This is a genomic window from Gluconobacter vitians (assembly GCF_015244565.1).
GTDB lineage: Bacteria > Pseudomonadota > Alphaproteobacteria > Acetobacterales > Acetobacteraceae > Gluconobacter > Gluconobacter vitians.
Genome location: NZ_JABCQG010000014.1, coordinates 1 through 88,469, shown reverse-complemented (window position 1 = coordinate 88,469; position 88,469 = coordinate 1). Strand labels below are relative to the sequence as shown.

65 protein-coding genes, 1 tRNA gene and 2 pseudogenes are annotated in these 88,469 nt (G+C 60.5%); 38 read left to right on the top strand and 30 right to left on the bottom strand.

Going from position 1 to position 88,469, the window contains the following annotated elements:
* The coding region (locus HKD24_RS11255) for an IS3 family transposase (RefSeq protein ID WP_194260358.1) at positions 1 to 217 on the top strand (217 nt) is incomplete at its 5' end.
* Between the two features lie 565 nt (positions 218 to 782).
* Here HKD24_RS11255 and HKD24_RS11250 read toward each other — a convergent pair.
* Positions 783 to 1,721, bottom strand: coding sequence for a DMT family transporter (locus HKD24_RS11250; RefSeq protein ID WP_194260364.1), 939 nt, complete (start codon positions 1,719 to 1,721; stop codon positions 783 to 785).
* Between the two features lie 672 nt (positions 1,722 to 2,393).
* Here HKD24_RS11250 and HKD24_RS11245 point away from each other — a divergent pair.
* The 6 genes from HKD24_RS11245 to HKD24_RS11220 all read left to right on the top strand — a co-directional run bounded on the left by HKD24_RS11245 (position 2,394) and on the right by HKD24_RS11220 (position 12,168).
* The gene (locus HKD24_RS11245) at positions 2,394 to 3,284 is read left to right on the top strand and encodes a LysR family transcriptional regulator (RefSeq protein ID WP_194260357.1); all 891 of its coding nucleotides are present in this window, start codon (positions 2,394 to 2,396) and stop codon (positions 3,282 to 3,284) included.
* Positions 3,285 to 3,422: 138 nt separating this feature from the next.
* The gene (locus HKD24_RS11240) at positions 3,423 to 5,030 is read left to right on the top strand and encodes a serine hydrolase (protein WP_194260356.1); all 1,608 of its coding nucleotides are present in this window, start codon (positions 3,423 to 3,425) and stop codon (positions 5,028 to 5,030) included.
* A gap of 163 nt (positions 5,031 to 5,193) precedes the next feature.
* Positions 5,194 to 6,414 carry an FAD-dependent oxidoreductase gene (locus HKD24_RS11235; RefSeq protein ID WP_194260355.1) on the top strand — a complete coding sequence of 407 codons (1,221 nt, stop codon included), beginning with the start codon at positions 5,194 to 5,196 and terminating at the stop codon, positions 6,412 to 6,414.
* A 17-nt stretch (positions 6,415 to 6,431) separates the two neighbouring features.
* A complete protein-coding gene (locus HKD24_RS11230; protein WP_194260354.1) occupies positions 6,432 to 8,819 on the top strand; it encodes a penicillin acylase family protein in 2,388 nt (795 codons plus the stop codon).
* A complete protein-coding gene (locus tag HKD24_RS11225) occupies positions 8,816 to 10,099 on the top strand; it encodes a serine hydrolase domain-containing protein (RefSeq protein WP_194260353.1) in 1,284 nt (427 codons plus the stop codon). The genes HKD24_RS11230 and HKD24_RS11225 overlap by 4 nt, the downstream gene beginning before the upstream one ends.
* Positions 10,096 to 12,168, top strand: a complete 2,073-nt coding sequence (locus tag HKD24_RS11220) for a S9 family peptidase (protein ID WP_194260352.1) — start codon at positions 10,096 to 10,098, stop codon at positions 12,166 to 12,168. Before HKD24_RS11225 ends, HKD24_RS11220 begins: the two co-directional genes overlap by 4 nt.
* A 135-nt stretch (positions 12,169 to 12,303) precedes the next feature.
* Here HKD24_RS11220 and HKD24_RS11215 read toward each other — a convergent pair whose 3' ends face one another.
* The 7 genes from HKD24_RS11215 to HKD24_RS11185 all read right to left on the bottom strand — a co-directional run bounded on the left by HKD24_RS11215 (position 12,304) and on the right by HKD24_RS11185 (position 20,622).
* Positions 12,304 to 13,524, bottom strand: a complete 1,221-nt coding sequence (locus HKD24_RS11215; RefSeq protein ID WP_194260351.1) for a hypothetical protein — start codon at positions 13,522 to 13,524, stop codon at positions 12,304 to 12,306.
* A 447-nt stretch (positions 13,525 to 13,971) separates the two neighbouring features.
* Positions 13,972 to 15,240, bottom strand: coding sequence for an aldehyde dehydrogenase family protein (locus HKD24_RS11210; RefSeq protein ID WP_194260350.1), 1,269 nt, complete (start codon positions 15,238 to 15,240; stop codon positions 13,972 to 13,974).
* An 11-nt stretch (positions 15,241 to 15,251) separates the two neighbouring features.
* Positions 15,252 to 15,668 (bottom strand): DUF2141 domain-containing protein, encoded by a 417-nt coding sequence (locus HKD24_RS11205; protein WP_228124344.1) that lies wholly within the window; start codon positions 15,666 to 15,668, stop codon positions 15,252 to 15,254.
* Positions 15,665 to 16,756 (bottom strand): glycosyltransferase, encoded by a 1,092-nt coding sequence (locus HKD24_RS11200; RefSeq protein ID WP_194260349.1) that lies wholly within the window; start codon positions 16,754 to 16,756, stop codon positions 15,665 to 15,667. The genes HKD24_RS11205 and HKD24_RS11200 overlap by 4 nt, the downstream gene beginning before the upstream one ends.
* Entirely contained in the window at positions 16,753 to 17,514 is a 762-nt protein-coding gene (locus HKD24_RS11195) for a lysophospholipid acyltransferase family protein (RefSeq protein WP_228124343.1), read from the bottom strand. Before HKD24_RS11195 ends, HKD24_RS11200 begins: the two co-directional genes overlap by 4 nt.
* A complete protein-coding gene (locus HKD24_RS11190) occupies positions 17,511 to 19,043 on the bottom strand; it encodes a phytoene desaturase family protein (RefSeq protein ID WP_194260348.1) in 1,533 nt (510 codons plus the stop codon). The genes HKD24_RS11195 and HKD24_RS11190 overlap by 4 nt, the downstream gene beginning before the upstream one ends.
* Positions 19,030 to 20,622 carry a phytoene desaturase family protein gene (locus HKD24_RS11185; RefSeq protein WP_194260347.1) on the bottom strand — a complete coding sequence of 531 codons (1,593 nt, stop codon included), beginning with the start codon at positions 20,620 to 20,622 and terminating at the stop codon, positions 19,030 to 19,032. Before HKD24_RS11185 ends, HKD24_RS11190 begins: the two co-directional genes overlap by 14 nt.
* A gap of 773 nt (positions 20,623 to 21,395) precedes the next feature.
* Between HKD24_RS11185 and HKD24_RS11180 the strand changes: the two genes are divergently transcribed.
* Positions 21,396 to 22,685 carry an MFS transporter gene (locus tag HKD24_RS11180; protein WP_194260346.1) on the top strand — a complete coding sequence of 430 codons (1,290 nt, stop codon included), beginning with the start codon at positions 21,396 to 21,398 and terminating at the stop codon, positions 22,683 to 22,685.
* Entirely contained in the window at positions 22,682 to 25,075 is a 2,394-nt protein-coding gene (locus HKD24_RS11175; protein WP_194260345.1) for a TonB-dependent receptor, read from the top strand. Before HKD24_RS11180 ends, HKD24_RS11175 begins: the two co-directional genes overlap by 4 nt.
* A gap of 128 nt (positions 25,076 to 25,203) precedes the next feature.
* Here the strand turns inward: HKD24_RS11175 and HKD24_RS11170 are convergent, their stop codons facing one another.
* Positions 25,204 to 26,433, bottom strand: a complete 1,230-nt coding sequence (locus tag HKD24_RS11170) for an acyl-CoA dehydrogenase family protein (RefSeq protein WP_265589069.1) — start codon at positions 26,431 to 26,433, stop codon at positions 25,204 to 25,206.
* Between the two features lie 326 nt (positions 26,434 to 26,759).
* Here HKD24_RS11170 and HKD24_RS11165 point away from each other — a divergent pair, with 326 nt between their 5' ends.
* The 9 genes and pseudogenes from HKD24_RS11165 (at position 26,760) to HKD24_RS11125 (ending at position 40,050) form a co-directional block, all read left to right on the top strand.
* Positions 26,760 to 27,989: an acyl-CoA dehydrogenase family protein gene (locus tag HKD24_RS11165; RefSeq protein ID WP_194260343.1), complete on the top strand. Its 1,230-nt coding sequence runs from the start codon at positions 26,760 to 26,762 to the stop codon at positions 27,987 to 27,989.
* Positions 27,989 to 29,356, top strand: coding sequence for an LLM class flavin-dependent oxidoreductase (locus tag HKD24_RS11160; protein ID WP_194260342.1), 1,368 nt, complete (start codon positions 27,989 to 27,991; stop codon positions 29,354 to 29,356). Before HKD24_RS11165 ends, HKD24_RS11160 begins: the two co-directional genes overlap by 1 nt.
* A 365-nt stretch (positions 29,357 to 29,721) precedes the next feature.
* The gene (locus HKD24_RS11155; RefSeq protein ID WP_194260341.1) at positions 29,722 to 31,848 is read left to right on the top strand and encodes a TonB-dependent receptor; all 2,127 of its coding nucleotides are present in this window, start codon (positions 29,722 to 29,724) and stop codon (positions 31,846 to 31,848) included.
* A gap of 1 nt (position 31,849) precedes the next feature.
* Positions 31,850 to 33,145, top strand: a complete 1,296-nt coding sequence (locus tag HKD24_RS11150) for an MFS transporter (protein WP_194260340.1) — start codon at positions 31,850 to 31,852, stop codon at positions 33,143 to 33,145.
* Positions 33,142 to 34,035: a TauD/TfdA dioxygenase family protein gene (locus tag HKD24_RS11145; protein ID WP_194260339.1), complete on the top strand. Its 894-nt coding sequence runs from the start codon at positions 33,142 to 33,144 to the stop codon at positions 34,033 to 34,035. Before HKD24_RS11150 ends, HKD24_RS11145 begins: the two co-directional genes overlap by 4 nt.
* Before the next feature lie 21 nt (positions 34,036 to 34,056).
* Complete coding sequence (locus HKD24_RS11140) at positions 34,057 to 34,587, top strand: flavin reductase (protein ID WP_194260338.1); 531 nt, start codon at positions 34,057 to 34,059, stop codon at positions 34,585 to 34,587.
* A 255-nt stretch (positions 34,588 to 34,842) separates the two neighbouring features.
* Positions 34,843 to 36,489 (top strand): phosphoglucomutase (alpha-D-glucose-1,6-bisphosphate-dependent), encoded by a 1,647-nt coding sequence (gene pgm / locus HKD24_RS11135; protein WP_194260337.1) that lies wholly within the window; start codon positions 34,843 to 34,845, stop codon positions 36,487 to 36,489.
* A 635-nt stretch (positions 36,490 to 37,124) separates the two neighbouring features.
* Positions 37,125 to 38,516 carry an NAD-dependent succinate-semialdehyde dehydrogenase gene (locus HKD24_RS11130; RefSeq protein ID WP_194260336.1) on the top strand — a complete coding sequence of 464 codons (1,392 nt, stop codon included), beginning with the start codon at positions 37,125 to 37,127 and terminating at the stop codon, positions 38,514 to 38,516.
* Between the two features lie 240 nt (positions 38,517 to 38,756).
* A pseudogene (locus HKD24_RS11125) lies at positions 38,757 to 40,050 on the top strand (NAD(P)/FAD-dependent oxidoreductase).
* A gap of 70 nt (positions 40,051 to 40,120) precedes the next feature.
* Here the strand turns inward: HKD24_RS11125 and HKD24_RS11120 are convergent.
* The 3 genes from HKD24_RS11120 to HKD24_RS11110 all read right to left on the bottom strand — a co-directional run bounded on the left by HKD24_RS11120 (position 40,121) and on the right by HKD24_RS11110 (position 44,699).
* Positions 40,121 to 42,538, bottom strand: a complete 2,418-nt coding sequence (locus HKD24_RS11120; RefSeq protein WP_194260335.1) for a TonB-dependent receptor — start codon at positions 42,536 to 42,538, stop codon at positions 40,121 to 40,123.
* Positions 42,539 to 42,757: 219 nt separating this feature from the next.
* Entirely contained in the window at positions 42,758 to 43,834 is a 1,077-nt protein-coding gene (locus HKD24_RS11115; protein WP_194260334.1) for a zinc-binding metallopeptidase family protein, read from the bottom strand.
* Positions 43,821 to 44,699 (bottom strand): transglutaminase family protein, encoded by an 879-nt coding sequence (locus HKD24_RS11110; protein WP_194260333.1) that lies wholly within the window; start codon positions 44,697 to 44,699, stop codon positions 43,821 to 43,823. The genes HKD24_RS11115 and HKD24_RS11110 overlap by 14 nt, the downstream gene beginning before the upstream one ends.
* Before the next feature lie 375 nt (positions 44,700 to 45,074).
* Between HKD24_RS11110 and HKD24_RS11105 the strand changes: the two genes are divergently transcribed.
* Positions 45,075 to 46,505, top strand: coding sequence for a circularly permuted type 2 ATP-grasp protein (locus tag HKD24_RS11105; protein WP_228124342.1), 1,431 nt, complete (start codon positions 45,075 to 45,077; stop codon positions 46,503 to 46,505).
* On the top strand, positions 46,487 to 47,536 hold the full coding sequence (locus tag HKD24_RS11100; protein ID WP_194260331.1) for an alpha-E domain-containing protein: 1,050 nt from the start codon (positions 46,487 to 46,489) through the stop codon (positions 47,534 to 47,536). The genes HKD24_RS11105 and HKD24_RS11100 overlap by 19 nt, the downstream gene beginning before the upstream one ends.
* On the opposite strand, the gene HKD24_RS11095 is transcribed toward HKD24_RS11100, so the two are convergent.
* Positions 47,505 to 48,347 carry a DeoR/GlpR family DNA-binding transcription regulator gene (locus HKD24_RS11095; RefSeq protein ID WP_194260330.1) on the bottom strand — a complete coding sequence of 281 codons (843 nt, stop codon included), beginning with the start codon at positions 48,345 to 48,347 and terminating at the stop codon, positions 47,505 to 47,507. The two genes, HKD24_RS11100 and HKD24_RS11095, sit on opposite strands and share 32 nt — an antisense overlap.
* Positions 48,347 to 49,138 carry a triose-phosphate isomerase gene (locus HKD24_RS11090; protein ID WP_194260361.1) on the bottom strand — a complete coding sequence of 264 codons (792 nt, stop codon included), beginning with the start codon at positions 49,136 to 49,138 and terminating at the stop codon, positions 48,347 to 48,349. Before HKD24_RS11090 ends, HKD24_RS11095 begins: the two co-directional genes overlap by 1 nt.
* A 36-nt stretch (positions 49,139 to 49,174) precedes the next feature.
* Between HKD24_RS11090 and HKD24_RS11085 the strand changes: the two genes are divergently transcribed.
* The 4 genes from HKD24_RS11085 to HKD24_RS11070 all read left to right on the top strand — a co-directional run bounded on the left by HKD24_RS11085 (position 49,175) and on the right by HKD24_RS11070 (position 52,336).
* Positions 49,175 to 49,444 (top strand): hypothetical protein, encoded by a 270-nt coding sequence (locus HKD24_RS11085; protein ID WP_194260329.1) that lies wholly within the window; start codon positions 49,175 to 49,177, stop codon positions 49,442 to 49,444.
* Positions 49,441 to 49,920 carry a Cys-tRNA(Pro) deacylase gene (gene ybaK / locus HKD24_RS11080; protein WP_062500700.1) on the top strand — a complete coding sequence of 160 codons (480 nt, stop codon included), beginning with the start codon at positions 49,441 to 49,443 and terminating at the stop codon, positions 49,918 to 49,920. Before HKD24_RS11085 ends, ybaK begins: the two co-directional genes overlap by 4 nt.
* 20 nt (positions 49,921 to 49,940) lie before the next feature.
* Complete coding sequence (locus tag HKD24_RS11075; protein ID WP_194260360.1) at positions 49,941 to 51,137, top strand: DUF2075 domain-containing protein; 1,197 nt, start codon at positions 49,941 to 49,943, stop codon at positions 51,135 to 51,137.
* A 74-nt stretch (positions 51,138 to 51,211) separates the two neighbouring features.
* A complete protein-coding gene (locus HKD24_RS11070) occupies positions 51,212 to 52,336 on the top strand; it encodes an SMP-30/gluconolactonase/LRE family protein (protein ID WP_228124340.1) in 1,125 nt (374 codons plus the stop codon).
* A 21-nt stretch (positions 52,337 to 52,357) separates the two neighbouring features.
* Here the strand turns inward: HKD24_RS11070 and HKD24_RS11065 are convergent, their stop codons facing one another.
* Positions 52,358 to 52,645: a hypothetical protein gene (locus HKD24_RS11065; RefSeq protein ID WP_062507873.1), complete on the bottom strand. Its 288-nt coding sequence runs from the start codon at positions 52,643 to 52,645 to the stop codon at positions 52,358 to 52,360.
* Between the two features lie 330 nt (positions 52,646 to 52,975).
* Here HKD24_RS11065 and HKD24_RS11060 point away from each other — a divergent pair, with 330 nt between their 5' ends.
* The gene (locus tag HKD24_RS11060) at positions 52,976 to 58,186 is read left to right on the top strand and encodes a Hint domain-containing protein (RefSeq protein WP_194260327.1); all 5,211 of its coding nucleotides are present in this window, start codon (positions 52,976 to 52,978) and stop codon (positions 58,184 to 58,186) included.
* Between the two features lie 148 nt (positions 58,187 to 58,334).
* Here the strand turns inward: HKD24_RS11060 and HKD24_RS11055 are convergent.
* Positions 58,335 to 58,420: transfer RNA gene (locus HKD24_RS11055), tRNA-Tyr, on the bottom strand.
* Between the two features lie 69 nt (positions 58,421 to 58,489).
* On the opposite strand from HKD24_RS11055, the gene rlmB reads away from it, so the two are divergent.
* Positions 58,490 to 59,338 carry a 23S rRNA (guanosine(2251)-2'-O)-methyltransferase RlmB gene (gene rlmB, locus HKD24_RS11050; RefSeq protein WP_194260326.1) on the top strand — a complete coding sequence of 283 codons (849 nt, stop codon included), beginning with the start codon at positions 58,490 to 58,492 and terminating at the stop codon, positions 59,336 to 59,338.
* A 45-nt stretch (positions 59,339 to 59,383) separates the two neighbouring features.
* Here the strand turns inward: rlmB and HKD24_RS11045 are convergent, their stop codons facing one another.
* Positions 59,384 to 60,469, bottom strand: coding sequence for an alkene reductase (locus HKD24_RS11045; protein WP_194260325.1), 1,086 nt, complete (start codon positions 60,467 to 60,469; stop codon positions 59,384 to 59,386).
* 94 nt (positions 60,470 to 60,563) lie between these two features.
* On the opposite strand from HKD24_RS11045, the gene HKD24_RS11040 reads away from it, so the two are divergent.
* Positions 60,564 to 60,863: an ArsR/SmtB family transcription factor gene (locus tag HKD24_RS11040; protein WP_194260324.1), complete on the top strand. Its 300-nt coding sequence runs from the start codon at positions 60,564 to 60,566 to the stop codon at positions 60,861 to 60,863.
* 8 nt (positions 60,864 to 60,871) lie between these two features.
* Here HKD24_RS11040 and HKD24_RS11035 read toward each other — a convergent pair whose 3' ends face one another.
* Both HKD24_RS11035 and HKD24_RS11030 read right to left on the bottom strand, forming a co-directional pair.
* Complete coding sequence (locus HKD24_RS11035) at positions 60,872 to 61,348, bottom strand: TspO/MBR family protein (protein WP_062507862.1); 477 nt, start codon at positions 61,346 to 61,348, stop codon at positions 60,872 to 60,874.
* 55 nt (positions 61,349 to 61,403) lie between these two features.
* The gene (locus tag HKD24_RS11030; protein ID WP_062507860.1) at positions 61,404 to 61,787 is read right to left on the bottom strand and encodes a hypothetical protein; all 384 of its coding nucleotides are present in this window, start codon (positions 61,785 to 61,787) and stop codon (positions 61,404 to 61,406) included.
* Between HKD24_RS11030 and HKD24_RS11025 the strand changes: the two genes are divergently transcribed.
* Positions 61,786 to 62,754 carry an RluA family pseudouridine synthase gene (locus HKD24_RS11025; protein WP_194260323.1) on the top strand — a complete coding sequence of 323 codons (969 nt, stop codon included), beginning with the start codon at positions 61,786 to 61,788 and terminating at the stop codon, positions 62,752 to 62,754. The two genes, HKD24_RS11030 and HKD24_RS11025, sit on opposite strands and share 2 nt — an antisense overlap.
* Positions 62,755 to 62,998: 244 nt before the next feature.
* The gene (gene rpoH / locus HKD24_RS11020; protein ID WP_194260322.1) at positions 62,999 to 63,892 is read left to right on the top strand and encodes an RNA polymerase sigma factor RpoH; all 894 of its coding nucleotides are present in this window, start codon (positions 62,999 to 63,001) and stop codon (positions 63,890 to 63,892) included.
* 56 nt (positions 63,893 to 63,948) lie between these two features.
* On the opposite strand, the gene HKD24_RS11015 is transcribed toward rpoH, so the two are convergent.
* The gene (locus tag HKD24_RS11015) at positions 63,949 to 64,710 is read right to left on the bottom strand and encodes a meso-2,3-butanediol dehydrogenase (protein ID WP_322783310.1); all 762 of its coding nucleotides are present in this window, start codon (positions 64,708 to 64,710) and stop codon (positions 63,949 to 63,951) included.
* Positions 64,711 to 64,884: 174 nt separating this feature from the next.
* Here HKD24_RS11015 and HKD24_RS11010 point away from each other — a divergent pair, with 174 nt between their 5' ends.
* The 3 genes from HKD24_RS11010 (at position 64,885) to HKD24_RS11000 (ending at position 67,367) form a co-directional block, all read left to right on the top strand.
* Complete coding sequence (locus tag HKD24_RS11010; RefSeq protein WP_194260320.1) at positions 64,885 to 65,625, top strand: IclR family transcriptional regulator; 741 nt, start codon at positions 64,885 to 64,887, stop codon at positions 65,623 to 65,625.
* 79 nt (positions 65,626 to 65,704) lie between these two features.
* Positions 65,705 to 66,103 (top strand): GlcG/HbpS family heme-binding protein, encoded by a 399-nt coding sequence (locus HKD24_RS11005; RefSeq protein ID WP_194260319.1) that lies wholly within the window; start codon positions 65,705 to 65,707, stop codon positions 66,101 to 66,103.
* A gap of 28 nt (positions 66,104 to 66,131) precedes the next feature.
* The gene (locus HKD24_RS11000) at positions 66,132 to 67,367 is read left to right on the top strand and encodes an MFS transporter (protein ID WP_194260318.1); all 1,236 of its coding nucleotides are present in this window, start codon (positions 66,132 to 66,134) and stop codon (positions 67,365 to 67,367) included.
* A gap of 254 nt (positions 67,368 to 67,621) precedes the next feature.
* Here HKD24_RS11000 and HKD24_RS10995 read toward each other — a convergent pair whose 3' ends face one another.
* Together HKD24_RS10995 and gap are read right to left on the bottom strand one after the other, a co-directional pair.
* Complete coding sequence (locus tag HKD24_RS10995) at positions 67,622 to 68,836, bottom strand: phosphoglycerate kinase (RefSeq protein ID WP_194260317.1); 1,215 nt, start codon at positions 68,834 to 68,836, stop codon at positions 67,622 to 67,624.
* A 3-nt stretch (positions 68,837 to 68,839) separates the two neighbouring features.
* Entirely contained in the window at positions 68,840 to 69,862 is a 1,023-nt protein-coding gene (gene gap / locus HKD24_RS10990) for a type I glyceraldehyde-3-phosphate dehydrogenase (RefSeq protein ID WP_194260316.1), read from the bottom strand.
* A 187-nt stretch (positions 69,863 to 70,049) separates the two neighbouring features.
* On the opposite strand from gap, the gene HKD24_RS10985 reads away from it, so the two are divergent.
* The gene (locus tag HKD24_RS10985; RefSeq protein ID WP_322783309.1) at positions 70,050 to 70,502 is read left to right on the top strand and encodes a hypothetical protein; all 453 of its coding nucleotides are present in this window, start codon (positions 70,050 to 70,052) and stop codon (positions 70,500 to 70,502) included.
* A 3-nt stretch (positions 70,503 to 70,505) separates the two neighbouring features.
* Here HKD24_RS10985 and HKD24_RS10980 read toward each other — a convergent pair whose 3' ends face one another.
* Complete coding sequence (locus HKD24_RS10980; RefSeq protein ID WP_194260315.1) at positions 70,506 to 71,540, bottom strand: exodeoxyribonuclease VII large subunit; 1,035 nt, start codon at positions 71,538 to 71,540, stop codon at positions 70,506 to 70,508.
* Between the two features lie 93 nt (positions 71,541 to 71,633).
* Here HKD24_RS10980 and HKD24_RS10975 point away from each other — a divergent pair, with 93 nt between their 5' ends.
* Positions 71,634 to 72,032, top strand: a complete 399-nt coding sequence (locus tag HKD24_RS10975) for a DUF4186 domain-containing protein (protein WP_194260314.1) — start codon at positions 71,634 to 71,636, stop codon at positions 72,030 to 72,032.
* A gap of 4 nt (positions 72,033 to 72,036) precedes the next feature.
* Here the strand turns inward: HKD24_RS10975 and HKD24_RS10970 are convergent, their stop codons facing one another.
* Positions 72,037 to 73,335: an amino acid permease gene (locus HKD24_RS10970; RefSeq protein ID WP_024716563.1), complete on the bottom strand. Its 1,299-nt coding sequence runs from the start codon at positions 73,333 to 73,335 to the stop codon at positions 72,037 to 72,039.
* 53 nt (positions 73,336 to 73,388) lie between these two features.
* Positions 73,389 to 73,850 carry an Lrp/AsnC family transcriptional regulator gene (locus HKD24_RS10965; protein WP_194260313.1) on the bottom strand — a complete coding sequence of 154 codons (462 nt, stop codon included), beginning with the start codon at positions 73,848 to 73,850 and terminating at the stop codon, positions 73,389 to 73,391.
* 135 nt (positions 73,851 to 73,985) lie between these two features.
* Between HKD24_RS10965 and HKD24_RS10960 the strand changes: the two genes are divergently transcribed.
* Positions 73,986 to 75,461: an aminotransferase class V-fold PLP-dependent enzyme gene (locus tag HKD24_RS10960; protein WP_194260312.1), complete on the top strand. Its 1,476-nt coding sequence runs from the start codon at positions 73,986 to 73,988 to the stop codon at positions 75,459 to 75,461.
* A gap of 20 nt (positions 75,462 to 75,481) precedes the next feature.
* Here HKD24_RS10960 and HKD24_RS10955 read toward each other — a convergent pair whose 3' ends face one another.
* Together HKD24_RS10955 and HKD24_RS10950 are read right to left on the bottom strand one after the other, a co-directional pair.
* Entirely contained in the window at positions 75,482 to 76,372 is an 891-nt protein-coding gene (locus HKD24_RS10955) for a transporter (RefSeq protein WP_194260311.1), read from the bottom strand.
* Positions 76,373 to 76,449: 77 nt separating this feature from the next.
* Positions 76,450 to 78,921, bottom strand: a pseudogene (locus tag HKD24_RS10950) (membrane-bound PQQ-dependent dehydrogenase, glucose/quinate/shikimate family).
* A 597-nt stretch (positions 78,922 to 79,518) separates the two neighbouring features.
* Between HKD24_RS10950 and HKD24_RS10945 the strand changes: the two are divergent.
* Positions 79,519 to 80,256, top strand: a complete 738-nt coding sequence (locus HKD24_RS10945; RefSeq protein WP_228124339.1) for a helix-turn-helix domain-containing protein — start codon at positions 79,519 to 79,521, stop codon at positions 80,254 to 80,256.
* On the opposite strand, the gene HKD24_RS10940 is transcribed toward HKD24_RS10945, so the two are convergent.
* Complete coding sequence (locus HKD24_RS10940; RefSeq protein ID WP_194260310.1) at positions 80,231 to 80,611, bottom strand: ArsC family reductase; 381 nt, start codon at positions 80,609 to 80,611, stop codon at positions 80,231 to 80,233. The genes HKD24_RS10945 and HKD24_RS10940 overlap by 26 nt on opposite strands.
* A gap of 210 nt (positions 80,612 to 80,821) precedes the next feature.
* On the opposite strand from HKD24_RS10940, the gene HKD24_RS10935 reads away from it, so the two are divergent.
* The gene (locus tag HKD24_RS10935; RefSeq protein ID WP_194260309.1) at positions 80,822 to 84,133 is read left to right on the top strand and encodes a Hint domain-containing protein; all 3,312 of its coding nucleotides are present in this window, start codon (positions 80,822 to 80,824) and stop codon (positions 84,131 to 84,133) included.
* A 108-nt stretch (positions 84,134 to 84,241) separates the two neighbouring features.
* On the opposite strand, the gene HKD24_RS10930 is transcribed toward HKD24_RS10935, so the two are convergent.
* The gene (locus HKD24_RS10930; RefSeq protein WP_194260308.1) at positions 84,242 to 85,552 is read right to left on the bottom strand and encodes a lipase family protein; all 1,311 of its coding nucleotides are present in this window, start codon (positions 85,550 to 85,552) and stop codon (positions 84,242 to 84,244) included.
* A 45-nt stretch (positions 85,553 to 85,597) separates the two neighbouring features.
* On the bottom strand, positions 85,598 to 87,301 hold the full coding sequence (gene ggt, locus HKD24_RS10925) for a gamma-glutamyltransferase (RefSeq protein ID WP_194260307.1): 1,704 nt from the start codon (positions 87,299 to 87,301) through the stop codon (positions 85,598 to 85,600).
* A 224-nt stretch (positions 87,302 to 87,525) separates the two neighbouring features.
* Between ggt and HKD24_RS10920 the strand changes: the two genes are divergently transcribed.
* Positions 87,526 to 88,329, top strand: a complete 804-nt coding sequence (locus tag HKD24_RS10920) for a LysR family transcriptional regulator (RefSeq protein ID WP_265589068.1) — start codon at positions 87,526 to 87,528, stop codon at positions 88,327 to 88,329.
* Positions 88,330 to 88,469 lie beyond the last annotated feature (140 nt).

Genomic DNA, 88,469 nt, shown 5'->3' with positions numbered 1-88,469 from the left:
GACGATCAAGGAAGCAACTGTCAAACGCTTCCATTACGACAGTCATGAGCAGTTGAGGACACACCTCAACGACTTCATGGCAGCCTATAATTTCGGGCGAAGACTCAAGACTCTGAACGGCCTTACCCCTTACGAATACGTCTGCAAAATCTGGACTTCAGAGCCAGAAAGATTCATCATTAATCCAACCCATCAAACCCCGGGACTAAACACCTAGGCTCAGGACTCATAGCCAGAAGATGACGGTTGCGGCGAGGCAGATGGCTGAGAAGAAGAGCCTAATAAATACTTGTTTATTCAACTGCCGACAAAGAACGGAAGGGATATGCCAATATAAGAAGACAATCTCCGCCATCACCTTTCGTTTTGGACCAATCCCATTTTCACCGCATGACACAATCCGACACAGGAAGACACAACAAATTATTGGAATAAATGAATTTTATAAAAAACCCTCTGACACAAATAGAGTTAATTCGCCCTCTCACGGCGGCCATAGGGGTTCGAATCCCCTATGGCATGCCAGTAATCAGCTAAAATATAAGCACTGGCGATGTGTTGGCTATGGTGTGGTTTTGTTCGCACAATTTAACACTTGCCTTTGCAGCCAGGCTCACTCGTCAGCTTGGAACAGCTGGACCTTGTTTACATTGGGTGGACGAAACAACTGAATAAATGACTTGGGCACGGCCTCAAGCGTATTCGGCTGTAAGGTGTAGCCATAGCGCTTGTATAGCTTTGATTCCATTTCGGGCACAAAGCTACACAAGCGTGAGATATCTTTACCGCATGGACAAAGCACTTTTCTTTGCCGCTTTCAGAGTATGCTGTACGGTTTTCCGTGCCTTGCGGCGTTCTAGACGCTCTTTCATGGCCATTTTCTCGTAGCGGACCCGTTGACGGATCCAGTTCAGCATGCCGGAAGCCATCAGAACAGCGATCCCGACGAAGGTCCATTGATCGATCGGCTGTCGAAAAACGACGTAACTCAACGCCACGCCCCACACCATCTGGCTATATTGAGGTAAGGCTACCCGGTTGGCCGGAGCCCGCGCGGTTGCGAGCATCATGCACAGCTGCCCAAGGGCGGTGAGGAAGCCGTATCCGAACAGATAAAACCAGATATCTGTATTGGCCGGCCATGTGGCGTGGGCGACCATCAGAAGACCATTTCCAACCAGTGCGCCCATCAGACTGGATCCGAAAAGCGATAGCCGTACGGTTTCCTTGCCTGCGAGACGATAGGCAATCACGCTGCCTGCATTTGCACAGGCTGCCAGGAACGCACAGAGATGGCCCAGATTGAGAGGACGCATCCCTGGCCTCAGGACAATAAGGACGCCCGCAAAACCGAGAGCGACAGCCAGCCAGGCCCAGAACGTCACTTTCTCCTTGAGCAGCACGACCGAGAGGATCGTGACGAACAGCGGCATCAGGAACGTGATTGATAGTGCCTCTGGCATTGAAAGCAGCATGAAAGCTTTGACGCTGGCGGCGGTCGCGACGAAGACACAGACTGCTCGCAGCAACCACATTCCACGGAATTTCGGGCGAACGATGTCCAGATAGGATTCATGCGGTTTGCGAATAAAGGGAAGGATAAGGCAACCGAAGACCCCGCCGAAAAACGCGACTTCAAAAGGGGCAAGACTCCCGTCGAGCAACTTGGAAAAGGCGTCACTGATGGCGAACGCTGCATAAGCTCCGAAGGCCAAGGCCATTCCGGAGAAGAGGGTTTTGGTGTCCATGAGACGCTGAACTCTGATGGGAGAGAAGGAAAATTGTACTGAGAAAATTACCGGGAGAACCTGTGAATAAAAGCCGGAGTACACAGTCCTGAACAGGGATCCAGTAATTTCGGTGAGGCTTCTTAGAGGAGGTATTATAGAAATTCAAACCCGTTTTTGGGGCGTAGAGCGTTTTATTCTGTAATTGTCTAAAATATTATATAATAACGTGACATTCTATACATATCACAACGTTGGAGTTAGAAACGCGAAGGGACAAGGTACGCTTCTACCTTCCAACGACGGTTACACTACCCGAGTGGACCGGGTCTCAATGCGGCCAGCATGCGTCAGATGCTCCTGAAACAGCCAGATCGTCCTGTCGTCTGAAATGAGATCAGATCGTCTCAGAGAAAGAAAAGGCCTACAGAACAGGTGGCTGTCGCAGGTCAAAAGGACTCAGTACCCGCAATTGGAAGGCATATTTTCCAGAGTGAACGACTTTTCGCTTGGTCGGCTCATTCATATTGTGGATTGAAAGTCTGGGATCTGTATCCCCCCTGCGATGCCATTTGCATCTTCTTTTGCAAATGGACGGAAAAGGGGTTTAAGCCCCTTAATTCCACTGCGCTTCCGAACGCCCGTCTCTCAAAGCAAGGAACCCCGATGCGCCTGCGCCAGATCGAAGTTTTTTATGCGATCATGACGACGGGTTCGCTCCGACGTGCTGCCGAACTGCTTCACGTCTCTCAACCTGCCGCCAGCAAGGTTCTGCGCTACGCCGAACAGTCTTTGGGATTTGCGCTGTTTGAACGGACAGGAGGACGGCTGGTCTCGACGCGGGAAGCCCGCATCATGCTGCCTCACGTCAACGCCATTTTCGAAAAACTGTCCGACCTCAAGCGTCTGACCGACAATCTGCGTTATGCGCGTGACGGACATTCGATCAGTATCGGATGCGTCCCAAGTCTGGGCCTGAGTCTGGTGCCGCGCGTAGTGCAGCGTTACCGCAAGGACCATCCGGGCATGGAACTGACGATCGATGCCATGCATGGGACCGAAATCGTCTCACGCATCATGAACCATGATCTCGATCTCGGAATTGTTTTCGGGGACTACACGTCTGACGGACTGACGGCCCTGTACCTTGCGGATATTCCGCTGATGCTGATCGATAGCAAAGAGGGCGAAGGCCCCGTCAGTGTCACGGATATCGACCCCGAGCGCTATATCGGCCTCAGCGAGAACGACCCCACAGCCCGCATGCTCGACATGCTGCTGGAAGAAGCCGGCATTCCCGCCAAAACCCATGTTCGGGTCCGAACCCATTTCATGGCCGCCGAACTCGTGCGCCTCGGCGGAGGATGCGCCATCGTGGACGCCGTAACGGCTCTGCACCATCCGGGCCTGTCACGTCCACGCCCCCTCTCCCCGCCCCTGAGCGTGACCTGCACCGTCCTGTTCCGGGCCGATCATGCTCTATCGCATATCTCGCAGGATATCCTTGCCTTGTTGCGAAGTGAGCTGGACGTCGATCTTCTCGCGCTGAAAGAATGACAACCGACCCTTAACCCGAAGTTAAGAGCGCACTTCATCTTAAGGCACGACAGGCGGAACGTTTCGTGCTCTGAATTACGCTTCTTTCTGCATGCCCCCGCCCGAGCCGGGGCCTGAAAATCGTATTCAGAGCCATTCATGATCCAGCCCGCCCGACAGTCCTTCATACTCGCCATTTCGGCAGCGCTTCTCCTTTCCACGACATGCGCCACCCGCGCCGCAACAATGCCGGCGGGCCTGACCGAACAGAACATCACCACAACGGTGGAACGCGCACGCGCGGCTTTTGACGTGCCGGGCATTGCGGTGGCTGTGGTGCAGGACGGCGAAGTCGTATTCAGCCGCGGTTACGGACGACGCGCGCAGGACAGTGCGAGCACACCGGTAGATACTCGCACAATGTTTGCCATCGGCTCCAACACCAAGGAATTCACCGCAACGGCGCTGGCGCAACTGGTCGATCAGGGCAGGCTGAAATGGAATGACCGCATCATCGACCACATGCCGGAATTCCGCGTGGCCGATCCGTCCATCACACGGGACTTCCGCGTCTCGGACCTGCTGACGCATCACAGCGGCATGGGACAGGGTGCCGGAGACCTGATGCTGTTTTCACACAGCACGTTCACCCGTCCGGAAGTCCTGGCCGGTCTGCCATTCATGCCGTTCACCGCGCCCTTCCGCAGCGAATATGCCTATAACAATCTTCTGTATGTCGTCGCAGGCGCGCTGGTTGAACACATGACGGGCCAGAGCTGGGAAGAAGTCGTCCAGAAGCACCTGATCAATGCTGCGGGTCTCCCCGCCTGCCAGAGCACACCGCCGTTCAAAGGCCAGACGAACGTCGCCACCGGTGAAGGCGAAAGCAGTGTCCTGCCTGACCGAAGCGCCTTCCGCCTGCCAGCGGTTGCTCCTGCAGGCGGCATCTGGTGCAGCGCCGATGGCGTGGCGCGCTGGGCCCAGACCTATCTCAATGGCGGCCGCGCCCCGAACGGCCAGCAGATCTTCAGCCAGACCAGCCGCGACGCGCTCTGGGCGCCGCACGGGCTGTTACCCCTGCCCGACACGGCGGACGCCACAAAGACTCATTTCCGCGCCTATGGCTATGGCTGGTTCATGGAGGATTTTTTCGGGCTCAAGCGCGTCTGGCACACCGGCACAATCAGCGGCATGGTCAGCTATGTGACGTTCCTGCCCGAACGCCGCTCAGGTATCGTCGTGCTCACCAACCATGACGATCCCGGAGCGACATACGCTATCGCAACAACGCTCAGCGCCTATGTCGCAACCGGCAAGAGCGCGGACTGGGTCACGCATTTCCGAAACGAAAAAACCGCCAAACAGGCCGCAAATGCGAAAAAGGCTGCCGAAACCGGTCCCGGCTCGCCCGGACGCCCCTTCATCACGCTCTCACATGATGCGCAGCAAAACTATGTCGGCACCTATCGCGATAACTGGCGCGGCCCGATCACGATCAGCCGGCGTGGGGCAGATTTGCGGATGTCTTTCAGCCATGCCGATGGCCTGACCGGAACGCTCTCCGCCCTGCCGCATGATCTGTTCGTTGTCCGCTGGGATGACCGCGGACAGGACGCCGACGATGATTCCTACGTGCAGTTCGAACGCGACGTCTCAGGTCAGGTAAGCGGCATGAAAATGCAGGTCATCGGCTCGGATTTCAGCTTCGATGCGCAGGATCTTCACCCGAAGAAGGTCAGTTCTTCGCCAAAAAGCCAAAATCCCTGATCCACCGTTTTCATTGCAAAACAACGCCTTAACCACAGGTTATGGGAGGATGGCCTCTTTGCATTGGCCCGACCGGTTTAGGAAATGTAGATTCTGGTCATGATCACGGCGCAGGAGACCAGTGCGTCTCCCCGCGCCCAGCCTCTGGACGCTCAGGATTCTTATGGCCGGCAAACGGACCATCACTATCATCGGCGGGGGCGTTATCGGCCTGACATCCGCCTGTGCCCTTGTTCGGGACGGACATGACGTCACCCTGATCGAACGCCGCAGCGACGTCGGACGGGAAGCCAGCTTCGCGAATGGCGGCCAGCTCAGCTACCGCTATGTCAGCCCGCTGGCCGACGCTGGTATCGCGCAGGACGCCCTGGGCTGGCTGTTCCATCCGAACTCCCCGATCTCGCTGCGCCTGAAAGCCGATCCGCATCAGTGGCGCTGGCTGCTGGCCTTCCTGTGCGCCTGCAACCGGCAGACAAACCGCCGCAATGCCGCAGTCCTGCTCGCTCTCGCCCTCAGCGGACAGGCGGAACTGCAGAAATATCGCGAGGAGGGCCTAGGCGACTTCCTGTGGCGCCGACCGGGAAAGCTCGTCCTGTACCGCAACGCCGCCACCTTCCGCAAAGCCGCGAAATCGGTCAGTGACCCGGAACGTCAGCGCGCACTTTCCCCTTCCGAATGCACGGATGTCGAACCGGCCTTCGCAGGTCTGCGCGAACAGATCGCAGGCGGCATCTTCTCGCCTGAGGACGAGGTCGGGGACTGCTTCCTGTTCTGCAAGGCCCTGCGCGAAACCCTCGCCGCTTCACCGAATTTCCGTCTCATACAGGGCGACGCCACGCTCACGACAGGCCCGAAAAACCGCTGCGAAGTCCAGCTGGATGGCAAGCCGTTCGAAACCGACCTCGTTGTCCTCGCAGCCGGGATCGGCTCCCGGAAACTGGCACGCCCGCTCGGGCTCAACCTGCCGCTCTATGGCCTGAAAGGCTACAGTCTGACCACGCGTCCCCGCCCGGGTCTCGTGCCCTCGGTCAGCGTGACGGATTACGATAACCGCGTGGTCTATGCCGGTCTGGGCGACCGCCTGCGGGTCGCCGCAATGGTCGATATCGGTTCGGAAAACACCCATCTGAACCCCAAACGCCTCGGAGAACTGCGCGCCCTCGTGTCGGAGACACTTCCCGGCGCGCTGGGTCAGGGCGACGATACGCCATGGGCCGGACTGCGGCCCGCCACCCCGACCGGCGTTCCGATCATCGCCCGCACCCGGTATGACAATCTTCTGCTCAATGTGGGGCATGGTGTCCTTGGCTTCACACTCTCGGTCGGCTCAGGCCTGAGGCTGAAAGAGATCGTGGCCGGGTTCGACACCCGCGCCGTCAGCTGAGAAAGGAACAGGTTCTTATGCAGGCCACCCGCCGCATGGTTCTTCTTGGCGGCGTCGCCGCCACCCTGTCCACGCCCGGACGCAGTGCATACGCTGCCTCTCCCCTTCAGAGCCTGCCGGGCCTGAGCCAGCCGGTTGAAGTTCTCGAAGACCGCTGGGGCGTCCCCCATGTCCGCGCGCAGACCATCCCCGACGCCTTCTTTGCCGACGGCTATCTGGTCGCGCGGGACAGGCTGTGGGAACTGGATTTCGGCCATCGACAGTCTCTGGGCCGATTGGCGGAAGTCTTTGGCCCGGCCTTCGTCCCGTCCGACACGGCCAACCGGCTGGTTCTGTTCCGCGGTGACGCCGAACGCGAACTCGCAGCCTTCCCCTCGCTGACGCAGGACTGCGCACGCGCCTATGTCACCGGGATCAATGCGCGCATCGCGGAAGTCACCGCAACACCCTCGCTCCTGCCGCCGGAATTCGGCATTTTCGCCACCACACCGCTGCACTGGGACGTGCTGGACCTGATCCGCGTCCGCGCCGAAGTCACCGGCAATACCCAGACCGAAATCCGTCGCGCCCGACTGGCCGCACGCGGGGCGCTCGCCTATGACGCGCTCATCACGCCGCTGGAACCCGTCCATGACCTGCGCGTCCCGGAAGGGCTGGACACCGCCGCCATCAGCGAAGACGACCTCGGACTGTTCGGCGTGCTTCAGGCCCCCCTGCCCCGACACGATCTGCATGCGGCCGCCGATGACGAGACGCGGCGACGGAACGAGGGCAGCAATTCATGGGTCATCGCCCCCTCCCGCACCGCCAGCGGCCGTCCCATTCTCGCCAACGATCCGCATCTGTCCTTCGGCGTCCCGGGGCCGCGTCACGTCATCCATCTGACGGCCCCGGGGCTGGATGTGATCGGCGGCGGTGGCGCGGGTATGCCCGGCGTCATGCAGGGCCATAACGCAACGATCGCCTTCGGCCGGACCAACTTCCATATCGATCAGGAAGACCTGTTCATCCTGCGCACCGACCCCGCCGATCCGCTGCGCTATGCCCATCAGGGCGGCTGGAAACGCATGGAACAGGTGGAGACACGGATCGCAGTGCGCGGTGAGGCTGAGCGGGTGGTGAGCCTGTTCTACTCGGTCCACGGCCCGGTCGTCTCACGCGATCCGGCCCGCAACCGCGCCACGGCAGTCTCGGCCACCTGGCTCGCCCCCGGCGCCAATGGACTGCTGGCCAATATCGGCATCAATCTGGCGCATGACTGGGCAAGTTTCCGCGAAGCCCTGCGCGTCCATACCAGTCCGACCAACTTCACCTATGCCGATACCAGCGGCAATATCGGCTGGCAGGCCGCCGGGGGCCTGCCGCGTCGCGCTCCGGGACATGACGGGCTCATGCCCGCACCGGGAGACGGACGATATGACTGGCAGGGGCTTCATCCACTCGAAGCCCTGCCCAGCAACTTCAATCCCGCACGCGGCTGGTTCGGAACATCCAACGAAATGAACCTGCCCCCTGGCTATCCGGTCGAGGAACGGCGCGTCAGTTTCGAATGGCGTGACGGCTTCCGCCACGAACGCGTGGCCCAGATGCTGGATGCAACACCGCGTGCAACCCTTGCCGACAGCGTGGCCCTGCAACACGACACATTCTCCGTGCTGGCCCTGCAGATGGTCCGGCTCCTGCCAGATGTCCCGCCCGATCTCGCCGCAGAGGCTGCCCTGCTGAAGGCATGGAATGGCCGCGTCGAGGCCTCCAGTGCAGCGGCCGCGCTGTATGAAGTCTGGTGGACCCGCCTCGAACGCGCCCTGCACGCCCTCATCATCCCGTCCTCCCTGCACGACCTGCTTCCGGGACCGGTGAACGCCACGGTTCAGCTCGCCCTGTTCCAGTCTCCCGATAGCCGCTTTGGCGCAGATCCCGTGGGCGCACGGAACAGGATGCTCGTCGAACAGTTCCGGGAGGCTGTTCAGGAACTGCGGGGACGGCTCGGCCCTCTCCCCGCCGCATGGCGATGGGGCGCGCTCCACACCATCACGCTGCGTCACCCGCTCGCAGTCGTCCCGGCTATCGCGGCGGCTTTCCCCACGATCGGCGGTCCCTCAGCCCAGGGCGGCGGCGACCCCTATACCGTCATGGCCCGCTGGTACAGCCCCCAGAAAGGCGGTGCGAATGCCTATGCCACCACGGGAGGAGCCAGCTATCTGATGGTGTGCGACGTCGGCAACTGGGACCGCTCGCTCTATCTCAACTTCCCCGGTCAGTCAGCTGATCCGAAATCGCCGCATTACGCCGATTTCCTGCCCGTCTGGCTACGCGGCGCCATGCAGCCGCTGTCATTCAGCACCCGCAGTGTCGATGCAGCCGCCGTCCGACGCATGACGCTCCGCCCGGTGGCTCAACCATGACCATTCGGGGTCTCACACTGGCCGCACTTACCGTCCTGTCTTCAGTCGCACACGCCCAGACGCCCACCGAGACCACCCACGCGCTGGATCGCGTCCTGACGCAAGGCGAAGTCCGCCCACTGGCCGCCATCGCCGCAATCCGTCTGCGACACGGCCATGTTGCCTACAGCTATTACGGCGGATTTGCCCGGCAGAGCCCGGATGGAGCAGTTCCCGTCGGTCCGCAGACGCTTTTCCGCATCGCCTCGATCTCGAAAGTCGTCACAACCATCGGGCTGATGGAACTGGTTGAACAGGGCAAAATCAACCTCGATCACGACGCCTCCGACTATCTGGGCTTCCGGCTCCGGAATCCGGATTTCCCGCAGACCCCCATCACCGTGCGGATGCTGCTCAACCACACATCCAGCATTCGCGACGCCGACGGCTACACGCTCCCGCCGGACCACAGGATCAGCGAGTTCTTCGACGCCACCCACAAACCCGGTGACCCCGGCTATCACTTCGCGCATGGCGACGGACACGCGCCGGGCACATGGTTCGAGTACTGCAATCTCTGCTACGGCCTCGTGGGCACGATCATGGAACGTGCCAGCGGCGAACGCTTCGACCACTACCAGAAGACGCATGTGCTGCATCCGCTCGGGATCGACGGCGGCTATAACCGTATGGCCCTCGCCCATCCCGACCGTCTGGCCACGCTCTACAGCCACCAGCCCAAAGGATGGGAAGCCGAAACGGACACCCAGTCCCTGACGCCGAGCTGGAATGCCGCATCCCTCTCCAGCTACACACCGGGCACCAACGGCACGCTGTTCTCCCCGCAAGGGGGCCTGCGCATTTCCATGGAAGGGCTGACCCGTCTCGCCCGATTCATGCTCGGTCATGGCACACTGGATGGCAGAACACTGCTTTCGCAACACAGCATCGACCTGATGCAGACCCCCACCTGGCAGTATGACGGCAGGAACGGCGACTGCCCCTACCCGATCGCCAGCTACGGCCTGAGCATGGCGCGCCTGACCGGAGCACAGGATTCTTCGGGCCGCGAAACCCGGCCCTATAAGGGCTATTCCGGCGATCTGGCTGGCCATCTCGGGGATGCCTATTCGCTGCATTCAGGCTTCTGGTACGACCCCGCAACCGGCGACGGCTTCCTGTTTGCCGCAGATGGCTTCCCCGATTCCGGGCAGGAACGGCCGGGAGCCTATTCCTCATTCACCCGCGTCGAGGAAGAAATCTTCACCGCCCTCGCCGAAGCCGGGACATCAGCCCCATGACCATTCAACTCTCCCTTTTCGCCGCCTCAGCACTGCTCGCGATCACCTGTTCAGGCGCAAACGCGGCTCCCGCGCAGGACACAACCCAATTGGGTGCCCTGCTGGGCATGCCCTATGCCAACGGGCTGACAGGCGCTGCAAAAACGGCGCGTCTGGCCTGGGTGGAACAAAGGGATGGCATTCGCAATATCCTGATTTCTGACGGAGGCGCGGCCCCCCGCAAAGTCACCGCCTATACGCAGGATGATGGAACCGATCTGTGGGGCCTCGCCCTCAGCCCGGACGGACGGACACTGGCCTTCGTCGAAGGCGGCGATGCGGAATATCCCAACGACCACGCCCCGAACGCCGGCAACGCAGCCGTCCCGGGCAGGGAAACCGTACGCGTCATACTGCCCGATGGCCGGACCGTCACCGCCGGGGAAGGACACAGCCCGGTCTTTTCCCCGGACGGACGCCTGCTGGCCTTCATGCGGGGCGGTGCACTTCTGGTCGGACAGCCGGGCCAGACGCCGCATATGGTCATGACCACGCCGGGCGAAATCACCACGCTCCACTGGTCGCCAGACAGCAGCCGCCTCGCGCTCGAAATTGACCGCGGCTCTCACAGTCTGATTGCGCTCTGGAGCGCCCGAAACAGCAGCGCCGCTCCCGTGTTCCTGCCCGCCGCACTGGGACACGATCAGGAAGCAACCTTTTCGCCGGACGGCCGCTCCATCGCCTTCGTCCGTGCCTATCAACCGTTGCTGACGGCCGAACGCGGCAAGGGGCATTTCTGGTCCCTCCAAGTCTACGACACCGCAGCCGGCGCGGAATACACGCTCTGGACCGCACCGGAAGGTGCCGGAAACCAGTTCTGGGCCCCGGAAGGCATGGGTCTGACATGGACCCGCAACGGACAGCTCCTTTTCCCATGGGAAGGCAGTGGCTGGCTCCGGCTCTGCGCTTTGCCCGTCACTACCCCGGCGGCAACGCCACGCTGCCTGACACCAGATGGTGCCGAAATCGCGTCCTACCGTCTGTCAGCGGACGAAACCCATCTGCTCTACACGGCCAATATCGGCGATCCGGATCACTGGCGTGCCTGGTCCCAGCCCCTCGATAACAGCCAACCCGTTGCCCTCAGCGACCCGAACGAACAGGTCATGGACCTCACAATGGCGGGCCCGGCCCTCGCCATGATGGCCACAGGCAAGGACCAGCCTGCCCACCTGGTCGTCCTCCAAAACAATACCCGGCACCTGCCTGTGACGCCCACCATCCCGGCCGGCTTCACATTCACAACGCCTCAAATCGTGCATCTCCGCAGCGACGACGGCCGCGACATCCACGGACAACTGTTTCTGCCTCCCGCCGGAACACCCGGCCCGCATCCGGCGCTGGTCTTCGTGCATGGTGGGCCGCAGCGGCAGATGCTCCCGGCCTTCAATCCAATGGGTTATTATTCCAATGCCTATGCCATGAACCAGTTTCTGGCATCGCGCGGATATGTGGTGCTGGCCGTCAACTACCGCAGCGGCACCGGCTATGGCCTCGCCTTCCGGGACGCACCCGGCATCGGTCGAGCGGGCGCGAGCGAATACAAAGACGTTCATGCGGCCGGACTGTTCCTGCGCAACCGTTCCGACGTGGCCCCCGGCAAGATCGGCATCTGGGGCGGAAGCTGGGGAGGCTATCTGACGGCCCTGGCTCTCGCCCGCAACAGCGACCTGTTCGTGGCCGGAGCCGACTTCCACGGCGTCCACGACATGACGGAGCCAGATCATTCCGGCCTGTCTCCCGAAGAAAGGCAGCGGGCAAAGGAAAGCGAGTGGCGCTCCTCCCCGATCGCAGACATTGCACACTGGCGCTCACCAGTCCTGCTGATCCACGGAGATGACGATTTCAACGTCGAATTCGAACAATCCGTCCTGCTGGCCCGCATGCTGGTGGCACGGAACATTCCTTTCGAAGATCACGTCTTTCCCGGCGAACGTCACGCTTTCCTGCGCACACAGGACTGGCTGAGCGCGTATCTGTGGACACTGCATTTCTTCGATACAAAACTGCTGATCAAACCGCCTCGATAATCTCCAATTGGACCTTGCCTTACGAGACAAAAGTCACGAAAGGCAGGTGCGCAGACAGAAACAGAAGTCGTAAGGCGGTCACCTGTTTCAGGTGAGGAATATACGAGTGCAAAGATAGTGGTGAACTGGACAGACCTACGCTTGAATGAGAAGAAATTTCTCCCATTGATTCACATTATTCCTGTCACCCGCAATATACCCATCTGGCTGAGCAGATAAATAATGGTTATTATATTTTATGGCGCAGAAACTGCCTTCAATTTCTAAAGCTACATTACCTTCTATTTTAGATTTTCCGAACAAATCCCAGTAAAGCAATCTATTATATTTTCTGTCAAATACAACCGGATAAACACCTGAACCATTGGAATAACTGCAAAACGATTTGTTTTCCGGGCAAAAATATAACAGATCTCCAAAATAGGAAAAAATATAAACCTCAGATACGTTCTCTTCTTTCCCAAAATAAATACTAGATGTTCTAATATAGAAATTATTTATGATATCTTTTATTTTGTAAATTTCCCCATCATTTATAAATTTTGCAAAAATATTTCTCCGAAAATCCCTATTGTTTATTAATCTAGAAGATGTCCCTGTCGCGATGCAATTGGATGAAAAAAGACAATTATAGACCAGGCCTGCATGTCTTTCTGACGCTTTTAAAAGAAGGCTCGTCAGGTTGTTAATATTTTTTCTTCTTATGCTATGTAAGGTTTTTCTGAGTTTTTTATTATCGCTTATATCATTTAAAATTTGTCTGAAATTGTCAGTGCCTTTCAAGCTTTCCATCACTACGTGCCCGGCGTAGAATATTTTTATACCTTCTACTTCCGGGATTTCGCTCTTGATGCGATGAAAGTTTATTTCGTCTTCGTGAGCTTTATTCGGATCGTATATTATATATATAGTTCCTACCGCATCTTTTTTCTTCAGGCCCATTCCTTCCATGTAGTTCTTATAAAACTGATCATAAAAAGACTCTGAATCTCTTTCAGATTTATCCAAGGAAAATTGTGGCGCCAGAGCCAGTACATAATCTGCAGACAAGAGTTTCGAATATTTTATTGCCGCAAATCCGCCCATTGAAGAACCAAAGAGCAATATTTTCTGGTCTTTCGGTAAAATTTCTCTCAGAATTTCTAAAACTTCAGAAAATTCTTCTCTCACAAACCAGCAATCAGTCTTTGCAACTATGCCAAATGTATTTATTTTCAGTTTTATTGATGGTTCATACAGAAAAAATCTATTGTTATGTCTTTCCGGCGCGTCAAAAGCAGAAAACGTAACGACGCAGAAATCCGATTTATTCTGATTATGGTATAGCTTATAAAATTCGTTTTCAAAAATAAGCAACTTTTCCCTCCTGCCAATCATAACTATTCTTCAATTTAATGGAAATTATATGTGAATATTTTTGAAAATCAGAAGTGGTTACATTCCTTTGATAGAATTTCAGTCTCTTGGCGTCTTATCTGTTAAGTCTTGAACTTGATAAGTTGGATTAAGTGTGAACCGTTATAGCTTTGAAGTCCAGATTTTGCAGGCATATTCGTAAGGCATAAGACCAGTTCAGATCTTTAGATTTCGTCCGAATTATAGAAGCCATAACATTGTTAACGGTGAATTCTGGTTGTCATCATGAAAAGAACTCCGCCGTTTTCGGGATAATGCCGAAGTCCTGCTCCGGCCTCGGGTGCGAAATATGTGTTCGCTGCCTCACTGTTCAAACAAAGTCCGTGCTCACAGCTCAGTCGTGACGGCTTTGCTCACAATACTTTCTTTCACTTATATAAAACGGGCCTAAAAACCGGAAAACGCTGGCCTGCGCGTAGATATCGTAACAGGCCGCGTCAGGGCCAGAAGACCCTCTGGTCCGCGGGTTGCGCCATAACCACTCCCGCCAGTCCCTCCAAAGGGAAGCCTTGGATCCGCCGTCGGGACGATCAGGTCATTGATACAGATCGAACCCGAGCGGAGCCGCCGCGCCAGCCCTGTTGCCATAGTCGCCGGCCCGAAAATACTTGCTCCCAGTGCGTACGACATCCCCTTCTCCAATGTCAGGGCTTCTTCCATGTCGGACACGCCCGTCAGCGCCAGCCAGGGCATGAAGATGTCAGTATCGAGCAGGGCATGCAGCCCTTCCACCTGCGTGAATATGGTCACATCCCCGACCGTCTCCACACGGCCACCCGCAGCCTTGATCTGTCCCACGAGTGCTGCAAGCCGCGCCCGGCCGGCACTGTCACATGACAGAGCTGGTTTTTGTACCAGCATGGATCGCAGCACTGTCAGGAGCGCCGCTTTGTCTTCATGGCAGATGAAAACCCGGTGCGGCGCAATGCACGTCGCCCCGTTATTCAAACGGGCGCCATAGACAAGCCGTCGAGCCACGTGATCCAGATCCGCACCCGGCAACACAAAAACCGAGTCCACACCCGAGAGCTCCATGATCGTAGGCGTCAGCGTCTTCGCCGCCTCCTGAAGAACACTTCGCCCCGTCTGCGCCGATCCGGTAAGCACGATCAGATCAAAGCCCGCAGTGACTGCTTCCACTCCTGAATCCGTTGGCAAAATCATGCACATTGCTGGTGGGAAACCAGCCTGTACCAAAAGACCCACCAGCAGACGGGCCGCTGCCTCACCACCCGGAGCCGGCTTCAGGGTCACCGCATTTCCAGCCACCAGAGCCTGCAGAAGCTGGATCCCGGGCAGCATCAGCGGATAATTCCCCGGCGCCAGGATCAGAACCGCTCCGAAAGGCCGTCGCTCCACACGCGATGTCACCCCCGGCAGCCACAGAGGCCGTCCCCCCACGCCGGCTTTACGCCCACGCAGAACTTTTTCAGCATTCTGCTCAAGGAACCTGCATGCCGCAAGCAGAGGCAACAGTTCAGCCGTCAACGTCTCCACAGCAGGACGCTTCGGAAAAAGACCCGGCAGCATTCGCCATCTGCGCCGCAGAAGACGCCTGAAACGCCCGACCAGACGCAGCCGCACAGCCATCGGAACCGCATCCCAACACTCTGCCGCCCGTCTCAGCCGTTCAACCGCATCATCGGGCAGCGCCATGCGTCCGGCCTCTATTTCGTTTTCAGCGCGACAGAAACAGCGCTGTTCTGCGTTCCAAGAGAAAACGCCGCATCGGCAAATCGGGGCGGCCCGAAATGCATGGGCGGATTGCGCGAAAAGCCCAGCGGCTCTTTCGGCATCCCCAGAAAATTCGTGTCCAGCTTCTGATTGGAATTGCGATCCTGAAAGACCTGAACCGCATAAACTCCGGGCCGGACGTCCCCGAACGTCACGCTGACCTGCCCCGCCCGGGACGGCGCAATAGCATGATACCCGCAATCCGGCTGCAGGAACTCCGCCTTCGTACACACAGCCACGCGAATGCTCCCTGTAGCATCGGGAATGTTCATCACCGTCACATCAAGAGCGGCGGCCCGCGCAACGCAGGGCAGCAGCAGCAAAAACATCGTCAAAGGCAGTTTCATCATACAGACCTCTGTGGATAGGACCGCCCCCGCCAGCGCGGCGCATGCCCCAGATACCCGCCAATCAGCGCCTGCCACTGAAGCAGAAGCAGCATCGCCGTCCCAAGGGGTGCCAGCACAACCGTGCCCCAACCCTGCCGGAAGCGGTACGAGATCAGCCCGCGGGTCAGAAGCGACAGCCCGGCCGCCAGCCGGGATACTCGCGTTGCGGGCAGCACGAACGGCAGGATCTGCGCCGCGCCCAACAGCCCGGTCCAGACTGGCAGTCCGCGTGGCGTCGCCATGCCCTCCGTCGCGTTTTTCAGAAGCCCGTTCCAGACATCTGCCGCCCGGTGATACATCCGGCACGCCGCGATGTCCGTTGCATCAAACAGCATTGTCCGGAAACCAGCGCTCCGAAACTGTCGTGCAAGCGCAAGCCCGTCATGCAGCCTGTTGCGGATGGCAGCATGCCCCCCACTGACCCGATAGGCACTGCGCCTCACCAGAACGAGCTGCCCACAGGCTGCGGCAAACTCCGGCTTCTGCCCGGTGTCAAACACCATTGGCAGATACCCCAGCAACAGAACATGAATGAACGGCAGCAGCAGCCATTCCAGAAATGTCTGCGTCACCTGCCGGGGCACGCCACTGAGAAACGCAATCTCGGGCCGCTCTGACATCAGCGCGGAAAGCCGCGCCAGCGCATCGGGCCGCAGCCGCACATCCGCATCCACAAACAGCATCAACTCATTCCGAGCAGCGTCCCCCAGCAGCGCACAGGCATGGGTTTTGCCACACCACCCTTCCGGAAGATCAGGCGCCTGCAAAATCCGCAGCCGAGGGTCAGTGCAGGCACGCAGAATATCCAGCGTCCTGTCGCTCGAATGATCGTCAAGCACGACCAGTTCCAGCTCTACTCCCTGACTGGCCAGAACCGTGTCGATTACTCCCTGGATGGTCTCTTCCTCATCCCGCGCCGGAATCAGAACAGAGACCGGCCCATGCCCGGATCTGTCCGGAAGTCTGCGCAACCGCCCCAGATTCAGCAGCGTCATAACAAATGGCAGAAGAGCCGCGCCGAATGCCAGTTTCTCAAGCTTCCGGGTCATGGATCATGCCGGGGCTGAAAATTCTCCCGACGCACCCACTGCCGGACCCTGCGTCCAAAATCATAAATGCCGCCAATCCCCGCCTGTTTCTGCACAAACGTCGTAAAACGCGACGCATCGCGCGTGCACGTATCCTGGGCCAGCGCATCCATCGTCTCCGTCAGGACTTCCTCCATGCGCGCCGTCACACTGCGCACCCCTTCCCCCTCGTCCACAGACACCGGTGCGCCAAACCTAAGCAGCAACTCTGGTCGGTTCTCATTCCAGAACGGATATTCGATCGCCAGCGGCACAAGCCGGACTGAAGGCATATGCCGCACCAGATGCGCAAATCCCGGCTGAAGCTGGACGGGCCGGACACGACTGTCAGTGAACTGCCCCTGAGGCGTGATCCACAGGACATTCCCCTGCCGCAGCACATCCCGCGCCACACGGACAAATCGCCGGAGCGACTGCGGATTATCCGGATCAACCGGTATCAGGCCCGCCTTTTCCAGCAGCGGATAACGACGCAATGCCGCTGCCTCCATCGGCCCATAGCCATGACAGTGCCCGAAAAAATGGTGCTGCAACCACGCAAAAACTGCCGGATCCCACCACCCCGGATGGTTCGCGCACACCACAAGCGGCCCGCGATGACGCAATGCTTCTGTATCCCCTGACAGCCGGACCGCATTGAAACGCCGCTCAATCCCCCGGCGCATCCCCCGCGAAACAAGCGCAGCCACCAGCGGATGACGGCCCCCGGGCGCTGTCATGATGCGCGCGCTTCCACCATGTCATGATCGGCACAGTCCGCCGCAATCCAGCCCGACATCAGCGCCATCGGCATCCCTGCCCCGGGATGCGCGGAGCCGCCTGCAAGATACAGCCCCGGCACCTCCGCTGAGCGGTTCGCAGGCTTAAACGCTCCGTTAAGACGCCCATGGCTCGCCAGACCGTAAATCGCTCCGCGCAGCGTCGAATAACGCTCCTGGATATCGAGCGGCGTCAGATGGTGCTCCACCCTGATCCGCTCTTCCAGATCAGGCATTCTTCCGCAGCGTTTCAGCTTGTCCAGAATGACCTGTCGATATCCCGGAAACATCTCCTGCCAGTTCTGGCCACGGTGGATGTAAGGCGTATGCACCAGAACATACAGCGCCTCGCCCCCTTCCGGCGCGACGTCCGGATCGGTCCGTGACGGTGCCGCGAGATAGCAGGTCGGGTCCGGCGCAGGCACGCCCCGGCGATAGATGGCGTCGAACTCTTCTTCCGGATCGGCGGAAAAAACAAAGTCATGATGCGCCAGATGATCGTAGGTACGATCCAGCCCCAGATAGAGCACCACACCCGAACAGGCCGGTCTGCGACGCTTCCACTTCCGCTCGAACCCTGCGGAGGGAACATGCGCCAGCAACTCCCGCATCGTGCGCACGCTGTCCATGTTGGAGATGATCACATCCGCTTCCAGCACCTCGCCCTGCCCGGTCAGGACCCCGCAGGCCCGCCCGTTCCGCGTCAGGATCCGCCGCACCCAAACCCCGGTCCTGAATTCGGCTCCGAGTTCTTCGCCCAGCCGGACCAGCGCTTCCGGAACGGCACGAGTGCCCCCCATCGGATACCAGACCCCGTCATGGCTCTGCATGTCGGCAATTCCCAGCAGCACGGCCGACGCCTGAAACGGGTTGGAGCCCACATACTGCGTCAGATGATCCAGCATCTGGGCCGCCTGAGGATTATGGATGCGCTTGCGGATTTCCCGCGCGAACGTGGAATCCATCCGCAGCCGCAGCACATCGCGCAGGGTCGCAAGCGTGAACGTGCTGCGCAGATCCATCGTATCCGCAATCCCGCCCACGCTTTTCCAGAAGAAAAACCGTTCGGACGTCTCATGCAACTGACGGCTGGTTTCCATCAGGTCGCGATACCCGTCGCCATCCTCTGCACACAGGCTTTCCAGAACCTGCGCCATCCGCTCCGCATTTTCCTCCAGATCAAGCGTCTGCCCGTCCTCGAAAAAACAGCGCCACTGCGGATCAAGCCGCCGCAGATCCAGCCGCTCATGCATATCAACGCCTGCTTCGGAGAAAACACGCTCCAGCACACGCGGAACGGTCAGGATCGTCGGCCCCATATCGAAGCGGTAGCCGCCCTCCCGCCATTCCGCAGCCTTGCCTCCCAGCCAGTCATTGGCCTCAAGCACGGTCACCTTATGACCACGCGCCGCCATCGTGCAGGCTGCCGCAAGCCCGCCCAGCCCGGCGCCAATGACAATGACGGACGACTTCTGTTCAGGACGTGACATGGGTGGCCCCTTTCCGGGAACGCCGGTTGAAAAACGCAAAGCGCCTCCGGGGCGCGAGATCCCGGATCACCAGATCGCTGCTGATCCGTGCACCCTCAAAAATCACCGGAAGCCCGCTGCCCGGATGGGTGCCCCCACCTGCGAGATACACGCCCCGGATATCCTCGAAACGGTTATGCGGCCGCCGGTGCAGCATCTGCCCCAGATTATGGGCCAGGTTGAAAACCGCTCCCTTGTGAACGTCATAACGCTCCTCCCAGTCGGCCGGCGTTATGATCTTTTCAAAGCGGATCCGCTCTTCAATATCCGTAAACCCGGCCTTCTCCAGACGGGCCATGACAAGGCTGCGGGCCTGCGCCCGTGTCTCGTCCGTCCAGTCCACACCGCCATCACGCAGATGCCCGACCGGCAACAGGACATAAAGCGTGGAATGGCCCGCAGGCGCCTGATCCGGATCGGTCACACAGACATTCTGGATATAGAGGGATGCCTCTTCGGACAGCATCTCCCCGGCTTCGATTTCAGCGAAGTTCCGGTCATAGGATTCCGAGAGGAAAATCGTGTGATGCCCCTTGTCAGGCACACTTCCTTCGATTCCAAGATACATCATGAATGTTGAGCAGGAGTATTTCTTCCGCTCGATGGACTTATTCTTCCACCGGCGCCGCTTGCGGTCCGGAACCAGCTTCGTCATCGCCCGCCCGAAATCGGCATTGATAATGACGGCATCCGCCTGCTCAGGCCCCTGATCCGTCAGCACCCCCGTCGCGCGCCCCTTACGGGTCAGGATCTCACGCACGGGCGTATTCAGACGGATCTTAACCCCAAGCTGTTGCGCCGCCTGCCCCATGGCCTCCATGACAGCCATCGTTCCGCCAACGGGATGATAGATGCCGTATTCATGCTCCATGAAACTCAGGATCGTGAACAGGCTCGGGCACCTGTAGGGCGACATGCCGAGATATTTGCTCTGAAACGAAAAGGCGAGCCGCGTCCTCGGGTCGCGGAAATACCGGCTCAGATCCCGATCCACCGAAGACAGCGGCCGCAGCTTTGGAAAAGCCCGCAGCATGTCCGGCCGCAACAGATCCAGCACACTGTTGAAAGGCCTCTGCAGAACAGGAATGAAGTTACGGAACTTGGCGCGGTTATCGACCATGAAATCCCGAACCCGCCCGGCATCCTGCACATCGATCCGCGCGATCTCACGCTCCAGCACGTCAATATCGGACGTGACCTTCAGGGACGGACCATTTTCAAAAACCAGATCATAGTTTTCATCGAGCTTCTTGAGGGTGATCGTATCTTCCATCCGCAGCCCGCAGCGCGTGAAGATGTCCCGAAGGATCTGGGGATAGAGAAAGAATGTCGGACCGGTATCGAACCGGAACGCCCCGGCCTCCGTCTCGCCTTCGATCGCGGAAGACCGTCCCCCGAGCTGGCCGTGTCGCTCATAGAGTGTGACATCCGCGCCCTCATGGGCCAGCAGCATCGCCGAAGCCAGTCCGCCCGGCCCTCCCCCAACAATCGCAATCCGTCGGCCAAGAAGGGAACCGGACTTCACTGCAGGCCCTGGCATCAAACCGTCATTCCCATTCTGGCCTTTTCTACCTGACGATCGCATCCATTTCCTGGACGTGATGCGCGGTGAAACTTTGCAACGCGATCACACCTCAACTCATGAAAAGATATTTCGTTGCATGCCATTCAGTATTCTACTCCTGAAAAATAACAGAAGTAGAAATCAAGAAATCGACTTCCCTTTCAAAAAAAAACGCACCCTGTAATTTGTTGAACTCAGGGCACAGTGACAAAAGGGCAGTCAGGCTGGCAGATCACGCGGCGATCCGGTCTCAGAAGACCTCCCACATGCTACGAAGACACTGTTATTTCCCGATTTCGACTTCCCGCAAAAGTGACGGCTTTCTGCACATCCGGCTGGTGCATGGTGCCACCCAAGCGAAGAACCATCGATCTCACGGATAAAACGAATACTTATGGCTTTATATGCTCCTGCTTTTGCGAAATCTGCCGCTTAGGGAACTTCCAGCGCCAACATATTTTGTAGCTCTGATTGATACCGCTTTTCTGACGCAGGCTGCAGCAGCTCTGGGGCAGTTTTTCCATAATCAATCATGCTGTCCTGACACTCGAACGATTCATGGAATTTCTTCTGATCCTGCGCACAGCCAAGCGGCAACATCCTGAACCGGTTTTAACGGCATATGGCCAGAGTCTGTCTCACTCAGCCACGGCGCTGCAACGCCTAACCACGCGCGCCCTCCGGGAGAAGAGCTATTCCTATCCTGCCAGCATCGGGCGTCTGGCCGCCTGCGTGCGGGAGTCCGCAGCATGACCGTCATTCCGGGCTGGCGACGACGTCTGAGTGTCTCCCTGCTCGTGATGGCAGGATGCATCAGTTACATTGACCGTGCTGCCCTCTCCATCGGCAACACCGCCATCATGTCCAGCATGCACATGTCCTACACCGGCATGGGATGGCTGCTGTCCGTCTTCGCCTGGGCCTATCTCGTCAGCCAGATTCCCGCCGGACTTTTGGCGGATCGTCTGGGGGGACGGATGCTGCTCGGGGCCGGTCTGTGCGTGTGGTCCTGCGCCCAGATCGGCTTCGGACTGATGCCAAGCGTAGCGGGGCTGTTCGTATGCCGGATTATGCTCGGCATAGGGGAGTCCCCGCTTTTTCTGGCGGGGACACGCGTGCTCGTACGCTGGTTCCCGCCTGCGGAAAGAGGAACGGTCATCGGACTTTTCAACGGTTCGGCGGCCCTCGGACCTGCGCTTGCTCCTCCCCTGCTTCTGGCGATCATGGCCTTTCAGGGATGGCGCGGCATGTCCGTCAGTATCGGCGTCCTCAGCCTGCTGCTCGGGCTGGTCTGGGTGCTCTATTACCGCGATCCGACGCGCACGGCGTCCGCCCCTTCCCGGCCACCCTCCATCCTGCGCGATGATCTGGGATATCTTCTGCACCAGCGCTCCAGCTGGATCGTGACTGCCGGCTTTGCAGGCATCATCTACCTGACCTGGCTGTATGCGACCTGGCTGCCGGCATGGCTCCAGTCCGCCTATCATCTCACCGCCACACAGGCCGGGCTGCTCTCGGCCCTGCCCCAGATCTGCGGTTTCGCCGGCAACCTGACGGGTGGCCTGCTTTCAGATCGTCTGATGGCGCGGGGCCTGGGACGACTGGAAGCCTGCCGCCGCCCGCTCGTTCTCTCGATGATTGTGGCAGCCATCATGACCGGGCTGACCGCGCTTGATACCGGATTGACCATCTCAATGGTCTTCATGGCCGCCGCCCTGTTCGCAGGCGGGGTCGCCATGAGCACCGGATGGACCCTCGGAACCGTTATTGCCGCAGAGCATCGCGTTGCGACGCTTGAGGCCATCCAGAACACGGGCGGCTCGCTTGGTGGCGCGCTGGCTCCTGTCGTCACCGGCATCATGGTGGATCACTTCAGATCCTTCGCGCCTTCGATGCTTGTTGCCTGCGGTGTAGGGCTGACCTGCGCTGCCATCTACCAGTTCGGACTTCGTGAAACGGATGCATCGGACAGCAATGCTGCGTTCCCCATGCCCCCTTTCTCCCTGCCGACCCCGGCAAACCAAGGAACGATCAAATGATCACGCGACAGGCTCTCACGCTTTCGACCGTCCTCAGTGGCGTGGCAATGATCCCCGCTTTCTTTCCGGGACTTCTCTCCAGCCCGGCCCGCGCCGCCGACACATCCGGCAGGACGACAGAGGCGTCGTCCCGGGCGCCCCATGCTGCCGCTGCTCCGAAAACTGCCCGGAAAGCCCCGGCGAAAAAGGAAGTCCGCATTTCCGGACATGACGAAGCGATTACCGTCTTCGGCCATGGCTCCACCCGCCAGATGACCAGCATCACACACAGCATGATGCTGCAAAGCGCACCGGGAACCTCGCCGCTCAAGGTCCTGAGCCAGTTGCCTGGCGTCGTCTACCAGTCCGCCGATCCGTTCGGTACCTATGAATATTCCAGCCAGATCTTCATGCGCGGTTTCAGCCAGTCCCAGCTCGGCTTTACGCTTGACGACATTCCGCTCGGAGACCAGCAGTTCAACAACTACAACGGCCTGAGCGTGACGCGCTCGATCATATCCGATGATGTCGGCGGCGTGGATGTCTCACAGGGTGCCGGTGCGATCGATGTGGCCTCCACCAGCAATCTGGGCGGCGCGATCCAGATCCATTCCCTCGACCCCGCCCACAAGCGTGGCGGGACGGTCAGCCAGACCTTCGGCAGCAATTCCGCGATGCGTACCTATGTGCGGCTGGACAGCGGCGACCTCAACAAGACCGGAACGCGCTTCTACGTGGCCTATGCCCGCACGAACATGAACCTGTGGAAAGGCGGCGGCTATGATTATTCAGATCAGGTGAATGCAAAGATCGCCCAGCCGCTGGCGCGGGGATCATCCATCAAGGCCTTCTTCGACTGGAGTTCGACGCAGCAGTTCGACTACCAGGACATGACCATGAACTACCTGCATACGGTCGGCCCAAACCTTGCGAACTACTATCCGGACTACACGGCGGCCTATCAGGCAGCGCAGGGCATCTACCGCCCGGCGCTTCAGAAAACCAATGATCCGTATGACGCAGCCTATTATGCCGGCACGGCCAACCGCGTCGATTATCTGGGCGGCCTGACGCTGGACGAGAATTTCACGGACCGGCTGAACTTGAAGACCACACTCTATGGTCATGCCGATACCGGCTACAGCACCTGGACCACGCCTTACATGCCATCCCCGAATGGCGCACCACTGTCACAGCGTATTCAGACGCCGGAAATCGCACGTGGCGGGTTCCAGACCGCGCTGACCTACAAGATCGCGCGCCATACGATCAATGCCGGTGTCTGGTACGAATACGGCAATTTCAACGAAAGCCGCTATTTCACCGAGGCCCCGGTTCTGGGACAGGGCACGCTTGGCAATCCGACGACGGGCTTTCCCACCAGCAAGGTTTTTGCCCAACCCTGGCAGGAAGCGTTCTCAACCAATACGTTCGTGTTCCACCTTCAGGACACCTACCGCATCACGAAGACCCTGACGATCAATGCGGGCTTTAAGTCCATGATCGTGAATGCCGGGAATAGCGTTCCGACACAGAGCCTCGCCATCAATGGCACGCAGATCGCGCAGGGGCGGCTTGAGGCTTCCAATGCGTTCCTGCCGCAGGTTTCGGCCAACTGGCGCTTCCTGCCGCATCATGAACTGTTCTTCGATGTCTCACACAACATGCGCTCCTTCCCCGAGGACGGATACGGCACCAACGTCTCCGCAACCCCGTGGACGTCCTCGCAGAGCGCTTTCCAGAGCACGAAGAACACGCTGCGTCCCGAAACCGACTGGGTCTATGAAGGGGGATACCGCTATACAACGCCGTTCCTGAGCGCCCTGGCCTCACTGTACCGGATCAACTTCTCCAACCGGCTTCAGCTGATCAACAGCCAGTCAGGCATCAACCCGATCACGGCGGTCGAAAACGTAGGCGGCGTGACCACGAACGGTGCGGAAGCCAGCGTCACGATCCGGCCGGTTGACGGGCTGTCGATCTACAACTCGTTCTCCTATGCCCATTCCACTTACGATCAGGATGTCACGACCGCATCCGGCGTGCAGGCAACGCGCGGCAATCTCGTGCCGAACTATCCGCAGTTCATGTACAAGGGAAACATCACCTACCGCATCGGCGGTTTCGAGGTGCATGTCGACGGGACTTACCTGTCGAGCCGGCAGCTGACCTACACGAACGATCTGCATGTCCCGGGCTATTTCCTCGCCAATTTCGAGGCCCGCTACAATTTCGGGAATATCAGCGTCCTCAAGGGACTGACGGCAAGCCTGAACATCTACAATCTTGCCAACAAGACCTATGTTTCGACGACCAACGAACTTGGCAACAATTTCGTCAATACCGGATACAATTACTTCCTGATGGGTGCGCCACGTCAGTTCTTCGGAACCGTCAGCGCCCATTTCTGAGAACAGCACGGCCTGTGTCCTGTTCGCGAACTCGATCGCCGCTCGCCTGTTTCAGAGATCATCGGCCGGCGGCGAGATCGGCAGGACCAAAGGCCACAAGCACGCGAGAGGACCAAACCTCTCTGTAACTACTGATAAAGCCCGGGCTGAGGGTCCCATCCCGTCAGAAGATTCCGTCCAATTTCCTCGTGCTTCCATTCCACCGGATCATGTAGCGACAGGGTTCTCGCATCCCGCCAGTACCGGTCCAATCCGTACGCCGCATCCGTCACCCGCGCACCCAGCGCCGCCATGAGATCCGAACTCGCCCGAAGTGCGGCCCGTGATGCCGCAGACCGCGCTGCATAGACCGGAATGGCCACATCCGTCCGCGTACACTCTCCGCGTTCGAACGCATCCAGCAATCCGGCCGCAACCCGCACACTCGCACACGCCGCCGCCAGTTCAGCACCGATTTCTCCGAACAGTCGCCGCACCAGCAGATCATCCGCTGCCGCTTCCACACCCGCCGATGCCCAGGGACGGCTGTGCTCACGCGCAAATTTGATGCCAGCCTGCAGGGCCGCCAGCCCGATCCCTGCCAGGATCATCGAAAACCCGTTCTGATAACGCAAAGGCGCATGGATCTGCGGCTTGGACTGCGCCGTCAGCACCGACCATTCCGGCCGCGTCAGAACATGTTCCAGAACCACACTTCCGGAATACGTTGCCCGCTGTCCCAGCCGGTTCCAGTCTTCTCCGAACCGGAGCCCTTTCGTCCCGGATGGCAGTAAATCCAGCCGCACCACCTCCGCCATCACGTCATAGGACGACACCAGCAGAAGATCCGCCCCCACGGCTCCGGTCGCATAAATCTTGCGCCCGTCAATGAGATGCCCTGCCCCCTCCGGCCGCGACACCACATGTCCAAAATCGACCGCGCGCTTTCCGTTCTCCGAAATCGCCATTCCAATAATGGCGTTTTCCGAACAGATCCGATCTGCAAGGCGCCGGGAAAACTCCGGAGACGCGACGGACAGCAGTTCTCGGACCGCATCGTCATGCACCTTGTAAATCTGCGCCACGGATGGGTCCGCCATCCCAAGCTCCAGAAAGAGTTCCTGCGATAAGGCCTGTGAAAATCCGAGGCCCCCAAGCGCAACCGGCAGAGGCGCCCGCATCAGTCCGCAAACCTTCAATGCCTGAATGCTGGCCCGTGGATAGCGTCCGATGCGGTCATTTTCCGCAGCCCAAGGCGCAATTTCACGCTGGATGACCTCTCTCAGCATTCTGAAAAATTCCTCAAGCCCAGCCGGTGCCGAACAGCACGGAACAAGACTGTGCACGGCTCCAAACACCTTCCCGAAAGACTGATCCATTCGTCCTGCCCGCCTTCTGCCCGGTTGCTGTTCCTGATGATCCCATCCCGGCATCACCTGCACACAGATCATGACCGTACAGCGTCCTGCCCGAACATGCATCCGGCAGCGCCACGCCCATTATAACCTTTTGTTTAGTGTATTTTATAAATAACTATCCTGTTGACGGAACAAAAGAATCACTACACTAATTCTTATATCTTCAATAAATACGAAAGGATTTAGTTTTATGCCTGCAATGCTGTCCTGTTCCTGTCCTCCGATGATGCCGGGCTTCTCCCCGCTCTCACCCCCCTTGTTCGGACCGCACGCCACAGGCAGGTCCCATGACCTATATCTCCGCTCCGCTTCCTGATCTTTCCCTTCTCTGGGGACAGGATGCCCGTGAAACCACAGCGATTCACGACCGCTTCGCTCCCGTTTTCGAGCAGATCCGCAGGCAGGCGCTATACGCCGAACTGAACCGCGAACTGCCTTTCGACCAGATCAGCCTCCTCAAAGACAGCGGCTTTACAGCCCTTCGCGTTCCCGTCGCCCATGGCGGCCTGGGGGCCAGTCTTGAAGACCTGTTCTCCCTCATCACCGCACTGGCCACGGCCGATTCAAACGTTGCACAGGTCCTCCGGGCCAATTTCGGCTTCGTCGAGCATCTCCTGTCAGAACCCGCCGGCCCTTACCGCCCAAAATGGCTCGACCGCCTCGGCGCCGGGCAGACCGCCGGTGCCGCCGCCGCGGAAGGCCCGGCCTCCAAGCGTGATCTGTTCAGCACGACCCTCTCCCGGACCGATGGCCAATGGGTCATCAATGGCTCCAAGTTTTTCACGACCGGCTCGCTTTACGCCGACTGGCTGACCGTGACCGGCACGACGGAAGACGGCCAGACCGTCAAGACACTGGCCGCCCGCAACGATCCCGGCCTTGAAATCGTCGATGACTGGGACGGCATTGGCCAGCGCCTGACCGCCAGCGGCACCGCGCATTTCCGCAACGTCCACACGGAAGAAGACGATCTGCGTTACGGCAACACGGCCTTCCCGCATTCGCAGGCTTTCTTCCAGCTCTATCATCTGGCCACGGTCGCCGGTATCGCCCGCGCTGCTGCAACCGACGTTGCAGACGCCGTCCGCCGCCGCAAACGCACCTTCAGTCACGGCAATGCAGACCTTCCCGCCGAGGATCCGCAGATCCTGGAAGTCGTGGGCCATGTTTTCAGCGGCGCCTACATCGCCGGGGCCGCCGTCGAACGCGCCGCCCGCGCCATTCAGGCCGTCGCGGACAGCCCGGCTCCGGAACTGGATCTTACGGTCGCGCGTGCTGAACTTGAAGTCTGGCAGGTGCAGGACCGTATCCTGCCGCTGGTTCTGGAGGCCACGACTGCCCTGTTCGATGCACTGAGTGGCGGGGCCACTTTGCGCGTCGCCGGACTGGACCGGCACTGGCGCAACGTCCGCACGCTGGGCAATCACAACCCCCGCGTCTATCGCACGCGCGTCGTCGGAGATTACGCGGTCAACGGCACTCTTCCGCCACTCCAGTGGCGCGTGGGAGTGGCGTAATGGGACAGCACATCATCCTCAACGGCTTCACCATGGTCACGGTCGCGCACCTCAATTACGGGTTATGGCGCCACCCCGCTGATCAGACACACCGCTACAAGGACATCAACTACTGGACCGAACTGGCCCGCACACTCGATGATGCCGGGTTTGATGCCCTGTTCATCGCAGATGCGCTCGGCCAGATCGACGTTTACGGCAACAGCCCGGACGCGGCCCTGAAACATGGCATCCAGTCCCCGCTGATCGACCCGCTCCTGCTGGTCTCCGCCATGGCCGCTGCCACAACGTCACTCGGCTTCGGCATCACGCTGTCCACGACCTACGAATATCCCTATCTGCTCGCCCGCAAGCTCACGACCCTCGATCATCTGACGAAGGGGCGTCTGGGCTGGAACATTGTGACCTCGCAGCAGGAAAGCGCGGCCCGTAATCTCGGGCTGGATCATCAGATCCCGCACGACGAACGCTATGATCGCGCCGACGAGTTCATGGATGTCGTCTACAAGCTCTGGCTGAAATCCTGGGAAGAAGACGCTGTCATCCGCGGCCAGACAGCTTCGGGCGAGTGGATCTATACCGATTCGGAAAAAGTCCATCCCATCCGCCATGACGGCCAGTACTACCGCGTTCCGGATGGCCACACCGCTGAACCCAGCCCGCAGCGCGTTCCCGTCCTTCTTCAGGCCGGCGCTTCTGCCCGGGGTGGGGCCTTCGCGGCCAAACATGCGGAAGTCATTTTCGTCGTTGGCGCCGGAGCGGAAGGCACGCGAAAGAACGTCCGGCGCATCCGCGAGGACGCCGCGCGGGAAGGCCGCGACCCCAACAGTCTGCGCTTCATCTGCGCCGCCGCCGTCGTAGTGGGCGAGACGGAAGAAGAGGCCATCCGCAAATTCGCGGAATACAAAGCCTTTTACGACGCGACCGGTTCGCTCATTCATTATTCCTCCATGACGGGCGTGGACTTCTCCAAGAACCAGGCGGACGAAGTGCTGACCTATCGCCCGACGGAAGCCAGCCAGTCTGTTCTCGAACAGTTCGATCCTGCCATCAGCGGCCGGTCCTGGACCATTGCCGAAGCCACAAGCCCGGCGGAAGGTTTTGGCCGCGCCAGGACTTTCGTCGGCAGTCCCGAAACCGTCGCGGACCAGATCGAACGCTGGCTCGAAGAGTCAGAAACCGACGGGCTGAACCTGATCCAGCTCGTTAATCCGGACAGCTACAACGACTTCATCCGCCTCGTCCTACCGGAACTGAAGCGGCGCGGTCGCATCAAACCCAAACTCGGCAAGACCCTGCGCGAAAGCCTCTTCCCGCAGAACCCATCCGCACACCCGGCCGCCGATCATCCGGCCTGGCGCTGTTGATCCTCCCAAGACCTGAAAATCCCCGTTTCCTGTATCTTGTGAGTGTCTCTCCATGCCCGCTTTTCCGTTTTCGAGCCGCATTCCCAGCGGCTCCGTTTCCCTGATTGCCCTGCTGACCCTCTCGGTCAGCACCCATGCCTTCGCCGAGACAACAACCACAAAACCCGGTGAGAAGCCCCGTCACGCCACGCCAGCTCACAAGTCATCCGCCAAAACACATGCCCTGACTTCACACACCGCCGAGAACATCGGGGTGGAAGGGCACCGGCAGGCCAACTGGGTGTCCAATCCCGTGACCGCCGTCACGATCCGCGAATATGCGGCCGGAACCAACCCGCTCAAGGCCCTGACTAGGCTGCCGGGGCGTGCTGTTCAATTCGGGCGATCCGCAGGGTGTGAACACCTGGCAAAACTCGTTCCTGATGCACGGTTTCGACCAGAGCCAGATTGGCATGACGCTGGATGGCATCCCGCTCGGGGATCAGCAGTTCAGCAACGTCAATGGCCTGAGCCCGACATCGGCCATTTCGTCCGAAAACATCGAACGCATGGACGTCTCGGCCTCCACCGGTTCGGAAAGCGTGGCCAGCACGTCCAATCTGGGCGGGACGGTGCAGTTCATCTCCCGCGACCCCTCCCACAAGCGCGGCGCCAGCGTGAACCAGACCTTTGGCAGCAATGCGACGTATCGCACCTTCCTGCGCCTCGAAAGTGGCGACCTGAACCCGCAGGGGACACGCTTTTATGTCTCCTATGCCCGCAATGACACCACCAAATGGCGCGGCGGACAGGACCAGTTCATGCAGCAGGTCAACGCCAAGGTTCTCCACCCGATCGGGCAGGACAGCCGCATCACGGCCTTTTTCGATTACTCGGACCTGCAGATGCAGAACTACCAGGACTACAGCCTGGATATGTTCAACAACGGTGGCTACGCGATCGACAACTTCATCGGTCAGTCCGGCGGCTACGAAAAAGCCTACCGCCTGGCGCTGGCCCAGCGTGGCCTTCCCGGCGGACAGGTTCCGGCAGCCTATGCCAATCTCAAGAGCCCCTATACCGCGTCCTATTATGAGGGCGCGCAGATGCAGCATTCCTATGTCGGCGGCGTCTCGGAGGATCTTGCCCTGACCGACCGCCTGCGCTGGCAGAGCACCGTGTATGGACACCGCTCCTATCAGCGCGGTTCGGTGGCAAGCCCGCTGATCGCATCGCCCAATGGCGCGCCGCTGATCGATCAGGTCACGCAGCCCGATACGGACCGCTTCGGCTTTACGACGTCCCTGTCCTACCGCATCGCGCATAACGTGCTGAATGCCGGCATCTGGTACGAAAACACCCATTTCGACATCAGCAAGCCGCTCTATCAGGAGCCCCTGCTGGAAGACGTACTCAATGGCACGGCAACGCCGGTCAATGGTCTCGATAATCTCAAAAACCCGTTCCAGAACGGCTATCGGCAGGTCTTCAACACCAACACGTTCGTCGCCTATTTTCAGGACACTTATCACGTCACCAACACCATCGCGCTGCATGCCGGGTTCCGTTCCGTCCTGAACACGACCCGCGCCGGTGCGCTCGCCAACTGGGAAACCTACACCCGCACCACCGCCATCGCTGGCGGCGATTCCCTCACCTCCAGTAAACCCTTCCTGCCGCATTTCAGCGGGGAATGGCGCTTTGCTCCCGGCCATCAGCTCTATTTTGACGTCGCGGAAAACGTGAAGGTCTATCCTGTCTCGGGCTATAACAGCGGCTCGTCACCGTTCTCGACCTTGCAGGCCGCCTATCTGGCGTCCAGAAACACCCTGCGTCCTGAAACCGACTGGAACTTCGCAGGCGGCTACCGCTACACCGGCCGTCTCGTCAGCGGGTCGCTCTACGGTTACCACACGATCTTTTCCAACCGCCTGCAACGCATCTCAACCGGCCCGACAACCCAGCCTTACACCACCATCCAGAATGTCGGCGGTGTAACGATGAGTGGCGTGGACGGGGCCGTGACCCTTACCCCCGTCAAGGGACTGAGCCTGACCAACAGCATCAGTTACAACCACGCCGTCTACGACAACAACATCACCCAGACCGTCAACGGATCGCGGGTGACCTACAACATCCGCGGCCAGCAGGTCGTGGCCTATCCGCGCCTGATGTACCACGCCGACCTGTCCTACACCTGGCATGACCTTCAGGCCCATATCGAGGCGCAGTATGTTGGCAAGCGGAACCTCAGCTACACGGGTGACACGAAAGTCCCGTCCTACTGGCTGACCAATTTCGGCGCCCGCTACGACCTGAGCAAACAGCTCCACCGCCTGTCCCATACGGGCTTCCTCCAGCACCTCTCGCTGGACTTCAACGTCTATAATCTGACGAACGTGAAATACATCTCCACCATGGGCCAGAACGGCTATCCCATGGCCAGCGATTACCAGTCCGTCGTCCTCGGTGCGCCACGCCAGTATTTCGGCGCCGTTCATGCGGATTTCTGACATGCAGACGACGTTCCCCGCAGCCCCCCTCCTGCCTGCCAGCCGCCTGCCCCGGAGCTTCGCCCTCCAGTATGCCGGGCTTCTGGTCTTCATGATCGGAGACGGTGTTGAGGTCGGCTATCTGTCGCCGTTTCTGGTCCAGACGGGCCAGAGCGAGCATTTCGTCGCGCTTCTTTTCACGGCCTACGGACTGGTCGCAGCCCTGGCCGCGTGGTTCTCGGGACTGCTGTGCGACATTTTCGGTAGCCGGACCGTCATGACGGCGGGCCTGCTGTTCTGGATCCTGCCGCAGCTCCTGTTCCTCGGAGTGGCCATCCCGGCCCACTCCCCGGCGCTCCTGCTGCTGACCTACGGATTACGGGGCGCGGGCTATCCGCTGTTTTTCTACGGGTTGCTGACCCTGCTCGTCACCACGATCCGGCAGGACCGTCTGGGGCGTGCCGTCGGACTCTTCTGGTTCTGCTTCACCTGCGGCCTGCCCACGGTCGGGTCCATCGTGGCCCAGCTCCTGCTGCCGGTTTACGGCCAGTACGTCACGCTCTGGATCGCGCTTCTCGGCGTCGGAGCAGGAGGCGTGCTTGCCGTCCTGCCGCTGCCCGCAACCCCGCGGGCACAAACCGGCAGTCTGAAGGACATTGGCCCCACCCTGCGCGAAACAGTCCGTCAGATCCGCCTCAACCCCGGCGTCGGACTGGCGTGCATCGTGCGCGCGGTCAATTCCAGCGCCACACATGGCCTGATCGTCTTCATGCCGTTCTTCTTTACAGGCCGCCTTGGGCTGTCGCAGGACGTGTGGATCCGGTTTCTGGAAATCATTTTCGCCAGCAATATCGTCTTCAACCTGCTGATCGGCTTTGCCAGCGACTACATCTCCTGGCGCCAGACCGTCATCTGGTTTGGCGGCATCGGCAGCGCGCTGAGTTGCGTCGGGCTATACTGGATCCCGCTGCTCTACGCCCAGAGCAGCCTGTTTGCGGTCTACGCCTCCGCCGCCATCTTCGGCATGACGCTCGCCGGATACGTGCCCCTCTCGGCCCTGACCCCATCCCTTCTGCCGGATCACAAGGGCATCGCCATGTCCCTGCTGAATCTTGGCGCGGGCAGCAGCGTCTGGATCGGCCCTTTCATCGTCTATGCGTTTGAAGGCGTCGTCGGCACGCAGGGGATTATCCTCATTTACGCCGCGCTCTTTCTGGCCGGCGCCGTCCTCACTTTCTTCATCACGCCCCCGCCTCTTACGCGACCTGACCGCGCCAGCAGTCACACATTCCCGCAGTCCGAAGGAGTCCCCTCATGACGCAGCTTACGACCGAAAAGGTGACGTCCCGCATCGGCGCCACCGTCCACGGCATCAACGCCCGCAAGCCTTTGCCCGAAGAACACAAAACGTTCCTCCATGAGGCCCTGCTGCGCCACAAGGTGATCTTCCTGCGCGATCAGTTTCTCGATGACGCCCAGCACGAAACCCTCAGCCGCGTTTTCGGAGACCCGATCCTCCACCCGACCATCCCCGCCGCCGAGGGCACGCCCTATACGTTCGAGCTGAACTCCCGCAACGGCCGCTCCACGGATTCCTGGCACACGGATGTCACCTTCGTTCCCGCCTATCCCAAGGCCTCGATCCTGCGCGCGACTACGATCCCGCCCTATGGCGGCAGTACGCTCTGGGCCAATACCGCCACCGCCTATGACGACCTGCCTGCCCCACTGCAACAGCTCGCCGATACGCTCTGGGCTGTTCACAGCAACGATTACGACACCAATTTCTACAAATACGACACGCGCCATGAGGAAATTGCTGATTTCCGCGCCCGCTTCATTTCACGCCTCTACGAGACGGAACATCCAGTCGTCCGCGTCCATCCCGAAACCGGCGAGCGCACGCTGATCCTGGGACATTTCTTCAAGGAAATCCGTGGCATCCCGACCCAGCATGCCAACCGGCTGCTGGAAATCTTCCAGTCCTACATCACGCAGATCGACAATACCGTCCGCTGGAACTGGAAGCCCGGTGACGTCGCCATCTGGGACAACCGCGCCACCCAGCACTACGCCACGGCCGATTTCGATACGCATCCCCGTCTCCTGCGTCGGATCACGGTGCGCGGAGACCTCCCCGTCAGCATCACGGGGGAACAGAGCCGCCTGCTCAAAGGCCCCGATGACGGCCAGAACCTCGATCACTGATCCAACTGGAAAAACCTCTCCATGCTGAACAATCCCACGCCCGACACTCCCGCCGCACCGGCCGTCACTACCACGGCTTTCCGGGACGCCATGGCGCATCTTGCCGCCGCAGTGACGATCATCACGACGGACGGCCCGCACGGGCGCTTCGGCATGACTGCCTCCGCCGTTACCAGCGTCACGGATACACCGCCGACCCTTCTGGTCTGCATCAACCGCTCGACCCGTTCCCATGACGCGTTTCACGCGCATGGCCGTGTCGTCATCAACATTCTCAGCGGCGAACAACAGGACATCGCGGGCTACTTCGCCAGCCGTCACAAGAGCATGGAAGAGCGCTTCGCTTCCGCCCCCTGGGAGCCAGATGCCCACGGACAGCCCGTGCTCCATGACAGCCTCGTCAGCCTGTCCTGTCAGATCGACCAGAGCCAGGATGTCGGCACACACTCCGTCCTCTTCTGCCGCGTCGAGGCCGTCACACAGGCTCCTGCGCCCACATCCGGCCTCCTCTGGTTTAACCGGAATTTCGCGACCCTGCCCGTGACATCGTGATCATCCCTTCCTGCGGCACATGCACAGCACACGATAGACGGGACATTGGTGACAGCCCGGCCTCTGGTCAGAAAGTCACCAGAGGCGTCGCCTGAACGTACTTCTCACAAACTTCACAGAACTGACGTGTCTCTCTGGACATCAATCCGGATACACGTTTTCCTGCCCGAACGACGCGCCCGGACCGGGCGTTCATGCGTTACGGCCGTTAACCGACGGCAATGCCCAATGGCGAATGCAAGGATATGTGAAGCAATGGCCCATCTCAGCCCCCTGGCCGGAAAAAAACTTCCCTCCGACCAGCTGACCGATATTCCCGCCCTGATCGCGGCTTATTATGACCGCAAGCCCGACCCTTCGATTGCCACGCAGCGCGTTTCGTTCGGCACTTCCGGCCACCGGGGCTCTTCGTTCCATACCAGCTTCAATGAAAACCATATCCTCGCCATCTGCGAAGCCATCTGCCGTCATCGCAAGGCCGAAGGCATTGACGGTCCGCTCTTCATCGGCATGGACAGCCATGCCCTGTCCGGCCCGGCGCAGAAATCCGCCATCGAAGTCTTTGCAGCCCATGGGATCGACGCCCGGATTGACGAAAACGGCGGCTACACGCCGACGCCCGTCATTTCCCACGCCATCCTGACCTATAACAAGGGCCGCACCACGGGTCTGGCTGATGGCGTGGTCATCACGCCGTCGCATAATCCGCCGTCCGATGGCGGGTTCAAATATAACCCGACCAATGGTGGCCCGGCTGATACGGCCATCACCAAGGCCATTCAGGACATGGCCAATGAGTTCCTTGCCAACGGTCTGAAGGATGTCAAACGCCTGCCTTACGAACAGGCACGTCAGGAAGCCTGCATCAAGGGCTATGATTTCATCACGCCCTATGTGAACGATCTGGACTCGGTCATCGACATGAAGGCGATCCGCGATGCCGGCGTGAAGATCGGCATTGATCCGCTGGGTGGCGCAGCCGTGGCTTACTGGAAGCCCATCATTGATCGCTACGGCCTGAACGCCACCGTCGTCAGTGACGTGGTGGATCCGACCTTTTCCTTCATGACCGCCGACTGGGACGGGCAGATCCGCATGGACTGCTCTTCGCCTTATGCCATGGCGCGTCTGATCGAGATGGGCGATCGTTTCGACGTTGCTTTTGCCAATGACACCGACGCCGACCGTCACGGCATCGTTGCCATGCCTGACGGGCTGATGAACCCGAACCACTATCTTGCAGTGGCGATTTCCTACCTGTTCCGGAACCGCCCGGACTGGAGCCCGGAACTGGGTGTGGGCAAGACGCTCGTCAGCAGCGGGCTGATTGACCGCGTGGCAAAGGACATGGGCCGCAAGCTCGTTGAAGTACCGGTCGGGCTGAAATGGTTCGTCCCGGGTCTGATGGACGGTTCGCTGGGCTTTGGCGGTGAGGAAAGCGCGGGGGCGACCTTCCTGCGTCGGGACGGCACCGTCTGGACCACGGATAAGGACGGTCTCATCCTGGGTCTGCTAGCGGCGGAAATCACCGCCAAGACCGGCAAGAACCCGAGCGTGCATTATCACGAGATCATCGCCCGTCTCGGCACGCCCTATTACGAGCGTATCGACGCCGCTGCCAATCCGGAACAGAAGGCCAAGCTCAGCAAGCTCACGCCCGAACAGTTCCCGCTGGAGACGCTGGCGGGAGACAAGATCATCAGCAAGCTGACCCGTGCGCCGGGCAATAATGCGCCGATTGGCGGACTGAAGGTCGTGACCGAGAACGGCTGGTTCGCCGCTCGCCCGTCCGGCACGGAAGATGTTTACAAGATCTACGCCGAAAGCTTCGTCAGCGAGGAGCATCTGCGCGCGATCCAGCAGGAAGCGCAGGACGCCATCTCCAAAGTTTTTGCTTCCTGAACCACGCCTCTCCCCGGGACATGACGCATGTCCCGGGTCACTCAGCCGCGCCCGGACGACACTGTTCCTGAGGCCCGGCGACTCCCTTTTCGACTCTGAAAAACTCTTCTGCGCCGCCTGAAAGCGCCATCGGACTCCGTCCTCCGAAGAGAAAATCCTGACATCCTGAATGGTCAGGTTTTCTCCATAATTTCAGCAGCTTTACGCATCCCGGAACCTGCGCGTGCCATGGGCACGCGATGGCGCTTCACACCCATGTGATGCCCGCGCTCTGGTAATCAGTCGGGATATGGATAATACCCGTTTCTGACACTGAGTGTCATATTTAGACGATAACCTGCCACTCGACAGTCTATCTGTTTTCAGTCCGGATAAAGGATAAAATGGATGTTGAAGACAAACCACAAATCCGCGATGTCCTTTGAGGACAAAGTGGCCAGTGCTTCCTCTTCATTCCGTTTTCTCCAGACAGATACTTCTTCTGTTCTTTCAGAAACGCACCCTGTCCAGCCCGGACATTCTGCGCCCGGTCCCGAACTGGAAACCTGTTTGCTACCCCAGATGATGACGGGAAAAGCCATCCGACCGGCCCTGTCGCGGCCGCACGCCTTTTCCCAACCGGCAACGAGGTAAACATGGCCTACGCAACGACAAATCCCTACACCGGCGAAGTCCTCAAGACCTTCCCGAACGCGACGGATGAAGAAGTCCAGGCTGCGCTGACAGACGCTTACAAGGCCTTTGAAAGCTGGCGCGATACCTCCTTTGCCGAACGCGCAAAGATCATGAAGACCGCCGCCGAAATCCTGCGCCGCGACATCGACAAATATGCGCGTCTCGGCACGCTCGAAATGGGCAAGCTGTTCAAAGAATCAAAGATGGAGATCATCCTCTCCGCCGAAATCTTTGAATATTATGCCGAGCACGCCGAAGAACTGCTGAAGCCCGAGACGCTTCCGGTCGCCAATCCGGCCGAAGGCAAGGCGACGCTGGTTCACGAACCTCTCGGGATCGTGCTGGCCATCGAGCCCTGGAACTTTCCGTTCTATCAGGTCGTCCGCATCATCGCGCCGCAGCTTTCGGCCGGTAATGCGGTCCTGCTCAAGCACGCATCCAACCTGCCGCAGTGCGCCGCCATCTGCGAAGACCTGATGAATGAGGCCGGACTGCCCAAGGGCCTGTTCCGCAACCTCTATCTCGCCCGTACCCACACGGAAATGATCCTGAATGACCCCCGCGTCTGCGGCGTGGCGCTGACGGGTTCCGAGGGTGCAGGTGTCATCATCGCGGGAACGGCCGGCAAGGCGCTCAAGAAAGCCACGATGGAACTCGGCGGCGCCGATGCCTTCATCGTGCTCGACGATGCGGACGTCGAAAAGGCCGCGAAATGGGCCGTTCTCGGTCGTCACTGGAACGCCGGACAGGTCTGCGTCTCCGCCAAGCGCATCATCGTGGCCGACGCAATTTATGACCGCTTCCTGGACCTCTACAAAAAGGGCGTTGCCGAACTCAAGGCCGGTGATCCGATGGATCCGTCCATCACCCTCGCTCCGCTCTGCTCGCAGGGTGCTGCGGATGATCTGCGCAAGCAGGTTGAAGAGGCCAAGAAGCATGGCGCCAAGGTCGAGCCCCTCGGTGCTCCGGTCCCCACCAAAGGTTCCTTCTTCCAGCCCCTGCTGATGACGGGACTGGACCAGAACAATGAAGCCCGCCACTGGGAGTTCTTCGGCCCGGTCACGCAGCTTTATCGCGCAAAGGACGAAGCCGATGCCATCCGCATCGCCAACGACTCTCCCTATGGTCTGGGTGGTGCGGTCTTCACGAAGGACGAGAGCCGTGGTGCCCGCGTGGCTTCGAAGATCCGTACGGGCATGGTTTACGTCAACCACCCGCTGATCCCCAAGGCCGACCTCCCCTTCGGCGGCATCGCCCGCTCCGGCTATGGCCGCGAACTGGTGGGCCTGGGCATCAAGGAGTTCGTGAACCACAAGCTCATCAACATCGTGGATATCGACGCCCCGATCTGAGGACGTCGATCAGGGCGGGAAACAGGATTTTCCCGCCCATCACGGCGTGTTGAAAATCAGCTTGTCAGTACTTGATATGTGATGAGTGTGTATTTCAGTCACCTGAATATGATTTTCATCACAACCTGAACGCCCTTAATACACCCCAAGTATTCATATCAGCCACCAGAGAGCCTGGCAGATATTCCTCCCCTCGTAACTTTTCTGTTGCCCACTCCCCACACGGAGGCCTGAAAACCGATGGCGTCTCGATCTGAAATTCTGATTGTCGGTGGCGGTGTTGCCGGTCTTGCTCTCGCAACCCGCCTCGGCAAGTCGATGGGAAAACCCGGAAAGGCGCGCATCACGCTGATCGACAAGAGCTTTTCCCATGTCTGGAAGCCAATGCTGCACTGCTTTGCTTCCGGCACGCTCAGCAATGAAAACGACAAGGTAAACTTCATCTCCCAGGCCAGCGGCCACCATTTCGAGTTCTGGCCCGGCGAAGTGGCTTCCATCGACCGCGAGAACCGTGAAGTCGTCCTCAGCCCGCTTCTGGAAGCCGACGGCACCGTCATTCTCGAAAGCCGGCGCATGAAATACGACACGATCGTCATTGCGATCGGCAGCTGCGCCAATGATTTCGGCACGCCCGGCGTCAAGGAACACTGCATGTCCATCGACAATCTCGTGGAGGCCAACGCCTTCAACGAGAAGTTCCGGATGGAACTGCTCCGCGCCTTCGCCAATAATTCCGAACTGGACATCGCCATCGTCGGCGGTGGTGCAACCGGTGTCCAGCTCGCCGCCGAGCTGCACAAGGCGCTGGAAATCGTCGGCCCCTACAACCTGCATGCCTTCGGCAAGGCCCCACCCAAACTGCATGTCACGCTCCTGCAGTCAGGTGCTCGCATCCTTCCTGCATTCCCGGAATCCGTCTCCGCCGCAGCCCAGCAGGAGCTAGAACATATCGGGGTCACCGTCCGCACCAATGCGCGCGTCGCTGGCGCCGACGACCACGGCTTCACACTGAAAGACGGCTCCTATGTTCCCGCCAAACTCCGTGTCTGGGCGGCGGGTGTCAAAGCTCCCGAAGTCACCACGGCCTATGGTGGTCTGACGATCAACCGGACCGGCCAGATCCTCGTCAACCAGAACCTGTCCTCGATTGATGATGAAAACATCTTCGCGCTCGGAGACTGTTCCTTCATTCAGGACGATCCCCTTCCCGCCACGGCACAGGTCGCTCGGCAGCAGGCCAAGCACCTTGCCCGCTATCTGCCCGCGTGGATCGAGCACGGCCAGCAGGTTCCGGGCTGTATTTTCCACAACAAGGGCGCGATCGTGGCTCTGGGGAAATACAATGGCTGGGCGGCCCTGCCCGGCGGCACGGTCTGGGGGGGGAGGCATCTCGCACGGTTTCTCGGCACGGATGGCCCATCTCATGCTCTATCGCCAGCATCAGATCGAGCTGTTCGGCTATTACCGGGGGCTGATGTCCCTTTACTCCGACTGGGTCGAGACCTTCGTCCGGCCTTCCGTGCGCCTGGACTGAACACCGTCCGCGCCTGAGGAACCCGCCTGACAGCAAAAAAGCCCGCGGCCTACGCCACGGGCTTTTTGTCCTAAAAGTCAGCGCGTACGCTGCCGAAGAACATTCGCGGTGCTCCGATCTGCATGGACTGGTCCGTCAGCGCGCCTGAGGCAATATCCGCCGGGTTGCCATTCTGACCCATCGTGGAAATGTAGCGCTTGTTCGTCAGGTTGGAGCCATTGAACGAGACCGTCAGGTTCTTGATGGCACCCAGAGAGCGGTTGTACCGCTTCATGTTTCCAAAGCTGTACTGCACGCCTACATTTGTCAGCCAGTAGCCGGGACTTTTGACGTCTCCCGTGTAGCTGTAATTGCGCGTGCTGGTGTAGCTTCCGTCGGCATAGGCCGTCATGCCGTGCCATTCGTAAGACACGCGCCCCTTATACATGAAGCGCGGATAATTGACGATCTGCTGGCCTTTCGTCGCATAGACCGTGGAGCCGCTGACAAGGTTCTGGTCATAGACGCCATGGTTGTAGCTGACGGAATTGGTCAGCGCGAAACCACGGAACGGCATCAGTGTCAGACCCGCATCCACACCGTTCATCGTCACCCCGCCCACGTTCGAGACGGCCGAGATCGGGTTGACGACCGGCCCTTCCGTGATCTGCTGCAGGCGGTTGTTGTAGTTCGTGCGATAGGCATAAACCGTCGCGGCGACCAGTTTGCCCGTGTAGCGATAGCCGATCGCATAGGTCCAGGCCGTCTCGGGGCGGATCGAAGACTTCGTATCGTCATAGGCGGTCTGGGAGACGGCAAAGGGCGAATTCGAGAGCTTGTAGCCGGACTGCGCATAGGTCCGGGCATTTTCCGAAATATCGAAATACAGCTCGTGATCCTTCAGGAAGTGCCAGTCCGCACTGATATGCGGCAGGAATGGCTTGGCCACTGTCAGGCTTTCCCCGCTCGTAACCGCAGCCCCGGCGCCGTAATAGTCCTGGTTCAGATAGCCATCGCCAACGCGCGTCGTGCTCAGCAGGGATTTGAAGCCGAAATGCAGGGCCAGGTTCGGCAGCACGTTATACGTGTCCTGCACAAAAGCCGTGAACGTGTTGGTGTTGTAGTTCTGATTGAAAATCTGGGCGAACGGATCGCGCCACTGGGTCAGCGGATCATGCGCCTTTCCCTGAACCACGCCATTCACGACCGCCGGCTGCGCATAGGCGTTCATGGGCGACATGTAGCTGTTGTTCTCGTACCAGACACCCGCGCCGATATGATTGCGCGCGATATCGTAATGCAGTGCCGAGACAATGCCGAAACGCCGGATTTCCGGCTCTTTCAGCAGTTCGCTGATCGGCGATCCCGTGGGCGACGGATAATATGGCGTCGCCCAGGAGGTCTGGTTGCGCTCGCCATGCCCGTAAGCCGTGGTGTTCCAGGTCAGACGGTCTGTCAGGCGCAGATCGGCCTTGATACCACCGAACGTATCGACCGTATTCGTGCTGCCATCATAATAGGCCGCATCCGTCGGATCATCGAGCGTCCCGACCTTCCCCGGATAGATCCCGTTCGCCGCATTCACGGCCGCGATATAACCGGAATTGCTGCCGTTTTCGTAGCTCGGCAAACCGTAGCCGACCCGGTTGATGATCTGCGGCGAAACATCCGGATAGGTGTTCTGGTGCAGATCGCTCCAGTCGAAGAATGCCGAGATCGAGCTGTCATGTCCGATCGGCTGCACGAGCTTGGCGTTCACCTGCTGCATGAACTGCTCGCCATAGCCCTTCCACATCCCGCTGTCGTTACGCATATAGGACGTGTAGAACTTCGTGCCGCTGGAATTGAGCCTGCCACTCTCAAAGCGCAGGAACGTGTGATAGGTGCTGTAGCTGCCGAAACCCGCCGCAGCCGTGCCACCCATCTTGTCCGATGGCGTCATCGAGACATAACTCAGCCCGCCGCCCAGATTGTTACTCGCCGCCATGCTTTCCGCACCGGCTGACTGCGACACGTCAATGCGCGCCACGTTCTCCGACGAGATCGCCATGATCGGGTTCAGACCGTTATAGTTCCGGAACGTCATTTCCCCGAGCGGCATTCCGTCAAGCGTCATGCCGATTTCCTGCTGCTGGAAGCCGTGCATGAAGACCTGCATGCTCCATGTATCGAGGCCCTGCGCATCGCCGGACTGGAACACGACGCCCGGAAGCTGGGCGATAACCTTCATCGGATTGGTCCCGGCCGGTGCCTCCGCCAGCATTTTCTGGCTGACTGTCTCGACCGTACCACGCGGCGGATGCTGCGCCACAACAGCCATGTTTTCCGCGCTCTGGCTGACATACGGGCTCACGGCACGATGCTTCAGCACAGGCGCGGCATGGACTGGCTTACGGACAGGATGATGTCCCGTCTCCCGATGCGTCACCGCAGCCAGAACGGCCGGAGAAAATCCGGCCGACAGCACCGTCGTCACCGATAAGACAACACGCAGAAAGGCGGACCGCATGCACATAGACCGTTTTACCTGTTTGTCGCGCTGACATTCCCTGAAGCGGAACGGCGCCTCCGCCAGCACTCCGCAACGCCTTCAGAAACCCGTCCGTCCAACCATCCGGGTGCCGGAACGGATACGACATTTTTCACGAAAGCACACCGTTTCCCGACGCCACACTCCAAAAAACCGGACAGGACGCCAACACATCCCGGTGAACCCGGACACCTGCCGTCAGCCCGTCTGGCTCTCACGGATCAATCGGTGAATGAAGGCCAGCTTGTGCATGACCCCTTCCGTCAGCACGAACGGATAAAAATCCGCCAGCCCCATAGAGCGGTTCAGACTGTTCACCGCATAGGTCAGCGGCAGCCAGGCCTGCATGATGTCCTCGAAGGACGCCTCGGTATAAGGGTCCCCGAGCTTGCGCCCCGAAGCCCGCCCGATCCCCTTGACGATCGGATTAACGCTCACCCCGAACGCACAGGCCGTCTCCAGCGTGGAGACGATATGCAGGTAATGCGCCCAGGTTTCCGCAAAATCTTCCCAGGGGTGCGACGTCGCATAGACGCTGACATGACTGTCCTGCCAGTTGGATGGCGTCGGGCTGTCATAATAGGTCTGAAGCGCCTGCTGGTAATCCGCACGGTCATCCCCGAACACCGCCCGGCACTCATCAAGCCGCCCAGCGTCCCACACCAGCAGGTTCCAGTAATAATGCCCGATTTCGTGCCGGAAATGCCCCAGAAGCGTGCGGTAATATTCCCCCATCTCGACACGCATGCGCTCACGGGACGCATCATCCGCCTCGCGCATGGCGAGGGTGATGACCCCGTTGGAGTGCCCTGTCATCACCGATGACGAACCGTCTGGCGGGTCATCGAGAAAATCGAAGACCAGCCCGTTTTCCGGATCTTCCCGCCGGTCGCGGATCGGCAGCTTCAGCCGCAGCAGCGTATAGAACAGCCGGTGCTTGGCCACTTCGATCTTGCGCCACCGCTCCAGGTTCTCCGGGACCTCAAGGTTCGGGATTATCCGGTTGAACCGGCACGCAAAACAGAATGGCTTGCCACCCGCCGCGTCAGGCCCCGTGAGCCAGTTGCAGACGTCATAATCATGGTTCGAGCAGTAAAGCACCCGCTCCTGCTGCGCCGAGGGTTCCAGAGGATGCCAGAACCGCTCTCCTGCCGGGTCCAGCGCTGTCAGCAGCGAACGGTCCGGCAGATACCCGATCGGGTGCCGGCAATGCTCGCAGACCGTGTTTTCAAAAAAGAGAATCTGCCCGCAGGACTGGCACTCAAAGAGCTTCATGGGATCGCATTACACCGGGTTTCCCGATCATGGCCAGTTCCGGCACAGTTCCTGCGGATGCAAAAGGCGTCGCCCGCATCGTCACGTCAAACGTCGCCCGACACCGGTCCAGTAGTCCCGAAACCGGAGCCGCTTCTTCGGGGCGCCCGGCTACTGCAAGCGGAATATGATGCTGCGCCACGACCAGCCCCGATGTCGTATCGAAACCGATCCAGCCTTCTCCCGGAATCCAGGCCTCGGCCCAGGCATGAAGATCGCATTCCAGCCCACCCGCCTTGTCCGGCTGGATCAGATATCCGGACACGAACCGCGCGGAGAACCCCAGATGCCGCAGGACCGTAACCAGCAGCCACGCACTGTCTCGACACGATCCGCTTGCACGTTCCAACGTCTCTTCCGGCGCCCATACACCGGGCTCGAGCCTGCGCTGATAGGTCAGACGTTCCGCCACAGCCCGGTTGAGTTCTGCCACCGCTTCCGAAGTGCCCTCTGTCCCCGCCGGACGCCAGGCTTCGACAAAGCGCGACACCTGTGCTCCGGCCGCATCGACATCCCGGTACGCCGCACAGACCGGCGCTTCCGCACCGACCACGCCGTCCTGCCGGGCCCGCAGATCCACATCCATGCTGACCGACACGTCAAACCGCGTCACACGCTCCGGAACCCGGACTTCCGCCACCCGATTGCCATACGCATCCTGCCGCCAGATCACATCCGCACTTTCCGGCGAGACATCCAGCACGTAGTTCCTGACTGCGGATCGCACCTGCGGCACCGGGCACAGGCGCACGGTCTGACGTCCCAGAAACACCGGCCGGTCGTACTGGTATCGGGTCTGGTGGCTCAGGACGACGCGGGAAGTCATGTTCAGGAGGCCCTGTGGAAACGGTTTCAGACACCTGCTTTCAGACACGCGATTTTCGGGCCATCCCGTTCCGCCAATCATGGGGTCTGACATCAGTCGAACGCTCACCCTATCAGTCTTCCCGGGAACCGCAACAATTTCCGCCCGACTTTTCCCGATCCGTCCAAACGGCAAATTTCCCGCTTGGCAAAGTGCTGGAATCTTGCTCCGTTAATAAAATATCGTAATGAACCGGCGCAGCTGATCGGATATTTTCGTCAGCAGGCAGCGCCGGCGAAGAACAGGGTGGTGAGGCAGAAAATGAACAGGCCGGTTTTGCAGTCTCCCATCCCTTCCCCGATCAGCGCAGCAGCAGTTCCGGCCGCGAAAGCAGGCATGTTCGCCGCCTACGACACGCCGGATTTTTTCTGCGAACTCATGCGCCGGACGGACGAAATGCCGCCCTCGCTCCAGACTGTCCGCGACCGTCTGGCAGGCTTCGACCTCGACGAACTGCGCCACCGCACCAGCACCGCCGAAGCGCAGCTCTATCGTCTGGGCATCACCTTCACCGTCTATTCCGACCGCGAAGCGATCGACCGCATCCTGCCTTTCGACATGATCCCCCGTGTCCTTACGGCTACGGAATGGGACCATATCGACCGTGGCGTGCAACAACGCGTCAAAGCGCTCAACCTGTTCCTGCGCGACATCTATCATGAGCGCCATGTCCTGCGGGACGGCATCATTCCCGCCGATCTGGTGCTTAACAACCCGAATTACTGCGAAGCCATGGTCGGCGTCCGCGTGCCCGGCGACGTCTATGTCCACATCAACGGCACCGACCTGATCCGCGACCGCAGCGGCCGCTTCATGGTGCTCGAAGACAATGCCCGCACGCCATCGGGTGTGTCTTATGTGATTGAAAACCGGCACATGATGCTGCGCCTGATGCCAGATCTGGCCTCAGGCATGCCCCTGCGTTCGGTGGAGGAATACGGCCTCAAGCTGCACCAGACGCTCTGCGAAGTCGCGCCCGAGGGCGTAACCGATCCGCAGGTCGTGCTGTTCTCGCCCGGCATCTACAATTCCGCCTATTTCGAGCACGTCTTTCTGGCCCGCGAAATGGGCGTCCCTCTCGTCGAGGGCAAGGACCTGATCGTCGAGAACCACCGCGTCTATATGCGTACCGTGGCAGGCCTCCGCCCCGTCCATTCGATCTACCGCCGCCTGAACGACGAGTATCTGGACCCGCTGGCCTTCAACCCGGACAGCATGCTCGGCGTTCCCGGCCTCGTGGAAGCCTATCGCCGCGGCAATGTCACGCTGGCCAACGCACTTGGAACCGGCGTGGCGGACGACAAGGCCGTCTATGCCTACATGCCCCGCCTCATCCGTTACTATCTGGGGGAAGATCCCATTCTCGACAGTGTCCAGACCAATATCTGCGCCGAAGAAGAAGGACTGGCCTACACGCTCGCCAACATGGACAAGCTGGTCATCAAGCCGGTTGGCGAGTCCGGCGGCTATGGCCTGCTGATCGGCTCACAGGCCACGCAGACCGAACTGGACGAGTTCCGTGCCAAACTGCTCGAAGACCCGTCCAACTATATCAGCCAGCCCGTTATCGACCTGTCCGTTTCTCCAACCCTCTGCCCCAGTGGCGTCGAAGCCCGGCATGTGGATCTCCGACCTTTTGCCCTGACCGGAAAAAACACATGGGTTCTGCCCGGCGGCCTGTCCCGCGTGGCCCTGCGCAAGGGCTCGCTGGTCGTCAATTCCTCTCAGGGCGGTGGCTCGAAAGACACATGGGTGATGGCCCGATGACCCACACCAGCGCACGCTTCCCCGCCATGCTCGCCAATCTCAACACGCTGCTGTCGCGCTATGGCGAGAGCATGATGTGGCTTGCCCGCTATATGGAGCGGATCGAGAATCTCGCTCGCCTTCTGGAAGTCACGGAGGCCTTCGTCCGCAACCCTGATGGCAGTCCGGGCTGGGATTCCATCCTCCAGATCAATTCCGACGAGGACCGTTACGCCGCAAGCTACCCCCTGCCTGCGACAGAAGAGAACATCCTCGCCTTCTACATCACCGAAAGCTCGAACCCGACCTCCATCCGCGCCATGGCCCATATGGTCCGTGAAAACGCCCGCTCGGCCCGCCCCCTGATTTCCACCGAGATGTGGATGCAGCTCAACGTCTTCACCCGGAGCATGATGGAGCTTTCCACGCCCGACATCCGCCGCCATGGCCTCTCCGGACTGTGCAACCGTCTCAAACAGGACTGCCAGACCCATTTCGGCATCACAGAAGGCACGCTCTATCGCGATCAGGCCTGGCTGTTCTACCTGCTTGGGAAATATCTGGAGCGCTCCGACCAGATCACCCGCCTGATCGACATCCGTTATCATACGCTCCTCCCCAGCGGAGAGACCTCCGGTTCGCAGATGGACATCACGCAGTGGGGTTCCGTCCTGCGCTCAGCCGCCGCCTATCATGCTTTCCGACGTCTGCAGCCCGTCACGACCACACCGGCCAATGTCGTGGGCTTCCTGCTCAAGAACGAAGGTTTCCCCCGCTCCCTGATGCTTAACCTGCGGCAGGTGGACAACACGCTCAACGCGCTGTCCACCCATTACAACCTGCGTCATCAGTGCGGCCCGCTTCAGGAACGCATCATCAATCTGCGTGCCACGCTGGAGGATCAGACCGCCGAAGAGATCATCTCGCGCGGCTTGCATGAATATATGACCTACATCCAGGACGAGCTTGCGGCACTGCAGGCGGAGGTCTCGGCTACGTTCTGGCCCGCTGCTCCGGTTACTATTCGTGAGGAGGTCTCTGCTCCACAGTAAAACTGTCATCCGAAACGGAGGGGGATACCGACGCAATCCGCAGCGTAACGCCGGCATCGCGCAGCATTTCGGCATAGTCCGGGTCAATGCCGTCATCGGTGATGACCACGTCAAATTCGGAAAGCATCGCCAGCCTGCTCATGGCGGAGGTGTCGAACTTCCGACTGTCCACCAGCAGAACGCGGCAATCCGCCGTGTCCATCAGCGCCCGTTTGGCCCGGACGATCTCCTCGACCTGATGATAAGCCGTCAGACCATGAACGGCGGCGGCCGAGACGAACGCCATGTCGATCCGCATGGCGCGCACGCTCTGCTCACAGACCATGCCTGCAAACGCATCGAATGTCGGGCTGTAATTCCCGCCCAGACCGATCACACTGACCGTCTCGCAGGATCCCAGACGCATCCCGAGCCCCAGACTGTTGGTCACGACCGTCAGGGGAGCGATTTCGGACAGGCTTTCAGCCATACAGAGTGCCGTTGTGGAATCATCCAGCGCCACGGTGTCGCCCGGACTGACCATGGAAGCTGCAAGTTTTGCAATGGCCTGTTTCTGCGCAACCTCCTGCCGCGAACGATACAGGATGCTTCCCGGCGCACTCACGCTCGGCAGTGCGGTGATGTTGGCACCGTTTCGCCGGATCAGCCCCTGCGCCGACAGCGCCAGCAGGTCCCGGTTGATGGACGTCCGGCTGAGCGAAAACCGCTTCAGCAGTTCTCCGACCGGCACCGCGCCCTGCTCCATGACATAGTCAAGAATACCGCGCCGGCGACCGGACAGGGCCTGTCCTTCCATGAGCATGGCGTTCATCAGGCAGCGACTTTCGAAGACACCAGTTCGCCCACACGGGAAACCAGTTTGATGAAATCCGCAGGATCCCAGCCGGCCCGGCCGACCAGCACTCCGTCCACATCCGGCAGCGCGACATAATCGCAGATATTGGCCTGGGATACGCTGCCGCCATAAAGCAGCGGGATCCGCACGGAACTGTTGCGCCCCACAATGCCCTGCACCACGCCCCGCAGCTTCGTATGGATCTCCGATACGAACGGTGCTTCCGCCGGCCGCCCCGCAGACCCAATGGCCCAGACAGGCTCGTAGATTACCACCACGCGCCCGAGATCTTCCTGCGAAACACCATGCAGGGCAATTTTTGTCTGCCGCGCGAGCGTTTCCTGCGAGACGCCGAATTCAAATTCATCAGCCGTATCACCAATGCAGATCAGCGGCCGCAGCCCATGCCGCAGCGCCGCATGGACCTTCCGGTTTACCGTCCAGTCCGTCTCGCCAAAATGCTGCCGACGCTCCGAATGTCCGAGCAGCACGGTGGACGCTCCGCATTCAGCCACCATCGGCGCGGAAATCTCCCCGGTCCAGGCGCCGCTGTCTTCCCAGAACATGTTCTGGGCCCCCACCATCATGGGGGTGTCCTGAAGCACTGAGCACACGTCCCGCAGGGATGTCGCAGGCGGCGCCAGGAAACACCGGACACCTTCGGGCAGGTGGAAGTTAGAAAAAGCCCGGGCCGCCGCAATGGCTTCGGCCGGCCCCTTGTTCATTTTCCAGTTCGTCCCGATCCAGACGCTCTTCTGATCCACGATTAACCTCCCGACAGGCTCTCAACGCGCCGACTGCTCATGCCGATTCTCCCGGACCTCGACATCTCAGGAATATCTTTACCGCTAAACAATAACAAAGAAAAAGTCATTCTTCTCATCAAGAACGATACATCCAAAAGGTTCCCGAACGATCGCATCCGAACTTCACAGGACCTGCTTGTTGCCAATCCCGGCCCGTACCGCCATAAAGTTTTCAAACTATTGCAGGTCATGCCGGAGCTGCTTTCCAACGAATTTCAGTCGTCCGGCGCGTGCAGACCTGCTGCTGGCAACGGAGCGCTCACATGACCCGCGAAACAGCTGCAACGGCCTTTCTGGCAGCGAAAAACATTCCCTTCAGCGTCCATGATTACGAATACGCCCCCAATGGCGGGCTGATCGGGATGCAGGCGGCCGAGGCCATCGGCGTGGCACCCGAAGACGTGCTCAAGACGCTGGTGGTCGAAGTGGACAAGAAGCAGCCGGTCTGCGTGGTGGCCCCTGCCCATCAGCGGATGAACCTGAAGAAGGTTGCGGCGCTGTTTGACGGGCGCAATGCGCGGATGATGAACCCCGAGAAGGCACAGGAGCTGACGGGGTTCCAGTCCGGCGGGACCAGCCCGTTCGGTTCGAAAACGCCGATCCCCGTGGTCATCTCGCAGGACGCCATGCCGCGCGAGCATGTCTATATCAATGCGGGTGGTCAGGGTTTTGTCGTGCGGATCACGCCGGCGGATGCCCAGCGCGCCACGGATGCCAAAGTGGCCGATATCGCCGCGGACTGAGCCGCGTGACCGCTTCCCCCATGGCACTGGACAATGCCGCGACGCACAAGCTTTCCCCTGAGCTTGCGCTGTCCGGACCGCAGACGGAGCTGCTGCATCGGGTGGTGTCGTTCTGCGAGCGGCATCAGACGGATGACAGCGCGCTTTTCGTCATCGAGGGTGCAGCGGGCACGGGGAAGAGCGTTGTCCTGAACGCGATCTTCAATACGCTCCAGACCCGGGCGCGGAGTGGCGCGGCGAATGATCCGCTGTGTGGTCTGCGGAACATGGTGATCGTCAACCATCCGGAGATGCTCAAGCTCTATCGCAATATCGCGGCCACCATGCCCAACCTGCGCAAAAGCGATTACGAACGTCCGACGACATTCATCAACAAATCTGCCAAAACCGGCAAGCGCGCGGATATCGTTCTGGTGGACGAGGCGCATCTGCTGCTGACGCGGCCGGACCGTTACAACCATTTCGCACAGCAGAACCATCTGGAAGAAATCCTGCGCTGGGCGCGGATCGTGGTGGTGGTATTCGATCCGTTGCAGGTCCTGAAATTCAAGAGCCACTGGTCCACCGATCTGCTGGAGAGTTTCCGCAAGGGGCGCCCTTCGGAGACGTTCCATCTCGACACGCAGTTCCGCGTTTCGGCCAGTCCGGCGACATGTTCGTGGATTGATGCGCTGGGACAGGGTGAGATCCTGCCGCGCCCGAAAGATCCGTCTTTTGATCTGCGCCTCTATGACGACTGCGCGAAGCTCTATGCGGATCTGTGCGCGTACAATGCGAAATACGGCCTATGCCGCCTGCTTTCGACCTATGATTATCCCTACACGCTCAACGGTGAGGATCATTTCATTACCGAAGGCGATTTCCGCCTGCGCTGGGACCGTTCCCTGCCGAGCGAAAAACTGCCCTGGGCCGAACGACCGGATACGATCGACGAGGTGGGGTCCGTCTATACGATCCAAGGCTTCGATCTGAATTATGCGGGCGTCATTCTCGGGCCGTCGCTGTTCTATGACGCGAAGAACGACCGGATCGGGGTGCGGCCGGAGCGTTACGAGGACAGTGCGGCGTTTCAGGGCCGCGACGGGATTGCAGCGCCGGAAGAGGCGAAGAAGCGCGTCATTCTCAATGCGCTGAACGTCATCCTCACACGCGGCATCCACGGGCTGTTCCTGTACGCCCATGATCCCGCCCTGCGTGAGCGCCTGCTGCGAACCTGACCTCTGTGCTCGCGTTTGCGTGAGTTGTCATCATGCAGCCGCTCTGGTCCTGTGCGGCAAAGGAGATTTCAACCATGCCCCGTCAGACACTTCTGGCTCTTACTTTCAGCGCCGGTCTCGCCGCGCTGTCCGCTGCATCCCCAGCCCTCGCCGCCCAGACGGTGGACAAGGGCACGCTCCCTTCGGGCAATGTGCAGATCATCGGGCGCTTTCCCAACGCCCAGCCTTCCGGTATTGCGGTCCTGCCCGATGGACGCCTGGTACTCGGTTTCCCCCGCAGCGCGCATGAACATTCCGGCCCGCGTCTGGCGCTCTATGCCAATGGCAAGCTGACGCCCTTCCCCGATGCCGCCGCGCAGGAGCAGTTCGTCTCCCCGCTTGGCATGACGGTTGATGCGAAAGGACAGCTCTGGGTTCTGGATGAAGGCATGGTGGCCGGAACGGGCACGGTCTCAGGCGCACAGAAGCTTTTCCGCATTGATCCCGCCAGTGCAAAGATCGCGCAGGTCATCCCGCTCTCCGCGCCTGCCCTGCTGCCGGACAGCCACGTCAATGACGTCCGGATCGACCTGACGCATGGTACGGCGGGCACGGCCTTCATCACCGACAGTTCGACCGGCGTGCATCCGGCGCTGGTCGTCATTGATCTGGCGACGGGACATCAGCGGCGCATCCTTGGTGATACGGTTCCCGTCATGCCGCAGCCGGGGTTTGTTGCGATGATGGACGGTGTCGCCGGACGTTACGATCCGGACCACGCCATCCTGCCCCAGGGTGGTGTGAACGGCATTGCCATCAGCCCGGACCAGCAGACGCTTTACTGGCAGCCGCAGACCAGCCGCCGCCTCTATTCCGCACCGACCGCAGTCCTGTCCGATCAGAAAGCCAGCGAAACCACGTTGGAGCGGGCTGTGAAAGATGAAGGCGAAACCGGCATGGGAGACGGCATGGCGACCGGCCCGGACGGATCGCTTTACATCACGGATGATGAGCGTCATGCCATCCTGCGGCGCAAGCCGGACGGCGAAATCTCCGTCGTTGCCCATGATCCGCGCATGACCGAACCAGATGGCCTGGCCTATGCCAATGGCGCCCTCTACAGCACAATCGGCCAGTGGGCCCGGCTGCCGGCCTTCCATGATGGCAAGGACCTCGAAGTCATGCCGTATATTGTCGTGAAAATCGCCCCGCTGAACTGAAGCCATCCGACGCCGGGAGGCTCACCAGCCTTCCGGCGTCAGCCCCATACGGCCCGCTCCAATTCCGGTCGCAGAACCCAGACCGGATTGCGGGCCGACACCATAATTCCCTGCACTGCCAAAGCCCGTTCCAACACTGACGGCCCCGTGGATCTTATGATCCGGCCGGGAAGAGTCCGCCTGTTTGTCGGAGCCACTGGTAACCAGCGGCCTCAGCAGCGCGGACCGGCTGTCCGTCGGCTGCGGGCGTGGATGCGAACATCCTGCCAGCCCGACCAGAATCATCATGATGAACATATGCGGCTTCATGCGGACACAGACTCCCTGATCAGATCGCGCCTGTCATAGCGGACATCTGCGTTCGCGGAAGCAACGAACCATTACCGCCCGCAGGCATTCCGGCATCTGTCCGCCTTTCCTTCCTGCTGAAAAACCAGTGCCTTTTCAGGGAAAAAGCCTTTGCGTGACACAAGACATATTTCGTTATTGTATTGAAATGAAAAGATACAAGATGAAGCTTTCATGATGAATATCGTCTTTTTGCCGAAACATATTGACTCTTTTTTATACATTCATCGAAATGCATGTTTACATTTCAGTATTCATTCTGGGGCTTACCCCTCTTCAGGATAGAGTTCGATGACGTCGAAATTGCTTATTAATGAATTCATGTTCAATCCAAGTGTATCTGGTGATCCCGATGAATTTATTGAAGTAAAGGGCGATGCCGACACCGATTACAGCGCCTGGTCCCTGATCGTCGTCGATGGTGACGGCACCGCGGCCGGCAAGATCGACAATGTTTTTACAGTCGGCGTCACGAACAGCGACGGCTACTGGGTCACGCCTTTTCAGACGAATGCCCTGCAGAACGGCACGCAGACCGTCCTTCTCGTCAAGGATTTCACCGGCAAGGCTGGCGATGACCTCGACACGGCCAATGCCGGGACTTTCACGTCCACTCCCTGGTCCGAAATCGGGGATACGATTGCTGTCTCCGATGGTGGCAAGGGCGATCCGACCTATGCCGGCGCGCCTGTCCTGACGGGTTCGATCATCGACGGCGCTTCGCGCATCCCCGACGGCACGGATACGGACAGCACCTTGGACTGGGTTGCGGATGACCCGTCCCTCGCCGGGATTGACGGCTATGGCACCGTTGCCGCGGCAGGCACGGTTCTGGCAACGCCGGGCGCGGCCAATGACGACACATCCTCTGGCGGAAGCACGGGCGGCGACACTGGCGGTTCAGGCAGCGATACCGGAGGTTCGGGCACGGGTAGTGACACGACAACCCCGCAGGACCTGACGATCCAGCAGATCAATGGCACCGGCTATTACAGCCCGTATGCCAATGCTTCCGTCATGACCACGGGCGTCGTGACCGCCGTGGACACGAATGGCAGCCTCGGTTTCTGGATCCAGCAGTCCAACCCTGACAAGAACACGGTCGGCAGCTCGGGCATCTTCATCTATGCGGGCAAGACGGCGACACTTCCGACCGTAGGCGAGACCGTTTCCGTTACCGGCACCGTCACGAACTATTCCGGCACATCCTGGAGCAAATCCCTCACCCTCCCGGAAATCAACCTCGTCTCCTATACCGATACCGGCGCGGCTTATGTGAACACCACGCCTGTCGTGGTCGGTCAGGGTGGCCTGACAGTTCCGGCCGCGTCCTATCTCGGGGACCTGACGCAGGCAATTAACCTGAATACGAGCACGGCCTCTCTCAGCCCCGATACCAATGCGCTCGATTTCTACCGCAACCTGATCGGGCAGGTCATTACGATCCATGATGCCGTGGCCGTCGGCGCCACAGCCTCGAACGCGACCTGGGTCGTGCCCGATGGCGGTGATGGACTGCTGACGCCGACCGGCGCTCTTCAAGAAACGGCCAACAGCGTTAATACGCAGCGGGTCGAGCTTTATTACGACAGTGGCGTCACACCGGGCTCTGCCATCAGCGCGGAAGTCGGAGACAAGCTGGGCGACATCACGGGCGTTCTGACTTATTACAACGGCGTCTATGAACTGGTCCCGACCACGCAGGTCACGGTCCTGCATACCGACACGCCAGCCCCGGTCACGTCCCTGCACAAGGACGACCAGAACCTGCTGGTCAGCGACTACAACATCGAGAATTTCAACGCGCTTGACCCGGCAAATGCCGACCGCCTGACGCAGCTTGCGCAGATCATTACCGGCAATCTCGACAGCCCCGACGTGCTGGCGCTTCAGGAAGTCCAGGACGACAGCGGCACGACCAATGACGGCACCGTCAGCGCATCGCAGAACCTCGCGGCCATCGTCAAAGCCATCGTGGATGCGGGCGGCCCGACCTATTCCTGGGCCGAGGTGGACCCGACCAACAACGCTTCGGGCGGTGTTTCGGGCGGTAATATCCGCAGCGTCTTCCTCTACAACCCCGAGCGCGTCAGCCTCGCCGCGCCCGTCACGACCATCGGTGACGAGGAACTGGCCAGCGGTACGTTCAAGAACACCCGCCTGCCTCTGGTCGGCACGTTCGAGTTCAACGGCCAGACGGTCACACTCGTCAACGTGCATCTGTCCTCGCAGGCTGGCAGCAGCGAGCTTTATGGCGCAACCCAGCCGCCCGTAAACCATGGCGGTACGACGGATACGGTCAACAACCGCATCGCGCAGGCGCAGTACATCACGAACTATGTTAACGGCCTGCTGACCAGTGACCCGACAGCAAAAGTCGGCATCCTCGGCGATTTCAACGACACGGAGTGGAGCGACGCCCAGCAGGTCTATGCCAATGCCGGCCTGACAGACATGAGCACCACGGAAGACCCGTCCAACCGCTACACCTACATCTTCGAAGGCAATGCGGAATCGCTGGATCATACGATCGGCAGCGCAGATTTCGCCAATGCGGGCAAGTTCGAGACGATCCACGTCAACACGGGCTCCCTGACCGGCGAGTCCGATCACGATCCGTCCGTCACCTTGCTCGCAATGACGGATTACAACGCCACGAACGGCGCCGCCCTGTCTGACATCGCCCTGGCGTCCGGCAAGACGGCCGCGGTCCATAGCGGCAGCACAGCCTCGAACATCTCGGTCGGCAATGGCAGCCGTCTGGCGCTGTATTCCGGCAGCACCGCCAACAACATCGCACTTGCCAGTGGCGCCAAAATCGACCTGCCGGAACTCGCCTGGTCCAGCAATGCCACCACGACCCTGACGGATCCGTCGACCCTTCAGATCACCAACGGGACCAGCACCTATACGATCGGCCTCGATGGCGCCTATGACGCCGATTTCTTCAGCCTCGCCTCCGACAGCAGTGGCGGCACGATGCTGCTCGCGGAAGGTACACCCTGCTATTGCCGCGGCACGCTGATCCTGACAGATCGCGGTGAAGTACCCGTTGAGAGCCTTCAGATCGGCGATCTGGTCCAGACGGGCACAAATGGCCTGCGCCCGATCCGCTGGATTGGCCGTCGCAGCTATTCCGGCACCTTCGCCAACGGCAACCGCGATATCCTGCCGGTCGTGTTCCGTCGCGGATCGCTCGGAGACGGCCTGCCGCATCAGGATCTGTCGGTCTCGCCGCTGCATGCCATGTATCTGGAAGGCGTTCTGGTTCCGGCCGTTCTGCTGGTGAATGGCAGCACCATCCTGCAGGCCGAGCGCATGGATGAAGTGGCCTATTTCCATATCGAACTGGAACAGCACGACATCATCATCGCTAATGGCACGCAGTCCGAAACCTTCGTGGACGATCATTCCCGCGGCATGTTCCACAATGCCGGCGAATATGACGTCCTTTATCCGGATGCCACCCCGGTTGCAGCCCTCTACTGCGCCCCGCGCGTCGAGGAAGGAGCACAGCTTGAAGCCATTCGCAGCCGCCTGAACCCGGCCCGCCGGAAAACCGCAACATTTACGCCGCTCGAAGGCTATCTGGACGCCGCAACCCACAGCTATGTCAGAGGCTGGGCCCGCGTGCCGGGCAGCGACCGGCCCGTACGCCTGCAGATCGTCGATAACGGCGTGGTGCTGGGTGAAGTCTTGGCCAACCAGTCCCGGGCTGATCTTGGCGGCGACTGCGGGTTCCGTTTTGACATTCCAGGCGGTCTTTCTCCGCTGGAGCGCCATGTTCTGGAAGTCCGCCGGACCGATGATCACGCAGCCCTCGGCCATGTGCCGTGGATGATGGATCAGGCCGAAGAGAAGCCGCGTCAGGCCATCATGGCGTCTACTCCCGTTGTCCCGATGGATGGCTGTGTCGATAGCGTCACCCGCAACCGGATCACGGGATGGGTCTGCACTCCGACCATGCCTGATGAGGCAGTAACCCTCCAGATTGTTGATAATGGCGTCCCCCTCGCCACCGTGGTCGCCAATGGTCGCCGGCCGGATGTTGCGCGTACCGGACGGCCGATGCTGTGCGGCTTCGACGTCCTGCTACCCGGCGGCCTGTCTCCGATGACACGCCATGTTCTGGAAATCCGTCGCAGCTCTGACGGCGCGCTTCTGGGCGAGCCGCAGGTTCTCGAAGCGGCAGATGCTTTCGACGCCGACATGACCCGCAGCATCGCGCGTGCCGTGGCCGCCGCAGCAGAAGATCAGACGGGCGATCAGGTCCTGTCTTTCCTGCTCGCACAGGTGGAAAAACTCCGTCAGATCCATGCGGAAGCAACAAGCGGCACTACCCAGGCTGCCGTCGGAACCGCACGCCGTCGCCGTGGCATGGCCACACCGGCGTCCATCCAGCGTCGCCGCGCTCTGGTCATTGACGGCCAGTATCCGATGGCAAAACGCGATGCTGGATCGCAGGCTGTCCTGTCCCACATGGCGGCGCTCGAAGCCCTCGGCTACGAGGTCAGCTTCGTTGCTGCCGACCAGATGGACCGGGTCTCTGCACTGGACTCGCTGCCGGATGTGAACGTCCTTGGTCAGCCGTTCTTCGCGTCTGTCGAAGACGTGCTGCGGCGTCAGGCCAACAGTTTTGACGTTGTATATCTGCATCGCGAGGACATCGCGACGCGCTATATGGCACTGGTCCGTCGCAACCAGCGCAAGGCCCGCGTGCTCTATAGCGTGGCGGACCTGCACTTCCTGCGCCTGGCCCGTCAGGCCGCGGTGCAGGACCGGCCGGAACTGATGGCACAGGCCAACCAGATGCGTGTTGCGGAATACAGGGCCGCTCTTCAGGCCGATGCCGTCCTGACGCATTCCGAAGCTGAAGCCGAACAGCTTCGCAGGAATCTGCCACAGGCCAGCGTGCATGTGGTCCCCTGGGCCATTCCCGCCCAGACAGGTCCGTCTGTCGATCGCAGCGGCGTGGTATTCGTCGGCAATTACGCTCACGCGCCGAATGCCGATGCCGCGCGCTGGCTGGTGGAGAAGATCATGCCCGCGGTGTGGGCAGCCGATCCGACCATCGGCTGCACCCTGGTCGGCGCGGACATGCCCGAGAGCATCCAGGCCCTCGCCGATGACCGCATCCAGGTTCTCGGACATGTCCAGGATCTGGGTGCCGTGCTCGCAGCCCATCGCCTGAGTGTCGCGCCTCTGCGCTTCGGCGCAGGCATCAAGGGCAAGGTCATCGAAAGCCTCGCCTCCGGCCTGCCCTGCGTCATGACGCCAGTCGCAGCCGAGGGCCTTGCGCTGACCAGTGAGCTTCAGGAACTCGTTCAGGCAGAAGCCGCTGATCTGGCTGACCGGATCGTAACCCTGCACAACGCTGCTGACCTGTCCGGACTGGTCAAAACTGGTCAGGTGTATGCCGGCAAGACCTTCTCCACCGAGGCCGTAACCACGGCGCTCGAACAGGCCCTGACCGACAGGTCAGCCCTGCAGACCGCCATCTGAACCTGAAATGATCCGGACAGGAGACCTGTCCGGATCAACTACCGCACCAGCCACCGGTCCTAGCAGACACAGCAGACGCGCCTATCCCACACAGGGAAGCTGCGTTCCGCTATTCTGAGTCATTCATAAAATATAGGAAAAAGGGACCTGGTGGAGAGAGTTGGATTCGAACCAACGTAGGCGTACGCCAGCGGATTTACAGTCCGCCCCCTTTAGCCACTCGGGCACCTCTCCGGGTCGGCGGTTGGGATATGGCGGATTGACGGCTATGTCAATCGCCTGTTGTCGATTATATGCTTTTTTATGGCCAGAAGATCTCCCTCCCGTTCCGCTCCCGACCGTTCCACGGATCGTTCCTCCCCTTCCACCGGCAATGCCGATCACGGCACCCATACGTCTGGAGGCCGCACCAGAGAACGGGGCGGCCGTTCCGGTCGTGACAGCGCCGCAAGCTCCGGCCCCGGCTACTGGATTTACGGTCACCATGCCGTACAGGCGGCTCTGGCCAATCCTGAGCGTGTGATTCACGATTTCCTGGCCACGCGCGAAGCCGCAGCTTCTTTTGAGAATGCGTCCCGTAAACCGCAGATCGTGGACCGTGAGCGGCTGGACCGCCTGTGTGAGCGCGATGCCGTGCATCAGGGCGTCTGCCTGCGGGTCGAGCCTCTGGAAACATTGGCCATCCCGGACATCGTCGAACGGACCGGTCCGGTTCTGGTGCTCGATCAGGTCACGGATCCACGCAATATCGGTGCGATCCTGCGATCTGCCGCAGCCTTCGGAGCCGCTGCCCTTCTCGTGCAGGATCGCAATGCGCCGCAGGAAAGTGGTGCGATGGCAAAGGCCGCTTCGGGCGCGCTGGACGTTGTGCCCATCCTGCGTGAAGTCAATCTCTCGCGTGCTCTGCAGGCGCTTCAGGCCGAGAATTTCTGGGTTGTGGGACTGGATGCCGGGGGCACACGACTGGATGGCAAGAGCTTTGCCGGACGCCGCGTGGCGCTTGTGCTCGGGGCCGAAGGGGCGGGGCTGCGTCGTCTGACGCGTGAAACTTGTGACGAGATCGCCAGCGTTTACATGCCCGGCGACATGGAGAGCCTGAACGTCTCCAATGCCGCGGCCGTGGCACTCTACGAACTGGTTCGCCCGGTCTGAACGGGCAGCTTCCGGGAGCAATGTCTGCTCCCGGAAGCACCTGCCTCAGTCAGAGCTGGACGTGGCGAACGGATAATCCGTGTATCCTTCTGGTCCCTGACTGTACCAGGTCTTGATATTGTCGGGCTGAAGCGCAATCCCCTTGGCGAAGCGCTCCGGCAGGTCCGGGTTGGAAATGAATTTCCGACCGAAGGCGATTGCATCGGCCTTCCCTTCTGCCAGCGCGACCTGTGCTTCCTCAAACGTGTAGTCCTGATTGAGCACCAGCGGGCGCAGGAACACCTTGCGGATCTGCGGTGACAGTTTCGGCTGGTCCGTCTTTCCGAACGTTCCGTTAGGTCCGGGTTCGCGCAGTTCGAGCCAGGCAACACCCAGATCCTGAAGCAGCTTTGCAGCCGGAACGAAGACCGTTTCCGGCGCGCTGTCGATACAGCCCTGCGTGTCACCATTGGGAGACATGCGCACACCGGTCCGTTCAGCACCAACAGCAGCAATGACACGTTCCACTACCTGACGCAGGAAGCGTGTGCGGTTTTCGGGGCTGCCACCATATTCGTCAGTGCGCTTGTTCGTACCGTCCTTCAGGAACTCATCGATCAGATAGCCATTGGCGGCGTGGATCTGCACGCCGTCGAAACCGGCGCGGATCGCGTTGCGGGCAGCATTCTCGTAGTCACCCAGAATACGGCTGATATCTGCCGCATCGATGGCGCGGGCCTGTTCGAAAGGCTTTTTGCCTTCATAGGTATGAACCTCGCCGGGAGCCGTGGTCGCAGAGGACGAAACCGGCTGTGTTCCAGTCACGGATGAATGGACCATACGCCCCATATGCCAGAGCTGACAGACGATCTTGCCGCCCTTTGCATGGACCGCCTCCACAACAGGCTTCCAGGCCTCGACCTGCTCATCTGTCCAGATTCCTGGAGCGAACGGCCAGCCCAGACCTTCGCGGGAAATGCCCGTAGCCTCGGTGATGATCAGCCCGGCGCTGGCACGCTGGCCATAATATTCCGCCATGAGCGGGGTCGGAACCGCCTCTTTCGTGGCCCGTCCGCGTGTCAGCGGCGACATCACGATACGGTTCTTTGCATGAATGGGACCGAAATCAATGGGATCAAAAAGCGTTGGCATTATCTGTCTCCTGCAACCAGGTCATCCTGTTGTTCGATAACACCCGAACAAAGCAACTGTTGCGATAAAACCTCAGGAAAGGGATAAGAACGCCATGGCTGCCTATGACCATCCCACCCCCGAGACGTTTGAACTGACCGTGGTATTGCGGGCCCTCGCCGATCCCGCTCGGCTGGACATCGTGCGGCATCTGGAGCGTGTCGGGGAGGCAAACTGCGCCACGCTGATCGGGACACGGCCCAAATCCAGCATGTCGCATCATTTTCAGGTTCTTCGGGAGAGCGGGATCCTACGGACGCGGATCGAAGGCGTCCGGCACCGCAATTCCCTGCGCCGCGAGGAACTCGACGAGCGGTTCCCCGGGCTACTGGCGGCTATACTCAGCGGGCCCTGAGACAGGTTTCAGTTCCTGCGCCAGATCTGTTCATGGATGCAGGTTGCAAAGATCAGCCAGACGAAGAACGGCACCTGCATTGAGGCCGCCTTGCAGTCCACCTTGTGTGCCGTGCAGATCGAGGCACCGGACGTCATGATCAGGCCAATGCAGATCGCAAGACCGGTCCCAAGCTGGCGCTTGCGGAACACGAAGAACGGGAAGCCCGCTACGCCCGCAACACACAGTGCCCACAAAACAAGCGCCGCTGTTCGGCAACAGGATTTCTCGGCCCGCAGCAACCGGTAGCCCGACCAGGCCAGCAGCCCGTCGAGCACAGTCCAGATTACGGCATAGGCCGGACCAGGCGGATTGAAATGCGGCTTGTTCAGATGCTCGTACCAGCGGCGGGTCGCTTTATCATCAGCCGGGCTGATTTCCCTGGCTGCGTATTGAACCCCGAATACCGTACCGGCCGCCACGACCGCATCAATCAGACGTCCCATAATCCCTGATCCTTTATAAATCCTTCTGCCTTAACGCGGCAGCAGGGCTCACGGTTCAGGGAGACGGGGACGCAGACGGCGCGGGCGTTCCGAAATCGAGCTCGGCGGCGATCTTTCCGGCTTCCGGATTCCACAGCAGGACGCGGTCACTTCCCGCACCACTCAGCGTCACCGCCATCAGACCATCCGGACGGGATGTGACTGCCGTGATGTGCTCGCCCGCGCCAAGCGGCAGCGCCAGACGCGAAAAGCCGCCATCAGCCAGCGGTACGGTCGCCGTGACGCTTGGACGGGGATGCAGAAAACGGTAGGCAATCACGCCGATCAGTCCGAAGACGGCCGCGATGATCAGCACGCCCATCAAAATTACGGCGGCCAGAAGCGCTTTTGGCGTCTGCGACTCGCTGTTCGCCATTTCCTCGGCTACACCCTGTGTCATGTCTGATCCTGTTTCCCCATTCCGTCTTGTTGTCGATGCGTCCACGGCTGGTCAAAGGGCCGACCGGGCGCTGGCGGACGCCATCGGCACGGTTTCCCGCTCCCGGGTCAAGGCCCTGATTGAAAGCGGCAATCTTTCCGTCAATGGAAAGACGGTCTGCGAGCCTGCGGAAACGCTGCGCGATGGCATGGAAATGGTGCTGACATTCCCGGCTCCCACCCCTGCCCGGCCGGTCGCCGAGCAGATCCCGCTCAATATCCTGTACGAGGACGACGATCTGATCGTGCTCGACAAGCAGGCCGGACTTGTCACCCACCCTGCGCCGGGGAACGAGACCGGCACACTGGTCAATGCGCTGCTGGGCTATTGCGGAGAAGGATTCGAGGGCATTGGCGGCGAGAAGCGGCCGGGAATCGTGCATCGTCTGGACAAGGACACGTCTGGGCTGATGGTCGTGGCCAAGACGGCGATGGTCCATAACGCGCTGTCAGACGCCTTTGCCGCCCGCGACATCGACCGCGCCTATCTGGCGCTTGCCTGGGGGCTTCTGCCTTCAGAAGGCGAGTTCGACGGCAATATCGGCCGCGACAAGCGAGACCGCAAACGCATGGCGGTGGTGGGCAGTGGGGGCAAGGTTGCGCTGACACGTTTCAAACTGATCGAGCCCTTTCAAGCCGCCGTCTCCCTGATCGAATGCCGTCTGGCCACTGGACGGACCCATCAGATCCGTGTTCACCTTTCAAACGCAGGCCACCCCCTGATTGGGGACCCGGTCTATCTGCGCCGGATTCCCGCAGCGGCGCGCGGCCTGTCGCAGGATGCGAAGGAAGCGGCCCTTGATTTCCCCCGTCAGGCGCTCCATGCGACCCGACTCGGATTCATCCATCCACGGACAAAAAAGCAGCTTTCTTTCGAAACTGCGCCTCCCGAAGACTTCCAGACCTTGAAAAAGCGACTGATCGGCTAAACCTTCAAAGGCCATTGACTTTTTTGGCTGAGCCTGTCATAAAGAGCTCATCCGACGAGCTGACGCGCCGCCGGAATGGATCGTACCACCAGAGGTCGCCCAGTCCGGGGGCTGACGGTCGGGGACGTGAAAGTCCTTCCCAATGCGTCACCTGGGTCAGACGGAACTATCCCGTCGCCGGTCCGTATGAGTCTCCATCTCATCCGGATGCGGGTTAAGCCCCGGGCGAAAGGAGTCGAAGATCATGGCATCCCCAGCCGTCATTTCAGTGGGTCCCGAGAACAATCTCACCCGCTACCTTCAGGAAATCCGCAAGTTCCCGCTGCTGACGCCGCAGGAAGAGCTTGATCTCTCCCGGCGCTGGCGCAAGGACGAAGATACGAGCGCGGCACACCGCCTCGTCACCTCCCATCTGCGTCTCGTAGCCAAGATCGCCATGGGCTACCGTGGCTATGGCCTGCCGGTGAACGAACTCATCAGTGAAGGCAATATCGGCATGATGCAGGCCGTGCGCCGGTTTGATCCGGAGCGTGGCTTCCGTCTCGCCACCTACGCCATGTGGTGGATCCGCGCTGCCATGCAGGAATACATCCTGCACAGCTGGTCGCTGGTGAAAATGGGCACGACCGCCGCGCAGAAGAAGCTGTTCTTCAACCTGCGTCGCCTCAAGGGTCAGATGCAGGCCATTGATGACGGCGATCTGAAGCCCGAGCAGGTCAATTCCATCGCCACGACGCTCGGCGTGCCGGAGCAGGACGTGGTCTCGATGAACCAGCGTCTGGCCGCGCCCGACCACAGCCTCAATGCACCGCTACGCATTGACGGTGAAGGCGAGTGGCAGGACTGGCTCGTGGACGACCACGAGAACCAGGAACAGAACTACGCTGCATCCGAAGAGTTCACAGGCCGCAAGGCGCTTCTTGATCAGGCCCTGATGACGCTGAACGAGCGTGAGCGTCACATCCTGAGCGAGCGTCGCCTGAAGGAAGAGCCTTCCACGCTGGAAGAGCTTTCCCATCACTATCATGTTTCGCGTGAGCGTATCCGCCAGATCGAGGCCCGCGCGATGGAGAAGCTTCAGAAGGCCATGGCCGCTGAAGTGGAACACCGCCGCCGCGAAAACGGTCTTCAGGCCTGAGCTAACACCATTTCAGAAAACCCCGCTGAAGTTCTGCTTCAGCGGGGTTTTTCATGTCAGGACATTGGGGGCTGACCGTTGGAGGCTGAGGTGCCACCATCCACGGCGACCGTCGCACCCGTAACAAACCCAGCCTCCGGGCTGGCCAGAAACACGATCACCGGCGCCACATCCTCGGGCTCACCCAGTCGGCCCAGTGTCGTACGTTCGATGAAACGCTTCGCCTTTTCCGGATCCTCGACCAGCGCCTTGCCCATGGCCGTGCGGCACAACCCCGGATTGACCGCATTGACGCGGATTCCATACTTTCCCAGATCCAGCGCCAGCGAGCGCGTCAGATTGACCGCACCACCCTTAGCCGCGTTATAGGCCGGGCAATTCCAGTCCGCGCCCATACCGGAAATCGAAGCCACATTGACGATATTGCCCTTCGTCTTCTTCAGATGCGGAATGGCTGTCCGTGAACAGTAGAAAATGCTGCTCAGATCGGTACCGATGACCCGGCTCCAGGTCGCATTGTCAATCTCGTCCGGCTGCCCGGGAACGGCGATGCCTGCGTTGTTAACCAGCACATCAAGCTGCCCGAAATGCCCGATGGCACGGCTGAACATCTGCTCAACCGCTTCCGGATCAGACACGTCGCATGTGATGGCAAGAGCGTTTTCGGCGAACTGCTCCGCAACCGATTTCAGTGTCTCCGCATCCTTGTCCACCAGAACGACACTGGCGCCTTTTTCGTGAAACCGTGTCGCCGTTGCCTTGCCAAAGCCCGAAGCGGCTCCGGTGACGATTACGGTTTTGCCTGCAAAGTCCTTCACGGACATGCTCCCCTGTCTGTTGCATCGGACAGGAAAACGATGCTGCGTCTTCCTGCTTACGCCATTACAAGACGCTTCACGCAGGCCGGGTTCTGTGCTGTCAGGGTTCTTGACCGGGGAATGTCCAGATATTCATCTATGGTGAACTCAGGCCTGCCAGACCGAAAGAAATCCATGACCAGAGCCCCGCGCATGATCCAGTCCATCGAACGTTCTGCCGCGATCCTTGAGATCATCGCGCAGGAAGGCGGAGGAGCACGGCTTCAGGATATCGCGGCAATTTCAGGCATCGGAAAAACCACGGCCCACAACATCCTCCAGACGCTCACGCAGCTCGGCTACGTCCAGCGTCGGCCGGGAGACATGCGTTATCATCTGGGGGGCCGCGTCCTGAACCTTTCCCGCATTGCCGGGGACGATCACGTCCTGCGCACGCGGACGCGTCCCGCCCTTGAAGCCATTGCGAAAGACAGCGGTGCGACGGTGTTTCTCGGCGTGCCAAGCGGCGATAAGGTCACCTATCTCGACATTCTCAATCCCCGTGATCCCGACATGGCTGCCGCACTGATGCAGGAACGCGAGACGCTGGAAGGCTCGGCAGTGGGGCTGGTCTTTCTTGCCTTTGTGCCCGGTCTGGGTCGACGCGTTCTCAGTACCCGCACCCATGCCCTCGATGGAGACAGCCTCAGCCGCATCGAGGATGTCAGGATCAAGGGATACTCCCTCGACCTCGAGACATTCCGTCCCGGCTGGAATGCCGTCGCCATTCCCTGGCGCGAGAACGGCGAAGTCCGAGCGAGCATCTGCGTCAGCGGACCAGCCGAAACCCTTCCCCGTCATCGCCTGATCCATCTGGGCTGGATGATGATGAAGCAGGTTGAAAAAGCGCAGGTTCAACAATGCTGGACAAATTGATTTTTCACGAATTTGCCAATTTCATCCTCTGACAACACCGATAATCTCCGCCATTTCCTCCGCGAAACAGGCCGAAACCATGAAACTTTCCATCGCCACCACCATGCTGGATGCTTCCCATGCCGAGGCGGCACGACTGAATGTCGCCGTCTGCATCTCCATCCTTGATGAAGGTGCCTGGCCCATGGCCATGATCCGCATGGACGGAACCCCTCTGGGCGCCATTGAGGTCGCTACCAAAAAAGCCCGCACCTCCGTCCTGTTCCAGATGGACAGCGCCGATTTTGCCGAGGTCGGCAGCCCCGGCGGTAAAGCCTATACGCTCGAAAACACCAATGGCGGTCTCACGAGCTTCGGTGGTGGCGTGGTGCTGAAAGCCGCAGACGGTTCCATCCTTGGTGCCATTGGCGTATCAGGCGCCAGCGTGGATGAAGACATCGCCATAGCGCGTGCCGGCGCTGCTGCGCTCAGCACCTGATCTGACATCCCATCAATGGTCCCCTCCCATGACGACTGACACCATGACCGCGCCAGACGCCACGATACAGATTTCCGCGCCGCACGGCCGGACAGCCGCCCTCCTTACCCTTACCTTCGGCACGTTCGTCGTCGGAACTGGTGAGTTCGCCATCATGGGCATGCTGCCGGAGTTCGCCCATTCCCTGGGCCTGTCCCCCGCCGAGGCCGGATATGCCATCACGGCCTATGCGCTCGGCGTGGTCATCGGCGCCCCGCTCATCACGATCCTCGGTGCGCGACTGTCACGGCGGGAACTGCTCCTGCTGCTGCTGATCCTGTTCTGCTTCGGAAACATGCTCAGCATCGCCATGCCAACGCCCGGACTGGTTGAAGTCGCACGCTTCATCACCGGCCTGCCCCACGGGGCGCTGTTCGGGATTTCGGCACTGGTCGCCGCTTCCATGGTCGAACGATCGAGGCGTGGCTGGGCGGTCGGGCGCGTGCTGTCCGGTATTGCGATCTCAACCCTGATCGGCGCGCCTTTCTCGACCTTTGCCGCCAACCATTTCGGCTGGCAGATGGCCTATCTGATCATCGGGATCTTCGGATTCGTGACGTTTCTTGGCGTCTGGCGCTACATCCCGGCCGACACCCCCAACCGCAAAAACTCGCCCCTGCGGGAAGTGACCGCCATCGGCAATACGCAGGTCCTGCTGACCCTCCTGACGGCCGCCATCGGCTTTGGCGGCATGTTCGCGATCTACACCTATCTGACCAGCGTGCTTCAGAACGTCACACATGTTCCGGAATGGCAGGTCATGCTGTTTATGGTGATCTGGGGCTTCGGGATGCTCGCCGGGGCCAATATCGGCGCCTGGATCGTAGACCGGAACCTCGATATCGCGGCTCTTCTGGCGCTTGCGGGCAGTGCCGTGGTCATGATGGCCTTCCCCATGCTGCTCCATAACGGTCCGGCGCTGATGGTGGATGTTTTTCTGGTCCCAGCCTTCGTAAATGCCCTTGGTCCAGCGCTTCAGACCCGCCTGATGGATTTTGCGGGCGATGCGCAGACGCTGGCCGCTTCGCTGAACCATTCCGCGTTCAACATCGCCAATGCGCTGGGGGCCTCGCTGGGAAGCGTTCTGCTGGCCCACCAGCTCGGCTATGGCTCACTCGGCTTCGGTGGGGCGATCCTCTCGGCGTCCGGACTGCTCGTCTATCTTCTCGCAATGCTGGTGCTCAGGCGGAGCGGACAGATCGAAACCCGCGGCGCAATCGACTGAGCGTCGCACAACCGGATCAGTAGTACATGCTGCTCCCATGTCTTGGAGGAGACAGCAGCATTCCAGCGGGACGTCCGCTGCGGATGGGATCTCCGGTCGAAGGCGGAGCAGGCGGTTTCGGGGGCTGGTTGTACGCCTGACAGCCAGCAAGACTGCACAGCAGGCAACAGCCTGACAGGAACTTCCTCAACATCCGCCTTCCTTTGCAAAGCGCATAAAAAAAGCCGGGAAGGTGATCCTTCCCGGCTTTTTTCTTATTCGAGCCCCAGATCGTGGCCCGCAGAGCGAAGCACCTCAATCCCCGGAAGGATCTTGCCCTCCAGCCATTCGAGGAAAGCCCCGCCTGCCGTAGAAACATAGGTCATCTTGTCCACAACGCCGGCATGACGCAGAGCCGAGACCGTGTCGCCACCGCCGGCGATCGTCTTGAGCTTGCCTTCTTCCGTAAGCTGCGCGGCATACTGCGCCACTTCGACGGTCGCCCTGTCGAACGGTGCGATCTCGAACGCACCGAGCGGGCCGTTCCAGACCAGCGTCTTGAGCGTGTCCAGACGGTCCCGGATCAGCTCGACCGTGCGCGGACCGGCATCGAGGATCATGGCATCATCCGGGACTTCACCGATCAGGCAGGTCTCGGTCGGGACATTGGCTTTGAACTCACGCGCCACAACCGCATCGACCGGCAGAACGATCTCACAGCCCTTTTCCTGTGCGAGATGGGCGATCTTGCGCGCCGTCTCGTGCATGTCGGCTTCCTGCAGGGACTTGCCCACATTCATGCCTTCAGCCGCCAGGAACGTGTTGGCCATCGCGCCCGTGATGAACAGCGTGTCCACCTTCTCGATGACATTCCCGATCAGATCGAGCTTCGTCGAGATCTTGGAGCCACCGATGATCGCACCAACCGGGCGCTCCGGGTTTTCCAGAGCGGCAGACAGGGCACTCAGCTCGGCCTGCATCAGACGCCCGGCGAAAGACGGCAGATCGCGCGCCACGCCTTCGGTCGAGGCATGGGCACGGTGCGCGGCCGAGAATGCATCATTGACGAAGATGTCGCCGTTCTGTGCCAGAGCCTTGGCGAACTCGGGATCATTGGCCTCTTCACCCGCATGAAAGCGCGTGTTTTCGAGAACGATGATATCGCCGTCGGCCATGGCACCCACAGCCGCTTCCACGGCCGGACCGACACAGTCGGCCACGAAACCGATCGGCTGGCCCAGGATCTGGCCAAGCTTCAGCGCGATCGGACGCAGGGACATGGCCGGAACAACCTGACCCTTGGGGCGGTCGAAATGGCTGAACACCACGACGCGCGCGCCCTTGTCGGCTAGTTCGCGGATCGTGGGGGCAACCCGCTGCAGACGGGTGTCATCAGTGATGACGCCGTCATGCATCGGAACGTTGAGGTCGGCGCGGACCAGCACGCGTTTGCCGCGTGCGTCCACACCATCAATGGTGCGGAAGGCCATCACTCAGAGACTCCCGAACAGGGCGGCCGTGTCGGCCATGCGGTTGGAGAAGCCCCACTCGTTGTCGTACCAGGCGCAGATACGCACCAGCTTGCCGCCATCGACCAGAGCCGTCTGCGTGGCATCAAACGTGGAGGATGCGACGTCATGGTTGAAGTCGGAGCTCACCAGCGGGGCCGTGTTGTAGGCCAGGATGCCCTTGAGCGGGCCTTCCGAAGCAGCGGCACGGACTGCCTCGTTCACGGCTTCGACGGAGGCCGGGGCGTTCTGGGGCACGAAGTCCAGCGAAACGAGCGAGACATTCGGCGTCGGCACGCGGATGGCGGTGCCGTCCAGCTTGCCTTTCAGATGCGGCAGGACCAGACCAACGGCCTTGGCAGCACCCGTGGAGGTCGGGATCATGTTGAGCGCGGCAGCGCGGGCGCGGCGCGGGTCCTTGTGCAGGGTGTCCACCGTGCGCTGGTCGCCCGTGTAGGAATGGATCGTGACCATATAGCCACATTCGATTCCGAAGGCCTTGTCCAGAACGGACGCCACAGGGGCGAGGCAGTTCGTGGTGCAGGACGCGTTGGAGATGATCTTCATGTCCGGCGTGAGGACATCGTTGTTCACGCCGTAAACGATCGTCGCATCAACATCCGTTGCCGGAGCGGAAATCAGGACGCGCTTGGCACCGGCTTCCAGCAGGGCAGACGCCTTCTCACGGGACGTGAACAGACCCGTGCATTCCATCGCCACGTCGACGCCCTGGAAGGGCACCTGTGCCGGATTGCGCTCGGCGGAAACCTTGATCGGACCATAGGTGCGGCCATTGGCTTCGATGATCAGGGTGTTGCCCTCGGCGCGGACCGTTCCCGGAAGACGGCCGTGGACGCTGTCATGGGCCAGCAGATGTGCGTTGGCCTCGACCGAGCCCAGATCGTTGATGGCGACAACCTCAACATCCGTCCGTCCGCTCTCGATGATGCCACGCAGCACCAGCCGTCCGATCCGTCCGAAGCCGTTGATCGCGATTTTTACAGCCATGACCTGCCCTACTCCGTTCCTTGAAAACTCGGGCATCTTCCATAGCACCGCCACAGCGGAGCAACAGGGGGCATCAACAGTTTTTCATGAAGTTGACTCTATAATCTTGCTCAAAGCCTCCGTTCCTGCGACGGTTCCGCGCGATATGGCACCTTTTGTCCGACATTTCCGTTCGCCGCGGGGTCCTGTGCCCCGGTCCGCCCTCCTGATGGGAGGGCTGCTGCTGGCTGCGCCCCTGCTCTCGGGGTGCAAGCTGCTGGACCAGCGCACGTTCAACCCGAATGCGGGCAAGCCGCCTCACCCCTATATTCCGCCCGCGCCGCCTGCTCCGCCGCCGCATGCCCCGTTCCTATCGGTCTCCGAGGGAACCCCGGAATCCGAATATGGCCCCATCGTCGAGCGTGCTGCGAAGGCCGCCCTGTCACGCAAGCCGAACGTGCTTTTCACCGTGCAGGCCTTTGCCCCGCCACAGCCAACCCCCGACGCCCAGGCACAGGCCCTGACAGACGTGACCAACCATCTGGCCGCTCTGGTCGCAGCACATCTTGCCAAAGCCGGCGCCCAGCCCATCCAGATTGAAATGCACGCCACGACCGATCCGTCAGCCGCCAAGCCTTTCGTCCGCGTCGACGTCCGCTAAGGGTCAGAACAGCCGGGGCAAAAGCAGACCCAGCGCCAGACCGATTGCGAGCAGGATCAGCCCGTTGCGCAGACGTGTTCCGATCGGTGTCCGCTCCGGCACGACAGTCTGCGTCACGCTGTCACGCAGGGCGACCATTTCTTCCTGCTGCGCGCGGGCTTCTTCCTGTTCCTGCCAGACCCGGCCGCTCATGCGCCGGATGTAATGGCCGGCATCGGCAGGCGTTGTCGCGGCATGGTCCACGACGCGTTCCGCCAGGGTCCGGTTTGCCGTATGGCCCAGCCCCAGAACGCGATGCGCGGGACAGACGGCCAGCGCTTCCAGCACCTGCGGGTTTTCGAACACCACGAAATCGGACACGTCCCCGCCCCCGCGGATCAGGACGATGATGTCTTCCCGGCAGGTCCGGATCGCCTCCGCCAGACGGCCGGGATCATTCATGGCCGTGGGCAGGCTTCGTACACGTTCCGGACGGCAGGCCCCGCCGAGAGCCTGAAGGAAATCCTCAGCCACCAATGCGCTGGACGCCGCCGAGTGGATCAGCAGGAGCCGCGCATCAGGACGGGTGGGATAGGGATGAAACGCGCAGGGCAGCCCGCGCAGGACGTCCAGAACGGAACGCTCGACGCGCTCGACCTTCTGGCGGCCGGGATCGTGAAGCTCCACAGCCACGACTTCGAAGCGCAGGACGACCTGCCCGCGATACTGTCGGGCGCGCAGCATGCCGGTGAGATGGACATGATCGCCGGGGCCGACTTCCGCGCGCGCCAGAATGGATTTCTGTACTTCGAGAGCCAAGGTGGTCCCGAACTGCGGATCGGTCAGGGGAAGCTGGTAATATTTGGGATAGGAATTGGGCGCGGCATCGCCGAGCTGTCCCGCCACGACCAGCGGAAAGCCCCATTCATCGAAAGCGGCACAGATCTCATCCAGCCGGGCAGAGAACAGGTCCTGCACCTGGAGCGGAGAGAGGACTGTCAGTGTTGTTGTATCTCCCGCCGCGGAAGATGAGCGGGAGCGTCTCGGAAAAGCGTCCATTCGTTACCATATGGAGAAAGAACAAATGTTCTTACAGGGGGCTGACGCCCTCTCACGCGATTTTTTGCCTGTTTTTCAGAAGGTTGTGGGCTGGTGAGCCGATTTGATCCCGAAGAACTGTTTGAACGCCTTGCCCGGTCCCGGTTCCGCACCCGCTTTCATCTGGACGATCAGGCCCGACTCTATCTCGAAAACCGGGGCCTTAATGCCGTCATGGAACATGGCGCGGCTTTCATTGCCGAACGTCTGGCTCCGGCCTATCCGCCCCACGACGGCAAGCAGACGCCCATGCGCGGTCATCCGGTCTTTATCGCGCAGCATGCCACCGGTGCGTGCTGCCGGAGTTGCCTGTCCAAATGGCATGGCATGGCGCCGGGAAAGGAGCTGACGCCCGAACAGCAGGCGCAGATCCTGCTTGTGCTGCGAAGCTGGATCGAGCGCGATTTTGGACGGACCGTACCCAGCAGTCCCGCGCAGGGAGCGCTCTTCTAAGGGCTCAGTCTGGCTGACGGCGCGGCACGAACCGCTCCGCCAGGAAGATCAGCAGAAGTGCCGCAGCACCCAGTACGATCTGCGAGCGCGTTTCGGGCTGGATCAGCATGGCGACCAGCGTGCATCCGATCAGCACCAAGGCGGCATAGGCCTTCCAAGGCGATTCCGGCACAAGTTTCAGGCGTCCCGCCACGATCATGGTGTTGTTGAACACCATGAACCCGCCCGTGAGACTAACCAGAAGACCGAAGATCAGCGTCGGCGAGAGCACGGCCACAGCGGCGACCAGAATGGACGCAAACGCACTGACCAGAATGGCGCGGCGGGGGAGTTTCGTGGATGCATCCACCGTCAGAAACAATCCCGGCGCGGAGCCGGATTCCGCCAGTTCGTACAGGATGCGGGACGTTACATAGATCCCGGAATTGAGGCTGGAAAGCGCCGCCGTCATGACCACGACCGCCAGCGCCACATCTGCGAACGGGACATGCAGCCGGTGCAGCACCAGCAGGAACGGGGAATAACCCGACACCACATCGCTCCACGGCACCAGACACAGCACGAGCGCGATGGAGACGAGATAAAACCCGCCGATCCGCAGCGCGATGGAGCGCGTGGCGCGGACGATGTTCTGCTCGGTGTTGTCGGATTCAACGGCCGCAACGGTGGAGATTTCGCTGCCGCCCATCGAGAACAGGATGGTCGGGATTACGGCCAGAAGCGCCAGCCAGCCATGCGGCAGCAGGCCACCATGCGCGAACAGGTTGTCATGAACGGGAATGGGACGGCTCAGCAGCGCCCAGACGCCGATGCCGATGAAACAGACGATTGCCAGAACCTTGATAGCGGAGAACCAGTATTCGAACTCGCCATAGCCTTTGACGGACATGAGGTTCACGCCGGTCATCAGCGCCATGATGAGGATTTCGAGCACGGCATAGGGCAGCGGGATATAGGGGGCGAGCATCGTCGCCACTGCAATAACTTCCACGGCAATCGCGATGATCCAGGTCAGCCAATACGCCCAGCCGGCGACGAAGGCCGCGCGGTTGCCGAGCGCATACTGGATCTGCCGCAGGAACGACGCGCGGCCCGGCACTTTCAGCGCCAGATCGCGCATCATCAGGTTGACCAGGAACACCAGCGTTCCGGCGAGCGCATAGGACAGCAGCACCGCGGGGCCACCCAGCGAGAGTGCCGCGGACGCCCCGATGAAATATCCCGCCCCGATCACCCCTCCCAGGGCGATCATGACGACATGGCGCGTACGCAGACTGTGGGCAAGCTGGTCGGGCTGGCTCATGGACAAGGGGTTTCCTGCTGTGGACGGGAGAGGCGTTTTAAAAGAAGGACGCTTCAGACCGGAAGGTCCCTGTTGTCCGCCAGGGTTTCCATGGTCATGTACGAGGTGATGGCATCAAGCTCCACCTTGCTGATGATCTGCTGATAGACACGATCGAAATCGTTCATGTCGCAGGCCACCACCTTCAGAAGATAATCGTATTCACCCGCGATCCGATAAAAATCAACTATGTTCGGTATCGAACTGACCACCTTGCGGAATGTCTCGAACCATTCGCGCGAATGGTGGCGTGTGCGCATCAGCACGAACACCGTCAGGGTCAGGCCCAGAGCGGACGCATTGAGCCGCACCGTATCATGGGCGATCACACCGTCCTCGCGCAGGGCGTTCAGCCGCCGCCAGCAGGCATTCTGTGACAGGCCGACCTTCTCGGCGAGTTCACGCTGGGAGGGGGTGCCCTGCTTTTGCAGGATTCTCAGGATCGCCCTGTCCGTTTGATCGAGTTTTCTGGCCATATCGCTTTATATGACCACAAAAAGGATTTTTCATCCTCAAAAAAGGAGCGGTTTTCACTCTTTCCGTCGGTCTATCGTCTTTTCATCACGAGGGTCATCACGCAGGGCCATTACGGACGGGGGAAACATCGCGCCATGGAAACGATCGGCAATCTCGACAACAGCACCGCCATTCTCGAACAGTTTGAGCAGACGCTGCGCAATAACGGGCTGGCCGCGCTCGCCAAGGGTGTGATCGGGGATGGCGCGAAGTTCTCGACGCCGTTCGGTACGCAGTCCCTGCTCTATGCCGATTATGTTGCCTCAGGCCGTGCGCTGAAGCAGATCGAGACGTTCATCATGGACGAGATCCTGCCGTTCTACGCCAACAGCCATACCGAAGCGTCTTTCTGCGGTGCTTACATGACGCGCCTGCGCAACAGCGCCCGCGCCATGATCGCCCAGTTCTGCCATGCCCCCTCCCCCGATTTCACGACCATCTTCATGGGCAATGGCGCCACGGCCGGGCTGAACCGCCTTGTTCATCTGCTGGAAATCCCGGCCCTGTGCGAAGCCGGAAAGCGTCCGACCGTTTTCATCGGCCCTTACGAACATCACTCCAACATCCTGCCCTGGCGTGAGAGCGGTGCGGAGATCGTCGAAATCCCCGAGGCGGCCGAAGGTGGGCCGGATATGGGTGTCTTGGAACAGGCGCTGAAGGCCTGCCCGGTGGATCGGCTGAAGATCGGTTCCTTTTCGGCTGCGTCCAACGTCACGGGCATCCTGACGGATGTGAATGCGGTCACGGCCCTGCTCAAGCGTTACGGAGCGCTGTCCATCTGGGATTATGCCGGGGCCGGCCCGTACTGCCCGATCGACATGCAGCCCGGCACGCCGTTCGAAAAAGATGCGGTTGTCGTATCCTGCCACAAGTTCATCGGTGGCCCGGCAGCGTCCGGCGTGCTGATCGTGCGCAATGCGGCCATGCCCCGCACGACGCCAGTCCTTCCGGGCGGCGGCACGGTCCGTTTCGTCTCGCCCTGGAACCACGATTACACCGCGAACCTCGCCGCCCGCGAAGAAAGCGGCACGCCGAACGTGATCGGGGATATCCGCGCGGCGCTGGCGTTCATCGTCAAGGACGTCATCGGGGAGGCCTATATGGCGCAGCGCAATGCCGAACTGCGCGAGCGTGCCGTGAAGGCCTGGAGCACCAATCCGGCCATCGAGATCCTTGGCCATCCGACGGCCGATGCTCTTCCAATCTTCTCGTTCCGCATCCGCGACACGAAAAATGGCGGCTTCATTCACCAGCAGCTTTTCACGCGCATGCTGTCGGACCGTTACGGCATTCAGGTCCGCGGCGGCTGTGCCTGCGCGGGGCCATATGCACATCGGCTTCTGGGAATTGATGAAGATGAGTCCGGCCTGATCCGCAGCGCCATTCTTTCGGGGCAGGAAATCGAGAAGCCCGGCTGGACGCGCCTGAATTTCAGCGTACTGATGGATGACGGCAAGGTCGAGCGTATCCTGAACGCCGTCAATGAACTCGCCAGCAATCCCTGCGAGACGGCGGCGCAGTATGACTGTGATATCGCCACGGCACGTTTTCGCCCGAAGGCAGCGGCCTGAAACAGGCCGCGGACACAGTCTCAGAACAGATAGGCGATCTTCATGTAATAGGCGTTCGTTTCCGCCACGTTGCGGCCTTCGACGGAATGGGAATAGCGCGGCGTGATCGACAGGCGCTTGGTGACGTAGATCATCGCACCCACACCCAGCGCGGTCTCGCGGCTGCTCGAATTGGCGACCCAGAGGTTGGACGTGTTGTCATGCATGCCGCCGCTGTTCTGCCAGTCGAGCGAGAAGAACGGCTCAAAGCGTGACGAGGCTTTCCAGCTGAAACGCAGGTTCGTATAGAACACGTTGCCGGCTGAATAGCTGTGATCGCCATTGCGGTGTTTGGTCGAACTCACGACGCTGCCCAGATCGCCGTCGAAGCTGAAATGCTTCCATTCGTAGTCAAAGATGATGCTCGACAGGTTGGCCCAGTAATGCATCGCCATGGAATCCCGCGTGCCTGACGGGGTTTCCATGAAGGTCTGGATGCCGAGCGTACTGTGCTTGTTTGGCTTGAACCATCCGGCCGGGCCGACGATTGTCGTGCCCAGACCGCCCCAGTTCTGCCCGTTGGCGAGTGTATAGGCCTCGGACTGGATCAGCTCGAAGGCGAAGCTGACATGCGGGATGGCGTCGAAACTGCGGAAATGCACGTATTTCGTCATGCCGCTCCAGGTATGACTGCCGCCCCGCGCCCGGCGCTGTCCGCCACTGTCATAGACCGAACCGGCGGCGTTTCCGTCACCGTACTGCACGATCACGTTGAACGGTTTGAAGTCCACCGGAAGGTCGTATTCGTGAGGCCCGATGATGGCCAGTGGAATATCCGCGGCATGAGCGGCAAAGCCAGGAACGAGAGCGGCGGCAGGGAGCCAGACAGTCAGGGCACCAAAGCGCACTCCGAGCGTGAATTTGCGATGCATGACGTGAATTTCCATAGACATTAATAAGAGAGTGGAGCGTGCCCGCAGGGGACACGCTCCATCCGGGATCGGGACGATCAGTGCGCCTGTGCGCCCTGATCCCCGTCCAGGGAATAGGCGATGATATAATCACCGCTGCGGGTGCCAAGGCCCCCATGACCGCCTGCGGCGATCACAACATACTGCTTCCCGTCAATTTGATAGGACATCGGGGTCGCCTGTCCGCCTGCGGGCAGACGGTCCTGCCAGATGACGTTGCCGTTCGACATGTCAAAACCGCGCAGATAATCGTCGGCCGTGGCTCCCATGAAGGAGACGCCGCCCTTGGTCACGACACTGCCGCCGATGTTGTACATGCCGGTCGGAAGCGGAAGGTTATTATGCGTCCGGAAAGGACCCGTGTCGCGCGTGGTGCCGACAGGGTGCTGCCAGACGATCTTCTTCGTCACCAGATCGATGGCCGTGATCGTGCCCCAGACCGGTCCCTTGCAGGGGATCTCGAGCGGATTCAGCCACGGGCTGGTATAGGCGATGTACGGCGTACCGTAATCCGGGGATACGCTCAGAGCATCGCCCTTGGCTTCCGGCTTGTCACCCTGGCCGTTCCACTTCGGCAGGATACCGGCGTTCTCGGCCTTCTGACGATGCTCCAGACGGATCCGGAACGGCAGGTAGCTCGCATTGGCGATCAGCAGTTTGCGCTGCGGATCGATGGAGGCGCCCTGCCAGTCAACCACACCATAGAATGCCGGATAGACGATCGTCGTCTTGCCAACATGCGGCGGCGTGAACTGACCTTCGTAAGCGGACTGGCGGAACTGGATGCGTCAGATCATCTGATCCAGCAGCGTCGCGCCCCACATGTCGCTTTCCTTGAGGTCCGGCGGCGTCAGGGACGGCAGACCGACAGCGAAAGGCTGCGTCGGGGAGACATGGTCATCCGCTGCAACACCCGCGGTCGGAACCGGACGTTCCTCAACCGGGTAACCCGGAACCGGCTTGCCGGTACGACGGTCCAGAACGAAGAACTCACCGCGCTTGGTGGTCTGGATCAGAGCAGGAATGTTCTCGCCATTCGGACCCGGCAGATCAACCATGGACGGGCCAATGGCCAGATCCATGTCCCACAGATCGTGATGCACGGTCTGGAAGGTCCAGCGGCGCTCACCCGTCTCGATGTCGAGAGCGATCGTGGCACTGGAGGTTGCGTCGTCGAACGGACGGCGCGAGCCACCCCAGTTGTCCGGCGGGGAGTTGCCCATCGGCAGATAGAGCAGACCCAGATCCGGATCGGCCGTGTAAACGCCCCAGGCATTCGGCGTGTCACGCGTCAGCACGTCGTTCGGGCCGGGCTTCCAGTTTTCCGGATTGTGACCGGCATCCCAGGCCCATTCGATCTCGCCGTTGATCGGATTGAACGCGTGGATCGCACCGGACGGTTCGAAATTCGCCTGGTTATCGAAGATCCAGCCGCCCAGAACCACACGATCCTTCACCACCAGCGGCGGCGACGTCACGAAGTGGAAGCCATGCGGGACATGACCGAGATACTGGCGCAGGGAGATGAAGCCGTGCTCGCCGAAATCTTCGCAGGGTTTGCCGGTTTCGGCATCGACAGCCAGCAGACGCACGTCGCCAACCGGGGAGAAGATGCGCTTCTGGCAGGCCTTGGACACGTCAGGAGCCTGATAGTCGTCCGGCGCCTTGTAATAAGACACACCACGGCAGGCCAGATAGACGTTCGCAGCCAGGTCGGCGGCAGCCGGCTTGGGATCGAACTTCCACTTCACCTTGCTGGTCTTGGCATCGAGCGCCATGACCCAGTTATGCGGCGTGCACAGATAGAGCGTGTCATCGATCTTGATCGGGGTGACTTCGAGATTGAACTCATGACCCTGATCCGGTCCGGCAACCACACCTTCATCGGCCTTCTGGACGTCCCCCGTACGGGTCACCCAGGCGCGCTTGAGATGGCTGACATTCGCAGGCGTGATCTGCGCCAGCGGGCTGTAGCGATCACCACCCACCGTGCGACGATAGGCCGGCCAGTCGGCTTCCGGCGTGTCCTTGGCCGTCAGATCGGACTGACCCGTCGCCGCCATGCGGTCTGCGGGAAGCGTGCCGTCGATGGAGTAGGACGTGAAGCAGCTTGCGATGATTGCAACCATCGCAATGGCGGCAGAGCCGAGAAGCTCGCGCTTGTCCGAAACCCAGTTATGACCGGTGCGCCACACCCACGGCAGCAGCATCCAGGCTGCGATACCGACGAGCGTGAACAGACGGACTTCCAGACCCCAGATGTCGAAGCCGACCTCAAGGACGGACCAGATCGTTGCCACCAGCAGAAGGGCCGCATACAGGCGCGCACCCAGCAGAGGGGTCCGGAAGCTGAGACCAGCTGCCGCAAGCATCACGAGGCCCAGAAAGGCGTAGAACCACGAACCGCCGAGAATGAGGAGATATCCCCCTCCTCTCAGCAGGAAAAGCCCGACAAGTGCGAGCAGGATAGAGGTTAATGGAGACATTACCCTCTGGAGTGAAGCAGACATGACACCTCGTTCTTGTGAAAAACGAAAACCATTCCTTCTGAAATGATTTGTCTTTCCTGATCATCGGCGGAACGCGATACCGTTGGCGCTCCGTCATGGCTGTGACGGACGGGACAGTCCTGTTCGTGCGTCAGGAGTGGCACTGGGCGGCGCTTGCAAAAGCGCCGGCTTTCATGCCTGTTTCCCATCCGACCCACAGCACTGAACCGAAAAAGAGAGGAGTGTTGCGTTACCGATGGCCTGCAAAAACACACACCCGGCACGCAACGCTTCGCCTTTTCCAGAAATCGTCATTCCCGAATGTGTCAGCTACGGGCTATCCCGCATCGTTGAGCGCTCACCCGATTGTGACCGTCTGCGTCGCACCTGTCGCAATTCTGCGACAGTTTTTTGGCACTCGGTGCCGAATAATGCCGAATGCGGGGCCTCATGACGGCTACCGCTTCCCGCACCTGCCTGTCAGACTCATGAGCCCGGTGCTCCACAAATTACAATCTCGATCCGTCCGAACGCTGGGAAACCCATGTTCTCAGCCAGCCCGAACTGCGTTTTGTCAGTGGTCGCACGCAGCGCCTGATCCAAAGCGCGGTGCCGGAAATGCAGCGCCTGCATACGCTGGTTGACCCGCTGGATTTCACGGTCCTGCTGGCTGACCCCACAGGCATCGTCCTCTCCCGCCACACCCAGCGCAGCAAGCTCAGTGGCTGCCGGCGCTGGCGTTTTCAGGCAGGCGCGGTCTGGAACGAACAGAATGCCGGCACGAACGCCATTGGTACCTGCCTGCGGGAAGAACGCCCGGTCATGGTCGTCCATGACCAGCACTGGCGCCTGTGTTTCCGCAAACTGACGGGCATGGCGGTACCGGTCTACAATTCCATCGGGGAACTGGCAGGCGCGATCGACATCAGCTCATTCACAGCCGAGACCGTCCTGCCCGTCGCACCGCTCCTGATGGATGCCCTGCTGACAACGGCGCGGCGCGTGGAGGAGAAGCTGTTTCATGACCGCTTCCGGCAGGACATGATCGTCACACTTGGACCTTCAGCATCCTCGTCAGCAATGCTCGTTGCCCTGGACCGGGATGGTCATATCAGGGGGGCAACCCATGCCAGCCGCCAGCATATGAACTGGCCGGAGGGCGAACTGTTCGACCTTCCGGCGCTGTTGCCCCTGCTCGAAACACAGGAAGAACCCAGCTTCCGCAAAGCGGAGGCACAGGTCATCCGCTCTGCCCTCGTAACCGTGCATGGAAATGTCAGCGCGGCCGCACGCCTGCTGGGGGTGAGCCGCTCCACGCTTCATCGCAAAATCAGGGTGCTTGGTCTGGATCACTGAAGTCTGCCAGAGTCGCGGCGTAATCATCCGGACGGAATCCAACCAGCAGGACATCCCGGCCTTCGAGAACAGGCCGCCGGATCATCGCCGGATGCTCCAGCATGAGCGCCACCGCCCGCTCTTCATCAATATTGTCCCGAAGCTCCGGCGCCAGTCTGCGAAATGTTGTTCCTGTACGGTTCAGGAGCTTTTCCCAGTCCAGACGTCCAACCCAGTCTTCGAGCTGCGACCGATCCAGTCCATCCTTGCGATAGTCATGAAAAGTCACGGAAATCCCATGATCCGCCAGCCATGTCCGGGCCTTGCGCATCGTGTCGCAGCTGGCGATTCCATAGATTGTAAGAGTTGCGGTCATACGGTCTGTTCCCGGTCTGCAAGAGGTGTTTCCGACGGATGAACCGGCGGTCCTTCTCTTAAAGACATACCACTGCCTGCCTCACAAACTGATGAGGCCCTTCTTTGGTCAGTCACATTTTGTTGGAAAATCCAAAAAACACGTTGTTAATTTTTTTCTGAAGTGCATAGTTAACAAACTATTAACCACCTGTCGTGGAGCGGGCATACCATGAGCGAACAGACAGTGACATCTGGCCAGACGGTCAGCGGAACCACAATTTCCAGCGGCGATACCCTGATCATCGCTTCTGGTGGCACTGCAGTGGACACGACCGTTCCCGATGGGGGCAATCTTGACGTCCTCGGCGGCGGCGTCATTTCCGGTACCGCAATCTCCGGTGCAGCAGACACCGAAGACCAGAAGCAGTCCGTGATCGTCCGCAGTGGCGGGTCTGCCGTGGACACGACCGTGTTCCATGACCAGTTCATCGTCCTCAACGGCGCAACGGCTTCGGGCGTGGTCCTGAATGACGGCGGCATGACCGTCCAGGGCGATGGCTCCGCAACAGACGTCACCGTCAATTCGCAGGGCAACTACGCGGTCTATGTCGATGGCGGCACGATGACCAACACCGTCATCAACAATGGCGGCGGCATGGTCGAGTACAGCGACTCCGGTGATCACACCGGCAAGGGCGGCTCGTCCTACAACACGGTCGTCAACAGCGGCGGCTTCGACGTTGTGCTGAGCGGCAAGTCCGTCAACGAGACCGTCAACTCGGGCGCTTACGAGCAGCTTTATGCCAATGGCGTAGCCAGCAGCACGACCCTGTCCGGCGGCAAGCTCTATGACGCGGGTTCGGCTCTCGACACCACGATCAACGGCGGCACCCTGACGGTTGAAGCCGGTGGCAGCGCAACCGGCACCCAGAACACCAGCGGCTGGTCCGTCGTCGAAACCGGTGGCGTCACGAGTGGCGCTGTCATCAACGGCCGTGCAGCTTTCCAGAGCGTCGCTTCGGGCGCCGTGGACTCCGCCTCCTCCATCATCAACGGTGCCAAGGAATGGCTGGCCGGAACGGCCGTCAATGACGTGGTCTCCGGCGTTGGCGAACTGCACATCGCATCCGGTGCCGTCGCATCCAACACGGCTGTCAGCACGCACGGACATGAATATGTCAGCGCAGGCGCTGTCGCTTCGGGTTCGACCGTGTCCTATCAGGGCATGGAATTCGTGGACGGCATCTCGCAGAACGCCACGCTGTCCACCAACGGTCTCCAGATCGTTTACGCTGATGGCCTGGCCAACAATGCCACGCTGTCGACGGGTGCAGTCCAGTACGACAACGGCATCTCCCAGAACACGGTTCTGAACTCGGGCGGCGCCGAAGTTGTCGGCCAGTATGGTCTCTCCTTCGACACCACCATCAATAACGGTGGCACCGAGACGGTGAATGCCGGCGGCACGGGCGTCAGCGAAACCGTCAACAAGGGCGGCGTTGCAGACGTCCTGTCCGATGGTCGCACCTACAATACCAACGTGACCGGTGGTGTGGAGAAGGTCGAAGCCGGCGGACGCAGCGTCAGCACCAACCTGAAGAGCGGCAGCGAAGTTGTCAGCTCCAGCGGCCAGGCCATCCAGACCAACGTCAGCGGCGGTACCCTCGTGGACTCCGGCCTTGCGGACGGCACCGTCATTACGGGTGGCTCCATGACCGTCGCAAGCGGTGGCTTTGCCAACGCCACGACTGAAACCACGGGTAACATCACCGTTCAGTCCGGCGGTTCGACGGTTGGCACGCTTCTCAGCGGCGGCCAGGCTTTCGAGACGGTCCAGGCCGGTGGCGTTGAAAACGGCGCAACGGTCATCCGCGGTCATGAATGGGTGGCAGGATCGGCCTTCGGTGACAGCGCCACGACGCTCGGCAAGATCGACGTCCTCTCCGGCGGCTACACCAGCGGCAGCACAATCACGCGCCATGCTCACGAGACGATCAGCGCAGGCGGCACGGCCGTCGGCACTGTCCTCGACCAGCAGGGCATGGACTACGTGTATGGCGCCTCCATCAGTGCCACGGTCGAAGGCGGCAGCCAGCAGTTCATCAGCGCAGGCGGCACGGCCAGCGAGACGACGGTTGGCAGCGGTTCCGTCCAGTATGACGGCGGTCGCACCGATCACACCGTCCTGCAGAAGAACGCGTTCGAAACGGTTCTCTCCGGCGGCGTTGCTGACGAAACCACTGTGGCTTCCGGTGCCTGGCTGACAGTCGATGCCGGTGGCGAGATCGACGAGACGGTCCTTGCCGTCGGCGGCCATATCGACATCGACAGCTTGCAGTATGCCGGCGTGGCCAAGGCTGCCATAAACGGTGACACCCTCGTCGTCACGGAAGGCGCTGCGAGCTACACCATCGACCTCGAAGGCGATTATTCCGACTACCACGCCGAACTGACCGAAGACCGCGACGGCAGCACGGTTGTCACGCTCGCCAAGGGCAGCGAGATCTGCTTCCTGCCCGGCACGATGATTACGACGCCTTCCGGCACCGCGGCCGTCGAAGACCTGCGCATCGGCGACGAGGTTACGGCCTGGGTCGATGGCAGCCCCGTCAGCCGCAAGATCACCTGGGTCGGCAGCAAGCGCGTCCGTGCGCAGGGTGGCGCCTCGGCTGACCTCTCCGGTCATCCGGTGCGTATCCTCAAGGATGCGGTTGCCGCGAACGTGCCGAACAAGGACCTGCTGGTCACGCCGGAACACTGCCTCTTCATCGATGGCCGTTTCGTCCCGACCCGCATGCTCGTCAACGGCCGCTCGGTATTCTACGACCGCTCCATCAGCGTCTATGACTACTTCCACATCGAGACGGAAAACCACTCCGTCATCATGGCGGACGGCATGCTGACGGAGAGCTATCTCGACACGGGCAACCGTCGCAGCTTCACCCAGCACGGTGAAGTCGCAAGCCTCGGTGGCCGTCAGAAGAGCTGGGAACAGGACGCTGCCGCAGCCCTGACCGTGGACCGCGCAACGGTGGAGCCGATGTTCCGCCAGATCGCGGACCGCGCCATCGCTGCCGGTCTGGAAAGCCGTGAAGCTGCTGCCGAACTGACCCAGGATGCAGACCTGCATCTCGTGGCGGATAACGGTACGGTCATCCGTCAGAGCCGTGAGGCCGCTGGCCGGGTGATCTTCATGATCCCTGCCGAGGTGAGCGCAGTCCGCGTCGTCTCCCGCACGGCCCGTCCGTCCGAGACGGTTGGACCGTTCGTTGATGACCGTCGTGAACTGGGCGTTCTGGTCGGCGATGTCGTCCTGTACGACTCCCGCGCCACGCGCTCCATCACGTCGCATCTGACGCAGGCCGATCTGGATGGCTGGCAGGTTGCTGACGACGCCACCTGCCGCTGGACGGCTGGCAATGGCCTGCTGACGCTCGGTGAGCGTGATCAGGACAGCCTGGCCCTGCTCTCCATCGAGATCCGTGCCGCTGGCCCGTATCTCGCAGACAGCACAGTCGAGACTGCCGCGCAGTTCGCCTGATCCTTCAGGCTCCGCGGCGTTCCTTCACGGGATGCCGCGGGACAGAAAAAACCCGGGAGAGGCCTCGCCTTTCCCGGGTTTTTTCATGCCTGCCGCAACAGCGCCGGATCAGTTGTTCCAGCGGACACCGGCGAGCGGCTTCTCCAGCCTGGAGATCGGCTTGATGGTCCGGCAGTTGCCGCGCGGTTTGACGCCCTTGAGCAAGCTGAGGGCGAAGGGCACGGAATCATCGGCCGAAACATTGACCGCACCGTTATGGGTCAGGCCGGGATACTGCTTCCAGGTCACGGGCGTTCCGGCGTCGCACATCGCCGCGACCGCATCGTACTGCTGGGACACGCCGGCCTCGTCATCCGCAAGTCCCGTTCCCACGAAGACCGGCATTTTCAGATGCGCATCCGGGATGGTGAAGGCCGTATCGAAGCCCTGTTCCAGCGGCGAGCGGTCGCCGGTGAAGACGTTCTCTTCCGTCATGTCATGGGCGTTGGTGTATTTGAACAGATCACCCAGGCAGGACTGACGGGCCTGATGGGAGAGCTCTTTTCCCTTCTCCGTCATGAACTGCCGCACATCCGCTTCCGGATGCAGGCTGGTCATGGAGCCTTCGACAGTCAGGATGCCATAGGACGCCGACATGTGCGGGGATTCCGGATTGTCCCGCGTGATCTGCGGGTGGGCCGTGTTCGCCGGAACATGGAACGCGATCACGACGCCCGTCGCCACCGTGCCCAGAACATGCAGGTCCGGCGCGTATTGCGGAGCGAGCCAGCCGGTTCCGAGAGCTGCTCCGCCACCTTGCGACTGCCCGACAAGGACGATCTGGTTGCGCAGCGTGCCCTTGTACTGCTGAAGCGAGGCCCGCAGCCCGTTCAGGACGCTATAGCCTTCGGGGCGATACATCAGATACGGATGCGGCCCCGGCGTTCCCAGACCCTGATAATCACTGGCGACCACGGCAAAGCCTGCGGCCAGCCAGCGGTCCAGATAGGCCCGGTCCCGCGAGAAATAGCCACGCCATGAGGGCGCACAGATGTCAGCAATGCCGGTCGTGCCATGTTCCCAGGCCACGATCGGCCAACCACCTTTGGGCGGCGTACCCTTCGGGAAGATGATCTGCCCGGAGACGGCCACCGGCGCAGGCTCGCCGACACCGCTGACGGATGTGTAAAGCGTGCGGACAGCCAGACCGGCATTGTCCGGCAGGTGCTTGCCTTGGATTTCCTCAGTGCGGATCATGTTGCCCGGCCCCGCCGGAAGCTGCGCCGGCGGCTGATAGAAGGCGCTGACGCCACCATCGCCATGCGGACGGTCCGGCTCGACTACTGCGATCTGCTGTTTCGGTGCAGGCTGCGGCGTGGCGCAGGCGGCGAGCGTTCCCAGTGCGCTGGCACACAGGAAAAGACGGGCAGGAAACTTCATGAGGCTCTCCAGCGGATGGGAAGGATGTCGTTGAAGGTCAAAGGCTTACTGGCCGAGGGCAACGCCGTCGCGATGCGGATCGCCCCAGCCGGTGAGCCCGTCCGGGCCAATGGTGATGGCCTGCACGGCGGCATTCATCACGGCAGCATGCGGGTGATGGCCCATGCTCTCAAGCGCGGTTTTCAGTTCGGCAGCTGACGTGCCGTGTTCCAGCTCTTCCGCGCGGTTCTGCGCGCCGATACGCGGCTGTTCGATGGCCGTGCGGATATTCTGCCCCCAGGCGAGATGGCCGACCAGCGTCTGCACCACGGAATCAATGATCCGCGCGCCACCGCCAGCGCCCACGATCACTTCAGGCTGGCCATCCGCGCCGAATACGATCGTCGGCGCCATCGTCGTGATGGGGCGCTTGCCGGGGGCCGCGATATTGGCGACCGGCTGCCCGTCCACGACAGGATGCGTCGCGAAATTGGTAATTGCGTTGTTGAGCACGACGCCGTCCACCATGATATCCGCGCCGAAGTTGAGATTGATGGTCGTGGTGAAGGACAGCGCGTCTCCGGCAGCATCACGGATGGAAAGATGCGTCGTGGCGGGCACTGTCATGGCGTCCGAAACCGGAAGGCTGGCCAGACGGTTCTTCAGCACGCCCGGGCGCACCTGTCCTGCGGCTTCTCCCGTCGAGACGAGAGCCGCACGCGCGTCCAGATAGGCCGGGCTCAGCAGTTCGTCCGTTGCAACGGGCGTGTAGTCGGGGTCGGCGGCGTATTTGCGGCGGTCGGCTTCTGCCAGACGCGAGGCTTCGAGCAGAAGATGCGCGGCCTCGACGCTGCCGGGGCGGTACTGGCCGATCTTGAGACGATCGAGGATCGCAAGCTGCTGGAGCACGGACAGTCCACCCGCAACCGGCGGGGCAGCGGAGCAGATGCGACGGCCAAACGCCTCGACACAGAGCGGCGCACGCTCACGGACCTTGTAGGACGCGAGATCCTTCGGCGTGATGTGCCCCGGATAGGGTCCTGTCGCTACGGCAGCGGAAATCTTCCGGGCGAAAGTGGGGCTGTAGAAATAGTCCGCGCCCTTTTTGGCCACCTGCGTCAGCGTCTCGGCCAGCGCCGGATTGTGCAGGATCGTGCCTTTGGGTAGCGGGTGACCGTCTGCATTGAAATAAGCCTTGAAGCTGGCTTTCTGCGCCAGTTCCGGGCGTTCCGTCAGGACGAGATGCAGATAGCCGGGCATCGCATAACCGTCACGGGCCGTAGCAATGGCAGCCTGAAACAGGTCGGCCCAGGGAAGCTTGCCGTAACGTTTGTGCAGAAGTTCCAGCGTCCGCAGCGTGCCCGGGACGGCGACGACGCGCCCGCTGCGCTCCAACAGAGCGTGGGGAATGGCGTGCCCGTCCGCGTCATGCGCGTAATCCTGCGGCACGATGGCAGGAGCGGCGGCCAAACCGTCATAGAACGAGAGCTTTGCAGCGCCCTTGTCCCAGTACAGGATCGTGGACCCGCCCCCCAGACCCGAGGCCTGCGGTTCGACCACGGCCAGCACCATCTGCGCCGCGATGGCGGCATCGACCGCGCTGCCGCCGCGGCGGATCACATCCATCGCGGCCTGCGAGGCCAGCGGATTGGCTGTGGCAGCCATGGAGGTCGTGGCCGTGCTGGGCTGCGCGACCGGAGCCGGACTGACTGCCGCATGATCCGTCTGCGCACATCCGCCCAGCGCCAGTGTCTGCACCAGTCCCATCATGCCGAACACTCCGCACAGGCTGACCCGGCGCCGGCTGAAAAGACGGTCGCGAGCCAATGGACGGGATGCAGGAAATGCTCTGGAATGCATGATGCAGCACATACTTTCATGGTCGGAACGGAAAACATCGTAACAGGATCGTTACGGCCTTCAATCGCCCCGATAAATGCTGCTATGATGGAAACATTATCAACCAACGGTTTACAATGAACGTTTTTCAGGCCATGACCACCTTTATGGCGGTCGTCGAGACAGGAAGCATGACCGCCGCCGCAGAACGCTGCGGAATTTCCCCCACAATGGTGGGCAATTACGTGCGCCTTCTGGAAGAACGACTGGGCACAAGCCTGCTACGCCGTACCACGCGCCGGCAGAGCCTCACGGCGTTCGGAGCCGTCTATTTCGAGAAATGCCAGTCCATTCTCAAACTTCTGGATGAAACCGAACATCTGGCACAGGCCGCGCAGACCCTGCCCTCCGGAACCCTGCGCGTTACGGCTCCTGTCACTTACGGCACCCAGAGCGTCACACCCTGTCTGGCGCGGTATCTGGCCGAAAATCCGTCCGTGGATGTTGATCTGGTGCTGACGGAACGCAGCGTGGACCTGACGCATGAGAAGTTCGATATCGCCATCCGTCTTGGCGTGCCGGAACCGTCCTCGCTTATGTGCCGGCGGCTGACGGATTACCGCATGACGCTGTGCGCCTCCCCGGAGTATCTCGACCGTCGGGAAGAGCTTCTGGTGCCGCAGCAGCTTGCGACGCATGATGCGCTGGCCTTTGCCTACACGTCGTCATCGCCCTGGCACTGGGCTCGGCATGAGTGGCATTTCGAAAGCCCCAAGGGCCGCGTGGCAGTGGAAATGCGCCGGCGCGGCCTGTTCAACAGTACACAGGCCATGCGCCGCGCCGCTCTGGGAGGGCTTGGCGTGGCGATGCTCCCGACGGATCTGGTGCAGGAAGACCTGAAAGCCGGAACCCTTCAGTCGCTCCTTCCGGACTACACCCTACCCTCACGGCCGATCTAGAGGTGGTCCCCATTTTTCGGACAGGGCAATAAGCTATAATCCGACCTGAGAGAGGACGGGTTTTATGGGCAAGGTTACGCGCAAGAGGTATGCGGCGGAGTTCAAATCACGGGTTGCCCTGGAGGCGATCCGTGGGGAAC

Bases quoted from the DNA above. Each gene is read 5' to 3' on its own strand.
- HKD24_RS11250 (WP_194260364.1), bottom strand. From the start codon at position 1,721: ATGGCCTTGGCCTTCGGAGCTTATGCAGCGTTCGCCATCAGTGACGCC.
- HKD24_RS11245 (WP_194260357.1), top strand. From the start codon at position 2,394: ATGCGCCTGCGCCAGATCGAAGTTTTTTATGCGATCATGACGACGGGT.
- HKD24_RS11240 (WP_194260356.1), top strand. From the start codon at position 3,423: ATGATCCAGCCCGCCCGACAGTCCTTCATACTCGCCATTTCGGCAGCG.
- HKD24_RS11235 (WP_194260355.1), top strand. From the start codon at position 5,194: ATGGCCGGCAAACGGACCATCACTATCATCGGCGGGGGCGTTATCGGC.
- HKD24_RS11230 (WP_194260354.1), top strand. From the start codon at position 6,432: ATGCAGGCCACCCGCCGCATGGTTCTTCTTGGCGGCGTCGCCGCCACC.
- HKD24_RS11225 (WP_194260353.1), top strand. From the start codon at position 8,816: ATGACCATTCGGGGTCTCACACTGGCCGCACTTACCGTCCTGTCTTCA.
- HKD24_RS11220 (WP_194260352.1), top strand. From the start codon at position 10,096: ATGACCATTCAACTCTCCCTTTTCGCCGCCTCAGCACTGCTCGCGATC.
- HKD24_RS11210 (WP_194260350.1), bottom strand. From the start codon at position 15,240: ATGGCGCTGCCCGATGATGCGGTTGAACGGCTGAGACGGGCGGCAGAG.
- HKD24_RS11205 (WP_228124344.1), bottom strand. From the start codon at position 15,668: ATGATGAAACTGCCTTTGACGATGTTTTTGCTGCTGCTGCCCTGCGTT.
- HKD24_RS11200 (WP_194260349.1), bottom strand. From the start codon at position 16,756: ATGACCCGGAAGCTTGAGAAACTGGCATTCGGCGCGGCTCTTCTGCCA.
- HKD24_RS11195 (WP_228124343.1), bottom strand. From the start codon at position 17,514: ATGACAGCGCCCGGGGGCCGTCATCCGCTGGTGGCTGCGCTTGTTTCG.
- HKD24_RS11190 (WP_194260348.1), bottom strand. From the start codon at position 19,043: ATGTCACGTCCTGAACAGAAGTCGTCCGTCATTGTCATTGGCGCCGGG.
- HKD24_RS11185 (WP_194260347.1), bottom strand. From the start codon at position 20,622: ATGCCAGGGCCTGCAGTGAAGTCCGGTTCCCTTCTTGGCCGACGGATT.
- HKD24_RS11180 (WP_194260346.1), top strand. From the start codon at position 21,396: ATGACCGTCATTCCGGGCTGGCGACGACGTCTGAGTGTCTCCCTGCTC.
- HKD24_RS11175 (WP_194260345.1), top strand. From the start codon at position 22,682: ATGATCACGCGACAGGCTCTCACGCTTTCGACCGTCCTCAGTGGCGTG.
- HKD24_RS11170 (WP_265589069.1), bottom strand. From the start codon at position 26,433: ATGGATCAGTCTTTCGGGAAGGTGTTTGGAGCCGTGCACAGTCTTGTT.
- HKD24_RS11165 (WP_194260343.1), top strand. From the start codon at position 26,760: ATGACCTATATCTCCGCTCCGCTTCCTGATCTTTCCCTTCTCTGGGGA.
- HKD24_RS11160 (WP_194260342.1), top strand. From the start codon at position 27,989: ATGGGACAGCACATCATCCTCAACGGCTTCACCATGGTCACGGTCGCG.
- HKD24_RS11150 (WP_194260340.1), top strand. From the start codon at position 31,850: ATGCAGACGACGTTCCCCGCAGCCCCCCTCCTGCCTGCCAGCCGCCTG.
- HKD24_RS11145 (WP_194260339.1), top strand. From the start codon at position 33,142: ATGACGCAGCTTACGACCGAAAAGGTGACGTCCCGCATCGGCGCCACC.
- HKD24_RS11140 (WP_194260338.1), top strand. From the start codon at position 34,057: ATGCTGAACAATCCCACGCCCGACACTCCCGCCGCACCGGCCGTCACT.
- pgm (WP_194260337.1), top strand. From the start codon at position 34,843: ATGGCCCATCTCAGCCCCCTGGCCGGAAAAAAACTTCCCTCCGACCAG.
- HKD24_RS11130 (WP_194260336.1), top strand. From the start codon at position 37,125: ATGGCCTACGCAACGACAAATCCCTACACCGGCGAAGTCCTCAAGACC.
- HKD24_RS11120 (WP_194260335.1), bottom strand. From the start codon at position 42,538: ATGCGGTCCGCCTTTCTGCGTGTTGTCTTATCGGTGACGACGGTGCTG.
- HKD24_RS11115 (WP_194260334.1), bottom strand. From the start codon at position 43,834: ATGAAGCTCTTTGAGTGCCAGTCCTGCGGGCAGATTCTCTTTTTTGAA.
- HKD24_RS11110 (WP_194260333.1), bottom strand. From the start codon at position 44,699: ATGACTTCCCGCGTCGTCCTGAGCCACCAGACCCGATACCAGTACGAC.
- HKD24_RS11105 (WP_228124342.1), top strand. From the start codon at position 45,075: ATGTTCGCCGCCTACGACACGCCGGATTTTTTCTGCGAACTCATGCGC.
- HKD24_RS11100 (WP_194260331.1), top strand. From the start codon at position 46,487: ATGGGTGATGGCCCGATGACCCACACCAGCGCACGCTTCCCCGCCATG.
- HKD24_RS11095 (WP_194260330.1), bottom strand. From the start codon at position 48,347: ATGAACGCCATGCTCATGGAAGGACAGGCCCTGTCCGGTCGCCGGCGC.
- HKD24_RS11085 (WP_194260329.1), top strand. From the start codon at position 49,175: ATGCCGATTCTCCCGGACCTCGACATCTCAGGAATATCTTTACCGCTA.
- ybaK (WP_062500700.1), top strand. From the start codon at position 49,441: ATGACCCGCGAAACAGCTGCAACGGCCTTTCTGGCAGCGAAAAACATT.
- HKD24_RS11075 (WP_194260360.1), top strand. From the start codon at position 49,941: ATGGCACTGGACAATGCCGCGACGCACAAGCTTTCCCCTGAGCTTGCG.
- HKD24_RS11070 (WP_228124340.1), top strand. From the start codon at position 51,212: ATGCCCCGTCAGACACTTCTGGCTCTTACTTTCAGCGCCGGTCTCGCC.
- HKD24_RS11065 (WP_062507873.1), bottom strand. From the start codon at position 52,645: ATGAAGCCGCATATGTTCATCATGATGATTCTGGTCGGGCTGGCAGGA.
- HKD24_RS11060 (WP_194260327.1), top strand. From the start codon at position 52,976: ATGACGTCGAAATTGCTTATTAATGAATTCATGTTCAATCCAAGTGTA.
- rlmB (WP_194260326.1), top strand. From the start codon at position 58,490: ATGGCCAGAAGATCTCCCTCCCGTTCCGCTCCCGACCGTTCCACGGAT.
- HKD24_RS11045 (WP_194260325.1), bottom strand. From the start codon at position 60,469: ATGCCAACGCTTTTTGATCCCATTGATTTCGGTCCCATTCATGCAAAG.
- HKD24_RS11040 (WP_194260324.1), top strand. From the start codon at position 60,564: ATGGCTGCCTATGACCATCCCACCCCCGAGACGTTTGAACTGACCGTG.
- HKD24_RS11035 (WP_062507862.1), bottom strand. From the start codon at position 61,348: ATGGGACGTCTGATTGATGCGGTCGTGGCGGCCGGTACGGTATTCGGG.
- HKD24_RS11025 (WP_194260323.1), top strand. From the start codon at position 61,786: ATGTCTGATCCTGTTTCCCCATTCCGTCTTGTTGTCGATGCGTCCACG.
- HKD24_RS11030 (WP_062507860.1), bottom strand. From the start codon at position 61,787: ATGACACAGGGTGTAGCCGAGGAAATGGCGAACAGCGAGTCGCAGACG.
- rpoH (WP_194260322.1), top strand. From the start codon at position 62,999: ATGGCATCCCCAGCCGTCATTTCAGTGGGTCCCGAGAACAATCTCACC.
- HKD24_RS11010 (WP_194260320.1), top strand. From the start codon at position 64,885: ATGACCAGAGCCCCGCGCATGATCCAGTCCATCGAACGTTCTGCCGCG.
- HKD24_RS11005 (WP_194260319.1), top strand. From the start codon at position 65,705: ATGAAACTTTCCATCGCCACCACCATGCTGGATGCTTCCCATGCCGAG.
- HKD24_RS11000 (WP_194260318.1), top strand. From the start codon at position 66,132: ATGACGACTGACACCATGACCGCGCCAGACGCCACGATACAGATTTCC.
- HKD24_RS10995 (WP_194260317.1), bottom strand. From the start codon at position 68,836: ATGGCCTTCCGCACCATTGATGGTGTGGACGCACGCGGCAAACGCGTG.
- gap (WP_194260316.1), bottom strand. From the start codon at position 69,862: ATGGCTGTAAAAATCGCGATCAACGGCTTCGGACGGATCGGACGGCTG.
- HKD24_RS10980 (WP_194260315.1), bottom strand. From the start codon at position 71,540: ATGGACGCTTTTCCGAGACGCTCCCGCTCATCTTCCGCGGCGGGAGAT.
- HKD24_RS10970 (WP_024716563.1), bottom strand. From the start codon at position 73,335: ATGAGCCAGCCCGACCAGCTTGCCCACAGTCTGCGTACGCGCCATGTC.
- HKD24_RS10965 (WP_194260313.1), bottom strand. From the start codon at position 73,850: ATGGCCAGAAAACTCGATCAAACGGACAGGGCGATCCTGAGAATCCTG.
- HKD24_RS10960 (WP_194260312.1), top strand. From the start codon at position 73,986: ATGGAAACGATCGGCAATCTCGACAACAGCACCGCCATTCTCGAACAG.
- HKD24_RS10955 (WP_194260311.1), bottom strand. From the start codon at position 76,372: ATGCATCGCAAATTCACGCTCGGAGTGCGCTTTGGTGCCCTGACTGTC.
- HKD24_RS10945 (WP_228124339.1), top strand. From the start codon at position 79,519: ATGCAGCGCCTGCATACGCTGGTTGACCCGCTGGATTTCACGGTCCTG.
- HKD24_RS10940 (WP_194260310.1), bottom strand. From the start codon at position 80,611: ATGACCGCAACTCTTACAATCTATGGAATCGCCAGCTGCGACACGATG.
- HKD24_RS10935 (WP_194260309.1), top strand. From the start codon at position 80,822: ATGAGCGAACAGACAGTGACATCTGGCCAGACGGTCAGCGGAACCACA.
- HKD24_RS10930 (WP_194260308.1), bottom strand. From the start codon at position 85,552: ATGAAGTTTCCTGCCCGTCTTTTCCTGTGTGCCAGCGCACTGGGAACG.
- ggt (WP_194260307.1), bottom strand. From the start codon at position 87,301: ATGATGGGACTGGTGCAGACACTGGCGCTGGGCGGATGTGCGCAGACG.
- HKD24_RS10920 (WP_265589068.1), top strand. From the start codon at position 87,526: ATGACCACCTTTATGGCGGTCGTCGAGACAGGAAGCATGACCGCCGCC.